This window comes from Nocardia macrotermitis (assembly GCF_009604405.1).
GTDB classification, from domain to species: domain Bacteria; phylum Actinomycetota; class Actinomycetes; order Mycobacteriales; family Mycobacteriaceae; genus Nocardia; species Nocardia macrotermitis.
In genome coordinates this window covers 230,004-345,346 of sequence record NZ_WEGK01000005.1, presented here as the reverse complement: position 1 = coordinate 345,346, position 115,343 = coordinate 230,004, and the positions used below count along the sequence as shown (strand labels likewise).

The window sequence follows — 115,343 nt, the reverse complement described above, 5'->3', positions numbered from 1 at the left end:
GTGAACCCAGGGTCGACATTGGAGGTTGTGCTCGCAGAACTACCCGCCGACCTTGCCGCGCGCACCGGAAAGTGCTGCGCGACAAGGCGTTCACGCTTCGTCACGACGAACGGGACGTCCGGTCAGGCGTTCGTCGCCGCCCGGTCGCGGGCCTTGCGGCGGGCGGCCTCGCGGCCACGCTCGGTGGCGCCGAGGGTGACCTTGCGCACCCGCACGATCTCCGGGGTGACCTCGACGCACTCGTCGGCGGCGCAGAACTCCATCGCGCCCTCGAGGTCGAGTTGCAACGGCTTGGCCAGGGTCTCGAACACATCGGCGGTGGCCGAGCGCATATTGGTCAGCTTCTTCTCGCGCGTGACGTTGATGTCCAGATCCTCCGCGCGCGGGTTGATCCCGACGACGTGACCCTCGTAGCTGTCCGCACCCGGCTCCACGAAGAACTGCCCGCGATCGGCCAGCTGGATCATCGCGAACGGCGTCACCGAACCGGCACGGTCGGACACCAGCGAACCGGTGTGCCGCGCGCGGATCTCACCGGCCCACGGGGCGTACCCGTCGAACACGGCGTTGGCGATGCCGGTGCCGCGCGTCTCGGTCAGGAAGTCGGTGCGGAAACCGATCAGACCGCGCGAGGGCACGATGAACTCCATCCGCACCCAACCGGCGGAGTGGTTGCTCATCTGCACCATCTTGCCCTTGCGCGCGGCCAGCAGCTGCGTGATCGCGCCCAGGTACTCGTCGGGGCAGTCGATGGTCAGCTCCTCGAACGGCTCGTGCACTTTGCCGTCGACCTGCTTGGTGACCACCTGCGGCTTACCGACGGTCAGCTCGAAACCCTCGCGCCGCATCTGCTCGACCAGGATGGCCAGCGCCAGCTCACCACGGCCCTGTACCTCCCACGCGTCCGGGCGGCCGATGTCCAGCACCCGCAGCGAGACGTTGCCGACCAGTTCCTGATCCAGCCGCGACTTCACCATGCGAGCGGTCAGCTTGTGGCCCTGCACCCGGCCGACCAGCGGCGAGGTGTTGGTGCCGATGGTCACCGAGATGGCGGGCTCGTCGACGGTGATGCGCGGCAGCGCGACCGGGTTCTCGACGTCGGCGAGCGTGTCGCCGATCATGATCTCCGGAATGCCCGCGATGGCGACGATATCGCCCGCGACGGCCTCCTCACCCGGGGTGCGCTCGACGCCGACGGTCTTGAGCAGTTCGGTGATCTTCACGGTCTTGACGCCGTCACCGTGCATCCACGCGACGTTCTGTCCCTTGGTCAGGGTGCCGTTGTGAATACGGACCAGCCCGATGCGGCCCAGGAACGGCGAGGCGTCCAGGTTGGTGACGTGCGCCTGCAGCGGCGCGGTCGCGTCGCCCTTGGGCGCGGGCACGTACTTCATCAGGACCTCGAACAGCTCGTCGAGGTTCTCCGCGTCCGGCGCGTTGCCGTTCTCGGGACGATTGGTCGACGCCTTGCCCTCGCGGCCCGAGGCGTACAGCACGGGCAGATCCAGCGCCAGCTCGGCGGCCTCGGAAGCCTCGTCGTCCAGGTCGGAGGCCAGGTCCAGGAGCAGGTCGTGACTCTCCTCGACGACCTCCTCGATGCGCGCGTCGGGCCGGTCGGTCTTGTTGACCACCAGGATCACCGGCAGCGACGCGGCCAGCGCCTTGCGCAGCACGAAACGGGTCTGCGGCAGCGGCCCCTCGGACGCGTCGACCAGCAGCACGACACCGTCGACCATGGACAGCCCGCGCTCGACCTCGCCACCGAAGTCGGCGTGGCCGGGGGTATCGATGACGTTGATCACCGTGATGCTGCCGTCGGCGTTGTGCCGGTGCACCGCGGTGTTCTTGGCGAGAATGGTGATGCCCTTCTCGCGCTCCAGGTCACCGGAGTCCATGACCCGGTCCACGAGCTCGGCACGTTCGGCGAAGGCGCCGGACTGCCTCAGCATCGCGTCGACCAGCGTCGTCTTGCCGTGGTCGACGTGCGCCACGATGGCGACGTTGCGGAAGTCGACAGACGACACGTTGATTCCTCCTGCTGAAATGAAGTGGTTGCCGGCCAACCCTCGCCGTAGAGGGTCCGTACAAGACAGGTGGAGACAACTCACCGGGCATGCGGCCGGATACAGCGTACCGAAATCCGGTGAAGGCTCCCCCTTCGACCTGTTCGGATCGCCCCACGGGACGCCCCGGCAGGGGTACAACCGGGGTTATGGGTACTCCACTGCTCACCGACGAAGAACTGCGTACCGCGCTCACCGGCCTGCCGGATTGGACCCGCACCGGCGACAGCATCGCCCGCACCGTCGAGGCGTCGTCGTTCCCGGCCGGCATCGATCTGGTCGGCCGGGTCGCCGCCGCGGCCGAGGAGGCGAATCACCATCCCGACATCGATATCCGCTGGCGCAAGGTCACCTTCACGCTGTCCACCCATTCCGCGGGCGGGCTCACCGCGCTGGACGTGAGGTTGGCGAAGCGGATAGACGAACTCGCACAACAGAATTGAGCTGAGAAATCAGGCGGTGACGTAGGACCCGGCGTGCATCCCGAACCGATCCCGCCGGGTCCAGATCAGCCACGAGTAGAACCCCAGCACGCCGATCACGTCCACCGCGCCGAGCCAGGCCAGTACGCCGGGCCGGGAGATCTTCCAGATCGTGGGTTGCGCGAACGACAGCACCCACGGCACCCCGATCAGCGCGTTGACCAGCCAATATCCCGCTACCACGCGAACGCCGACCGCGGTGCGCAACGGCCCGTACGTCAGCCACAGCAGCAGCGGCAGCAACCAGACCCAGTGATGCGACCAGGAGATCGGCGAAACCATCAGGCCCAGCAGCTGCACCACCAGCAGCGCGCCCATCCGATCGTCCGGTTCGAGCGCCCGCCAGGCCAGCACCGCGAGCACCGCGACCACCACCACCCACGCGATCCACCAGGGCCCGAACGGAATTCGATGTCCGGCCAGCTGCCAGGGCGCGCCCGCGTCGTGGCCGAGGATGCGGCTCAACGCCCCGCGCAGTGACTGATTCCACACCGAACCCACCGGCCCGATCCGGTTCGCATCGCCCACCAGCGGCCCGAAATACGTGCGCGTCTCGTCCGACGAGATCACGAAACTCAGCCCGATCGTCGCGGCGAACGCCACCGCCGAGGCCACCGCGGCGGCCCAGCGTCGCTGCGTCAGGAAGTACAGGCCCGTGATCGCCGGGGTCAGCTTGACGCCCGCGGCCGCACCGACCAGCAGTCCCGACCACCACCAGCGCGCGGACCGCACCGCCAGCATCACCGCGAGCATCAGGAACACGTTGACCTGGCCGTAGTCGATCGTGGTGCGCACCGGTTCGAGCCACAACCCCAGCGCTGTCCAACCCAGTGCCGCTGTGTACCAACGACTTTCATGCGCCGCGTCACCCAGGATCAACCCCATGCTGATCCGCACCACCGCATACAGCGCCGCGACGATCAGCAGCAACCACACCACGGCGACGAGCGTGAACGGCAGAAAATGCAACGGCCAGAACACCACCGCCGCGAAGGTCGGGTAGGTAAACGGCAGCGGAAAATCCGGTGTCTTGTCCGCGTACGTGAAGTCGTAGAGGTGACCACTGCCCAGCGAGGCCGCGCCGTAGACGTAGACGTGCAGATCGACCAGGTTCATCCCGTTGGGCGAGAGCAACATCCACAGCATCCGCGCCAACACCGACAGTCCCAGCAACGACGCGGCGATCGGGCGGGCGCGCGGGGCGGTCCACATTTCTCCGAGCCCCGCGCTGGCGCTGGGTGCCGTCCGGAGATCTGGGTTCACTGCGAACAACTTTCGGTCGGGTCGGCGGGCCGGGTCAAGACTAATCACACCGTTCCCCCGTCCCGCGAGCCCGTGACACGCCCGGCACCATTTGCACCATCAATCCCATGAGCACCACTGGTCACACGATATATTCCAGCCTGTACCCGGTTATCCCGGGCAAGTCTCGAATAACCTGCCATTAGCTGAACAGAACATCACGGCTGCGCTGTACAACACCCTGCTCACTCCCTAGAGTGGCACGGCGTACGCGATGCGCCCCCGCATCGCATTTTGACGTACCCGAGCTAAGGACGGCTACACCAGTGCTTCGCATCAGAGGAACGCGGTTCGCATTGTCGGTGCTGGCTATTGCGGCCGGTGCGGCCTTGACCGCCTCGACCACGGCAGTCGCCGCCCCCGCCACGCAGACCCAGGCGAACACCCCGCTGGTGCCCGAAGGCGTGCCGGTGGACGCGCTGGTCTCGCTGGCCCCCGCCATCATCGGCGCGGCCGCGGCCCAGCAGATCTCCGGGCCCGCACAGCAGTCCATCCTGGGCCAGGCGCAACAGGCGCTGAACTCCTCGGGCCTGCCGCCGTCGGTCAAGACGACCCTCGGCGCGCTCATCGCATTCCTCGACGGTAGCAACGGCGGCGGACCGGATATTCCCAAGAATGGTCCGACCATCGCCCAGTTCCTGTACCCGAGCATCGGCAAGAACTGCATCGGCGCGGGTTCCGATTCGGTCGGCACCGCGCTGGCCGTGCCCGGCCCCGCCGAACTGCCGCCCCCGGGCCCCAAGGCCGGGCAGACCGGCTTCGTGTTCACCGCGCTGGGCACCAAAGGTCTCACGCCGCACCAGGGCACCCCGATGACGGTGCAGTGGATCAACCTGGACACCGGCCGGGGCAGCACGCAGGCGCTGACCGACGCCGCGCACATCAACCCCGACGGTCCGGCCACGCTGAGCGCGATCGCCAACACCGGTTCGGGACGGGTCGTCGCGGTGGTCTCCGGTTCGCTGACCACGCGGCCCGCGGCCGACAAGGCGCCGATCACCTGCTCGTTCCTGCCGACCCTGGGCTTCTTCATCGTCCCCAACGCGGCACCGGCCGCGCAGACGACGACCAAGACCCCGGCCAAGCAGCCGCAGCAGGCGGCCGTGCCGTCGGCGCAGACGCCCGCCAAGCCGCAGCAGGCCGCGCAGCCGCAGGCCAAGGTGCCGGCGCACGCGTAATTCGATTCGGGCTCTACCAGGCTCGACAGCAACTCCGACCGGAGTGTCGCGATCCGCGACACTCCGGTTTTTTGGTCTTGATACGGCGTAGAACGCCCGCGAATTGTGATAGACCCCATATATGTCGACTGTCGATCAGCTCGTACGGTCCGCATCATCCGCCTCCGATTCCGCGCGTGCGAAACCGGATTCCGCCGGGCGCGGTCGCGCCGGACGGTCGGTCATGTCCCGCCGCTCCTACAAATCGGTGCTCTCCACCCGCTCGCACCGATCGATCCTGTCGATCCGCTCCGAACGGTCCATCCTGTCCATCGGATCGGCCTATTCGGTGCTGTCCGTCGGCAGCGTCGGATCGGTGCTGTCGGTCGGCTCGATCGGCTCGTTCCTGAGCATGGGTTCGGTGCTGTCCGGCATTTCCCGCTGGTCGCTGCTGTCCTGGATGGGCAACCGCGAGATTCCCGAGGCCAGGCCCACACTTCGCGTGGTTCCCGAGGAACCCGCTCTCTCCTCGGACGACCCCACCTACCCCTGCCAGACCTGAGTCTTCGCGTTCACCCGGCCCAGCGAGCCCGAACCGCTGGGCCGACTCTTCCGCTGATCGGTCCGAAATCGTGTCGAGCCACGGTCGGAGCTTTCAGCGTCGACGGAACCGGGCCGATCACCATTGGCCGTAATTGGCGGTCAGGATCGTGTTGAGGTCGACGCTGATGCCGTCGAGGGTGGATTTGTTGATCTGGAATTGGTGCAGGTTGGCGGCCGGGTGGACGAATCCGCGCGGGGTGCCCCAATCGTGTTGCCAGAAGTATGCTCCCAGCCCGGCGGTGCGGGCCAGGGAGATGGTGGGAGCGTTGGCGTAGACGCCTAGGCGATTGTTGCCGACCACCGATTGCCAGCCGGTCAGGTAGGGGGCGATGAGTTGGGCGAACTCGATCGGGGTCGGGTTGTCGTCGATGGAGGCATAGATCGGGGCCGAATCCGGGCCCCCGGCCACCTTGTGCAGTTGCAGACCCCGGTCGGCGCACTGCTTGCCCGCCTCGCGGCCGCCGCGCCAATCGGCCGTGGGTCCCTTGCCGTACTGGTAGTTCGATACGACCGTGAGTCCGGCCGCGTGCAGTGCCTCGACCTCCCGGGCCTGTAAAGGCTTGGCCGCCATCCATTCCGCGCCCGGCCGCCGCTGCGAGACGTACCGGATCGCACCGGTATGCCCGGCCGAGCGGATGGCCGCGGCCGAGGGCACCCCCACCGAATAGTCGACCAGCGTGCCGAGTTTCGGACGTTCGGCGGTGGCCGTCGGCGCGGCCAGTGTGGTTGCCCCGATCGCTGTCCCGGCGGCGAATCCGAAAAGAGTACGGCGCGAAATCGGCACGGAACGCATCGACGACACTCCCTCGGCTCAGTGGAACTGCATACCCGCGGATCTGCTGTATCTGCCCTGAACTGCCCGGTGGAACCGCCGACGCACCCGGCGCGCCTTCCCCAATGACATCGTGGCTGCCATCTGCGCGCCAGGCACCTCGAACGTGCACCAATTTCACCACACTCACATCAGAACCGCCATGCTCACGGGACACATCAACCACATGCGCACCACAAATCCCGCCCGCCTCGGCGAGGATCAGTCGGTGGCGGCGGTGATCCGATCGGCCACATCGATGACGCGGATGGACGGATCGGCGAGTTCGGCGACGACGACCCGCGCCACCTGCGCCGCGATCTGCGCGCGGATACCGCCGAGCGCACCCAGTACGCGTGCCCGCCTGGTCTCGGCCCGCAACTCGACCACGATGTCCTGCGCGGCCGGCGGTTCGGCATCGATGACGACGAACAGCGGATCGGCCGCCCGCGCGACGAGCACCAGCGGGATCTCCACCTCGGCGCGATACCGGTTGTTGCTCAGCACGATGACACTGATATCCAGCGTGACGGGGATGACCAGGTCGAATTGCACCGGGTCCCCGGGTCTTTCGGACAGTCGCGGCAGCCGCACGGTGCCCTTCACATCGACAGTGGCCGCCCGGCGCGGGCCGGTACGCAGCGGACCGACCTCGATGATCCGCCCGGCCAGACCCTCGACGACCTCGCGGACCCGGGCCGCGGTGACGATGCGCGGGAAGAATCTGCGCCCGAATTCCGTGTAGTCGATCCAGGTGAACTGTTCCAGGGTCCGATACCGCGAGCGAGTGCCGTTCATGATGGCCTCGACGTCGAAGACGCGGGCGCGGCGGGCGCCCGGATCGACGAGCATGGCGTTGACCCGATTGGCCACCTCGCGTTGCACGAGTGTCGCGATCGGATCCATCAGCAGGTCGATCGCGTTTCCGATGGCCTCGGCCCGCACCACCAGGCTCACATCGCGCCCCCGCACGCGCGGGATGTCGATGACGATCAGCAGCGGATCCGCGGTGCGGGCGTGCAGCGTCAGATCGATCTCCACGACCGCCTCGAGCCGGAACTGCTTGCCGCCGAGAGTGACCGTGAGGTGCAGCGATACCGGCAGCCCGACCTCGAAGGTCACATGCGGCCCGTTGCGCACGATCTGTGGTCTGCCGACGTTGCCCTCGGCCACGAATCCCGCCAGCCCGGCGGGGCCGATCGAGAACGGGCCGATGGATATCCCCCGCCCGGCCATTCCCGCGACCGCGGCCTCGATCCGCGCCGGAGTGACCGCGGCCGAGACGAAGCGTTCGCCGAACACCTCGTAATCGATCCAGGCAGGGGGGTTGTGCTGGCTGGACTGTCGCATGAGTTACCGAAACCTCGCTGTGCCGGATGGTGCGCCTGCCGATCCCAATCCCATGCACGAGCGTACCGATCCCCGGCTCCGCCACGCGAATACGACGCCATGACACAACACACACCATGATCAGCGAGAAGATGAGCGGCCCCCGGTGTGCAAGTCCCTGTCCTGCCGATGAGGGGGCAGCAGGACAGGGACCGCGTCGACGGTGCTGCCGGGCACCGCCGGGTCCATGGTAGGGCTCGGCGCGTGGTGCGCTTCCCCCGACGGTCGGAAATACTCGCACGCCACGGGCGGTATTTCCCGAATGACCGAGACCGACCTTACCCGCCCGATCGGCCCTGGCGTAACGGGAATTTTCTACCGCATCGCACTCATTCCTCCCACGGGTGGGAGCAGCGTTCGCCCCGGGGCCGGAACCGATGCGCTCTTGATACCCGAATGTGCTGGTAGAGGCATGGATCACAGTCTCGTCAGCGCATCGGTGAGGCCCCGGCCAACGGCCGCGCGCAGCATTTCGCCGTGAGCGATCCCATCGCAGCCGCCGCCACGCCATCGCGAGTTCACACATTCGAGCCCCCTACCGCCGACGAGTCGAACCACCGATAGTCGATAAGACGTTCGAACGAGCGCCGCGGTTCCCTCGGTTCCGAGAATTTTTTTCCTCGCCTCGCGCCCGCGCGTGTCCAAAGCCCTCGAACGCCACACCCGAATGCTCGAAAGTGGCTCAGTCACGCCAAGTTTCATCTCACGAAATGGGAAAAGCACCGTCGCACTGGATATTTGGCCGCGAACTACGCGAAAAGTCCGGCCGAAGTACCGAAATCGCACATCTCCGGCAAACCCTCGCTACACTGTGCCGCGGATGTCGGGCTGCCGGAAGGAACCATCCTGCACACTCTGTGGACGTACGTCGTCGATCACCGCACCCAACTGCTGACGGATTCGTATCTGCACGTTTCCGCGGTGGTGCAGTCGGTGTTGATCGCGACCGTGGCGGCGGTGCTGGTCGGCATCGTCGTGCATCGCAGTCCCTGGGGTTCGGCGCTGGCCACCGCGGCGGCCAGCATCATTCTGACGGTCCCCTCGTTCGCGCTGCTCGGCCTGCTCATTCCCGTACTCGGCCTGGGTGTGCGGCCCACGGTCACCGCGTTGGTGCTGTACGCGCTGCTGCCGATCCTGCGCAATACGATCGTCGGGCTCGCGGGGGTCGATCCGGCCGTGGCCGATGCCGCGCGCGGCGTCGGGATGAACCGGCTGCGGGTGCTGACCGGCATCGAACTGCCGCTGGCCTGGCCCGCGATCCTGGCGGGTATGCGGGTCAGCGCCATGATGTCGATGGGCATCCTGGCCATGGCCGCCTACGCCAAGGGCCCCGGCCTGGGCAACATCATCTTCTCCGGCCTCGCCCGCCTCGGCAGCCCGACCGCGGTACCGATGGCGTTGAGCGGCACGCTGCTGATCATCGTGCTGGCGCTGCTGCTGGACGCCGTATTCGCCCTCATCGGCCGCCTAACCACCCCCAGGGGAATTCGTGACTGACACCGCAACCGCCGGATCCGAGACCGCCGAACAGCGGCACGGCGCCGAGATCGTGCTCGACTCGGTGACCAAACACTATCCGGGACAACGGGATCCGGCCGTCGACAACTTCTCGATCACCATTCCGGCCGGGGAGATCGTGGTCTTCGTCGGGCCGTCGGGCTGCGGTAAGACCACCACGATGCGGATGATCAACCGCCTGATCGAGCCGACCTCGGGCACCATCACGATCGACGGTCAGGACGTCGCGGGTATCAACGCGGACCGGCTGCGGCGCAGTATCGGCTATTCGATCCAGCAGGCCGGGCTGTTTCCGCATCTGAGTGTGGCGCGCAATATCGCGACGGTGCCCGGACTGCTCGGCTGGGATCGCAAGCGAATCAACGCCCGCGTCGACGAGATGCTGGAACTGGTCGGCCTCGAACCCGGCACCTACCGCCGCCGCTACCCGCGGCAACTCTCCGGCGGGCAGCAGCAGCGCGTCGGCGTGGCGCGGGCGCTGGCCGCCGATCCGCCGGTGCTGCTGATGGACGAGCCGTTCGGCGCGGTCGACCCGATCACCCGCGGCCTGCTCCAGGACGAATTGCTGCGGCTACAGGCCGATCTGCACAAGACCATCGTGTTCGTCACCCACGACTTCAACGAGGCGGTCAAGCTGGGTGATCGAATCGCCGTGCTGGGCGATCGATCCCGCATCCTGCAATACGACACCCCGGCCGCGATCCTGGCCGAACCCGCCGATGACACCGTCGCCGGATTCGTCGGCGCGGACGCGGCCCTCAAACAGCTCACCCTCACCCGCGTCGCCGACGTCGATCTGAGCCAATGCCCCACCGCCATCGAATCCGACGCCCCCGACGCCCTGCGCGCCGCCCTGGCCGAACGCGAATGGAAATGGGGCCTGATCCTGGACGCCCAACGCCGCCCGCTGCGCTGGGTCTCCGCCGACCACCTCGCACACGCCGCCTCGCTGCGCGAGGCGGGCCAGCCCGTCGCGGGCACGGTCCGCCAACGCGCCTCACTCCAGGAAGCCCTGGAAACCCTGCTCGCCGACAGCACCGCCCACGCCGTGGTCACCGGCCCGCGCGGCGACTACGCGGGACTCATCACCATCGACACCCTGGTCACCCACCTGTCTGCCATTCGCGACGAACACTCCAGCGGCACAACGGATTCGACTGCCGTGGCGAATACCACCGATTGGCCGAATTCCGAGCAGCACGAAACCGACAGTGCCACTGGGGATATCGCCGAGTCGACCGGAACCGACATCGCAGATTCCGCTGAGACGAACCCACGGAACTCCGAAAGTTCCGATGCGAGTGACGAATCCGATGACAACATCGCACCTGCCGAGCAGCAAGGCACGGCTGAAAGCGTTGACGCATCGGCCGATACGACCACAGCAGACACCGTCGCAAGCGCTGACGACGCTGGGGGCAGTACCGGGACCACGAGTGCGGATTCCTCCGAAACACCTGATGCGAGTACCGAACTCACCGACAACACCGCACCCACCGAGGACCGAGGCGCGCCCGGAAACATCGCGACACCGGACGGCACCGGAACGGAAGAATCCACCGCGACCGAGCTGGCCGCCGACTCGAGTGCTGCGGCGACCGATGCGGAGCCTGGACCGGGCGAGCCTGGTGGTGAGGTGAAGCCGTGAGCGACAGGGTGATTCGGGGCCGGGCCGGTAGCCGCGGGGGGCGCGGATGAGTCCGGTGGATCAGCGTACCGAGCGGCGGGCCGAGCTGATCCGGTTGGCCGTGCAGCCGTTGCTGGCGATCGTGTTGGCGGTCGGGGTGTTGTTCTGGGCGTTCCACCGGACGCTGACCACGACGCAGCAGGCCAGTATCACGGGTGCGAACATCAGAACCGTGGTGTGGCAGCACGTGCTGATCACCGTCACCGTGGTGGTGATCGTCGTGGTGATCGCGGTGCCGCTGGGCACGCTGCTGAGCAGACCCGGATATCGCAGGCTCGCACCGATTTTCGTCGGTATCTCCAATGTCGGCGCGGCGGCTCCGGCGATCGGGTTGATCGTGCTGTACTACCTGCTCACCCAGAAGACGGGGTTCTGGGTCGGGGTCGCACCGATCGCGTTCTATTCGCTGCTGCCGGTGCTGCGCAATACGATTCTGGGTTATCAGCAGGTCGATCCGACACTGGTCGACGCCGGGCGCGGACAGGGGATGTCGGCGGCAACGGTGTTGCGGCGCATCGAATTTCCGCTCGCCGTGCCGTACATCCTGGCGGGCCTGCGGACCTCGCTGGTGCTGGCCGTGGGTACCGCGACGCTGTCCTTCCTGGTCAGCGCGGGCGGGCTGGGCATCCTCATCGATACCGGATACAAGTTGCGCGACAACGTGACGCTCTGGGTCGGCGCGCTGCTCGTGGTCGCGCTGGCCCTGCTCGTCGACTGGCTCGGCGCGCTCGCCGAACAATTCCTCGGACCTCGGGGGCTGCGGTGAAACGTGCACTGCTGGCGGCGTTCTCGGCCGCGCTCTGTCTGCTTCCGATATCCGGCTGCGGCCTGGAATCGGGTGGTTCGGTGCCGCTGGAGGTCGGGCCGGGCAGCATCACCCCGGTCCCCGCGCTGCGGGGCGTGCAGATCACGGTGGGCTCCAAGGACTTCACCGAACAACTCGTCCTGGGCTACATCCTCGAATTCGCCCTGACCGCGGCCGGGGCGCAGGTGCGCGACCTGACCGACATCACCGGATCCAACAGCCTGCGCGACGCCCAGTTGCACGGCCAGGTCGACATCGCCTACGACTACACCGGCACCGGCTGGATCAACTATCTGGGCAACGAGGGCCCGATTCCCGACTCCGCCAAGCAGTTTCAGGCCGTGCGCGATCAGGATCTGGCGAAGAACGGCATGGTGTGGGCGGATCTCGCGCCGATGAACAACACCTACGCGATGGTCGTCAACGAGGCGGGCGCGCAGCAAACCGGGGCGAAGACGTTGTCGGACTACGCGCGTCTGATCAACACCGGTGCGAGCATCGGCGCGACCTGTCTGGGCACCGAATTCAGCGTGCGCCCGGACGGTTACCCGGGAATGGCCGCGAAATACGGTATCGACGTCGGCAAGGTGCACAAGCAGCTCATGCAGGACGCGCTGGTCTACCCCGCGACGGCGAACAACACCTGCGAGTTCGGCTCGGTGGACACCACCGACGGCCGCATCAAGGCCCTGAACCTGCGTCTGCTCGACGACGATCTCGGTTTCTTCCCGAAATACAATGCGGCACTGGTGATGCGGAAATCCTTCGCCGACGCGCATCCACAGGTGGCGCAGGTGCTCGAGCCGATCTCCCGGCTGCTCACCAACGAGACCATCACCGAACTCAACGGTCAGGTCGACCTGCACGGCCGGGAACCGGCCGTGGTCGCCCGCGACTGGATGGTCTCGCAGGGATTCGTGACGGCCCGATGACGCGCACCGGGCCGCGACGATCAGGCGTTGAGCAGTTGCGGTCCGCCGTCGAGTTCACGGCCGATGGTGGCGCGCACGGCGGGCCATTCCTCGTCGAGAATCGAGTAGAACGCGGTACTGCGGACCTCGCCGTCGAAGCCCCGCGAATGCGCCCGCCGGACCCCGTCGCTGGTCGCGCCGAGGCGCTCGATCGCCATGCGGGAGCGCATATTTCGCATATCGGCCCGCATCGCGATGCGCCGCACCCGCCACACCTCGAACGCGTGCGTCAGCATCAGCAGCTTGGATTCCAGATTGATGCCCGCCCCACGCGCGTGCGGCGAGAGCCAGGTATTGCCGATCTCGGCGGCGTCGGGCGTGGCCAGCAGCGGATCGCCGGCCGGGATCCCGTGCACCATCGGCCAGACCATCGGCCCCTGCCAGTAGTCGAAGCGGGTGAATCTGGTCGAACCCAGCACCCGATCATCTCTGGCCGAGACGATGGCGAAGGCCAGACCGGTACCGGCGGCGTGGGCGGCGACGGCCTGCGCGACATAGTCGGCGGCCTCGTCGACCCCGTGCGGTACGGGCGTGTACGCATACGCGTCACGGTCCCCGGTGCCCGCCGCGGCGAGGCCCAGGACGTGATGTGGCGCAAGCGGTTCCAGTCGCACCAGGCGACCGGTGAGAGCAACGAGTGCAGGCACGTTTCCCTCATTCTTTCGGGACGGTCTCCGGCACGCGTCGGACAGGTGCCGCCGCACCGGCCAGCACGCTCCGGATCGACGAACCAGCCCTGGCGCGCCAGCAGCAGCATCGGATAGTGAAGTGAACGATAACGGAACATCGACCGACCGCACCGCAGGCTGAGGACAAATTCACCGCGGCGGTTCGCGTGTCGTGCGGCGGGTCGCAAATCCCCTGTGTGTAACGGCTTTACGGGCAAAACGGCCCGGCGAATTCGACCGGTCGTTCACTCCGAGTTCACCTTCTGCCGGGGCGGTTGGCGGTGGCCCTGCTGGCGGCATCTCAGCGTCCATGTATCGATCTTCGGGAAGCTGCCGGGGGTGATCTGCCGACACCGGATCCGGGCGGCGGCCGACCCTACGCCAAGCGAGGGGCATTCGCCGCCATCGTCCCGAACACTCCGGTCGACCGCCTCCGCCATCACCTCGACCGAAACCCCGAACAGGTCATCGCGGAAGCACCGCTCTCTCAGCGAATTCACCACTTCTGCTCTGCCGCAACATATCTCACGAGTCCACAGCGCCAGCGAAATCTGCTGGTCGACTACTGCGGGGACAATGAATCTCGGACCAGCATGCTCCCGGCTGCGGCTCTGCCGCGACATATCCGACGGGCCAGGGGTCGAGAACACCGACCGCTCGAATCGCCGTCCAGTCGAGAGCGAATACGCCGCATCTCAGTGACACTCTCCACTCGCTCACTGCCGCAACAGATCTCATAGATAGTTGAGAGTCGAAGGAATCCCGGTTGGCGTCCGATACGGCGGCACAATCATCGTCCGGACAACGCCGCGTGGCGCATCAGTGACTTCGAGAGCTTCGTCCGACCTGCCATTCCCGGAGAAATCAGTATGGTGGGCGGAAGTGGGCCGACGAAAGGCGGATGCGTGTCCGAGCCGAATTTGTTCAGTGTCTTCGGGCGAATGACCGCGTTGCCGGGGCGGCGGGCGGAGGTGATCGCGTTGATCAAGGAGTCGGCCAGTGCGGGCGGGGCAGACAGCGGGTTGCTCACGTACAGCATCAACACCGCGCTGGACGACCCGGACGCGATCTGGGTGACCGAGCTGTGGACCGATCGGGAGTCGCACGACGCGACCACCCGATCCGCGCCGGTCGCGGCGGTGACCAGGCGTTTTCTCGAACTGTTGGCCGAGCAACCCGCGGGGTACTACGGGCAGGCCGTCCACGTGCAGGGCCTGACTTCGGACGAGTCGCGCTGAACCCACGGCTCATTCGAGCCATTCCGGTGTCGGCGTTCGGGGCGGCGGACGAGGTGTGGCACGGTGGGCCGATGAACCGTCGTCGTTACGGTGCGACCGCAGTATCGGCCTGCGCGGTACTGCTGACCGCGTGCGGATCCGGTGCCGCCGGGGTGTCCCCGCCACGTACGTCGGCCGCGCCCACGCCGGTGACCAGCGCGTCACCGGTATCGGCTCCGGTCGGGGCGGGTCGGGTGATCGTGCTCGATCCGGGGCACAACGGCGGCAATGCCACACACCCGGCCGCGATCAACCGCCTGGTCCCCGACGGCCGGGGCGGGATGAAGGCGTGCAACACCACCGGCACCGCGGCCCTGGACGGGTATCCGGAACACGCGTTCAACTGGGATGTCGCGGTACGGGTTCGAAATACGTTGTCCGCCAAGGGATTCACCGTCGTCATGACCCGTCCCGACGACGCCGGCGTCGGACCGTGCGTCGACGAACGCGCGGCCATCGGCAATCGCGGCGATGCGGTGGCGGTGGTCTCGATCCACGCCGACGGCGCACCGGGCGCGAATTCGCACGGCTTCCACGTCGCCTATTCCGCCCCACCGCGCAACCCCGCCCAGGGCGAACCGTCGATCCGCCTGGCCACCACCCTGCGGGACGGCTTCCGCGCGGCGGGCTTCACGCCCTCCACCTACGTCGGCGCACAGGGCCTGAACCCCCGCGACGACCTGTCCGGCCTGAATCTGTCCGAACGCCCGACCGCCCTGGTCGAATGCGGGAATATGCATCACCCGGGCGACGCGGCCGCGCTGGAGTCCCCCGACGGGCGGGCGCGGATCGCCACCGTGATCGCGAACGCCATCGTCGGTTACGTGGGCTGAGGCGCGGCGCGTAGACTCTCCTTCTCGTGAGTCTCACCCTCGGAATCGTCGGCCTGCCCAACGTCGGAAAGTCGACGCTCTTCAATGCGCTGACCAAGAACGACGTGCTGGCCGCGAACTATCCGTTCGCCACCATCGAGCCGAACGTCGGCGTGGTGCCGCTGCCGGATCCGAGGCTGGGTCAGCTCGCCGAGATCTTCACCTCCGAGCGCACCGTCCCGGCGGTGGTGTCGTTCGTGGATATCGCGGGCATCGTGAAGGGCGCGTCCGAGGGCGCCGGGCTGGGCAACAAGTTCCTGGCCAATATCCGCGAGGCCGACGCCATCTGCCAGGTGGTGCGCGTGTTCGCCGACGACGATGTGGTGCACGTGGACGGCAAGGTCGACCCGACCGCCGATATCGAGGTGATCGAGACCGAACTGATCCTCGCCGACCTGCAGACCCTGGAGAAGGCCGTCCCGCGCCTGGAGAAGGAAGCGAAGGTCAAGAAGGACCGCAAGCCGGTCGCCGACGCCGCCAAGGCCGCCCAGGAGATCCTGAACGCGGGCACCACCCTGTTCGCGGCGGGTGCGAAGGTGGATTCCGAACTGCTGAAAGAACTTTCGCTGCTCACCACCAAGCCGTTCCTCTACGTCTTCAACGCCGACGAGTCCATCCTCACCGACGCCGACCGCGTAGCCGAACTGAAAGCCACTGTCGCCCCGGCGGATTCGGTCTTCCTCGACGCCAAGGTGGAAGCCGAACTCCTCGAACTCGACGACGAGTCCGCCCTGGAACTCCTGGAATCCATCGGCCAGACCGAACCCGGCCTGCACGCCCTGGCCCGCGCCGGCTTCCACACCCTCGGCCTCCAGACCTACCTCACCGCGGGCCCGAAAGAGGCCCGCGCCTGGACGATCCACCAGGGCGACACCGCCCCCAAGGCCGCCGGCGTCATCCACACCGACTTCGAACGCGGCTTCATCAAGGCCGAAATCGTCGCCTTCAACGACCTCGTCGACGCGGGATCCATGGCCGCCGCCAAGGCCGCGGGCAAGGTGCGCATGGAGGGCAAGGATTACGTCATGGCAGACGGCGACGTCGTCGAGTTCCGCTTCAACGTATAGCCCGGTAGCGCAACAGGTTTCGGATGCGGTTTCCGAAGCCGCACCCTTGATCGACCTCGGCCGGTTCGAGCGGGTCCGTCCCGATCACGATGTGGGACCAGGATGTTCGTGCTCGAACCGGCCGAGAATGTAGCGCACCGCGCCGACTGTCCGTCCTGACAACGACGTTCGATACTCGCGCGATACATCGAGCCACTACCAGCCGACCTTGTTCGCGCAAAGATGAACTCGCACAAGCAGTTCGGGCGCTGGGACGGCGTGGCCCGCTCAGGAGGCGAGCAGGGTGTCGATCTGGTCGATGGCGGCGCTGGAGCCTTCGATGACGCCCATTTCCAGGACTTTCTGGAGTCCTTCGGCGGTTTCGTAGGTGCTGACGTATTCGGCGCGGGTGCGGCCGTCTTGTTCGGTGAACGTGTAGACGTTGTGTGCGACGGGCATGTTCGGGTTCGGGGTGAGGTCCTGGTTGGCGAATCCGTCTTCGAAGGAGAAGGTGCGGGGTTCGTCGACGGCGGTGACCTTCCAGTATCCGGCGAATTTCTCGCCTTCGGGGCTGGTCATGAAGTAGGTGACCAGGCCGCCTGGGGTGAGGCTGTGGTCGACGACGGTGGCGGGGTAGGTCGGTGGGCCCCAGATCTTTTCCAGCTGGCGCGGGTCGGCGTAGAGCTGCCAGATCCGTTCCCGGCCCGCGGCGAATTCGGCGGTGATGGTCAGGGTGCGGGAGTCCAGGTCGTGCTGGACGTCGATGACAGGCATTGCTACTCCTTGGGTTCGGTGTGCGAGGTGGGGTCGGACGCGAGCAGTTCGTCGATGCGCGCGATGCGGCCACGCCAGACCTGCTCCAGCTCGGTGAGCATGGATGCCACCGACCGCACCGCCGTCACGTCGCCGCTGGCCAGCTGCTCGCGGCCGTCACGCCGCTTGGTGAGCAACCCGGCCTTCTGCAGGACGGCGACATGCTTCTGCACCGCCGCGAAACTCATGTCGTACTTCGCGGCGAGCGCGGAGACCGAATACTCCCCGGCCAGCACCCTGCGCATGATGTCGCGCCTGGTCCGGTCGGCGAGTGCGTGGAACAGAGCATCCGCCCTGTCCTCCTCGTCGAACTCGGTCACAGGACAAATATACAACCAGTTGGTTGTAGGTTGTCAAGAACCGTGCCCCATCCGTCCGACAACAACCCGCCCCGAATCCGGATGACCCGCGAAGACGCCACCCGGACAGGCAGTCGCGATCCGCGCGCTTACCAGGCCCCGGCCATCTGCTTGGTGGTGACGAGGATGCGGTTGAAGAAGTTGGTGGTGGCTATCGAGACGACGAGGGCGGCCAGGGCCTTTTCGTCGTAGTGGGCGGCCGCGGCGGACCAGACCTCGTCGGGGACCGGGTTGGGGCGGTCGGCAAGGCGGGTGGCGTGTTCGGCCAGGTCGAGGGCGGCTCGTTCGGCGGGGGTGAAGTAGGGGGTGTCACGCCAGGCGGCGACGGCGGCGAGGCGGTCGGCGGATTCGCCGTTCTTGCGGGCCGAGCGGGAGCCGTTGTCGACGCAGAAGCCGCAGCCGTTGATCTGACTCGCACGGATGTGGACGAGTTCGAGGGTGGATTCAGGTACGCCGCCGCTGCGGGTCGCGACGGTGAGGGATTGGATCGCCTGCTGGGTGTCGGGCAGGATGCGGGCGGGGTTCTTCATGCGGGACATCGCGAATCTCCTTGGGTAGCTTGGTCGTTCGACGTTCCCGAGTTGTGGGAACGACCCTGTACCGAGACTACGGGGATCTTGCCGTAAGCACATGCGATCTTGCGTATGAAGCAAGGCGGGATTGGCGGGACATCGCGGTTGATCGAGCAGGTGCGATCGACTCGCAGATACGAACCGCGCAGAGCGTCCGAAGGAGAAATGGGGCTCCGACAAGACCCGTTCGTGTCTTGTCGGAGCCCGAATCAGGTTCAGCGAGAAGGCAATATGCGGCCGGTGGTTTCGCCGAGGGTGAGCGCGGCGGTTCGGGCTCGGAGGGTCACCTCGTCGTTGTCGCGGAGGAAGCCTATTTCGGTGCCGTCGGCGAGCGACAGGGGTTCCTTTCCGCCCCAGGTCATTTCGAGGAAGGAGCCGCGCTGGTTGGGATCGGGGCCGGAGATGGTGCCGCTGGCGAAGAAGTCGCCGGGACGTAGGCCCGCGCCGTTGACGGTCATGTGGGCCAGCATTTGCGCCGCGGTCCAGTAGGTCGTGTTGTAGGGGGCGGTGGAGACGACTTCGCCGTTGAGGATCACGTCGATCTCTATATCGAAAGCCCAAGCGGGAGTTGCGGAGTCGTCGAGGTAGGGGGCAAGCGGGACGTCTCGCGCGGGTGGGGTGACGCGGGCGCGGTCGAGGGCCGCGAGCGGGGTCACCCAGACGGAGATCGAGGTGGCGAAGGATTTGGCCAGGAAGGGGCCGAGGGGGACGTACTCGAAGGCTTGGATGTCGCGGGCGGACCAGTCGTTGGTGAGGGCCAGTCCGAAGATGTGGTCGTCGGCGGCCGCGAGCGCGATTTCTCCTTGCGGGACAGGGGATCCCAGGACGAAGCCCATCTCGACCTCGATATCGAGGCGACGACTCGGGCCGAAGGTGGGCGGGCCTCCGGGTTCGGGGCGCAGGCCCTTGGGGCGCGGGATGTCGGTGCCGCTGGGGACGATCGTGCCCGCGCGGCCGTGGTAGCCGATGGGGAGATGCTTCCAGTTCGGGGTCAGCGGGGGCTGTCCGGGACGGAAGATCCGGCCGACGTTCGAGGCGTGGAATTCGTTGCCGTAGAAGTCGACGTAGTCGGCGACGGTGAACGGGAGGTGCAGTGTCACCTGATCGATCGGAACAGCCTGGGCAACAATGGCTTCGGTAACCGAAGAGTCCGTCAACGCACGAATGATCCCGGCGCGCACCCGATCCCAGGCAGCGCGATCACACGCGAGCAGACCGTCGAGATTCGCATTATCCGCAGCCGCGATGTCCTCGGGCGCGGCATCGGCGCGAGCCAGCAACGCCGCGACCCCGAGAACGTGATCCCCCAGTCGCACACCGAGTTTCGGACCATCCTCGGCCGTCGAGAACGATCCGTACGGCAGATGATCGATATCGAAGCCCGGAGCTGCCAGACGTTCGGCGGCGGTCATCGGGTTACCTCCACAAGCTTCCGCCCGGCCCAGGACCACGCATAGACACCATCATCAACAGCGGTCCCGCCCGCACCGAGTTCCAACGGCCGGAACGTATCGACCATCACCGCCAGCTCATCGACCTGCTGCACGCCGACCGAAGCCTCCATCGCCCCGGGCTGCGGACCGTGCGCGTGCCCGCCGGGATGCAGCGACACCGACCCGATGCCGATCCCGGAACCCTTGCGGGCCGCGTAATCGCCACCGACATAGAACATGACCTCGTCGGAATCCACATTCGAGTGGTAGTAGGGCACCGGAATCGACAGCGGGTGGTAGTCGACCTTGCGCGGCACGAACGCGCAGATCACGAAGTTGTCGCCCTCGAAGACCTGGTGAACCGGCGGCGGCTGGTGCACCTTACCGGTGATCGGCATGAAGTCCTCGACGTTGAACGTGTACGGATACAGGCAGCCGTCCCAGCCCACGACATCGAACGGATGGTCGGCGTAGACGAAACGAGTGCCGACGATCCCGGTCGACCCGCGATGTTTCACCAGCACCTCGACGTCGGCCCCCTCGACCAGCAGCGGCTGTCCGGGCCCGTACAGATCCCGCTCGCAGTAGGGCGCGTGCTCGAGCAGCTGACCGAAACGCGACAGGTAACGCTTCGGCGGCGCGATGTGACCGTTCCCCTCGATCGCGTACAATCGGCTCGGCCCCTCGGGCACCCAGCGATGCGTCGTCGCACGCGGAATGACAACGAAATCGCCTGTGCGGTAGGTCAATACGCCGAATACGGTTTCGACCACACCCTGCCCGGATTCGACATAAACGCACTCGTCGCCGATCGCGTTGCGGTAGTACGGCGACACCGCATCGGCCACCACGTACCCGATCCGCACATCCCCGTTCCCGAGCACGAGCCGCCGCCCGGTGACCGTGTCCACACCGCTCTCACCAGCGGCGAACAGCTCGTGCAGCCGCAGATGACGCGGCTTCATCGGATGGTTCGCGACGGTGGACTGCTCCCCCGGCTCCCAGATCTCGCTGCCCACGATCGCCGAGGGGACCGTCCGGTGATACAGCAGCGAGGAATCCGAGCTGAACCCTTCCTCACCCATCAGCTCCTCGTACCGGAGCGCACCCGCGCTGTCGCGAAACTGCGTGTGCCGCTTGCCCGGAACCTCCCCCACGCGTCGGTAGTACGCCATACCTCACCTCGATACTCGACGGATGAATGTTCTATAAACGGTCACTAGATAACCTATTATCGACCATAATGCGCTACAGTGTGACCCATGTCAATCCCGAACGTCTTTGCCGCCCTCGTCGACGACGCCGCGATCTTCCCGCCGGGATCCCTGCCGCTACCCGAGGCGATCATCGCCCATGCCGCACAACGGAATTCGCGATACGAAGCGCTGGCGGGCCCGTTCGTGCTCGGCACCGGCGACCTCGCGGCGGCCGCACAACTCGCGACGCCCGACCTGTTTCCCGAACCCCTACCGGTGAGCATCGTCGTCCCCACCCCGGACGCCCTCGCCGAAACGATCGAGACAGCCGACGACCTCCGCGTGACAGTGCGCGCACTCGAGGTCAAACTCGACCGATCCGAACCCCTGATTCCGCAGGTCACCACCATCGCGAACCACGACCGCCGCGGCATCACCACCCACATCGAAGTACCGCGCCCGACCCACCCGGAATGGCCCGAACTACTCGCCGCCATCGCCGCCCACGATCTCCGCCTGAAATTCCGCACCGGCGGCACCCAATCCGATGCCTTCCCCGATGAATCCGAACTCGCCACCTGGATCCACGACGCTGCCCGCCACACCACACCGTTCAAATGCACTGCGGGACTGCACAATGCGATCCGCCACACGGACCCTGAGACCGGCTTCGAACACCACGGCTTCCTCAACATCCTGTGCGCCACCGCATCCGCCCTCGACAATGCCGAAACAGACTCACTCGCAACAATTCTCGCCGAGCGAAACCCCACCGCCCTCACCAACGCACTGGGCGACACCAACCCCAGAACCCTCTTCGTCTCCTACGGCTCGTGCAGCCTCGCCGAATCCTACGAAGATCTTGCGGCGCTCGGCCTGCTCGACAACCGACCCGGCCCGTCAGCCTCACCCCGATGATCGAATCCCGCCGTGGGCAAACCGCACAGCCACCCGACACCCGCACCCCGACCGAAGATCACACGACCGAACCGGAAGTGAACAATGACCCCCGTGACACGCGCTGAACCCACCGATGGTGCGCAGACGCTGGAACGCGGTCTGGCGGTACTGGTCGAACTGAGCCGTCATCCCGACGGCCTGACCACCGCGCAGGTCGTCACCGCGTGCGGACTGCATCGTTCCATCACCACGCGATTGCTGATCTCGTTGCAGCGCACGGGTTTCGCCGTGCGGGACGACGCGGGCGCGTTCCGGATCGGACCGGCGGTCCCGGATCTGCTCGGCCTGGCGCGCCCCCGACTTCGCGAAGTGGCCGAACCCGTCCTGGAACGTCTCGCCCGCACCGTCGACGCGACCGCCTCCCTGGTCGAGATCGTCGACGATTACGCGATCACCACGCTGGTGGCCGAACCGCCGAGCGACGGCCCGCGCTTCTCCTACCGACTCGGCAACCGCGATCCACTGGACCGGGGCGCGGGCGGGGTCGCCGCGCTCGCCGCCGGTCCACCCCGCCCCGGTGAGCCCGATCGGGTCGCGACCGCGCGCACCGAGGGTTTCATCACCACACACGGCGAACTCAATGCCGGTGCGCACGCCATCGCCGCACCGCTGCCGGGCTGGGGTGGCCTCGCGGCGATCAATATCGTCACCAATCGCGAGGCCACCGTGCAGCACGCGCGCCAGCCGCTGTTGGACGCGGTACGCGAGATCGGCACCGGGTAGGCCCGGACGTCCCCTCATGAACGTCCGGAACCACCTCAGTCCACCGGCAATTCGATCCCTCTGGTCTCCCGCACGAACAACGCCGCGCCCAGCGTGAGCACCGCGCACACCACGAAGTAACCGGCCGGCGCGAGACTGTTCCCCGTGACGTCGATCAACCAGGTCGCGATGAACGGCGCGGTGCCGCCGAATAGCCCCCATACGACGCGTGCACTCACCACCGACACCGCGATGAACCGCACCGATTGCCCGAAACCGCCTGCCACACACTGCCGCCGGGCATCAGCATGAACATCGGCACCCCGAGCACGACCCCGGCCCCGCTGCTGCGTTAGGCGGATTCCCGGCGAAAACGGCTGGTCGGCATCGACTTCGACGGATAGCCTCGACCGGTTCGGGAACAGCTCCGACAGGAATCAGAGGATCAGCCGATGGACATCAACGACCTGGTCGTTCGGCGCACGCTCCGCGTGCCCGTGCCAGAGGGGCCGTCGGGTGACGCCGCCGCCGTGGTGCGTCAGTTCGACGCAGTGTTGATGTCGGCCGGATTCAAACTCTCGTCCGAGCTGTTTTCCATACTGTCCCAGCGTGATTCGGGATTCGTCATGGATATCGCGGTCGGGACGCTGGGTGCCGTTCGTCGCATGGTCGGGGATCACGTCGAGCACAATGTGTACTTCCGGGACTTTCCGCGCGGCGTCCCGGATACGGTCGAGTTCTGGACCGAATGCCTGCTCGAGGCGCTGGCCGATCCGGAAGCCGCCGCGCAGGTTGCCGCCGATGCTCGGATCGGCACGCTGAATCTGTTGAGTCTGCCGAAATATGGTCGCTACCAACATGATTACCTCGAAATGCTGGATCATCACGAGCGGTTCGTGGAGGACGCCGCCGACCGGGTGACCGTATTGCGGGCGGGTGGCGATCCCTCCTCGGAAGCGGGCGAGTTGTACGGCGCGCTGGCCGCCGCGACCATCCCGGGCAACGACGACGATCGTGCCGCGTTGACGGCGCTGGCCGAGTTCTGCGCGTTCGATCATGTTCAGCCACAAGATATTCCGATCCGGGAGAACCGCGCCCTGATCAACCGGGTGCGCGTGGATCTGGGTGCGCCGCTGCTGGTCGATACCGTCACCGACGTGCTGCGGTTGGCGTGCGCGATATCGGACGGCGATGTCACGCTGGCGAGCCCGACGCGGTTCGGCGGTTTTCCGCGCCGGGCCCGTCGCACGCTGCTGACCGCGCTGAACGGCGTCGTCGAGGCCAACCCGGCCGCGCTGGGCGATGTGAACCGGTACGCGGAACGCTGGAAACGACTGGGCGAGCGGCTGCATCCGCACGAATTCGCCTTGCCGCACGCGGCCGATGTATTCGCGGTGGCGCGTGGTCAGAAGTCCGCACCGTCGCTCGCCGCACGGGTCGAGGATCTCCTGACACGCGATGACGTACCGGGTGCGACGCGACTGCTGCGGAACGCGCCGGGCCAGCTGTTCCGCAGTGCGGACCGGCTGCTCCGATCGGCGAACGAGCGCGACCTGCCCACGGTCACGGCCGAGATCGGTGCCGTCGCGGGGCAGGTCTCCGGACGCGTATTGCTTTCTCTGCGTGAGCATCTGGAAAATCGCGAGGCCCCGGGCAAGCGGCGTGTGTTCATCAACCAGAGTGCCCGCGGCCACATCGCCCCGGACCAGCGCGAACCGATCCCCGGGGCGATCCTGACCGAACTCCGGGAAATCCTGGATGCCGAACTGCGCACCCGGCTCGGTGATCGACGCTGGGTGGTCGCGCCCGACGTGCTCGATATCGCCCTGCCGATCTCCGGAAAAGCGATTGCCGACGGGTTCGGCACACTGCCGCGCGGGTCCCGGCTGCCGATCGCCGGAAATCTGTTGCGGTTCTTCGTGTATTGGCGAGAAGCGCGGCAGACCACCGACTTCGATCTGTCGGCGCTCATGCTGGACGCGGACTTCGGCAATCCGGAGTGGCTGTCCTACACGAACCTCACCGCGGTCGGCGGCAGTCACTCCGGTGATGTCATCGAGGCGCCCGAGGGCGCGTCGGAGTTCATCGATCTCGATCTGTCGAAGGTCCCCTGCGACATCGTGATTCCGCAGGTGAACATCTTTTCGGGCGAGGGGTTCGGGCAGGTCGCGGAGTCGTTCTTCGGGTACATGCTGCGCACCGCCGAGCAGGAGGGTGCGCCGTTCGAGCCGCGCACGGTGCGGATGAAATCCGGGTTGCGCGGGCGGGGTCGTGTCGCGCTGCCCATGGTGTTCGTACGTACCGGCAACGAGTGGGTGGCTCTGTCGACACATCTACACCTCACCGGAGAGCAGGATGGCAACCAAGTCGAGGACAATCACATCAGCACATCCGACCTGGTCGGCTCGATCCTGCGGCGGAAGTATCTGACGATCCGCTACCTGGCGGAGCTGACCGGGGCGCGGATCGGTGCGCCCGATCCCGCGGGCGGCCCGGTGACGTACGTGGGAATGGAAGTGCCGCAGGAACTTCCGGACGGATCCACCGTGATCACACCGGGGTATCTGGGCGAGATCGTCCCGGCGTGATCTGATACGCTGGATTCTGCGAGGCCATGGAGGAGCTTCCTTCCAACCAAAGCCTGTTAAGCTCCAGCACCTCCGCTTTCCTCGCATTCCACCACATCGGCCGCAATGTCGGCCGTTGTCGTGCACCGAAATGTGTTCAACCGAGCAGCTTTTCGATGACGTCCACGGCGATCGCAGCGCCGTTTTCCTCGGTGATTCCGGCGGCCAGAGTCTGTGTGCCGGTGCGGTACACGGGATTTGCGAGTGCGTCGTCGATGGCTCGGGCCAGGCGTTCGGGAGTGAGTTTCGGACGCGGGAGCGGGGTGGGACTCGCGCCCAATGCGTGCAGGCGGCGCGCCCAGAAGGGCTGGTCTCCGCCCGGCAAGGGGATCGGGATCGTGGGGATTCCGGCTCGCAGGGCCGCAGCCGTGGTGCCCGCGCCGCAGGAGTGTGCCGCGGCCGCCATTCGGGGGAACAACCAATCATGCGGCAAGGTGCCGATGGTCAGAGTGGTGGCATCTGCGACGTTCAACCCCGCACCGCCCGATTGGACGATTCCGCGCACACCCGCGAGTTGCAGTGCGCGGCCGATCGTTTCGGACAGACGAGCCGCCGACGATTCGGACAGCATGAGGCTGCCGAGCCCGAGAAATACCGGCGCGAAACCGGATTCGAGGAATTCGACCACCTCGCTCGGCGGCTCCCAGCCCTCGGGACGGCGAGGCCACCAGTAACCGGTCACCTCCAGACCGGGACGCCAGTCGTCCGGTCTCGGCATGAACTCGATGACGGACCGGTAGCACTCCGCGACGAGATCGTCCTTGGTGCCGAAGTGGTACAGCACCACACTACTACTCATGCCCTTGAGCTGCCAATCGACCGCCACTACCACACACGATGCTGTCGACGTGAGAATCCCTGCCGTACAGTCTGTTTGGGGTCCTCGGAGAGTGGCCGCGGGAGCCCGGCACGATAAACTCGAACGACCGCCGCGCGCGGATGTCCACTCGAGTTCCGGCAAGGGGATGATCATGACCGACGACCGGATTGCGGTGACCGAGGCGATTCCATTGCCCGACGTGCTACGGGCGCTCAGCCGCGAGCTCACCGCCATGACAGGCGATCGGACCAGCGGATTCGAGACGCGCGCAGCCGAATTGACGGTGCGCCTGCTGATCGACACCGAGGCGGGCGAGCCCCGCTTCCACGTGGTCGGCCCGGAGATCCCCGACACCGCCGGAACCACCACGCACACACTGAAACTCACCTTGCGGCCGCTGGTCGGCGAGCCGACCGAGGGCGTGTTCGTGGCGGAGTCCGAGAGTGGTCCGGGCATTCTGGACGCCGAAGTGCCGGACGAGGTACCGGCGGATTCGGAGCCCAGTCTTGTTACGCGGGTGCTGCACAAGGCTTCTCAGCTCGTGTCGGGCGGCGAGGAGGCCGGGCAGGCCGAACCGAACGGTCTACTCGCTGAGCCTCATTCGGAGTCTGCTGATCAGGACAGCGATGTCATCGCTGATCAGGACACCCGGACCGCCCCAGCCGAATCCGATGACGTCGCGCTTGCCGAGTCATCCGACGCGACTCATCACGAGGCGGACGAACTCACCAGCACCGTCGAGTCATCGCAACCGCGCCGTCTCACGATTGTCGAACCCAGCGAAGAATCCGAACACACCGACTCGGTCACGGACGCCGAGGCGGTCGACCCCGGAACACCGCACTGCGACACGGATTCCGAGCCTCTCGACGTTCCCGAAGCAGAGTTGCCGCAACCGACCAGCAGCGCCGATGAACAGCTCTCGGACACCGCGGAGACCGGAACATCCAGCGAGACAACCCATTCCGAACCACTCGATCTCGTAGCCGCGCCGCCGCCCGACACTCAGCAGCTAATCGATGCGGCGGACGCACCCACCACGCGGACAGAACGAACCGCCAGCCCCGAAACATCGCCTGACAACACGGATTCCGATCCCATCGATGCCGTCACAACCGAACCGCACGGATCATCCGAACGCACCGGAGACGAACCGGACCCGTACAAGACAGCAGAACTGCGAGCCGTATCCGACGGCACCACCGCGCAACCGGTCGACACCGCTTCCGCGCCAGCGGATTCCGTGACAGATCCGGACGTCCCCCAGGACGCCGTCACCGCTGCCGACACCCCGACCTCCCCTATCCAGAGAGCCCCCGAAGACCCGACCCCGACCCCGGTCACCAAGGGCAACGCATTCCCGGACCTCGACGACGAGCACGCCGAAGTGATCGCGCGTTACGAGAAGATCCTGGTCGACCGCGAACGCGCGATGGGCCCGCTGCATCGGCACACCCTGATCTCCGCCGGGAATCTGGCCCGCGCGTACCGGGAGGCCGGTCGGTCCTCGCAGGCCATCGACGTCTACGAGCGGGTGCTCACCGACAGCGAAAGCACTTTCGGCCCACAGGATCTCGACACCTTGATCTTCCGTGGCAGTCTCGCGCGCTGCTATCGCGAGGCCGGGCGCATGGTGGAGGCCGTCGACCTGTACGAACGCACCCTCGCCGACAGTGAGAAGGGCTTCGGTCCCGATCACAAGAACACCCTCACCGCCCGGCACAATCTGGCGCTGGCCTACCGCGAGGACGGTCGGCTGGATGATGCGATCGATCTCTACCGCACCTGCCTGGCCGACAGCGAGCGCCTACTCGGCTCCAACCACCGCGACACCCTGATCACCTGCGATTCGCTGGCGTCGTGCCTGCGTGAGGCCGGAAGAACCGCCAAGGCGACCGCGCTGGACGAGCGCCTGCTGACCGCGCGACGACGCGTCCTGGGCCCGGAACATCCCGACACCCTGCACTCCACGGTCAACCTGGCGTCGGACCGCGCGACGGCCAATCGCGCGGGCGAGGCCGCCGACCTCTACGAACAGGCGCTGAGCACCAGCGAGCGGGTGCTGGGCCCGGATCATCCGATCTCCGAACGCGCCCGCATCGGCCTGGCCCACGCCTACGCGGAGGTCGGCCGCGCGAGCGAGGCCGCCGACCTGTTCGAACGCCTGCTCACCGACTGCGAACGTCAACTCGGCCCCGATCATCGCCACACCCTCATCGCCCGCAACAACCTCGCCGTCGCCTACCACGACGCGGGCCGCTTCGCCGAGGCCATCGAGGCACACACCCGCACCGCCGACGACCGCGAACGCCTCCTCGGCCCCGACCACCCCGACACCCTCAAATCCCGCGAACACCTCGCCTACAGCTACGAAGCCCAGTTGCTGGCCCGCACCACCGGACCGCAAATCCCTGTGCCGCAGGAGTAATCGCGCGGGTCGACCCGTGATGTGCTCGGCGAACCGATGCCGGAAGCACAGTGCCGCAACGTATCCGGATCATCGTGAGCGCAACGATCAGGACTCCGGCGCGTCCTCGACCGGAAACAGGATGGGGCTGAGCAGATATCGCGCCCGACCGGGAGCGGGCTCGTTCGCCATGGCGGGCGCGATCGCTCGGCGCAACTCCACGATGAGCTGTTCCAAATCCGCTCGATCCAGCCACAGCGCGTGCTGCCGGTAACCGACGAGATCCGCTGCCGGATCGGCGTTCTCGTGATCGAGGTAGGCCATGAACTCCGAGATCAGCACGGCCATCGCGGTGACGAAGACCTGACGATGGTCGGCGACCGTGGCGGACGCGGCCTCCTCCGCACCGATCACCGCCCGCTCCGCGCGCAGCCGGTAGTGCCGTTCGACCGCGCCGCGCACCCGCTGCTCCTGCGCGACCTCCAGGATTCCGGCCGCGGCCAGCGCCTCGACGTGCCGGTACACCATCGCCTTCGAGACTCCGGGCAGCCGCGCGCACAACTCGGCCGTGGTGAGGGTGCGTCCGCCGCGCAACGCGTGCACGATCCGCATCCGGGCGGGGTGGGCGACCAGTTCCAAAGCATCCACTTCTCAATGTTCTCATATCCTGCTACCTTTCTCATATAACGAGAAAGGTGGGGCACGATGACGACACAGACCGACCCGAAAGCCGTGGCAACCACCGTCGTGGCGCTGCTGCGCGACGGTCGCTTCGAGGAACTCGAGCAGTTGTTCGCGCCCGCGCTGGCCGGCGCGGTATCGGCCGACACGGTCCGGACGGGGTGGCTCGCGGAGACTGCGAAGACCGGTCCGGTCCACACTCTCGACGAGGTGACCATCACCCCGCTCGGCGATCGACTGACCCGGGCCGTGACGACGGCGCACTGCGAGAACGGCGGAATCGAGGTGCGGATTGCGGTCGACGCTTCCGGCCGCCTGCACGGTCTGCGACTCGCACCGCCGACCGAATCGAGCTGGGCCCCACCGGATTACGCCGCACCGCGCCGGATCACCGAACAGGAGATCACCCTGGACTGCGGGCCGCTCACGGTCCCCGGCACGCTGACGCTGCCCCGGGGTGGCCGGGGCCGTCCGGGACTGGTGCTGCTCGCGTCGGGAGCGAGCGACCGCGACGTGACCGTCGGGCCGAACAAGCCGTTCAAGGATCTCGCGTGGGGCCTGGCCAGTCGCGGTATCGCCGTGGTCCGGTTCGACAAGGTGACCCACGTGCACACCACGGTCGAGCACGAGCCCGGCTTCACCATGGTCCAGGAATATCTGCCGAACGCGCTCGCCGCCGTCGAGCTGCTGAAACGGCAGCCCGGCATCGATCCCACCCGAATCTTCGTGGCAGGCATCAGCGGTGGCGGCAAGGCGGCGGTCCGCGTGGCCGCCACCGAACCGTCGATCGCAGGCGTGGTGATGCTGGCCGCGGACACGGTCCCGCTGCCACGCGCCGCGGCCCGCATCTTCGACTACGTCGCCGCTGCCGAACCGGCCGCGGCCGCCGCGCTCCCGGGCACCGCCGAAGCGATCGCCCGAACCGAAGATCCGTCCCTGTCGCCCGAAACCCCCAGTGCGGAACTGTTGTTCGGCTGGCCCGCCTCGTACTGGCTGGATCTGCGCGAGTTCGATCAGATAGCCACCGCGGCGACCCTGGACCGGCCGATCCTGGTGCTACAGGGCGGTCGTGACTACCAGGTCACCGAGGCCGACGATCTGGCCGGATGGCGCGCCGGTCTGGCAGGCAAACCCGATGTGAGCATTCGAGTCCTCCCGGCCGACGACCACATGTTCTTCCCCGGGACAGGCCCTTCGATCCCGTCGGATTACCAAGCGCCACACCACGTCGACCCGGCCGTGGTGGCCGCCATCGCGGAATGGGTGGCTCCCGCATCGAACCGCAACGCCATGTCTCGACTGCTGTCCCGACTCGGCAGGTGACCTTCACATCGGCCCCTGAAGCGAATACCGACTGCTGCACGGCATCTCGTCCGAGACTCACCCGGCCGCACCGGCGACGCGGTCTCGGTCACCGTCGTAGATGGCCGCTACAGCACCTGCGAGCTGCACTGTTTGCCGATCGAGTCGCGTGGTCAGGTGTCGCGTAGTCCCTCGGCGAAGGTGCGTGCGGCGGCCAGATCGTCCGCGTTCGGTCGTCCTTTGCGGATGCCGCCGAGCGGTTTGAACGGCAGGTAGGTGTCGAAGGCGCGGCACGAGAACGTTCCGGCGATCCGGAATCCCTTGTGCTCGAGCGTCTCGACCAGTGGGCGGGTGAATGGCTGGAACCGCGCCTCGGGAAATCCGCTGGTGGCGAAGACGAATGCGTTGCCACGCGATCGCACCTCGAGCCCCTCGACGAAATCGCGCAGCCGAGGATGGAAGGCGCGCAGGAAGATTCCCGAACCGAAGCCCACCAGATCGGCCGCCGCCAACTCCGCCGGATCGACCTGCTCGGGCTCCACGACGCGGGCGCGCAGCACCTCCCCCATCACCTCGGCGACCTGCTTCGTATTGCCATGTGATACCGATGCGCACACGATCATGACCTTCACGGGATGCTCCCCTCTTCATACAATGTTCCAGAGATCCATGCAGACCCCCGCCCGAACCCGATTGTGACACCCGCGATCGGTGCGGCCGCTCATACCCCGCGCCGCGAGAAACGGAGTTGCAGCGCGGTCAGTAGCAGCAGCACCGCGAACATCACCCAGGCCAGGGCGGCGGCATAGCCGACCTGGTAGAAGCGGAATGCGTTCTGGAACAGCATGATTCCCAGTACATAGGTGCCGGTTTCGGGGCCGCCGTTACCGTCGGTCAGGGCATAGGCCTGATCGAACGCCTGCACCGTATTGATCACGGTGATCACGACGACGAACGACAGCGGCCCGCGCAACAGCGGGACGGTGATCGCTCGGAACCGCCGCCACGGCCCGGCCCCGTCGATCTTCGCGGCCTCGTACAACTCCTCGGGAATCGCCTGCATCGCGGCCAGCAGGATGACGGTCGCGAACGGCACACCCTTCCACACCGTGACGATGCTCAGCGACACCAGCGCCCAATCGGGATCGCTGAGCCAGGGCACCGGACGCACTCCGAACCAGCCGAGCGCGCTGTTCAACAGGCCGTCATCGGTGGTGAACAGGAACCGCCACACCACCGCCATGGCGACCGTCGAAGCGACCAGCGGTAAGAACACCGCAGCGCGAAACAGCCCTATCCCCTTCAGTTTCCGGTTCAGCGCGGCGGCCACACCGAGACTGATCACGACCGTCGGTATCAGCGTCGACACCGTGAACACCGCCGTATTGCGCACCGCGATATAGAACAGCGGATCACCGAAAAGCTGACGATAGTTGGCCAGTCCGGTGAATCGCATGGGCCGGAACAGATCCCACGAATGGAAACTCAGATACAGCGAAAAGCCCAGGGGGAACAGCATGAACAACGCGACGGCGGCCAAATTCGGTGTGACGAAGGACATTCCGGCCCGAGATCGCTGCCGATCCAAAGCGGATCGACGTTGCGGAGCCCTGCCGCTCATGTCGGCGCTCGCAGCAGAGCATCGATGTCCCCCGCCATCGCACCCAGCGAATCAGCTTGTGCCGCACCGCGTAACACCCGATTACACCCCCGCGACATCAACGATTCGACCTTCCCCCACGCCGGTGTCGTCACCATCGTGCGCGACGCAGCGGGCCCACCGGTGAACACCTCGAGATTCTCGATCCGAGCATGCGCCGCGGCGAATCCCGCTGAACCCATGGCCGAATGCAGCACCGGCACGAACAATCCCGATTCGGCGATGATCGCCTGCCCGATCGGCCCGGTCGCGAATTTCACGAATTCCCAAGCCTGTTCGCGTCGCGGACTGTGCGCGGCAATGGCCAGACCCGTACAACCGACATCGGTGATCGCCCCCGGCCCGCCCTGCGGACCCACCGGCAACACGGTGACATCGAAATCCAGACCGTCCTGCTCGACGAATTCCGAATAGAGCCAATGCCCGCCGAGCAGCATGGCCGCCCGGCCACCGGCGAACAGATCCGCGGCCGAATCCGACAACCGATCCGCGACGCTCGGCGCGACCCCGTGCCGCACCGCGAGATCGGCGTAGAACTGCAATCCCGCGGCGAAACGCGGATCGCCGATATCGGTGTGCGACGGCGCTTTCGGCGGACTGAACCACTGCGCGCCGTTGTTCATCCCGAAACAGGCCGCCGAGTAGTACGGCACCCAGGCGTCGGCGAAACCCCACTGCCGGACCCTGCCGCGACCGTCGCGTCGGGTGAGAAGCTGTGCCGCCCCGAGGAATTGCTCGAAACTCCACGCCTGCGACCACCGTACCGGCGGACGAATTCCGGCCTGCGCGAACATTTTCCGGTTGTAGTAGAGGAACACCCCGGACCACTGCTCGGGCAGCGCGTACTGTCCGCCGCCGTAGTCGAACGTCTCGTACAGCGTCGGATAGCTGTCCGCCCGCAGCCGCGCGGCGTATCCCGGATCGCGATCCAGCATGGTGCGCAGGTCCAGCAGCACTCCGCGCTCGGCCAGGCCCGCGAACAGCAGTTCCCAGGCCATCAGCACGTCCGGGCATTTACCCCCGGCGCAGTAGGTCAGCATCTGCTGCAACGGATCCGGGCCGGACATGACGGTGCGGATCCGGATCCCGGGATGACGTTCGGTGAAGGCGGCGATGATCCGCATCCGGGCCCGCGCCTCCTGCGGCCGGGCCTGGAAGAAGAAGGTGACAGCGTCGTCGTCGGCGTCGTCGCAACCGGCCAGGATCGGCGCGGCCAGCATCGATCCGAGCAGGGTTCGGCGGCGCACCGGGAGCACGGACCTCCTCGTCGGCCCGATCGCCGGGCGGCGCATCCGACAGCCGCACCCGATCAGGCAAAACCTCAGCAATCCAACGACCAGCACGCGCAGCTTACGGTCGGCAGCGCAGGATGCGGAGCAGCACACGCACGGACAACGTTTCCCGCACCCGATACCCGCGTTACCGCCACTTCCTGTCGGTCCGCCGTGGCAAACTGCCCATGTCCGATTCCGTCTGTCGGACACGCACATGACCACGGGAGAGCTGCTCGCATGGCGACGATCGAATACCTCCGGACCGACCCCGACCTACCTCCGGTCGGGGTCGTGGACCGCTCACCCATCAGCACGACCAAGAAGGCGATATTCCTCGCCATCGCCGTGCTGGGCGCCGTCGGCTGGGCCGTACTGGGCATCAGCCGAGGTGAGAACGTCAACGCGGTGTGGATCGTGGTGGCCGCGGTCTGCACCTACATCATCGCCTACCAGTTCTACTCCCGGCTGATCGCGAACCGGATCACCCACCCGCGTGACGATGTCGCCACGCCCGCCGAGGAAATGGAGAACGGCACCGACTACATGCCGATGGATCGGCGGGTGCTGTTCGGCCACCACTTCGCCGCCATCGCCGGTGCGGGCCCGCTGGTCGGGCCGGTGCTGGCCGCGCAGATGGGCTATCTGCCCGGCACGCTGTGGATCGTGGTCGGCGTCGTGCTCGCGGGCGCGGTGCAGGACTACCTGGTGCTGTGGGCCTCGGTCAAACGTCGCGGCCGCAGCCTCGGGCAGATGGCGCGCGACGAGCTCGGCGTGGTCGGCGGTATCGCGGCGCTGGTCGCGGTGCTGGCCATCATGGTGATCCTGCTGGCGGTGCTGGGCATCGTCGTGGTGAACGCGCTGGCCGCCACCAAGGGCGCCGACGGGCAGTTGCACGGCGGCAGCCCGTGGGGCGTGTTCTCGATCTCGATGACGATCCCGATCGCCGTGCTGATGGGCCTGTATCTGCGCTACGTCCGGCCGGGCAAGGTCGGCGAGATCTCCATCGTCGGTTTCGTGCTGCTGCTGTTCGCCATCGCGGCCGGTCGCTGGGTCGGCGATTCCGGTTGGGGCCGTTCGGCTTTCACCCTGGACGGCACCACGATCTCCTGGATGCTGATCATCTACGGCTTCATCGCCTCGGTGCTGCCGGTGTGGCTGCTGCTCGCCCCGCGCGACTATCTGTCCACGTTCATGAAGATCGGCACCATCGTGCTGCTGGCGGTCGGCGTGCTGATCACCATGCCGGTGCTCAAGGCTCCCGCGATCTCGCAGTTCGCCGGTAACAGCAAGGGTCCGGCCTTCGCGGGCAGCCTGTTCCCGTTCCTGTTCATCACCATCGCGTGCGGCGCGCTGTCCGGATTCCACGCGCTGGTGTCCTCGGGCACCACCCCGAAACTGCTGGAGAAGCAGTCCCAGGCGCGGATGATCGGTTACGGCGGCATGCTGATGGAGTCGTTCGTCGCGGTGATGGCGATCATCGCGGCCAGCATCATCGATCAGCACGTCTTCTTCGCGATCAACACCGGCGGTCTGACCGCCACCCCGCCCGGCCTGCCCGCCGGGGCCTCACCCGCGCAGATCGCGCAGGCCACCGCCGATGCCGCGGCGAAGAAGATCAACGGCATGAATCTGGGCGGCACGCCCGTCACCGGCACCGATCTGATCAACGAGGCCAAGAGCGTCGACGAGAGTTCACTGCTGTCCAAGACCGGTGGCGCGCCGACGCTCGCGGTGGGCATGTCCCATGTGCTGCAAGGGTTCCTGGGTGGCTCGGCGCTCAAGGCGTTCTGGTACCACTTCGCGATCATGTTCGAGGCGCTGTTCATCCTCACCACGATCGATGCCGGCACGCGTGTCGCGCGGTTCATGCTCTCGGACACCCTGGGCAACCTGGGCGGCCCGGCCCGCAAGTTCGCCGATCCGTCCTGGCGTCCGGGCGCGTGGCTGTGCTCGGCGCTGGTCGTCGCGGGCTGGGGTTCGGTGCTGCTGATGGGCGTCACCGATCCGCTCGGCGGCATCTACACGCTGTATCCGCTGTTCGGCATCGCCAACCAGCTGCTCGCCGCGATCGCGCTGACCGTCGTACTGGTCATCGTGGTGAAGAAGGGCCTGGTGAAGTGGGCGTGGATTCCCGCGCTACCGCTGATCTGGGATCTGATCGTCACGATGACGGCGTCCTGGCAGAAGATCTTCTCCGCCGACAAGAATCTGGGCTACTTCAAGCAGCACAGCATCTACAGCGCGGCCCGCGATGCCGGGAAGGTGCTGGCGCCGGCCAAGAACATGCACGATATGGACAAGGTGATCCGCAACAGCTTCATCCAGGGCACGCTGTCGATCGTGTTCGCGGTGCTGGTGCTGATCGTCGCGGTGATCGGTGCGCTGGTGTGTATCCGCGCGTTGCGGCGCGGCGGCAGCGAGACCACCGAGACGCCCGAGGTGCCCTCGAAGATCTTCGGGCCCAGCGGATTCCTGGCCACCAAGACCGAACGGGAAGTGCAGCGGGAGTGGGACGAGTTGGTGAAGGCCGGTAAGGTCACCGCGCCCGGGGCCGCGCATTCGGTGGCCGCGGAATGACCTCCGCGCCGCTCCCGGATGCGGGCTTCGGTGGCGGGCCGACGCTGCGGGCCGCGCGCGCTGTGCTGCGCGCGGCCCGCGCCCTGGCCGGGTACTTCAACGCGATTCTGGGCGGGCGGGATTACGCGCGCTATGTCGAGCATCTGCGGCGCAATCATCCCGAACATCCGGTCCCGAGCGAACGTGAATATTGGCGTGACAGGTATGCGGCCGCCGGACGCAATCCGGCAACCCGCTGCTGCTGAGCAGGCACGGACGGCTTCACGGACGTGCCTCGGCGACGCGGACCGACTCCGATCGCCGACTGTCCGGGATAGCTGTCTGTTTTCCGCTAGCGCGGTGCGACCGAGCCTGACAGGGTGGTTTGCGTGAGTGCACACGGTCTCGAGTTCGAGCGCTGCTATCGCGCGGTCACCACCCGCGACGCCCGGTTCGACGGGCAGTTCGTGACGGCCGTCCGAACGACCGGAATCTATTGCCGCCCATCGTGTCCGGCCATCACCCCCAAACGCGCGAACGTCACCTTCCTGCCGACGGCCGCAGCCGCACAACAGTCCGGCTTCCGGGCCTGCCGCCGCTGCCTGCCCGACGCCGCACCCGGTTCACCGCTGTGGAACACCCGTGCCGATCTGGCCGCGCGAGCCATGCGCCTGATCGCCGACGGGGTGATCGAACGCGGCGGCGTGCCCGCGCTGGCCGGATCGCTCGGCTACTCCCAGCGTCAACTGACCCGGGTGCTGACCACCGAACTCGGCGCCGGACCGCTGGCACTGGCCCGGGCGCACCGCGCGCACACCGCCAGGCTGCTGATCCAGACCACGCGAATGCCGATGTCCGACATCGCGTTCGCCGCCGGATTCGCCAGCATCCGGCAGTTCAACGACACCGTGCGCGAGGTGTTCGCGGTCAGTCCGACGATTCTGCGGGAGGAGTCGCGGCGGCTGCGCGGGGACACTCTGCCCGCCACCAACGGCATGCTCACGCTGCGGCTGCCCTATCGCGAACCGCTCGACGCGGGCTGGCTGACCTGGTTCCTGTCCTCGCACGCGGTGCCCGGGCTGGATCTGTGGGAGGACGGCCACTACACCCGCGGCCTGCGCACCCCGCACGGGCAGGCCACAGTGCGCCTGAGCGTGCAGCGCGGACATGTCCGGGCGGGCCTGGCCCTGCACGATATGCGGGATCTGGCGCCGACGGTGGCGCGGCTGCGGCATCTGCTGGATCTGGACGCCGATCCGGTCGGTATCGATGAGGCGCTCACCGCGGGGGCGGCGGCGTCCGGTCGCGGGCCGATATTCGGATCCGGCATTCGCGTGCCCGGCTGTATCGATGGCCCGGAACTGTTGTTGCGCACCATGATCGGTCAGCAGATCTCGGTCGCGGCGGCGGCCACGCACACCGCCCGCCTGGTCGAGGCGCTGGGCGAGGACATCGGCGGGCCGGTGCCGAAACTGTTCCCGACTCCCGAAGCGATCGCCGAGCACGGCGGCGAGGTACTGACCGGGCCCGCGCGGCGCACGGCATCTATCGTGGCCGCGGCACGTGCCCTGGCGTCCGGGGAGTTGCGGCTGCACGCCGGGCGCACCGCCCCCGAACTGCGCCGCGATCTACTCGCGCTGGACGGGGTCGGGCCGTGGACGGCCGATTACGTGACCATGCGGCTGCTCGCCGATCCGGATGTGCTGCTCAACACCGATCTGGTGGTCCGGCAGGGTGCGACGCTGCTGGGTATCGATCTCTCAGATACCGCGCGCTGGTCGCCGTGGCGGTCGTATCTGTCCATGCATCTGTGGAAACAGGCGCTGGCCGCCCGGACGCCACCGATCAGGACAGCGCCCGCCCGAGCGGCGCGCTCCGCGACTGTGGTTGCACGGTAACGGATTTCATCCGAAATAGCCCGGCCTCCGACGCCGCAGCCGTACCTTCGCGGTGGCACGTAGGAAGCCGCGACAGAGACCGCGATCCTCAATTGACAAATACGAAAGTAGGTGCAGGACAATGAGTTCCGCCGAATTCGCGACGGTCTCGACATCACTCGGACCGTTCACCACGGTGGTCGACGCGGACGGCGCGGTATTGGCCGCGGGCTGGACCGCCGATTCCGCCGGACTCTGGCAGCTCGTCCACCCGCGTCTCCGCAATGGCGAACCGCGACAACGCGATTCGCTCGGCGAAGTGACCGACGCGGTCGAAAAGTACCACGCCGGTACACTTTCCGCGATCGACGACATCCCGGTCAACCAGATCTCCGGCCCGTTCCTGCAACACGCCTGGGACGTCCTGCGCACCGTCGCACCCGGAAACCCCATCACCTACACCGCATTCGCCGCCCGCTCCGGCCGCCCCGAAGCCATCCGCGCCGCCGCCAACGCCTGCGCCCGCAACGCCGCCGCCCTCTTCGTCCCCTGCCACCGCATCCTGCGCACCGACGGCACCCTCGGCGGCTTCCGCTGGGGCCTGGACATCAAGGCCCGGCTGATCCGCCACGAGCAGTCCGCCGCCCCGGCACACTGACCCTGGCGATATCAACACATCGCTTACGCCACAATGGTTTTCAGGTGGGAGCCGGTGGGTTGGCGGATGACGTGCAGGCGGCTGGGGATGCGTTGGCGCATTTCGTCGACGTGGCTGACGATGCCGACCACCCTTCCGCCGGAACGTAATTCGTCCAGGACGCCCATGACGGCGTCCAGGGTGTCGGCGTCGAGGCTGCCGAAACCCTCGTCGATGAACAGGGTGTCCAGGACCAGGCCGCCGGATTCGGCGGCGACCACATCGGCCAGGCCCAGGGCCAGAGCCAGTGAGGCCATGAAGGTTTCGCCGCCGGAGAGGGTTTTGGCGGGGCGGACCGCGCCGGTGTAGTCGTCGCGGATGTCCAGGCCCAGGCCGCCGCGTCGGCCGTTGCGGCCCGCGACGTCGGTGTGCACGAATTCGTAACGGCCACCGGACATTCGGCGCAGCCGGACTGAACCAGCGACAGCCACCTCCTCGAGCCGCGCGGCCAGGACGTAGGAACGCAGTGACATGCGGCGGTTGTTCTCGCCGCGACCGGCGACCACATCGGCCAGACCGGCCAGTTCGTCGTGGGCGCACTGCATCGGGGTGATGCGGTCCACCGCGGCCCACAGTTGCGTGCCCAGTTCCTCGAGTTGCCGCACGCGATGCTCGGCCCGGCCGTTGGCTTCGATGGCGGCGTCCAGCGCGGAACGTGCCTGTGCCACACGGGTTTCGAGCTCGCGCAGATCGCCGGGTTCGGTATCGGCGGCGTCCCGGATCTCCGGTTCGGCCAGGGTGGCCTCGGCGTGCGCACGCTTGCTGTCCGCCTCGGTCAGCTCGCGTTCGATCGTGCTCTGCTGCTGCGGGGTGCGGGTCGCGGCGGCCACCACCTTGGCGTAGGCCGCCAGTACCGCATAGTCGGGCTCCGAACTCTGCTCGGGCACAACGACATCCGCGAGCGTCACCAGATCGGCCGCGCGGGCGGACTGCTCCACCCGCCGGGCCAGCATGGTGACCTGTTCGCGAGCCGCGTCGGCTTCGGTTCGGGCCGCGCGGAGTTCGGTGGCGTCGCGGACCAGGGCGTCGAGGCGGGCGCGGCGGCGATCCACGGTCTGGTCCGCACCGGCCGCGGTGCGCAGCCGTTCGGTCAGCTCGGCCATCCGGCGATCGGCCGCGATGAGCCCCTCACCCACCGCACTGCTGCGAATCTCGAGGTCGCGCAACTCGTTCTGTAGACGCGTCTCCTCGGCACGCAACCGGTTCAGCTCGTCGGTGAGCTCGGCGACGCGGGATCCGATGCGGTCGGCGGACTTGTAGCGTTCGGTGGCGACATTGAGCTCCGCGGCCAGTGCGGCCCGATCACCCTCGCCGCCGCGCGCGACGAGCACCGCGATCTCGTTCTCCAGCTCGGACACCCGGGATTTCGCACGGTCCCGGGCGGATTCGGCGGTCCGTTCGGCCGCGACCGCGCGTTCCTCATCGGCCTTGGACGCGGCGGCCGCGGTCGGCTGCGCGGGTGCCGGATGCTCGGCCGAACCACAGACGTTGCACGGTTGCCCATCGACCAGCGCACCCGCCAATTCGGCCGCCATTCCGGCCAGCCGACGTTCCCGGATCGCCAACGTATGCTCCCGGGCATCGACATGCGCAACCCGAGCCGACTCGAATACGTTTGCCGCACGGTCGAATTCATCCCGCCGCGCCGCCAGCGCCGTAGCCGCCTCCGACGCGGTCCGCAACCGCTCACATTCGGCCCGCAACCCGTCCAACCCCGCCGCCGCCTGCTCCGCCTCCCGCACCCGACCATCCAGCGCCGCAACCTTCTCCGGCAGCACAGCCCGAGCCGCCGACACCCGCTCCATCCCACCCCGCAACCCCGACTGCTCCTTACGCAACGCCGCCAACTCCACCCCCACCCGCTGCGCCGACTCCGCATCCACCCGCACCTCGTCCAACGCCCCGATCTGCGCCACCCACCGCTGCACAGCCGCATCAATCCCGGTCAACTCGACCTCGGCATCCCCCTCCCACCCCTCCGAACCATCCCCCGCATCATCACCGAAACGATCCTCTTGCGATGCCGACCCTGAGTCATCAACCACCGCAACCGATTCAGCTCCCCGAACCGCAGCACCCGCTACACCCGCAGCATGCTCAGCACCCAATTCACCTGTGGCACAAATACTTTCATCCTCAACCCCCGCCACAATGCCAACACCGGCAGCCTCATTCCCCGACGACACCTCCACCGAAAACAGCCCCGGCTCACTGTCATCCGCAACCAACCCGGGCACCGCGTCCCTCGACGCACTGCCCACGCCAGCCGACTCATCGATCGGCACAGAAGGCAACTCCACCGAGAACAACCCTGGCTCACCGTCATCCGAGCCCCACTCGGCCACCGAATCCACCGCACGCAACGGACTGTCCCCCGCAACGTTCTTCACTGTCTTACGCGCTGAACTCCCCCGCCGAGCAGCGCCTTCACCCGATCCCTGCCGCTTCCCCTCCCCATCCACAGGCAACGCCGCATCCGCGGCGTCCACCGAACCCCCCGGCACCGGCTCAACCGAGAACAACTCCAGCTCGATATACCCGACCGATCCCCGACTCCCAACCGCCTCCGCACGTTCCCCTGACTCCCGCCCCGCAACCACTCCGGCCCCACCGACGACAGCCCTCCCATACGTGGCCCCATCATCGGCTGGATCGGTTGCCGCACTGGCGATCCGATCCGGATCGGGGTCGGCAGAGCGGAAGCTGTTGCCGAAATCGGTTGTTGTGCTGGGGTTTCGGTCGGGGATTGCAGTGAGTTCGGCGGCCAGATCGGTGTCGGCCAGTTCGTTGGTGGCCAGATCAGTTGCGGCCCAGGTAGTTCCGGGGAGTTCGGCACTCGGGGGTTCGAGTAGGCGGGTGGCCAGGCGTTCGGCGAGGTCGCGGGAGTCGGCGGTGCGGCGGCGGAGGATTTTCGCCGCGGTGCGGGCCTCTTCGAGGGCGGTGGCCACCGGTTCGGCGCGACGGGATTGATCGAGTTCGATGCGGCGGCGGGCGCGGAGTTCCGCGGTGGAGGCGTAATCGGCCAATGTCGCGCGGGCACCGGACAGGCGGCGGTGCAGGTCGTGCAGGCGGCGCTGGTGTTCGGCATCGGCGGTGACGCGGGACGAATCCGCTTGGCGCTGTGCGCGTTCGGCCTTCGTCGTCTCGGCGTCGACACGAGCGGTGGCGAGGAGTTGCTGCGACCACTCGGTCGCCTCCAGCACGCCGACGGTCTCGGCCGCACCGATCCCGGCGGAGGTGACCACCTGGCCGATCAGCCGGTCGATGCTCTGCCGTTGCGCGGCGAGTTCGGCGCCGCTGTCCTTGCGACGCTGCGTCAGCCACTCCTCGGCGGAACCGAATCGCTTGGTATCGAAAAGCTTTTCGAGGAGGATCTCGCGATGTTCGTTGTCCGAGCAGAGGAATCGCGCGAAATCGCCCTGCGGCAGCAACACCACCTGGAAGAACTGATCGGCGCTCATCCCGAGCAGCCGGATCACCTCGTCGCCGATATCGTTGAGCCGCGACAGGTTCTGGCCGCGCCCGTCCAACCACTCCAGGGTGGCCTTGGCCTTCTCGTCCGCCCAGCCCTCACCGCGTTTCTTGGGCCGCCGGAACTCCGGCGACCGGGTCAGCCGCAACCGCCGCCCACCCAACGTCGCCTCCAGCACCACCCGCGGCGGCGTCTGCGGGTCCGCGTGATCGGAGTGCAGCCGCTTGCCCTCCGCCCGCGCCCCCGGCACCCGCCCGTACAGCGCGAACGCGATCGCGTCCAGCACCGTCGTCTTCCCGGCCCCGGTCTGCCCGTGCAGCAGGAACAGGCCGTCACCGCCGAGCACATCGAAATCCACCACCGCGGTGTCGGCGAACGGCCCGAACGCCGTCAACTCCAACCGATGCAGCCTCATCCGACCCGCCTCCCGCTATCGCAGCCGCTCATATCCGCCACATCCGGAGTCGCCCACTCACGCCGTGCGCTCCTGCGCCTCGACCGGTTGCGCCTCGGCGACCTCGCGTTCGGCGGCACCGGCGGCCAATGCGCGTGCCAGCCAATCCATTTCGGCGTCGGTGGGTTCACCCCGGACATCGGTGAGGAAGCTGTGCGCCACCTCGGTGTCGCCGCGGCCGTGCACCCGTTCACGGTAGCGCAGGTCCGGATTGCCTTCGGGGCGAGCCCATTCCACGTGCACCGCGTGCGGAAAACGCCGCCGCAGCCGCCGCAGCGCGTCCACCGGACGGGCGTGATCGGTGAGATTCGCCGACACGTAGTCATCCTCGGCCGCGGCATGCGCCGGATCCTCGAGCAACTCCTCGAGCGCGCCGGTCAACCGGGTGAGTCCACGCACCCGCGGCAGCTCGACCCGCTCGACCCCGGTGAGCCCGTCGGACCCCAGATCCGCAATCCACACCGCCTTGCGATGTGACCGCTCGGCGAACGAATACGGCAGCGGCGAACCGGAATACCGCACGGATTCCGACAGCGTCTGCGGCGAATGCAGATGCCCGAGCGCCACGTAATCGATCCCGTCGAACGCCCCCATCGGCACCGTCTCCACCCCGCCCACGGAGATCGACCGCTCCGATCCGGTCGCCTCCCCACCCACGACGAAGGCGTGCGCGAGCACCACCGCGCGCATCCCCCCGCGCGCCGCGAGATCCGCACGCACGCGCGCCATCGCCGCGTCCAGGATCTCCGCGTGCGAACGCGCCTGCGGCACACCCAGTTCCGCGCGCGTGATCTCCGGCTCCAGGTACGGGATGCCGTAGCAGGCGATCTCGCCGTACTCGTCGCGCAACACCACCGGCCGTTCCAGATCCGCCACGGAGGTGCGCAGATGCAGTCCACCGGCCGCGGCGAAACTGCCCAGCGCACCCAGCCGGGTCGGCGAATCGTGATTGCCCGAGGTGGCCACGATCACCGCACCCGCGGCCCGGATCGCCTCGAATCCCCGGTTGCACACCGCGATCGCGTCGGCGCTGGGAATCGAGCGGTCGTACACGTCACCGGGTAGCAGCACCACGTCCACCCGCTGCTCGGCGACGATCTCGGCCAGCGATTCGAGCGAGCTCGCCTGATCCGCCAGCAGATCCACACCGTGGAAGGTCCGCCCGATGTGCCAGTCGGAAGTGTGCAGCATCCGCATGCCGCGAAACCGTAGGCGATGGCACCGACAGATTCGAATTCGCCACCCCGGCGCGGCCACGGAAATCCGCGTCCCGATCGGCCGCGACCGACCGGTCGGCCGCCGTCACGAGCCGCCGAGCAAGTGCTAGGTATTTGCCACCCCGCCGAACTTGTCGGTGGCATACGGCACTATCTGCGTCATGACCGCACCGACACTGTTAGCGATGCTCGTGGTGTTCTGTACCGGGCTGAGCCTGGGCTGGCTCGGTCATCTCGCGCGGGCCGGGCGGGCCGAGGCGCAACTGGCCGCCCTGCGCGACAACGAGCAGCTGCTGCGGCATTCCCTCGGCGCGGCGAACGAGGATGCCGCACAGCGCAATTCACAGGCCATCGGCACCCTGGTCGGTCCGCTGCGCGAGGCGGTCGGCGCCTTGAATCAGCGGTTGGCCGAGGTGGAACACCGCCGCATCGACGCCTACGCGGGCCTGCGCGAACAGGTCGCCGGCATGCAGCGCCAATCGCACCAGCTCGCCGCGCAGACCGGTCAGCTGGTCTCGGCGCTGCGCGCACCGCAGGTCCGCGGCCGCTGGGGCGAGATCCAACTCGAACGCGTGGTGGAGCTGGCCGGCATGTCGCGGCACTGCGATTTCGACACCCAGGTCACCCGCGCGGGCCACGACGGCGCGGTCCGCCCCGACCTGGTCGTGCGCCTGGCCGGTAACCGCCACATCGTGGTGGACGCCAAGGCCCCGCTCGCGGCCTACCTCGACGCCGCCGCCCAGGACGACCCCCGCCTCCGGACCGAACACCTGACCCGCCACGCCCGGCATCTACGCACCCATATCGATCAGCTGTCCGGTAAGGCGTATTGGGCGGCCTTCGATCCCGCGCCCGAATTCGTGGTCCTGTTCGTGCCGGGCGAGAGCTTCCTCGATGCTGCGCTCAATGCCGACGCCGGTCTGCTGGAGTACGCATTCGGCCGGAACGTGATCCTCGCAACGCCGACGACCCTCGTCGCGCTGCTGCGCACCGTCGCATACGGCTGGCGACAGGACGCTATCTCGAAAGAGATGGCAACCGTGCAGCAATTGGGCCGGGAGCTCTACGCGCGACTCGGTGTGGTGGGCACACACCTGGACCGGATGGGAGGCCAACTGGCAAAGGCGGTAGAGGCTTTCAACCAGACAGTAGGCTCGGTGGAGTCGCGGGTGCTGGTCACCGCGCGGCGGCTGCACGAGTTGGACATCGGCGATCGGGAGATTCCGGCTATCCGCTACATCGAGTCTCGACCGCGCGTGGCAGGCTTCTCAGACATCAACGAGTAACCGGTTCATCCGCCCAGCCTCGATACACGTTCCCGTTGCGGCAGATAGTGTGCTTTACGTGGCAGCTACCCAACGCGACCGATCCGAGGTGCCCGCACCGCACCGCTCGATCATCCCGTCGGTGCCCGGCATCCCGGCCGGTGCGGCGGTGTTGATCGCGGTGGCGTGCACTCTGGTCGGATTTTTCATCGACGCAAGCGGCGGCAGCAAGGATCTGACCCGGGTGTTCGCCGGGGCGTACATCATCGGTTGCGCGCTGGCCGCGCTGGTCGTGCGTTACCGCGGTCTGTTCACCACCATGGTGACCCCGCCGCTGCTGCTGTTCATCGCCGTACCCGTCGCCTACGGGCAGCTGCTGGACCATACCTCGTCCTCGCTGAAGGACATCCTGCTGAACCAGGGCATTCCCCTGGTGAACCGCTTCCCGGTGATGGCCATCGCCACGGTGCTCGTGCTGGCGATCGGCCTGGGCCGCCTGGTGTTGCAACGCCGCCTCGCCGACGCCGAGCCGCGAGCGCGCGGCGCCCGGCCGCGCAAGGGCGATTCCTGGGGCACCCGGGCCGACAGCCGTTCGCGGCGCGGCCGGGGCGCGGGTTCGTCCGAGACGCTCCGCAGCCGCGCCCGCGCGCAGTCGGCCACCGATGAGAAGGCGGCCACGAAACCGACGCGTGGGGGCCGTAAGACCGCCGGACGGGTCGCCGAGCGTCCGCCGCGGGTCTCGGCCGCCCAGGGCTCGCGCACCGCCGAGCGTTCGAAGGTGGCGGCCACCGCCCGCCAGCGCGGCGAGACCGATACGCCGTCCCGGCACCGCGCCGACGCCGATACCCCCTCGCGGCACCGCGCGGACGCCGAAACGCCCTCACGGCATCGCGCCGACAGCGACCCCCCGTCCCGGCAGCGTCCCGATTCCGAGGGGCCGTCCCGGCGTTCCGGGGAGTCGAGCCGTCAGCGTTCGTCGGCCGACCCGCAGCCGCGCCGCCGGGCCGCCGAACCGCCCGCACAGCCGCGTCAGCGCGGCGCGACGCCATCCGCAGGTGCCACCGGCCAGCAGCCGCGCCGACGCGCGCAGGAGCCACGTCAGCGTGCCGCGGAACCCCAGCCGCAACGCCGCACCCGCGGCACCGACCCGAGCGACGTCCCGCCACACCCGCGCCCGAACGTCCGCTACCGCGAACGCGACTCGGGCCGCATCGAGCACTGACCACTCGCCACTTCCCGGGTCGCCTCGATCACGGTCCGTCGGTACGCAGCCCACAGCCGGCACACCAACTCAGAGCCCACGAGCCAACTTCGAGCGCCCTCGCATCTGTGAGACTCGGATTCCGCTGCGGCATATCCCCACCCGGCAGATAGACGCACCACGCGGACTCCGATACGGCATACGCCCACCCCCGACGGATAGACGCCCCACGCGGACTCCGGTACCGGCAGCGCCTACGCCGCGCGGCGCGCAACTCACACGGATAGACGCGCTACGCGGATTCCGCTGCGGCATAACCTCACCCGGCGGATAGACGCACTACGCGAACTCCGATACGGCGTACCCCACCCGACGGACAAACGCACCACGCGAATTCCGGCACAGCAGCGCCTACTGACGCGCGGCACGCAACTCACACGGATAGACGAACCACGCGGACTCCGATACCGGCAGCGCTACTGACGCGCGGCGCGCAACTCACGCGGCAGCGAGAACACCAACGTCTCGTTCGCCGTGGTGACCGGCTGGACGTCGGCGTAACCGTGCTCGGCGAGCAGGTCCAGCACACCGCGCACCAGGATCTCCGGAACCGACGCGCCGGAGGTGACGCCGACCGTCCGCACACCCTCGAACCAGGCCGGATCGACCTCGCGCGCGAAATCGACCAGATGGGACGCGCCCGCGCCCGCGTTCAGGGCGACCTCGACCAGGCGCTTGGAGTTGGAGGAGTTGCGCGAGCCGACCACGATCACCAGATCGCATTCCGGCGCCATCGCCTTCACCGCGATCTGCCGGTTCTGCGTGGCATAGCAGATGTCGTCGCTGGGCGGATCCTGCAACTTCGGGAAACGCTGCCGCAGCCGCTGCACGGTCTCCATGGTCTCGTCGACCGACAGCGTGGTCTGGGACAGCCAGATCACCTTGTCCTCGTCGCGCACGGTGACGCCGTCCACCGCGTCGGGCCCGTCCACGAGCTGCACGTGATCGGGCGCCTCACCGGCGGTGCCCTCGACCTCCTCGTGCCCCTCGTGACCGATCAGCAGGATGTCGAAATCGTCGCGGGCGAACCGCTTGGCCTCCTGATGCACCTTGGTGACCAGCGGGCAGGTGGCGTCGATGGTGTGCAGGCCGCGGGCGGCGGCGGCCTCGTGCACCATCGGCGAGACGCCGTGCGCGGAGAACACCACGACCGCGCCCTCGGGCACCTCTTCGGTCTCGTCGACGAAGACGACGCCGCGATCGCGCAGCGTCTCCACGACGTGCCGGTTGTGCACGATCTCCTTGCGCACGTAGATCGGCGCGCCGTGCTTGTCGAGGGCGCGCTCGACGGTCTCCACCGCCCGATCCACACCGGCGCAGTAGCCGCGCGGCTCGGCCAGCAGGACACGCTTGGCGGCGCCGGCCGCGTTGGCACCCGCGGACCGGGCGATTCCGACGTTCAAGGGGATTGCCGAGGACATGCTCCTCAGCTTACGTGCGCGCAGGTGGCGACACGCGCGCGGTCGCGGCCGGTATCGTCGGTGCACGGGCGTGGCGAATTGTGAGTCCTCTCACCTGCTTCGCGCCGCGGCCCGACGACATGACGGCGAACGATCCGACGAGAGGGGCGCGCGTGGATTCCCTCCTTTGCTTCACACGACGAATCGGGCAGGCTAGGGCTATGTTTCGACCGCCGTTCTTCGCCCGTGTCGTCGCCGGGGCCGCCGTGTACGCCCTGGAGGAAGCCCGCCGACTGCCGACGACCGCGATGCATCTGCCGATCACCGCGATCAGCCAGCTGTTGCAGACCACCATGCACGCCCAGCAGTTCGTGACCAGCCTCGCGCTCAAGGGCGACGAGGTGTTCGATCAGCTGACGAATCGTCCGCAGGAGCAGCCCGCGTGGGCGACCTTCGACGAGGACGAGGACGATCCGGACCTGGTCTTCGCCGGTGCGCGCGAATCCTTCGCCAACGGTCGCGAGGCCGCGCTGAGCCGCTTCGATCTGTACGTCGCGCCGGAGCCGATCGACGCGCCCGCCGAGCCCGAGGAAGTCGAATCTCCTACTGCGGCAACGTCTTCCGGTAACGGTCAGGGCGAGGTCGTGGAGCCGGAGGTCGCGACCCGCTACGACTACCTGAACATGACGCTGGCCCAGCTGCGCGCCCGCCTGCGGATGCTGACGGTCGAGGATCTGACCGCACTGCTCGAGTACGAGCGACACACCCGGGACCGCGCGGCCTTCGTGACGATGCTGACCAACCGGATCGCCACCGTGCAGGCCAAGTGACCGATCCCGAGAAGACCACCAGCCCGACCGCGAATCCCGATACCCGGCAAGCCAATTCAGCGGAGAACCCGTGGCCGGTGCGCAGTATCGCGTTGAAGGTCGTCCAGTGGATCGACCGCCTCGGCAGCGTGTGGGTCGAGGGCCAGATCACCCAGATGAACGTCCGCCCCGGCACCCGCACGGCCTTCCTCGTGCTGCGCGATCCGGCCGCCGACATGTCGCTGTCGGTGACGTGTGACCCTGCGCTGCTGCGCAATTCGCCGGTTCCCCTGCAGGAGGGCAGCCGCGTCGTCGTCTACGGCAAGTTCTCCTATTTCACCGGGCGCGGCACATTGTCGTTGCGTATCACCGAGATTCGGCCCGTCGGCATCGGCGAACTGCTGGCCCGCATCGAGCGGCTCAAGGCCCTGCTGTCCGCCGAGGGCCTGTTCGATCCGCGTCTCAAACGGCCGATTCCGTTCCTGCCCGGCACGATCGGCCTGATCACCGGACGCGCCAGCGCCGCCGAACGCGACGTGCTGAGCGTGGCCCGAAGCCGTTGGCCCGCAGTGCGTTTCGAGATCCGCAACACCGCCGTGCAGGGACCGACGGCGGTCCCGCAGATCCTGACGGCCCTGGCGGAGCTGGATCGCGATCCGGAGATCGCGGTGATCGTGCTGGCCCGCGGCGGCGGCAGCGTCGAGGATCTGCTGCCCTTCTCCGACGAAACCCTGTGCCGCGCCATCGTTTCCGCGACGACGCCGATCGTCAGCGCGATCGGGCACGAGCCGGACAATCCGCTCTCGGACTACGTCGCGGATCTGCGCGCGGCCACCCCCACCGACGCCGCCAAACGCATCGTCCCCGACGCGGCCGCGGAACTGGCGATGATCCACGACTGGCGCGAACGTTCCGCCGCGGCGCTGCGCGGCTGGGTGCAGCGCGAACTGCGCGCCCTGGACCAACTGCGTTCGCGTCCGGTCCTGGCCGCGCCGCTGCGCCAGCTGGACCAGCGCTACGAGGAGGCCGAGCGGCTGCGCACCGCGGCCCGGCGCGCGGTCGAACACGGCCTCACCGCCGAATCCACCGCGACCCGGCACCTGCGCGAGAAACTCACCGCCGTCGGTCCGGCCGCCACCCTCGCCCGGGGATATGCTGTGGTGCAACGCGTTTCGGGTAAGGAACGGCACGTCGTCCACGAGGTGGCCGATTCGCCGCCGGGCGCCCAGTTGCGCATCCGGGTCGCGGACGGCGCGATCAGCGCGGCGGCGCTGTCCGGCCAGATCATCACGAAGGAGCCCCGCCCATGACCGAGAGTGACCTCGCCGAGATCGCGGGTTTCGGCTACGAGCGCGCCCGCGACGAACTGGTCAACGTGGTGAAGATGCTCGAGCAGGGCGGTATGGATCTGGACGATTCGCTGGCGCTGTGGGAGCGCGGCGAGGCCCTGGCCACCCGCTGCGAGGAGCATCTGGCTGGCGCCCGCAAACGGGTCGAGGACGCGCTGTCCCGTCGCGAGACCGCCGAGGAGTAGGGCCGACCGCCGGGAATGCCACCCGCGCGGCAACGAGCCAGTGCAGAATGTCACTCTCAATTTTGAAAATGACACTTGCACAACTGCCTCGAAGTGGGGTTCTCTGAAAGGATGCCGAGCGGCGCAGCCCCGGCCGAGCAGGAGGAGATGCCGTGACCACCGTCGAGGAACACCTGAACAGGCGTCGGCACATCCTGCTCGAACTCGGCTTCGCCACCCGCCGCGTCGGCGACGAACTGCACGGTTCGGCGACGATCAGCCCGGAGATGCACGTCCCGGGCACCGACCATCTGCGCACCTCGGTGCTGGCGATCTGGCTGGACACCATGGGCGGGCTGCTGGCCTCGCTGGTGCTGCATCCCCGGGTGCCGATGACGCTGGAGCTGGACGTCAACCTGTTCGGTCCCGCACCCGGTTCGGGTGAGGTGCACGCGGTCGGGCGCACGGTCAAGGCGGGTCGCTCGGTGTTCGTCGCGGAGATCGAGTTCAGCGTCGACGACGTGCCGATCGGCTTCGGCGCGACCTCCTTCATGGCCGCCCCGAATCCGGATGTCCAGCTGCCGCGCAAGCTCAGTATCGATATGCCCCCGCGCGGTCCGCGCCTGTCCCTCCCGCTGGCCGAACGCGCCCGCTGCGAACGTCGCGAACCCGGCGTCGCGGTGCTGCCGCGCACCGAGGACGGGCTCAACGCCGCGGGCACCGTCAACGGCGGTCTGCTCGCGCTGGCCGCGGAGGAGGCGGTGCTCTCGCTCGGTCCCTCGAACGGGCTGAGCTTCCTGGGGCTGCGCTATCTGCAAGCCGCCCGCGTGGGCCCGGTGGTGGCCACCGCGGCCGTGCGACACGGCGTGGGCCGGGTGGAACTGCGCGACTCCGGCCAGGACGACCGGATCACCACGCTCGCCACCACCAGGACGTTCGAGCGGTAGCCGCGCGACTCAGCCCAGCAGGCCGACCAGCCGATCGTGCACCAGCCGCCACAGCCCCGGCGCGAGATCCGCGTCGGCGAGCATCTGCATCGTGCAGATCACCTGCAACGACCGAATCCGTTCCGGCAGAGCGGGTTCGGTGGGATCGATGCCCGCGCCCCGCAGGAATTCGGGCCAGGACCGGGCCAGCGCGGTGCGCCCCGCGAAGCCGACCGACCAGGCCCAGCGCGCCGGATCGTAGAGCCGATCCGCGACGCAGACCGATTCGAAATCCAGCAGTCCGGTGATCTCGCCGTCCTCGACCAGAATGTTCACCGGCGCGTAGTCGCCGTGCGCGAGAACCGCTGGGCGGCCGTCGAACAGCGCGGGCAGATCCACGAGCACCCGCTCGAGCGCGGCGCTCTGCGCGGCCGACAACGCCGGCGCCAGACATTCGGCCCAGGCGTCCGCGCGCGCGGCCAGATATCGCGGCCGGGCCCACATGTCGTCGAGTTCCACATCGGTACAGGGCAATTCGGAGAAATCGGCGAGCATCTCCCCCATCGCCCGCGCCAACGCCGGGAAATGCGGTCCGTCCATGGCGGTTTCGGCGCTCGGCGTGCCGGGCAGCATATCGAACGCGATCCACGGCGGCTGCGCCCCGAGATCGGCCGCGCGAATGCCCGGAATGGTAATTCCCCTGGCGGCGGCGGGATCTCGCAACGCGTTCATGATCCGCATCCGGCGGTCGGCCTCACCGCCCCGGCGATATCGCTGCACGACGACGCCGGTGCCGTCGGCGACGGTCACCAGACTGGTGTTGTCACCGACTCCCCATTCGGCAGCTGTCGCCTCGATGATCGGCCGATCCAATACCCGCTCGAGCCAAGCCAAGTCCGCGCGATCCACGCGCGCAACGTTAGCCGAAAGGCAGCGAGAGTCGTTGGCGGTTACCCGGATCCGATTCGGCCGAACCGGACCAAGATCACGAATCCGCAGGTCGAATCAGGCGGGAAGCGGGTGTGCGGCATCCACCGCACCGGCCAGAGTCGTATACGCCGACTGATTGCCAGCGCCCTTGATCAACACTCGAACCGCACCGAAATCGGTGATCCACGCCGGTTCGTTGCCCTGCACGTGGAACACGGTCCAGGTCTGATCGCCCACCTGCTGCGTTCCCGACGGACTGCGTGTTTGCAGAATGTGGTCGGCCAGTGCGGATTCGGACGCGTTGGACTGGGTCAGCTGCATGTACGTGCCCTCGGGGGTGATGTACCCGACGGTGCTGAGCGTCCCACCGGCGTCCCCGCTGATGGTGTCGCGGCTGCCGGAATTGGCGGTCCAGTGCTCGGGCAGGCTCGGCTGCCGGATCGGGAACGGCAGGGTGTGCGCGTCGGACTGCAACGCCCCCTTGACGTCGAAGGCCGGAATATTTCCGGTAGCCGGTTTACCGGGCGAGAAACTGCACTGCTGGGCGAGTGCGGCGAAAACCACGCAGATCAGCAGCAACGGAATCAACGACCACAGCAGGTCGCGATAGTCGTTGAGGATCCGGGGTTTCTGATTCGCCACAACCCCAGTATGCCGCGCCGCGTTTTCCGCATTGCGCGCCGGAGGGTGCGCCGACCTGGGCGACTCACTCGCGCACCCGAGTCCCGGGCGGAAAACGAGGCCGATATCACAACGCCCGGACCAGCATCGGACTCGTCCATACGGAAGCCGAACGGCGGTACCCGACGGGATGTTCTGACCGTTCTGCGACAATTCCCGGTAGTACCCAACGAGGAGGCACCGCAGATGACGGCACCCACACCCGCAACCCATCGCCGTGAGGCCCCGGACCGCAACCTCGCGCTCGAGTTGGTCCGGGTGACCGAGGCCGGTGCGATGGCCGCGGGCCGCTGGGTCGGCCGCGGCGACAAGGAGGGCGGCGACGGCGCGGCCGTGGACGCCATGCGCCAGCTCGTGGCCACGGTGTCGATGAGCGGCATCGTCGTGATCGGCGAGGGCGAGAAGGACGAAGCGCCCATGCTGTACAACGGCGAGGCGGTCGGTGACGGCACCGGACCGGAGGTCGACTTCGCGGTCGACCCGATCGACGGCACCACCCTGATGTCGAAGGGCTCGCCCGGCGCGATCTCGGTGCTCGCGGTCGCCGAGCGGGGTGCGATGTTCGATCCCTCGGCCGTGTTCTACATGGAGAAGATCGCCGTCGGCCCGGACGCGGCCGATGTGATCGATCTGTCCGCGCCGATCTCGGAGAACCTGCGCCGAGTCGCGAAGACCAAGAACTCCTCGGTCTCGGACCTGACCGTCTGCGTGCTGGATCGCCCGCGCCACGCGCAGCACATCCAGGAGGTCCGGGACGCGGGCGCGCGCATCCGGCTGATCTCCGACGGTGACGTCGCCGGTGCGATCGCGACCGCCCGTCCCGACTCCGGCACCGACATGCTGATCGGCATCGGCGGCACCCCCGAGGGCATCATCGCCGCGGCCGCCCTGCGCTGCATGGGCGGCGCCCTGCAGGGCAAGCTCGCCCCCAAGGACGACGCCGAGCGCCAGAAGGCCATCGACGCCGGCCACGACCTGGACCGCATCCTGTCCACCGAGGACCTGGTCTCCGGCGAGAACGTCTTCTTCTGCGCCACCGGCGTCACCGACGGCGACCTGCTGCGCGGCGTGCGCTACTTCTCCGGCGGCGCGTCGACCCAGTCGATCGTGATGCGCTCGAAGTCCGGCACCGTGCGCATGATCGACGCGTACCACCGGTTGACGAAGTTGCGCGAGTACTCGTCGGTCAACTTCGAGGGCGACGAACACGCCGTACCCCCGCTGCCCTGACCCCCCGGCCCGGTTCCCACGAACCAGCCGATTCGACTGCCCGCCTTCGGTTTCCGAAGGCGGGCAGGGTCGTTCTCGGGTCGCGCACATCACAGGCTCGCAATCGCCCCTGCCTCGGGGTGGTCACTGGCCGGAGCGGCGGCGGCGCTACCGAGTACGAAAACCACACTGAGCCCTACGACGCCGCTGGGCGCGCTACCGAGGCGGCCGGGTAATGCGCGTACATCTCACGGTTCGCTCGGGGCCTCGCCTGCGGCATCGGGGTTCCGGTAGACGGGTATTCCCCGCTGACGTGTGCGAAAAGCCTCAGGCGTGGCTGGCCGGTATGGGTTTGTGCGGGCCTAGGCTCGGGTTATGACTGAGCAGACTGAGTATCGGGTCGAGCACGACACGATGGGTGAGGTTCGGGTTCCGGTGGATGCGCTGTGGCGGGCGCAGACGCAGCGGGCGGTGGAGAACTTTCCGATCAGTGGGCGGGGGCTCGAGCGGGCGCAGATTCGGGCGTTGGGACTGCTCAAGGCGGCCTGTGCGGTGGTGAATCGGGATCTGGGACTGCTGGATTCGGAGAAGGCCGCGGCGATCATCGCGGCCGCCGAGGAGATCGCGTCGGGGGCGCACGACGACCAGTTCCCGATCGACGTGTTCCAGACCGGTTCGGGCACCAGCTCCAATATGAACGCCAACGAGGTGATCGCGAGTCTGGCCGCGCGGGCGGGGGTCACCGTGCACCCCAACGACGACGTCAACATGTCGCAGTCCTCGAACGACACCTTCCCGACCGCGACGCATCTGGCCGCGACCGAGGCGGTACTGCGCGATCTCGTCCCGGCCCTGGATCATCTGCGAATTCGGCTGCTGGACAAGGCGACCGAGTGGCGCACCGTGGTGAAGTCCGGGCGCACGCATCTGATGGACGCGGTGCCGGTCACCCTCGGGCAGGAGTTCAGCGGCTACACCCGGCAGGTCGAGGCCGGTATCGATCGGCTGACCGCGACGCTGGTGCGCCTGGGTGAGCTGCCCATCGGCGGCACCGCGGTCGGCACCGGGCTCAACGCACCCGACGGATTCGGGACGAAAGTCGTTGCCGAACTTCGGCGTTCGACCGGACTGGACCAATTGTCCGAGGCCGCAAACCATTTCGAGGCCCAAGCCGCGCGCGACGGACTGGTCGAGGTCTCCGGCGCGCTGCGCACCGTCGCGATCTCGTTGACCAAGATCGCCAACGACATTCGCTGGATGGGTTCGGGTCCGCTGACCGGTCTGGCCGAGATCCGGCTGCCGGATCTGCAACCGGGCTCCTCGATCATGCCGGGCAAGGTGAATCCCGTACTGCCGGAGGCTGTTACGCAGGTCGCCGCGCAGGTGATCGGTAACGACGCCGCGATCGCCTGGGGTGGCGGCAACGGCGCGTTCGAGCTGAACGTCTACATCCCGGTGATGGCGCGCAACGTGCTGGAGTCGATTCGCCTGCTGGCCAACGTATCCCGGCTGTTCGCGGACAAGTGCGTCGCCGGGCTCGTCGCCGACACCGAACATCTGCGTCAGCTGGCCGAATCCTCCCCGTCGATCGTGACGCCGCTGAACTCGGCGATCGGTTACGAGGAGGCCGCCGCGGTGGCGAAACAGGCACTGAAGGAGGGCAAGACGATCCGCCAGACGGTCATCGACCGCGGCCTGATCGGCGACAAGCTCTCGCTCGAGGAACTGGACCGCCGCCTGGACGTGCTGTCCATGGCCAAGGTCCAGGACGCCGAATAACCGGCGCCCCAGGGTGGATCCGGTCGACCGGCCGATGTCACCGGATCCACCTACGCCCCCGATCCCACCCCGCCGGCCGGAGCCTCGCCACCGCTCCACCTTCGAGCCTCGGTGTCCCGAATCTCGGTACGCCGCAACGATACCCACCACACCGGCGGCTCGACCGAACTCACTCGCCCGCACCGACCACGGCCGGATAATCCACCAGATCGATATCCTTGGCGGCGTTGTCGCCGAACCGCGTCATCAGCGAGAACGTCCGCGACCCGACGAACCAGTTGCGCATCGCGATGCCCCGCGCGGTCCGCGGCGCGAGGAAGCGCCCGGCGTTGGTGTTGCCCGCGATCTTGGCGTAGCGCCGCATGATCTCGTCGTACCGTGCGAACGCACCCGCGTATTCCCCTCCGGCCCTGGCCAATTCGCCGGCCAGCACGTAGGCCCCGACGACCGCGAGCCCGGTTCCGAAGCCGCCCAACGTATTTCCGTACGCCGCATCACCGATCAACGCGATCCGCCCGGTGGTGTACCGCCCCTTCATCTCGACCTGGCTGATCGAGTCCAGGTAGAACGCGTCGAGTCCGGGCAGTTCGGTCAGCATCGCGGGGACCGGCCCGCCGAGTCCGGCGAACCGCTCGGCGATCAATCGCTGCTGCGCGGCCACGTCGTCGCGGGCGAAATCGAGCACCGGCGCGGCGAAGACGTACTGGTGCGCCGCCTTCGCCCCACCGCGCACGGCCAGCCGTCCCGGCGCGTTGTAGGCCGCCGCGCGCCCCCGCACCCGCGGCCCGTTGGCATCGTGACCCCAGCCGGGCGCACCGGCGATGCAGTAGTAATAGCCCAGGTGGCGGACATAATCGGCCTCGGGCCCGAAGGCCAGCCGACGCACCCGGGAGTGGATTCCGTCGGCGCCGAAGACCAGATCGAAGGTGCGCGCGGGCCCACGCTCGAATTCGACGTGCACCCCCTCGGCGGTCTCGGTGAGCGCGCTGATCGAATCGCCGAACAGGTACTCGCACTCGCCCGCGGTCCGCGAGTAGAGGATCCGGGCCAGGTCGCCGCGCAGGATCTCCACGTCGCCGCCGGTGAAATCGCCTGATATGACGGCCAATTCGCGGCCGTCGTCATCGCCGAAGACCAGATCGGTCTTACCGGTCCGCTGCCGCACGATCTCCTCCCACACGCCCATCCGCTCGAGCACGGTGCGATGGGTGGGCCCCTTGAAGTCGATGGCCTGCCCGCCCGGCCGCAGTTCCGGCGCGCGCTCGACCACGGTGACCTCGAAGCCGTAGCGGTGCAGCCAGTAGGCCAGGGCGGGTCCGGCGATGCTCGCGCCGGAGATGAGAACGGTCTGATTACGCATGGTGAGCTCCGGTTTCCTTAACTGTGTCTGTCGGACGCAAATTAGCGTACGATGGACACAGTTTCGAAGTCAAGACCCGATCGGCAAGGATGGTGAGATGACCGGACCGACCGCTATCGAACTGCTGTGGGGCACCCAGCAGCGGCCCAAGCGCGGGCCCAAACCCTCGCTCTCACTGGACCGGATCGTCACCGAGGCGATCGCGCTCGCGGATTCCGAAGGGCTGGACAACCTTTCGATGCAGCGCCTGGCCGAACGACTCGGCTGCGCGAAGATGGCGCTGTACCGCTACGTCCCCGGCAAGGCCGAACTGACCGCGCTGATGCTGGACGCCGCGATGAGCAATCCGCCGGATCTCGTTGCGGCAACGCGGGATTCGGCCGAACCGCCCTGGCGGGCCCAACTGCGCGCCTGGTGCGTGACGAGTTACGAGATGTTCTGCGCCCACACCTGGACGCTCGGCCTGCTGATCAGCACCCGCCCCTACGGCCCCAACGAACTCGACTGGTTCGAGGCCGGTCTGGCTCCCCTCGCCGACAGCGGTATGACCGCCCCCGAACGCCTGGACACCCTCGCCCTGCTCTCGGGCCTGGCCCAGACCTTCGCCCGCGCCACCCTGAGCGAGAGCGGCGTAGAGGACCACATGGCCGCCGAACTGACCCGCGTCCTGGCCGACCGGGCCGATCGCTACCCGCACACCGTCGCGGCCTTCGGCGAACCCGCGCCGCCCGCCGCCCGCAACAACGCCCTGAACTTCGGCATCGACCGCATCCTCGACGGCCTGACCACCCTCATCGCCACCCGCGCGGCGAACGCCCCCGACTCACCACCCACCACCTGAACCGACCGACCAGCCCCGTCACCGGCGCGAACCGGCCACACCGAAACCGTCACTCACTTGTGCCCACGAACAAAAGCGGCGGAACCGACGAACACGGCAGGCCGAACGGGCCCCGATTCCATGGATTCGGACCCCGTCGCGGCATACAGTCGGAGGCATGTCCGATAAACCCGAGCTACGGCAGGACGCGATCACCACGGTGCGCGAATTCTTCGCGGCGTTGGAGATGAGCGCGGTGGACGAGGCGCTCGAGCTGCTCGACCCCGATATCGTCTGGAAGAACACCTCACTGCCCGATGTGCGCGGCATCGGCCGCGTCGGCGGTCTGCTGCGCGGCCTGTCGCGTGATTCCTTCGGCTTCCGCGTCGATCTGAACCACATCGCGATCGAGGCCGACGGCCGTCCCGTCTCCGAGGGCGACACCGTGCTGACCGAACGCACCGACTACCTGCGGGCGGGCCCGGTCGAGATCGGCTTCTGGGTGTGCGGCACGTTCGAACTCGTCGACGGCCGCATCACCCTCTGGCACGACCACTTCAGCTGGGAGAACTTCCTGCGCGGCACGGTCAGCGGCATCTGGAAGGCCGTCCGCCGCTGAGGCTGCCCGCCGACACGCCCGCCCGGCCGCAGCGCTCGACCGCCGCTGACACACGTGCCGATAACGCCGTCTGCCATGACGCTCGTCAGTCGCTGACTACCCGACGGCCAGGTGCGCCAGTTCGGCGCGGGCCTGCTCCCCTTCCGCGCCGAGATCGGTGCGGGTGAACACCTCCCAGCGGGCCAGCAGCGGCGTGAAGACGAGCTCGGCCTCGCGGGCCGGATCGTAGATTCCGGCCGCGGCCAGCACCTCGGTACCGGAACGACCGTCGGCGAGGGTGACCTCGGGAACGGCGAAGGTCGCGACCTGATCCGCGATCGCGCGCAGGGTCTGATCGGGCGTGAGAGTCAACGTCGCGGCGACGAGATCGGCGAAGAATTCCGATTGCAGTTCGTCGTCGGCGGCGATCCGATCGGACATCGCGGTGACGATCGCGTTCTCCCGCAACGCCGCGGTGTTGCGATGCCGGATCGCGGACGCCCGCTCCTCGAACGCGCCGACCGCCAGCACATCCGGCAGATGCAGTGCGGGACGGCGGAATCCGGTCGTCATGTGCGCCATCCGCATCCGCTCCAACTCGACCGGATCGACCGCGCGGGTGAGCGTCAGATAGTTCCGGAGCATGATCGAATGCCGATTCTCCTCGGCGGTCCACCGCCCCACCCAACGCCACCACGGACCGATCCGCAGATACCTGCCGATCTCGCGATGGTACGACGGCAGGTTGTCGGCGATCAGCACCCCGACGCTCAACGCCAGCTTCGCGACCTCGCCGAGCTCGGATTGCGCGGGCTCCCAATCCTTTCCACCGAGGAAGGCGAAATTGCGGCCGTCGTCCCAGGGCACATAGTCCTGCGGCTGCCAGCCGTCGGCGGCGGCGATGTGTCGCCGGAGATTGTCTTCCACCACCGGCGCAAGCGATTCCAGCAGCTCACGGTCGGTCAAGAGAGTTTGCACGCGGTCAACCTACCTAGTCGAGGACCGAAACGGGGATCTACCGTACAACAGCCCGGGAACAGGGTTCCCGGGCTGTTGCGCGGCACGAATGCCGCACGGTGCGAAGCGGACTTACTTCTCGGTCACCGACGTCTGGTTGTTCACCCAGGTGATGGTGCCGCCGGTGAAGTCGCTCTGCTTGCCGTTGGCGATGTCCTTCTCGTCGGTAGTCGGGTAGCCGAGCTTGCCGTTGATGCCACCGTGGCCGTCCCACGCCTTGCGGATCTCGCCCCAGACCACGTGCGCGTCGGTCTTCTCGCTCCAGCAGATCGCGCCGCCGGTGAACTCCTGGCAGGAGCCGCCGTCCGGGCCGCTCACCGATTTGCCGGTGGGTGCGCCGAGAGCACCGGCGGGACCGCCCATCTCGTTGTACTTGGCCAGCAGATGCCCGGAGACGCTGATCTCGCCGTTCGGGGTCTGGATCTTGGTCTCGCCACCGGCCGCGTTCGCGCCGGATTCGTTGGCCCCGGACTGATTCGCGCCGGATTCGTTCGCGGCGCCGGTCGCCGAGGTGGCGGCGGCGTTGGTGGTGGACGAGCTGCTGGAACTGCTGTCGTTGCTGCTGCACGCGGCGGTGAACAGCAGCGCCGCCGCGGCCAGCGTCATGGTCGTCGCGGCCGAACGTCGAGCGAAGTGGTGCATATCCATCCTCTCGAGGGAGGTTGCCGATGGCCCGCACAGCGCGGACCATCGGCAACTCGAAGCCGGTGTCCTGCTACAAATCAGCGAATCACTGGTGTTTCACCGAAACGCAGCCGAACAGGTATCTCGGCGCAATATACCCGCCGATTCCCCGAGATTTTCGGATGCTGCGAATTCGCCCGAAATCAGGCGTTCGGGCCGTACTCCTCCAACATCTCCGTCACCAGCGCGGCGATCGGCGACCGCTCGCTGCGGGTCAGGGTGACATGCGCGAACAGCGGATGCCCCTTGAGCTTCTCGATCACCGCGGCGACGCCGTCGTGTCGCCCGACACGCAGGTTGTCGCGCTGGGCCACATCGTGCGTGAGCACCACCCGCGACCCGCTGCCCAACCGGCTCAGCACCGTGAGCAGCACATTGCGCTCGAGCGACTGCGCCTCGTCGACGATCACGAACGAATCGTGCAGCGACCGACCGCGAATGTGCGTGAGCGGCAACACCTCCAGCATGCCGCGCGCGAGCACCTCCTCCATCACCTCGGGACTGGCCAGTCCGTCGAGGGTGTCGAACACCGCCTGCGCCCAGGGGCCCATCTTCTCGCTCTCGGATCCGGGCAGATAGCCCAGTTCCTGCCCACCGACGGCGTAGAGCGGACGGAAGACCACCACCTTGCGCTGAGTTCGCCGCTCCAGCACCGCTTCCAGGCCCGCGGTCAGCGCCAGCGCGGATTTACCCGTGCCCGCCTTGCCGCCGAGGGAGATGATGCCGACGCTCTCGTCCAGCAGCAGGTCCAGCGCGACGCGCTGTTCGGCCGAACGCCCGTGCAGCCCGAACGCCTCCCGGTCACCGCGCACCAACTGCACCCGTTTGTCCGCGGTCACCCGCGCCAGCGCGCTGCCGTTCGTGCCCAGCAGGCGAATTCCGGTGTGGCAGGGCAGATCCCGGGCCTCGTCCAGATCGATCGAGGAGTCGGCGTAGAGCCGGTCCACGACGTCGGCGGCGACCTCGAGTTCGGTCATCCCCGTCCAGCCGGAGGTGACGACGTCCTGCGCGTGGTATTCGTCGGCCTGCAGACCCACCGCACCGGCCTTGACCCGCAACGGAATATCCTTCGACACCAGCACGACCGTGCGTCCCTCGGCGGCGAGATTGAGCGCGCAGGCCAGGATGCGGGAATCGTTGGTGTCGGTGCGGAATCCGACCGGCAACACCTCCGGATCGGTGTGGTTGAGCTCGACGTGGAGCGTACCGCCCTCGGATCCGATCGGAATCGGCTCGTCCAACCGGCCGTATTCGATACGCAGATCGTCCAGCAGCCGAAGCGATTCGCGCGCGAACCAACCGAGTTCGTGATGGTGGCGTTTGGCCTCGAGTTCGCTGATCACCACCAGCGGCAGGACGACCTGGTTCGCGCCGAAGCGCGTGATGGCCCAGGGGTCCGACAGCAGTACGGAGGTATCGATCACGAAGGTCTTCGACCCGGATTTATCGCCGGAACCGGCGGTGTGGGCTCCCTTTCCGGAGCCTCCGCTCACATCGGAGCGGGCATTCGAGGAAGCGATGACGGAGCGTGCATCAGTCACGGTGGGCTCCTTTGTTGCCCGGGCTACACCCGCCCGGACCTATCTCGCTGGACCGGTCCGCCCTGTGGTCATTCGACCCGAGGGCCGGGTGCCGGCCCCCTCGCACTGAGTTGCTCAGCCACGATCAGGACCTCCCGTACGAACCACACCTACGCGGCCCGCACATCCGACGTTACTGCGATTTCACCGATCCGGCTCGCCGGTTCAGCGAGCGTGTTGGTGAAGTTCCCGTTAACGTGCGGCTCGACCGGGTGTGCAGGGCCGATGCCCCGGTGTGATATGTATCTCAGCGAATCATCCATCGAATCGGCTGCCGAATCGCGAAATATCCGCTGCTCGAACGGTTTCAGCGGCGATGAGCCTCGCGTTTCAGCGGCGGCAGACCCGATGCGGCGACCCCGCGGGCGTCGCGAACGCTCAGGGAAGTTCTTCGCCGAACTGCGCGAGCAGCACCGGGATATGGCTGTGCGCAAGGTCTTTCACCGCGGTCACCAGAGTCACCGGACCGGACGCGCGCAACTCCCGCAGCTGCTCGAGCCCTTGCCGGTGTGCGTCGTCCTCGAGTTCGCTCCGATACCTGCTGGCGAACTCCGCGCCGCGATGTTGCGGATCGGCATGGAACCAGCGGCGCAGATCGGTCGACGGCGTGACGTCCTTGAGCCACTCATCGATGTGCGCCCGCTGTTTGCTGATCCCGCGCGGCCAGAGCCGGTCGACGAGCACCCGCCGACCGTCGTCCGGATCGGGCGTGTCGTAGACACGTTTCACGGCGAAGTGCATCGACGGTTGCTGTGTCATACCTCCATGGCAGCACGAATTCCCGCAACGCGCGAGACCCGCGCGGTCCGAGCCGATAGAGTTTCCCTCATGGCCGATGTCGCGGATCTGGAGAAGCTCTCGTCGAAGGAACTGCACGACCGTGCCGTCAAGTACGCGGTGCGCCACGGTGACGTGCGCTTCCTGTGGCGGTTGCTGGAGCAGATCCCCGCCGCCGAGGCCGCCACCGGCAACGTCGACGAGAGCGCGGCCGACATCAAATACGTGCTGCCGATGCTGGACGATTACGTGCACGCCGGGGACGGCGAGATCGCCGAGGTGCTGCGCCCGATGTACGTGGAGTACCTCAGCAAGCACGACTGATCGCTGACAGCGAAACCGCGGCCGTTCCCGTTGACTTGGAGTGCACTCCAGGTCATAGCGTTTCCCCCATGACGAACGCACAGACGCAGGGTTCCGGGCCGGGCGGTAAGCGGCGGATCCGGTTGGGCTATCAGATGCCGCACTTCAGTCATGCGGCCTCGCCGCGGGAGCTGTTCCCGTCGGTGATCGAGCAGGCGCGGGCGGCGGAGGCGGCGGGGTTCGACGCCGCGTTCGTGATGGACCACTTCTATCAGCTGCCGAATCTCGGTGCGCCCGAGGAGCCGATGCTCGAGGCGTACACCGCGTTGGGCGCGCTGGCCACCGCGACCGAGCGAATCCAGTTGTCCACCTTGGTAACCGGGAACACCTACCGGAATCCGGCGATGCTGGCCAAGACCGTCACCACCCTCGACGTGGTCAGCGGCGGGCGCGCGGTGCTGGGCATCGGCGCGGGCTGGTTCGAGTTCGAGCACATCGGGTACGGGTACGAATTCGGCACCTTCACCGAGCGTTTCGAGCGGCTGGAGGAGGCGCTGGCGATCATCGCGCCGATGCTGCACGGCCAGCACCCCACCTTCGACGGCAAGTGGTACCACACCCGGGAAGCGTTGAACGAGCCGCGAATTCGCGACGACCTGCCGATCATGCTCGGCGGCGGCGGGGAGAAGAAGACCTTCGGCATGGCCGCGCGCTACGCCGATCACCTCAACATCATCTGCAATGCGAGCGAACTGCCGCGCAAGATGGACGCGGTGCGCGCCCGCTGCGAGGAGAACGACCGCGATCCGGCGACCCTGGAGACCAGCTTCCTGGCCTTCGCGATCATCAATGCCGACGGCGATCGCGCCCGTAAGTTGCAGGCCGACCTGTCCGCCCAGCAGGGCGGTGCGGATCTGAGCGACCGCCAGTTCGTCGGCACCCCCGACGATGTCGCCGAGCAGATTCAGCGGCGCGTGCTGGACCACGGCGTGGACGGAATCATCGTCAACATGGTCACCAACGGGCACGAGCCGGGAGTGCTGGAGCTCGCCGGTAAGGCGCTGAGCCCGCTGGTGCACCAGGATCAGTAGAGTGCCGCGTCCCGCCGCCGGGCAGTCTCGGCGGCGGGACACTCGTTCCGTCGAGAACGCCCGGCAGCGGACGAAATCGCTGGCAGCTCAACGGAATCCGGCGTCATGTGAATCGGCGTACCCGGATCGGACACCGCCGGGCGCACGCCGACCGAATCGGCCTCGCCGGACCGCGAATCAGCCGAGCGCACGCCCACCACGTCAACCTCACCAGATCGAGCATCAGCCGAGCGCACGCCCACCACGTCAACCTCACCAGATCGAGCATCAGCCGAGCGCACGCCCACCACGTCAACCTCACCAGATCGAGCATCAGCCGAGCGCACGCCCACCACGTCAACCTCACCAGATCGAGCATCAGCCGAGCGCACGCCCACCACGTCAACCTCACCAGATCGAGCATCAGCCGAGCGCACGCCCACCACGTCAACCTCACCAGATCGAGCATCAGCCGAGCGCACGCCCACCACGTCAACCTCACCAGATCGAGCATCAGCCGAGCGCACGCCCACCACGTCAACCTCACCGGATCGAGCATCAGCCGAGTGCACGCCAACCGCGTCAGCTCACCGGATCGAGCATCGGCGGCGGGACGCGCCGACCACGTCAGCCTGACCCGATCGAAGGTCGCCGGAAACGACGTCGCCGGAGTGCGTGTCAGCCGAGTTCGATGGGGCCGCGGAACTGTCGTGCGGCCGCAGTGGTCCAGCTCAGGTCGTAGTCCGCGCCTTCGTCGACGAACTGACCTCGCAGTTCGTACCAGCGCAGGCCCGGGTGCCGGTGGTGGACACCGTGCAGGTTGAAGCTCAGCGCGCCCTGTTCCAGCAGGCGCGGCAGGCGCAGATTCAATGCTTCCAGTGGCGCGCTCAGGTCGGTGCCGTAGTGGTAGGCGTTGTCCGATACGGAGATCACGAACGCTCGCCCGCCCAATGCCGCGAGCAGCATCCAGCCGTAGCCGCCGTACGCGAGAAATGCTGCGGTGTAAAGCAACACGATCACGGCCGTATCGATCCTGAACTGCTGCAATGCTTTCGGCTGCGCAACCCGTTCGAACAGTGGTCCCGCAACCGAATCCGGCGCGTCCACTCGACGGCTCAGTCCGCGGATCGCCGCGGCGGGCAGCGCGGCCAGCGGCAGCGCCACGACCTCGAGCAGGTAGAGCCCGCCGCACAGCCGCAGGTAGTAGCCGGGCGCGGTCCTGGCCCAGCTCGACATCGCCGGATCGTAGATCTCGGTGCGCTCGCGGGTGCGGCTGTACCGGTGATGCAGCAGATGACCGATCTTGAGCATCGCGAACGGCGACCCGTACAGCACCGCCAAGCCGCGCCCGCACAGATCGTTGCGATCGCGGCGGCGGATCAGCGTGCCGTGGATGGCCTCGTGGATCAGCGACCAGAACGGCGTGGTCAGCACCACCGGCACCGCCAGCACCCAGCCCCACGCCGCGCCGTACGGCAGCAGTATCAGCGGTAACAAGAACATCTGGAACGCCCCGACAACGACCGCCGCCCCGATCAGCCACGAGTTGATCGCCCGCACCGGCCGCTCGCGAGATGCGCGATCCCTCCGACCGGTCCCCACATCGGTCATACCCGCTGTCCCTGTTCTCGTCGAGCCTGTCGTACCACCCTCATCGTGCCATCGCGCACCATGATCGGCCCAGGTCGAACAGCATTTTCTACCAAGAACTCCCGATAACGTCATCCCCCGGACGAGCGGGATTCATCTGGGTGACCGAACGATCTCCCGGAACGTCACGGCGACACCGCATAGACTCGGCTGGCATGTCCGACGACACCACCCCCGAACTGGTCGTCTACCGCCGCCCCGGCTGCCCCTTCTGCGCCCGGCTGCGGCGAGTGCTCAACCGCCACGGAATCATCCACCGCGAAATCGACATCTGGTCCGACCCGGAGGCCGCCGCATTCGTCCGCTCGGTCGCCGACGGCAACGAGACAGTACCCACCGTCGTCCTGAAACACGGTGCGTCACAACGCCACTGGGTGAACCCCACACCCAGGAAACTCGTCGCGACCGTGACCGCCGACGCACCGGAACTCACCGGCGGCCCCCGCCGCTTCATACCCTGGTAAACCCACCGACCTCCACGCGCAAGCTCACACGCGCGGAGGCCGAATTACAGCGGAGGCCCGAATTACAGCAGACCCCAGTTTTCGAGGCCGTCGTAGAGCGGCCGGTCCGCGGCGAGCTTGCTGACCCGGGCGCGCAGCGCGTCCAGATCCGCGCCGCCGGCGAGGGCCGTGGCGATGATGTCGGAGACCTCGGTGAACTCGGCGTCGCCGAAGCCGCGGGTGGCCAGGGCGGCGGTGCCGATGCGCAGGCCGGAGGTGACCATCGGCGGGCGCGGGTCGAACGGAACGGCATTGCGGTTCACCGTGATTCCGGTCTCGTGCAGCAGATCCTCGGCCTGCTGACCGTCCAGCACCGAGTTGCGCAGGTCGACCAGGACCAGGTGCACGTCGGTGCCGCCGGTGAGCACCGTGACGCCCTTGTCCTTCACATCGGCCGCGGTCAGCCGCTCGGCGAGGATCTTCGCGCCCGAGAGCGTGCGCTCCTGCCGCTGCTTGAACTCCTCGGTCCCGGCGATCTTGAACGCGGCGGCCTTGGCGGCGATCACGTGCATCAGCGGGCCACCCTGCTGACCGGGGAACACCGCGCTGTTCAGCTTCTTCGCGAATTCCTGCTTGGCCAGGATCAGGCCCGAACGCGGACCGCCCAGGGTCTTGTGCACGGTGGAGGACACCACGTCGGCGTGCGGGACGGGCGAGGGGTGCAGCCCGGCGGCGACCAGACCGGCGAAGTGCGCCATATCGACCCACAGGTACGCGCCGACCTCGTCGGCGATCTCCCGGAACGCCGCGAAATCCAGATGCCGCGGATACGCGGACCACCCGGCGACGATCACCTTCGGCTTCACCGACAGCGCCTGCTCGCGCAGCGCCTCCATGTCGACGCGGTGATCCTCCTTGCTCACCCCGTAGGCGTGCACCTCGTAGAGCTTGCCGGAGAAGTTCAACCGCATACCGTGCGTGAGGTGACCGCCGTGCGCGAGGTCCAGGCCGAGCAGCTTCTCACCCGGATTCATCAGCGCCATCAGCACCGCGGCGTTGGCCTGCGCGCCCGAATGTGGTTGCACGTTGGCGAATTCCGCGCCGAACAGCGCCTTGACCCGCTCGCGCGCCAGGTTCTCCACCACGTCGACGTGCTCGCAGCCGCCGTAGTACCGGCGACCCGGATAACCCTCGGCGTACTTGTTGGTCAGCACACTGCCCTGGGCCTGGAGTACCGCGCGCGGTACGAAGTTCTCCGAAGCGATCATCTCGAGCGTGTCGCGTTCCCGGGCGAGTTCGCCCGCCATCGCGGCAGCGAGTTCGGGATCGAGTTCGGCGAGTGATTGGGAATTCACAGAGGCGGCGGTCGTCTGGGTCACGACCCACAGTCTAAGTGGACCGACATAGCACAGTGTCGTTGGCCTCCGCTCCGCTTCGGCGGGTTTGCCGCGCTCCGAGGCTCACCGCCCGGCCCACTCACACCTTGGTCCGGGCGGCGATCCGCGCCACGAACTCCACGGTCGGCGTCGCACGGAGTTGCTGGAACGAGTTCGACGTCGTCAGCGCCGGTCGCCCTCTCGAAGCCCTCGATTTCGGGGGCACTCGAATCTGGGTATTACGGACAGGGAACCGGCAGCCGAGACTGGGACGCGAAGAACTCGATCACCGGAAAGGCACGTCGACGATGCAACCGATCTTCGCACCCCTGAGCCCCCTCGAAGCCCTGCTGCAGCAGATCTCGCTGCTGCTCTGCTCTATTTCCGGCGGACATTGCACCCCGCCGATGTACTGAGCACAGGCGAATTCGATGACCATGGGATCCCGCGCCCGGCGCGGGTGACCGGGGTTCACAGGCGACGGACCGCTCCGGGGGTCAGCGGTTCGTCGAGCAGCCTGCGGAAACGATCGGCGCGGTCGTCCTCGTCGGCGGCGCGGTCGAGCCAGCCGCCGAGCAGGCGATACCCCTCCACGTAGGTGCTGATGTAGGCCCGCCACAGCGGCGAGGACAGGAAGCGCAGCGACTGCCGGGCGCGGTCGGGGGTGGCCAGACTCCAGCGTTGCAGGAATTCGACGACCTCGTCGGCGTCGCGGCCGCGGTCGTGCAGCAGCAGCGCGGCATCCTGCCGGACGCCCAGCAGTTTCGCCGACGCGTCCGAAAGTCGTTCCGCGCGTTCACCATCGAAGCGCAACCCGAGATCCGCGTAGATCTCCTGCGCCCAGCGACCCCAGCCCGGCCCGACGATGGCACGCAACGCCAGATCCGCCAGGCCCTCGGCCATCAGGCACTGCGGGGTGTTCACCACGAACAGCGTCTGCTCGGCCTGCCCCGCGCCGACCAGTCCGGCCTCCTTGCGGCAGTGCTCGGTGTGATGTCCCGGATACGCCTCGTGCGCGATGAGTGCGGGCAGATGCGCCAGATGCTGTTTCAGGTCGGAGTTGATCGCGACCTTGGAGCGGTAGTTGCCCAGGTAGTAATTGAATCCGGACCACGGCTTGTCGCCGACGACCTCGTATTCCACCTGCTCGTGATCGGGCAGCGGATAACGTCCCCGTACCAGTTCGCGCAGCGCGCCGGAGAACGCCTCGACGCATTCGGGCAACCGTTCCGGCGGAATCTCCTCGCCCCTGCGGTGCGCGCGCATCCGCTCGAACAGCGATCCCTCACCGGGCAGCACCTCGTCCATCTGCCGATGCGCGTCGCGGTAGTCGTCCTCGTCGCCGGGCGCGATATCCACGTCGAAATAGGCGCGCACCTCGTCGATGAAGGAGATCCGCTCACCGGCGAACTTGCGCGCGGAACATTCCAGGGCGCGCAGATGCGCGTCGAGGAATTCGGTGCGTTCGGCGGACAGCCCGGCCTCGGGCAGTTCCTTGCGCAATGTGGCCGCGCGCGTGGCCAACTCGGCGGGCAGCGGCGCGGGTCCCTCCTGCACCTCGCGACGTAGCGCGGGATCACCGGTGTAGGCGTCGACGAACCCGGATTCGAGGCGGTCGAAGGCCAGCCCCAGCCGCAGATAGTCGGTCACGAGCGGATGCGCATCCATGACAGCCGACCCTACCGCGACCGGGCGTTCACGCGGTCCGAGCAGCTCGACCCGGCGCCGAAACCCCGAGGCCGGGAGAGAAATGTCACCCATAGTTACCGGCGAGTAATAACACCCCGTGTACGAGGTGGCCTTGCCCCCGAGGAGAATTCGGCTATGCCAGGACTGCCCACCGGATCCCGTCCCGCCGGGTGCGCGGACGACGCGAGATCCACCGGCGTGGCGTCCGGACCGAATGCGTCATGTGCACCGAACCGAGAGCGTGGGTAAATGGCACGGATGAGTGAGCCGAGTCCCTATGTGGAATTCGACCGGAAACAATGGCGCACACTGCGAAAGTCCACTCCCCTGGTGCTGACCGAGGAGGAACTGTTCGGCCTGCGCGGACTCGGCGAGCAGATCGATCTGGAAGAGGTCGCCGAGGTTTATCTGCCGCTGGCCCGTTTGATCCACCTCCAGGTCGCCGCGCGACAGCGATTGTTCGCCGCCACCGCGACCTTTCTCGGCGAGACGCATCCGGATCACCAGGTGCCGTTCGTGATCGGCATCGCCGGTAGCGTCGCGGTCGGCAAATCCACCACCGCGCGCGTGCTGCAGGCGCTGCTGGCGCGCTGGGATCACCACCCTCGCGTCGATCTGGTCACTACCGACGGATTCCTTTATCCGACAGCCGAACTCACGCGTCGGGGCATCATGCATCGCAAGGGATTCCCGGAGAGTTACGACCGGCGCAAGCTGCTGCGTTTCGTCACCGAGGTGAAATCCGGTGCGCCCGAGGTGTGCGCGCCGATCTATTCGCATATCGCGTACGACATCCTGCCCGATCAGTTCCACTGCGTGCGGCAGCCCGACATCCTGATCATGGAGGGGCTCAACGTATTACAGACCGGGCCGCGTCTGATGGTCTCGGATCTGTTCGATTTCTCGGTCTACGTCGACGCACGCATCGAGGATATCGAGAAGTGGTACGTGAATCGCTTTCTCTCCCTGCGTAAAACGGCGTTCGCGGACCCGAATTCACACTTCCACCACTACGCCGGATTCAACGATCAGGAAGCCACGACCGCGGCCCAGGAGATCTGGAACGCCACCAACCGCCCCAATCTGGTCGAGAACATCCTGCCCACCCGCCCCCGCGCCACCCTCGTCCTGCGCAAGGACGCCGACCACACCATCAACCGAATCCGCTTGCGCAAGCTGTAATTTCGGCCCTTTGCCGATGCGGATGCAATGTGCCCACGCACTGGAAAGTGCCTTTTACACGCACTCGAAAGTGCCTTTTGTAAGCCCTCGACCACTGACTCATGATGGTGTTACGCACCAACAGTGAGGTATGGAAGATGGTCGAGCAGCAAGCGCGCTACCGCCGCCCGGTTCGGCTACGCGACGACCGGGGCCTTGCCGCGGCCGACGCCGGTGAGTTCGCTGGCAGCCCGGTTGGCGGCAACCTCGCGGTGATGAGCGGCGGCCCAACCCGCCATCGCCATGACCGCGTCCAGCAGCGAGCGCCCCAGGTCGGTGAGCTCGTACACCACCCGCGGCGGGACCTCGGGGTACGCGGTCCGGGTGAGCAGCCCATCGCGCTCGAGGTGTTTGAGCGTCTGGGTCAGCATCCGCTGGGAGATGCCCGGGACGCTCGCCTGCAAATCGGAGTAGCGCAGCGGACCGGTGCTCAGGGTGCTGATGATCAGCACGGTCCACTTGTCGCCGATGCGGTCGAGCACCTCGCGGATGAAGACGCTGTCCTCGGGCCACTCCTGGCACGGGCCTGCGATCCGTCGCACTGACGCCATCACTCATACCTCTCGTCCGGTGTGTAACCGCACTACCAGTATGTAACGCCCTCGACCACTTCGAAAGGGAAACAATCATGTCGTATCTGCTGCACATCGACTCCTCCGCGCTCGGTGCGGCGTCGATCTCGCGTCAGGTCGCGCAATCCTTCCTCGACGGCTGGGACGGCCGCGTCGTGCACCGCGACCTGGCCGCTTCGCCGGTGCCGCATCTGACCGCGGCCGGTATCACCGCCCGCGGCGCCGACCCCGCCCGGTACACGACCGAGGAGGCCGCGGCGGCCGCGACGCAGGACGGGTTGATCGCGGAGTTCCTCGGCGCGAGCGCGTATCTGCTCACGGTTCCGATGTACAACCTGACGATGCCGTCGGTGTTCAAGGCGTGGCTGGACCAGATCATGGTCTTCGGCCGCACCATGAGCCAGGAGGGTCCCGCGCCGTCCGCGGGTCGTCCCGCGGTGGTGATCTCGGCGCGCGGCGGCGGTTACGGTCCCGGCGCACCCAAGCACGGTCTGGACTACGTCGTGTCCACGCTCGAAGCCGTGCTCGGCCGCCAGGACATGCTCGGCCTCGACGTCACCACCGTCGTGCCCGAACTGACCATGGCGCCGCACGTCCCGGCCATGGCCGCACTGCTTCCGGTGCACGAGGCGTCCATGACCAGCGCCCACCGCCGGGCTCGCGAGCTCGCGGCCACGATCGTCGAGGGCACGAGGGCCGCCTGAAATCGCGAGGGCTCAGACTCCGTAGCGGCGGTGGCGGGCGGCGTAGTCGCGCAGGGCGCGCAGGAAGTCGACGCGGCGGAATTCGGGCCAGTACGCCTCGGTGAACCAGATCTCCGAATAGGCGCTCTGCCACAGCAGGAATCCGGACATGCGTTGTTCGCCCGAGGTGCGGATGACCAGGTCCGGATCCGGTTGGCCGGAGGTGTAGAGGTGCTGGCCGATGGCGTTGACGGTGATCGACTGGACCAGATCTTCGCCGGTCTCGCCCGCCGCCATCTCCTGGCGGACCAGCGAACGCACCGCGTCGGCGATCTCCTGGCGGCCGCCGTAGCCGATCGCGACGTTGACGTGCACACCCGTGCGGCCGTGACTCTCGTCGGCGGCCTTGCGCATCCGGCGCGCGACCTCCTCGGGCAGCCCGTCCAGCGTGCCGACGATCTTCACGCTCCAGTTCTGCTCCGGCGCGGAGAGTTCCTCCACCACGTCGGTGATCACCTCGAACAGGATCTCCAGCTCGTCCGGATCGCGGTTGAGGTTCTCGGTGGACAGCAGGTAGACCGTCACCATCTCGATGCCCTCGGCCTCGCACCAGCCGACGAGTTCGGCGATCTTCAGCGCACCGGCGCGATGCCCGTGACTGACGTCGGTGAAGCCGTTCTCCCGCGCCCAGCGGCGATTTCCGTCACAGACCACCGCCACGTGACGCGGATGCTGTTTGCCCGCGAGCTGTTTGGACAGCCGCGCCTGGTAGATGCGATACGGCAGCTCACGCGCCCGACTTGCAAGCCTCACGGAGTGCCACCCTACGCCCCGGAGTTGTCGGCACGACGCGTAGATCGATGGGAATCGAGCCGCTGACGTGTCATCGGCGAAACAGTGGCGCGCTCGCTAACTTACGGTACCGTAGGTTACTCAGGAGGTAAGTCTTGTCCGAATCGGTGACGCCCGTGCCCGCCGCCCCGGGGAGCTTCGGGCTCGCGGTGAACATCCCGGTCAAACCGCGCATGCGGGGCTGGATCCACACCTGGGCGGTCGGTATCTCCGCCATCGCGGTGATCGTGCTGGTCGCGGTGGCCGCGAACGTCTCGGCGACCGCGGGCGTCTCGACGCTGATCTACGGGCTCACCGTGTGCGGCGTCTTCGGGGTCAGCGCGACCTATCACCGGGTGACCTGGTCGAGCGTGCGCGCCCGCACCCATATGAAACGCGCCGACCATTCGATGATCTTCCTGTTCATCGCGGGCAGTTACACCCCGTTCGCGCTGCTGGGCCTGCCCGGACGCACCGGCACCACCCTGCTGATCGTGGTGTGGGCGGGCGCGCTGGCCGGGGTCGCGCTCAAACTGCTGTGGCCGAGTGCGCCGCGCTGGGTCGGCGTGCCGCTGTATCTGTTGCTGGGTTGGGCGATCGTGCCGGTCGCGGCGCGCATGACCCACAACGTCGGCGTGGCCCCGATGATCCTGCTGCTGGTGGGCGGGCTGGCCTACAGCATCGGCGCGATCCTCTACGCCGCGAAATGGCCCAACCCCTGGCCGCGAACCTTCGGACATCACGAATTCTTCCATGCCGCAACGGTTCTCGCGGCGCTGTGCCACTACGTCGCGGTGTGGCTGGTGGTGCTGCGCTGACCTCGACGGGACATCCGGAACCCGCGGCGCACCTGTGACGTACCGGACACGATCCGGTCGAAACCGACGACGCCGCACGCGCGGGTTCTATGCTGCTCGTTCGTGCTCTACGAATCGAAATCGCGGTCGGATCGCTCCGGCGCCGCACCCCGCGCGCGATGATGAATCGCCTGATCCTGTGGGCGCTGCGGATGCGCTGGGGGCTGTCGAGTGTGGTGCTGCTGTGCCATGTCAGCGGGCTCGCGGTCATCCTCATCGAACTGTGGTTGAGCGGTTTCCTGGGCCGCCTCGGACCCGACTGGATGAGTGCGGTGGCGCAGACCGCGATCTATCCGATCCTCGGCGCGCTGGTCGGCATCGCGCTGGCCGGGCGCGACCGCAGCCACTACTTCAGCTGGCTGGACACCGGTCGCAAACCCACCGAGGCCGAGGCGCGGCGGCTGTTGAATCTGCCGATGGCGACCACGTTGCGGGCGCTGGCCATCTGGCTGCCCGGCGTCGTCATCGTGACGTTGCTGTTCGCGCAGGTGGTGCCGTCCCGGGCGATCGCGGTGGTGGGCGCGATGTTCGCCCTCGGCGCGTTCGAATCGGCCGGATTCACCCTGCTGATCGTGGACCGGCTGATCCGGCCCGCGATTCCGCTGGTCGCGCAGGTACTCGGCGGGACGATGCACTGGAGTTCCACGGTGCTCAACCGGGTCGTGCTGTCCTGGACGGTGTCCGGGGCGATGCCGCTGCTGATGTTGATCACCGTGCTCGCCGATCCGGTCGCCGAACCGGGCGACCGCATCCACACCGCGCTGTACATGTCGAGCGTGGGGCTGCTGGTCGGCGCGATCGCCACCGCCGCACTGGCCCGCGCGGTCGCCGAACCGCTGCGCATCCTGCGGCGCGCCCTGGATCGCATCGCGCACGGCGATCTCGAGGTGCGGGTGCCGGTGGGCAGCGCCAGCGAGATCGGGCGGCTCGAGCATTCGGTGAACGAGCTGGCCGAGAACCTGTCCGAACGCGAGCGGCTGCGCGACATGTTCGGGCGGCACGTGGGCGCCGAGGTCGCCGAACGCGCGCTGGCCGGCGGCATGGACCTCACCGGTGACGTGCGGGTGGTGACCGCGCTGTTCGTCGACGTCGTCGGCTCGGTCGAACTGTCCACCGGCCTGGCCCCGCGCGAATTCGTGGCCAAACTGAACCGGCTGCTGTCGATCGTCGTCTCGGCCACCGAGGACAACGGCGGACTGGTGAACAAATTCGAGGGCGACGCCGCGCTGTGCATCTTCGGCGCGCCGATCGCGTTGCGCGACAACGCGACTCCCGCCCTGCGCGCCGCCCGCCGGATCCGCGACGAGGTGGCCGCCGGGGGTGAACTCGACATCGGGATCGGTGTCGCGCGCGGCTCGGTGTTCGCCGGGGACGTCGGCACCGACACCCGCCTGGAGTTCACCGTCATCGGCGACGCGGTGAACGAGGCGGCGCGGCTGACCACCGAGGCCAAGCACGTCGCGCGGCGAATTCTGGTGAGCCAGAACGTTATCGAGGCGGCGTCGGGGAACGAGAGCGCATCGTGGGAGCTGCACGAGACGATTCACCTGCGCGGCCGCAAGCAGCCCACCGACTGTTGGACCGATATCGCCCCGGCCGGAGTTCCCGGCCGGGACGCGGTCACCGGCAGCAATGGGGCTTCGAGCGAATCCGACTCGCCTGCAACCGATTCGGCGCAGGCCGCGCGCTCGGAGTAGCCCTGCCGATCCGATCACCATCCGCTCTGATTCCGCTGCACCGCAATATGATCCGCGATCAGGGGTGCCAGGTGATGCGGCCGCCCTGGAAGTCCTGGGCCTTGCCGTCGTTGTAGTCGTATTCGTCGCTGGTCGGGTAGCCGTAGCGGCCCTTCTCCGCGCCGTTGCCCTGCCAGACACCGGCGATGGAACCCCAGACGGCGTGGGCGCCGGTGTCCTCGGACCAGTAGATGACGCCGCCGGGGAACATGTTGTAGCGGCCCGCGCCGTCGTTACCGGCCTTGGACTCGTTGGAGAGCGGGAAGCCCAGCGGGCTGCGTTCCCAGCCCAGTTCGGCGTACTTGTCGCGGATGAGGCCGCAGACGTCGTGCGCGTCGGTGCCGACGGACCAGTAGATCGAGCAGCCGCGTTCGAAGACCTGGAACCGGCCGCCCTGCGCGGCCGATTCGGGGCCGGTCGGGTTGCCGAAGAAGCTCGCGCCGCCCGCTTTGTCGTACGCCTTCTCGATCGCGCCGCCGACGTCGAAGGCCCCGATATGCCGCGCCGACGCCGGGCCCGCGCCCGTTACAGTGGCAAACACCACCGTGGCGACCCCCGCGGTCAATGCCAGCACACCGCGTCCGAACGGACGGCGCGAACGGCTCCTACCAGGCTGCATGGTCACGTGAACTCCCTGTCCGAGCGGCCGATCCGAACCCCGACGACCGCTTCCTGTCCGCCATCCTGCAAGGACTCGGCGCGCGCGGCAAGCCTGCCCCGCCGAGCTGGTGAGACTTCATAGCGAGGGGCTATGCATGTCCTGTAATCAGGCTTTTCTCGAGCCGGACTAATACCCGGGCAGGTGTCGGCGGGCGCGGTGCTTCGCATGCGGTTGCGCAGACCGAGTTCAGCCACCGGGGCTATCGCCGACCGCTCGACGGCGGCAGTGGCATCCACGGCCTGGCATCACCCCGCCACCATGAACGAACGAGTAGACCACCTGTCGAAGTCCAGACTGTCGATGTTCGATGGGAATGCCGGTAGCCAGCGGCCGACGACGGGCAGCGGGCAGCGGGCAGCGGGCAGCGGGCAGCGGGCAGCGGGCAGCGGGCAGGTTTACTCGCGGCCGAGGGATGCGCGCAAGCTCGGGGGTTCGGTGACAGGGAGGTCGCAGACCGAGCCGCGGCAGACGTAGGCGGCGGGGCGGCCGGTGACGGCCGGGCGGCTGTCGAGCAACGGAGCGGAATTCTGTTGTCCGGCAAGCACTACCGATCCGCCGGGGGCCGACCAGCGTGCGGCGGTGAGCAATTCGGAGGTGGCGGGGTCGACACCTTCGGGCAGGGCGATCGCGATCTGCAACGGGCCCTGGATCGCGGCCTCGGCAACGGTGAGCCAGTGGCCGCCGGATCGGGGCGCGCGGGCGAGTATGACGGCGTTGCGGGTCAGCGTGGCTTCGGCCAGGTCGCGGTAGCGGACGGCGTTGTCCGGATCGCTCAGCGCGGAGGCGGTCAACAGGGCCTCGGCGAATGATGAAGCGCCCGAAGGGGTTGCGCCGTCGATCGGGTCGCGTGGGCGGGAGATGAGCGCTTCGGCGTCGTCGGCGGTGTCGAACCAGGCGCCCGGGGAATCCGGGTCGGCGAAATGCGTTATCGCGGTGTCGAGCAGGGCCTGCGCGCGGGCGAGCCAGTCCGATTCGCCGGTGGCCTGATACAGGGCGAGCAGACCGCTGCCGAGCCAGGCGTAATCCTCCAGGATTCCCGGGGCGGCACCGGTCACGCCGCCGAGCGAGGCGCGTCGAAGTCGGCCGTCGATCATGTGTTCCGACAACAGCATTCGCGCACAGCGGGCCGCCGCCGCGATCCAATCGGGCCGGGCATGGGCGGCCCCGGCCTCGGCGAGCCCGGTGATCGCCATCCCGTTCCACGCGGTGACCACCTTGTCGTCACGCGCGGGTTGCGGACGCTGATCTCTGGCCTGCCGCAACAGGTTTCGGACTCGTTCGAAACGTTCGAAATCCTCCGGGCCTGCCGTGCCGTCATGCCCCGGGGGCACCGGCAAGGTGAGCACCGAAGTGCCGTGCTCGAAAGTCCCATCCGCTGTCACACCGAAAACCGTTGCTGCCCAAGCGCCATCGTCCGGACCCAGCACCTCGACCAGCTGTGCGGGCGTCCACACGTAGGTCGCACCTTCGACACCGGGACCATCCGAGTCGACATGGGTATCGGCATCGAGCCCGGAGGCGAAGCCGCCCTCCTCGGTACCCAGATCATCGAGCAGGAACGCCGCGGTCTCCACCATCACCCGCGACGGCAGCTCCCCACGCGAAAGCCGTTCCGCGGCAAGCTCTTGCGCGCCGAGCCGAGCCAGATGCGCATAGCCACGCAGCAATAGGGCGTTGTCGTACAGCATCTTCTCGAAATGCGGTACCACCCAGGCGGCATCGACCGCATACCGCGCGAACCCACCCCGCAACTGATCGTAGATCCCACCGCGAGCCATCGCGACGCCCGTATCGACCACCGCCCGCAGCGCCTCCCCGTCACCGGTCCGCTCGACGTGCCGCAGCAGCCCCTCCAACAACGCCGACGGCGGAAACTTCGGCGCCCCACCGAATCCCGCATACCGCGGATCCACATCCCGCAGCACCGCCCCCACCGCATGATCCAGCAACTCCGCCCCCACCGCGAGCTCACTCTCCGGCAACCCACCGGCCTGCGCCCGCAACGCCTCCGCCACCTGCCCCGCCGCCTCGTCCACCTCGGCCCGCCGCGTCCGCCAGGTATCCGCCACCGCGGTCAACACCTGCGTGAACGACGGCATCCCCCCACGCGGCGTCTTCGGATAGTACGTCCCGCAATAGAACGGTTCCCCTTGCGGCGTAAGGAAACACGTCATCGGCCACCCACCCTGCCCCGTCATGGCCACGGTAGCCGCCATATAGATCGCATCAATATCGGGCCGCTCCTCCCGATCCACCTTCACACACACGAACCCCGCATTCATCACCCCCGCCGTCCCCTCATCCTCGAACGACTCATGCGCCATCACATGACACCAGTGACAACTCGCATACCCCACCGACAACAGAATCGGCACATCCCGCGCCACCGCCTCCGCCAAGGCAGTGGCATCCCACTCCCGCCAGTGAACTGGATTGTCGGCATGCTGACGTAGGTAGGGAGATGTCGCGGCGGCCAATTGGTTCACGCTTCCAGCCTGCCATACCAGGGTGCACGCAAACCCGATCCATGCTCGCCTCCCGCGTCCAAGGCCAACTCGGATTGATCGTTGCGTTAGTCCGAGTTATAAGGTTAAGTCGGACTAAGGTAGTGGTTTTTCCGGGTTTGGAGGCGTCTGTGTCGACAAAGTGGCCCGCGCACGCCCGGGAGCGGCGAGCGTGGCAGCAGACGCATCGCGGCGGCACTCGGGACGATCGAATGCTGCGTGAGATCGAAGTGTCCCTGCCACCAAGGATCGCCGGACGGGCAGTCGACATCGATGCTGCGCTGTCGACCGAATTGGAGGCGGCGGTTCGGGAGATCGCGGTGTTGGACGCCGCGCATGGGGACCAACTCGAGGCGTTGGGGTTACTGCTGCTGCGCACCGAGTCGGTGGCGTCGTCGAAGATCGAAGCCATCGACGCCGATCTCGACGACTACGCTCGCGCGCTGCACGGCATTCGGAGCAACCCTTCGGCGGTGGCGATGGCCGCCGCAACAGACGCGCTGGACGCGCTGATCGGCTCCGCCTCCCGAGAGCGTCGGGTCACCATACCGAATTTCCTTGCCGCGCACCGCATTCTCATGGCCGACGACAAGTACGAACACATGCATGCAGGGCGCTTCCGGGACATGCAGAACTGGATCGGCGGCAGCGACCATTCGCCGCGTGGTTCGCTCTACATTCCGCCACCACCGGATACCGTGGCCGACTACATGGCCGATCTGGAGACGTTCGTCAACCGGAGCGATCTGTCGGCGCTCGCACAAGCGGCGATCGCGCACGCGCAATTCGAGTCCATCCATCCGTTCACCGACGGCAACGGCCGGATCGGGCGGGCGCTCATCAACAGTGTGCTGCGGTTGCGTGGCGTAACCACACTGGTGGTGGTTCCGCTCGCGTCGGCACTGGTAGCCCGGCGCGACCGCTACTTCGAGCTGCTCACGCTCTACCGGACAGGTGACGTGCGGCCGCTCATCTCGGATTTCGCGCGATGTGCGGCGATCGCGGCGGCGCAGTCGCGAACGACAGCCGAGCGGCTGCGCGAGGAGATCCCTCACGAGTGGCGCGACCTGCTCGGCGGCGTGCGCGCCGGCAGCGCCGCCGCCGCGTTACTCGGACACCTACCTGCCCACCCGATCCTGTCCGCCGAGGAGGCGCAAACCCTGACAAACGCCTCTCGCAGCAGTGTTTTCGCGGCAATCGACCGCCTGGCCGAAGCTGGCGTACTACGACCGCTCACCGACCGGAAACACAACCAGATCTGGGGCGCCGGCGCAGTCCTCGACGAACTCGACGACCTCGGCGTCCGGATCGCCGACGCGGCTCGCCCGATGTGATCATGTCGGACCACTGCCTCACGGCGGCAGCGCGATATGCCGGGACAACCCTGCCCATGCACTCGCCCACACCGCCACAATGCGAATCCGCTTGCCGCACAGCTTGCTCATGTCGTCGACGTCCGACGTCAAGATCACCGTGGGCTTCACCGCGCGCAGAGCCGTCGCCGCCACCACAGCGTCGCCGGCGTAACACTGCACGCGCGATGACGCTGGTCAGAGGCGATCGATATCACCAAGCGCGGCCGGATCGTGCCGGTGGATCCCGCGCAGGATGCGCGGGCGCGCTCGGCGGGCGGGAGGTGAATTCGCCTGGCGTCGAGAAGTCGCACGGGCCTGATCGTGGAGCTTCGCCGACGACATGGGATGCGCTTCGACGAGACGGGCCGGGGCAGCGCGGCCTTGGGACAACTGCGGGAGGGCGAGCGGAATTGTTATCCGTTCGCGGCGGCGCAGCGAAATGATCGCTGCCGCATAGCGATTCCCGAGCAGTGCGGCGGCACTCACCCGGGAATCGGCTACGACAGACTGTCAGTGTGACTCGCGCGCGGTCACGGGTTGGGCCAGGTTGTCCTCGTCGCAACGGCGTTGCCAGAGGTCGATGGTCTCCTCCAGGCCGATTCCCACACGCGAGCCGGGGGTGAAGGTGGCGGGTAGGTGGCGCATGCCCTGGATGGTGCCGATGGTGTCGTAGTGGACGGTGCCGGTCGGGTCGCAGACGAAGTCGGGGAGGCGGTCCAGGACGGCGAGGAGCATGCGCTTGAAGACCATGCGGGCCATGTTGGAGCCGATGCAGCGGTGGATGCCCAGGCCGAAGCTGAAGTGGCGGTTGCCTTTTCGGTCCAGGTCGACGGTGTCGGGGTCGGGGAAGACGGCGGGGTCGCGGTTGGCCATCGCCCACGAAAGCCACAGGCGCTCACCCTCTTTGAACTGCTGGCCCGCGATCTCGCAGTCCTCGGCGAAGGTGCGGCCGTCGCCGGGGGCGGGGGTGAAGTAGCGCAGGAACTCCTCGGTGGCCGCGTTCAGCATCAGATCACGGTCGCGGCTGAGGGTTTCGCGGTCGCCGGGATTCTCCGAAAGCCATTCCAGCGCATGGGCTGTCAGTGCGGTGGTGGTGTCGAAGCCGCCGCCGATCAGCAGGGCCAGCTGGCCGAGCAGATCCATGTCGTCGGCCGGTTCGCCGTCGATCCGCATCCGGACCAGCGCGTCGATCAGGCCGGGGCGCGGGGTTTCGCGGATCTCGTTCAGATTGGCGAACAGGTCCATCCCCATCGCCAGATGCAGTTCCTTGATCCGGGCCATCTCCGGCGAGTCCGGATGGGTGTAGACCGAGGCGTGCGCGGGCTCGCAGTAGATCGACCACTTGTGCAGCGGAATACCCAACATCGCCAAAGTCAGTACGGCGGGAACGACATTCGCCAGATCGTCGACGAAATCGATGCGCCCGGACTCGATCTTCTCGTCCAGACAGGCCCGCACCATGTCGTCGACGAACGGGATCCACCGCTGCACCGCGCTCGGCGACAGATACGGGTTCAGCACCGAACGGAACCGGCCGTGCTCGGGATCGTCCATCTCCAGGATCCCGTTGCGGATCGGCATCGCCTGCTCGTCCGAGGGAATGGTGATCCCCTTGTACCCGCGCCGCTCCCCCTTCACATCCCGATCGCTCGAAATGTGCGGGCAGCGAGCGAGTTCGAACACCTCGCGGTTACCGGCGGCGACCCAGTGCCCGCCGTGCGTATCGGTCCACGCGATCGGGCACTGCGCGTGCATCTCCCGGGTGATCTCACCGAAACGATGCCGGTACTCCGGGGTGTGGCGGTCGAAGTGATAGGTGGTGTGCACGCGGTCCGCATCCGGCCGGACATTCTCCACAGTCATGTCGAAAGTCCTTTCAGCGCAACGAGATCGCGCGTTCGGGGCACGAGCCGACGGCCTCGCGGGCCGCCTCCTGCGCCGGAACCGGAACATCACCGTCGACGGCCGTGGCATGACCGTCCAGATCGCTGAGCCGAACCAGGTCCGGGGCGACCATCGCACAAATGGTGTGGCCCTGGCAGCGTGCGGCGTCCACGGATATCCTCATACGTCCTCTATTCGAGAAAATTCGGTTGTCATGTTGTCGCGCAGGCGTTATCGAGCCGGACGGGCACTCGGCGCGACGCCCACCCGCTGGATGAGATGTTCGACGAGAGTGATGAGCACGTGCTTGCACGAGTCCCGGTTCCGGGCATCGCACAGCAGCACCGGAGTCTGCTCGCTCAGATCCAGCGCCTCGTGCACCTCCGCGATCGTGTACTGCGGCGCGTGCTCGAAAGTGTTGACCGCCACCGCGAATGCGGTCCCGCGACGTTCGAAGTAGTCGATCGCCGCGAACGCCGCTTCCAGCCGTCGGGTGTCCGCCACCACCACCGCGCCCAGCGCACCGCGCGACAGTTCGTCCCACAGGAACCAGAACCGGTCCTGTCCGGGCGTCCCGAACAGGTACAGGACCAGGGTGTCGTCGATCGTCACCCGGCCGAAATCCAGCGCCACCGTGGTGGTGACCTTCGACTCGACACCGCGCAGATCGTCTACGCCCGTGGACAATTCGGTGATGAACTCCTCGGTGCTCAGCGCGGGAGTCTCGCTGAGCGCGGCGACCATCGTGGTCTTGCCGACCCCGAACCCACCGGCGATGAGGATCTTCACCGAGGTCGCCATGGGCTTGTCCGAATCAAAGTTTTCTGATGCCATCCAGTACCGCTCGCAAGAGATTGAGGTCCTCGGCCGGGGCGTGATGCGCGGCGACCGGAGCACGGGAAACGAGTATGCCGTCGGCGATCAGATCGCCGACCAGGATTTTGGTCACCGCCAGCGGCACCCGCAGCGCCGCGGACACCTCCGCCACCGCCAGCGGCTGGTGACACAGCTGCACGATCTGGCCGTATTCCATTTCGATGCGACGTAACGTCGGCGCTCCGGGAGGAACCACGACGATGGTCAGCATGTCGAGAGCGTGGGCTCCACCGGCGGTCCGTCCACCGGTCCGGGCATACGGACGGACCAGCGGCCCGGCCGCCTCGTCGAACCACCTCCTGGAGTCCGGGTTCATGTCAGTCGCGGGTTGAGGACCTGTCCGGTCAGCTGGTGGCGAGGCGTGGTGGACAGCAGACTGCCGACCCGTTGCACCGTCAGGTTCATCTCGTAGGCGACCATGCCGAGCTTCGCGTCCGCGGTCGCCTGCAACGCCAGGCAGGCGTGGCTACCGGCGGCGGTGACGAACAGGATGGCGCGATCCAGTTCGATGATGGCCTGCCGGACGCCGCCACCGTCGAACCGCGCGCCCGCACTGCGGCCCAGGCCGTACAGCGTCGAGGACATCGCACCGAAATGCTCGGCGTCATCCCGGTTCAGGGACGACGACCGGCCCAGCAGCAGCCCGTCGGTGGAATGCACCACCGCGTAGCGGGAGCCGGGCAGTCGCTCGATCAGATCGTCGAGCAACCAGTTCAGATCATTGGTTTGCGGGTTGGTCATCGGTGCTTCCTGTCAGAACGTCGGGGTGCCGGAACCAGGTGCGCCGGGGTCGGCCCGGCGGCCCTGCAATGTCCCGATCTCGATGGCGGACAACATGTCCCGGGCCTGTTCGGCGGTGCGAGCCGGCGGCGCGGAGGTGTCCGGGGGGTACTGGGCCCCGTCGTTCGCCAACTCCGGCGCGAGGCTCGCCTGCCGACGGCGACGCGGAAGTGACGGGCGCGCACGGGATCCCGGCTCGGCGCGGCCGTTGTCGGCGGGACCGGAGTAGGGCGGAAGCTGTGCGGGAGCGTCGAATCCGTTGCCGGTGTCACCGGACCACGAACCCGTCGGCACCGGCTGGGCGAGCTGGCCGGACAACTCCGGCACGGCCGCGGTCCCCCGGCCCTCGCCGACCCGCCACGAACCCGTGGACGGGAAGCCGCCGGACGTCGAGAAGGCGTCCGCGACAATGAGTTTCGAGGGAATGAGGATGATCGCGCGCACCCCGCCGTAATCGGATTCGGCGAGCCGCACCACGACCTCGTTGCGCCGCGCCAGCTGCGCGACCACGAACATGCCCAGTCGCGAATCCTCCGACAGGGTGCCCACGCCGAAGTCCGGCGGATCGACCAGCAGCGCGTTGAGCCGGGCGAACTGCTCCTGCCCCATGCCGACGCCCTGATCCACGATCTCCACGGCCACACCCTTGCCGACCACGTTCGCGCGGATCTCCACCTGCGATTGCGGCGGGGAGAAGTTGGCGGCGTTGTCGATGAGCTCGGCGAGCAGGTGCACCAGGTCGGCCACCGAACTGCCGGCGATCATCAGATCGGGCGCCCGGACGATCTTGACGCGGCTGAAGTCGACCGCCTCGCTGACGCTGCTTCGCACGATCTCCAACAGCTGCACCGGATTACGCCAGCCGCGTCCGGGCTCGCCACCGGCCAGGATGATCAGGTTCTCGGCGTTGCGCCGCTCGCGGGTGGCAAGGTGATCCAGGCGGAAGAAGATGTCCAACAGGGTCGGATCCTCCTGCGTGGATTCGGCCTCGTCGAGGAGTTCGAGCTGGCGATGCACAACAGTCTGGCTGCGGTGCGCGATGTTCAGGAAGACCTTGCGCACCCCCTCCCGGGTGCCGGCCTCGGTCACCGCCGCGCCCACGGCCTCGGTCTGGGCGTGGTTGAACGCGTCGGCGACCTGGCCGATCTCGTCGGAACCGAAGGCCAGCGGCGTCGATTCGGCGCTCACATCGACCGTCTCCCCGGCCCGCAGGCGCTGCATGATCCGCGGCAACCGCTCGTTGGCCAGCGCCAGCGTCTCGTTGCGCAACCGGCGCAGCCGCGCGATGAGGCGGTTGGCCAGCAGCAGCGACACCACGAACGCGGCCACCGCGGCGATCAGCAGCGCACCGCCGACGATCAGGGCCTCGCGGGAGCTGTTGTCCGCGGCCTGCGTGGCCAGGTCCTGGGCGCGGATCATATCGCTGTTCCACAGCGTGAGCAGCGCGTTGTTCGCCTCGGCGGTGGTGTCGGACCAGTCCTGCGCGGTGAACGTGATCGGCGCCTGCGTGGGCGTCGTGCCGGACTTGGCGGGGGCCGAGGTGATCGGATCCAGCGCGCGGGCCAGCAGCGTGTTCTCCATCATGATCAGCCGCGTCCAGCCCGGACTCGTCGTGATCGCCTTGACCGCTGGGGACTGCCCCGCCTGCGCCTCGATGGTGGTGCGGTATCCGCCGACCAGCCGCGAGAATTCGATGGCCAGCGCCGGGGTCAGCGTTTCGTTGTGGACCAGCGCCAAACCCAGTGCCGTGCTGCGGGAGAGCTGCTCCGAGGCGGAAACGATCGACAGCGCGGTGGCGACCGCGCTGGCCACCTGCGGCGTCGGCGCGTCGCTCTCGACGATCTCGCTGCCGACCGAGATCGCATCGAGATAGTGGCCGAAGTAGTCGAATGCCTCGGCGATCGGCACCGTTCCGGCGTCGACCCGGGCGCGCATCGACAGCAGCTGCGATTTCGCCGTCTGGATTCCGCCGATGTCGCCGGTCACCTCGGAATGCCCGATCTTGTCGAATCCCGGCGACGCCTGATCCAACGTGCTCGAGATGGCATTGAATCGCGCCCGCGCCTGGGCGAGCGCGGTCGGATCACCCCCGCCGACCAGCCGAGCGACCGAATTCTGTCGTTCGAGTTGTACTGCGGTCACCAATTCCTTGGTCTGCGGCGTGGCCGCTGCCAGGGCTTTCGACCACTCGCGGGCGTGCTTACCGTGTGCCACGGCATATCCTGCGCCGCCGACACCGATGACGAGCAATACGACGCTCGGAATGAGTGCAATGGCGAGAATACGAGCCCGGACACCCAGTCTCGGTTTAAACATTGCCACAGCATATCGGTTGGATCACGATATTGCACCAACTCGAATCGGACATGTAGTTATTGCCACACAGCATGAGAACCTGTTTCAATTCAATTCGACTTCGCGATTATAAAAAAGGCATGCGAAATTGATCGCCAGGAAAATGAAGACCTGGGCGACCTACATTCATCACCATTTACGCAAGAAACTCACAGGCTCGGAACCGCCATGGGCGGCAGAAGCTTCGAAGCGACTATCTATCGAAGAACATGCAGATGGACGAGTATTTGCATGAACACGGTCACAGTGGCCGGGACACCGGCCCGCCGACGCTCGCCTATACGCCCCCGCACCCCTCGATCGCCCGAATCCGCACGGTCCATCCTCCTTCGGCCGACTAGCAGCTACCCCGGCCTCGACCGGGGAACCGACCACTCGCGACGGTCGCTTCGGCCCTACCTGTCATGCAACCGGACCCCCGGTGGCGTCAAAAAGGGGGTACCAGCATCCGTTACGAAATCGTGACCATTCAACAGGTTTACCGCAGGTGTGCGGGACCCTTACGCCGCACCTGGGCACGGTAGCCGTCGAGTACATCTTCCCGCAGCAGGTGCCCGAATCCGGAGGATTTCAGCCGGAGGCCCAATTGCGCCTCGGTGATACCGAGCTCGGTCGCGGTGGCCGAAATGCGCCAATCGTGGGCCGCCAGGCGAGTCAGCAGATGGCCGCGACGAATCTGGTTCTCCGAGAGCCGGAAGGTTTTCAGGTACGCGATCCGGCCCTGCGCGTCGGTGATCGTCTCGCCGATGTGATTCTCCCGCTTCAACCGGAACGGCGGCCGGAAGCGGGACAGCGTGAACGAACGCATCCGGTACACCCGGTCCCAGGTGTACTCCTCGTCGGTGAGCCCGATCGCCATGGTCTCGTCGTGGAACCGCGCCCACTCGTCCTGCTGCCGCGCGGCGGCGGTCCGCAGCTCGGCGAGCGACCCGATCTCCGCATCCGGCAGGCGCACCGGGAATTCGGGCACCGGCGGCATCAGATACGCGTAGTGGTGGATCAATTCGCCGTAGAGATCCTGGACCAGGCTGGCGTGCAGGGAGCGATAGTCCGCGGGATGCGGCGCCACGAACGCCGCGGCCAGCGCATCCGCGACGTAGACCATCACACCGCACTGCCGCGGATGAATCTCGAAGACCCGCAACGCATCCGCGAGTCCCCGCACCTGCGTCCCCAGATACGACTCTTCGATCCGGGGCGACAGCCCGTGCCGCAGCGCCCGTTGCGACCATTCCGACCAGGCCACCGTCGGACCGCCGAAATGCAGTGCCAGATAACCCTCCAACGCCAGATGCTGTGGCAGGAAACGCAATCGGGTCCGATCCTGCCGCCGGGCCATCCGGCGATGCGAACGCACCGCCATCCGCTCGGGCCGGTCGACGCCCAGCTGCGTTCCGTAGGCCGCGGACGCGCCGCCGTCGCCGCCCCAATCGGCCACGAAACCGTGCGGAATGTACGAAATGTATTGGGTGCGACCGAGATCCACCACACCGTAGTCCTCGTCGTAAAGTTCGGCGTGCAGGCGCAGCCCGGCCACCGGCCGCTCCCGCAGCAGCGGCACCAGCCGGACCCCGCCCCACACCTGCGCGGGACCGGCGTCCAGGCCGGTGAGGTCCAAGGTGTTCATCACGTCTCCACGAATGTGCGGGTGCGATCGGCCAGATGTGCTGTCAGCCCGGACAATTCGGCGCGACCGGTCGCGAAATGGGCCAGTTCCACCAGCGCGGGCAGATCCTCGGCATTGCGGACCCCGGCGGTCGGCACCACCCCGGAGATCCGGCGCACCTCGAAATTCTCCGCGTCGTAGACCGGATTGAGATGCACCACGTCGACGCGCTCGTCCGGATCCAGCACCCCGCGCCACACCCGCAACACCTCCGCGGCCAGTCCGGGCGGCGCGTTGTCCCAGCCGTCGGACACGATGACCAGGCGGTCGGGTGCGGTGTCGAGCGCGTCGATGATCCGATGTCCCAGGGGTGTCGCGCCGTACGGGTAGCCCAGCAGCGCGTCGGTGCGCCCGGACGTCCACAGCGGCACGTATTCCGCCGCCAGCTCCCGCAGCAGACAGTGGCAGGCCAGCGCCACCGCGAGCGGGCGACGCCGCTTCGCCGACGAACCGAAACTGGAGAAGCTGTCGTCCAGGACCGCGGCCACCCGGCCCCAGCTCCCGCGCTGCTCGCCCGCCGTGCGCCGGGCCGCGACGGCCAGGGCGGCGGTCAGTTCCTCGCGACGTCCCGCACGAGCGTCCAGCGACAACGCGAGCACGTAGGATGCCAAGCGCGTCAACGACATTCGCCCCAGATCCGCCCGCACGGCCGAGGCGTCGAGCCGGTGCGCGGACTCCTGGAGACGCAGCTGTTCGAGCCGGGTCAATCGAGGTGCGATGCGTTCCAGGAAGACCGCGCGATCGATACGGTGCTTGACCGCGAAACCCTCCGCGACCGTGTAGGGCAGTTCGTAGAGCGCGGCCTGCTCATGGTGTGCCCGACGCCACGCCTCCAGCAGCGGTGTGTCGAACCGCTTGCGGCGGTGCGGCGCGAACAGGAAATCGCCCAGCTCCGGGGTCGGCGGCCGGAGATGCGCGTGCCGCAGCGTCGTCTTGACCGCACCGCGATATTTCACCGCGTCGAACGCCGGATCGGGCCGGGTGGTGAGCCAGTCGCGGATGATCGCCCGCGTGCGCCGGTTGTTGACGCCCGACGCGCGCAGGTCTCGAAACAGTCGGTAAACCCGTTGCGGCGGAAGAAGTTCCAGCCGTCGAGCGATCAATCTGCCCTCGGTTCGACGCTGTTCACCGTTCGCCTCCCGCGCGGATTCCAGCAGCCGCCGGATGATCAGCGCGGCATTGTGATCGTTGATCTCGAGCGCCAGCATCGCGGCATACAACTCGCGATAGTTGCCGAGCATGTAGTCGTGCAGGAAATCCAGCGACAGCCGCTGCTGCCCCTGCTCACTGTGGAATTCGCGCTGACCGGTGGCCGTGATCGCGGCGTTGGCGAACAACAGCACGTCCTCGGCGGCAAGCCGATCGCTGCGCGAACTCATCACAGATCTCCCGGGTGGTATGGCGCTGGCCGGGGAATGGGGGCACGAGCAGCGAACAAGTGCGTTACAGGCATTTTCCGGAAGTCGCACCGAAGTCCCGCAGCCAGCCGTGGGACCTTATCAGCGCCGATCCGAGCCTGTCGCACGATTATCCGGCCGCACACACGCTCCGATCATGGCCGCCCGCTCGACCATGCCTGCGCGCACAAGCCCGGATGGACGGGGATCACGCTCGCTCGATAACTGCACTGGCGAGCGAGCGGCGACGCGCAATCGGAAGTCCCGATGCGCACCGGGACCGGCGGGCAGCCCGGCCTGCGAGGTGATCTGGAAGAGTGCTGACGATGGGCGAGCAGCGATCATGCATCCGACGGGCGACGGGCGGAATGCTCGGCGCGGGAGCGATTCTGGCGCTGATCGTCGGCGGCGCGAACGCGTGGTTGCGGATGTTGTCGGCCGGACGTCGTTTCACCGTGTCGACGGTGCCGCGGGTATCGGTGGTGATCGTGCCGGGCGCGAAGATCGGGCCGGACGGGCTACCGATGACGTATCTGCGCGGACGGCTCGACATCGCCGTCGAACTGCTCGCGGCGGGCAAGGCCGACGAGGTGTTGATCTCCGGCGACGCGCGAGGACGTTCCGGTGACGAAATCGCCTCCATGCGAAGCTATCTCATCGCTCACGGCATTGCCCCCGACCTGATCCGCCCGGACCCCGAGGGCCTGACCACCCGCGCAACCTGCGAACGGGCACACGATCTGTTCCGTATCGACCGCGCGATCATCGTCACCCAGCATCAACACCTCCCACGGGCAATCGCCCTGGCACGCGGCGCGGGCATCGATGCGCTCGGCGTGGACGCCTACCGTGATTGCACCCGGAAAACCCTGGTACGCAACACTATCCGAGAATGGTTGGCCGCACCGAAAGCCGTCGCCGCCCTCACCCCATCAACGACACCGGCCGCCCGCGAAGGACACCCGCCCGGCGTGCCGAAACCGTGACCCACGACAGCCTCCGGGCTGGGTATTCCCTCCATATGAGGAACACCGCAGCACCCGATTCGGCGGCACGTCGGCCCTGGTACGCCGATCTCGAGGACGCCGAACGCCGCGGCGCGCACGGCAGTGCCGGGGTCGGCTATTTCGACTGTGATTGCGATATCTGCCATCACCGTCACCACGAGCGGACTTTCTGAGCCCGGATACCCCGCGACCTGCGGCGAAAAATACGTGGCGGCACCGGAATCCGCTCCGTATATTTCTTCTCGTGCCCGGTGCGCAGGCAACGGATACTTCGACTCTCGATCGGCGGGTTGTGGGTTCGAGTCCCACCCGGTCCACCACTCGGGCCGGTAGCTCAACAGGCAGAGCAGCTCACGTGCCGTCGTCGACTCGATCTCGGGCACCTCATCGACGACCGCGTCCGATTCGGATGCGGCCAATCGGGTGCGGCCGGTCGATATCAATGTTTCGCACCTCCCGGTGCGACACCCACGGCTACTTCCCCACCAGCACCGGAGAATCCGCGGGTACCGATGAGCTCGGGAGACCTGTCCCTCGACCCGCGTCGATCACCGACGGGGCTCCCGCGCGAGCAACACCGGAGAAATACCGTGAGCAAGTTCAACACCGCACGCATGCGCACCGGCGCGACGTCGGCGGTGCGCACCGCACGGACGCCGACCGGACGCACCCACGAGGGCGCACCGGGATACGAGCGCACCCCGAAGGGTGAGCTGTTCCTGCTCGCGGTCTCGAATATGGTGGGCGAGAACACCTTCTACGAATCCGGCCAGGCCCGCGACAGCCGCTACGCCACCCTGATCCGGGCGAACACTCTTGCCGATCCGGAGTGGACCGCGCGTTTCCTGCGCTGGCTGCGTACGTCGGCGAACCTGCGCAGCGCCGCACTCGTGGGCGCGGCGGAGTTCACCCGTGCGCGACTGGACGCCGGTGCGCACGGAATGTCCCGGCAGACAATCGATTCCGTCCTCCAGCGAGCGGACGAACCGGGCGAGCTGCTGGCCTACTGGCTCTCCTCGTACGGCCGCGCACTGCCCAAGCCGGTTAAGCGCGGTGTCGCCGACGCGGTACGCCGCCTCTACGACGAACGCGCGCTGATCAAGTGGGATTCCCCCGCGAGCGCCGTGCGTTTCGGTGACGTCCTGGACCTGGTACATCCGGCACCGGCGGCCGACAAGTCTTGGCAGGGTGAGCTTTTCGCCCACGCCCTGGACCGCCGCCACAACCGCGACACCCCGATCCCGGACGGCCTGCCGACCCTGCGCGCCCGCGCCGAGCTGCTCGCGCTGCCGCCCGGACCACGACGTCGCGCGCTGTTCGACGACGCCGAAACCGCCCGCGCGACCCTGCGGGCGGCGGGGATGACCTGGGAATCGGTCGCCGGTTGGCTCCAGGGCCCCCTCGATGCGCGGACCTGGGAGGCGATGATCCCGTCGATGGGTTATATGGCGCGGCTCCGCAACCTGCGGAATTTCGACCGGACCGGAATCGACGACGCGGTCGCCCGCGACGTCGCCGCACGGCTGGCCGATCCCGCGCAGGTGGCCCGCTCCCGGCAGTTGCCGATCCGGTTCCTGTCCGCGTACCGGGCCACCTCCCGGTCGCGGCGCTGGCGTCCGGCGCTGGAACTGGCACTCGGGCATTCGCTGGCGTCGGTTCCGGCGCTGCGCGGTCGCACCCTGGTGCTGGTCGACACCTCGGCCTCGATGAATGCCGGGTTCTCCCAGGACGGTTCGCTACGTCGCTGGGATGCCGCGGTGGTCTTCGGGATCGCGCTGGCGAGCCGCTGCGAGCACGCCGACGTGGTGTCCTTCTCGACGATCACCCGGGTCTTCGACCTGCGGCCGGACGAGGCGCTGCTCCGGGCGGTCGAGCGGTGGCGGACCGGCGGTTACTTCCTCTGTGGCGGCACCGAGACCGCCGCCGCGGTGCGCCGTCACTTCGCCGGACACGACCGCGTGGTCGTCCTCACCGACGAACAGGCCGGCGGCCGGGACGTCGGCCGGGCGCTGCCCGCCACGGTTCCGCTCTACACCTGGAACCTCGCGGGGTACCGAATGGGCCACGCGCCCAGCGGTTCCCACCACCGCCATACCTTCGGCGGCCTGAGCGACGCGGCCTTCGCGGCGATCGGTCTGCTGGAGCGGGGCGCGCACGCGGACTGGCCGTTCTGACCGGTCCCGCAGACGCATTCGCCCCCGTCCGGAATTCCAGACGGGGGCGAATGTACAAGCGTCACAAACTAATTCAGGATTTTCGCGGTGGTTTGGAATTCGAGGCCGCCGACTCCGCGGCATCGGACTCCGGCTCCGCGGATTCCGATTCCGATTCGGTCCCGATCTCCGCCACCCCCGGATCGGTCCCCTCGTCCGCCGCCTGATCCGGTTCGGGATGCTCCGGGGAGAAATCCGCGGGCAGGCCCTTGATGTGCTTGTTCATCGAACGGATCAGCAGCACGGTCCCGGCCAGCAGGATCAGCACGATGACCAGCCCCAGCGGGGATGCCTTGCCGAACTCCGGTCCGGTCGGATTGGTGGTGGTGTTCTGTGCCAGCACGGTGATGATCATCGGTCCGCTACCTCGATCTGCGGATCCTCGATACCCGCGAACAAATCGGTTTCCGGGAGTTCGGTGCGCACCCGGGTCTTGGCGAGTTCGAATTCCTCGGTGGGCCACAGCCGCTGCTGCATCTCCATCGGAATCGCGAAGAACGCGCCGTTGGGGTCGATCTGGGTGGCGTGCGCGCGCAACGCCTCGTCCCGCTGTGGGAAATACTTCGCGCAGTCGACCTGGGTGGTGACCCGGCCCATGATGTCGCCGTGCTCCGCGGCCCGCTTGCGGCTGCGATCCAGCCACTCCTGCATCGGGAACGGTTCGCCGATGCGCTCGTACTCCTGCGCGAAGATCTCCACCCGCGACAGGCTGAAACCGTGGTCGTAGTAGAGCTTGAGCGGCGTCCACGGCGCGCCCGCGTCGGGGAATCGATCCGGATCGCCCGCAGCCTCGTAGGCGGCCATCGACACCGTGTGGCACATGATGTGATCCGGGTGCGGGTAGCCGCCGTTCTCGTCGTACGTGGTGATCACGTGCGGTTTGAACTCGCGCACCACGCGCACCAGCGCCTCGGTCGACTCCTCTAGCGGAACCAGCGCGAACGAGCCCTCGGGCAGCGGCGGCAGCGGATCACCCTCGGGCAGACCGGAATCGACGAAGCCGAGCCACTGCTGACGGACACCGAGCGCCCTGGCGGCCTCGGCCATCTCCTCGCGCCGCACCTCCTCGATGCGGTCGAGCACGCCCGCGGTGTCCATCGCCGGATTGAGGATCGACCCGCGCTCGCCACCGGTGAGCGTGACCACGAGAACGTCGTTGCCCTCCGCGGCGTACTTGGCGGTCGTCGCGGCGCCCTTGCTGGACTCGTCGTCGGGATGGGCGTGCACCGCCATGAGACGCAGACCGGTCACGACTCCACCATCTCGTTCACGCCTTGATTCACCTCGTCACTCACCGTCTCACCTGATTACTCCGCCGCCATCCGGGCAGGGGGGTGTCGGACTGTCTCCCTATAGTTCCATTCGACCCTCTTTTGTTCCGAGCTGCCCCCTGCAAAGGTGGGGCACGCCGATTACCTGCGGGAGCGAGCAGATCATGAGCGAGCGCAGTGAGCGCACGACCAGCGCGGACGAGCCTTCGCCCGCGTCGGGCGGCGACGATGCCGAGGTCGAGCAGTCCGCGCTTTCCGGATCCGGTACCGGCGACGAACAGCTCGGCGATGCCACACCGCTGGAAACGGCCCACACACCGGACCGGCCCCGCTCGGGCTCGGTCGGCGATCGCTACGGCCGTAAAACCACCCGCCGCTGGATGCTCCCCGTACTCAGCGTCGGCGTCGTCGTGCTCGGCCTGATCATCGCGTACATCGGCTACAAGCAGTTCGGCCCGAAGGACATCGATCCCGAGCAGCTCGGTTACACGGTCATCGACGATTCGACCATCGAGGCGCATTTCAAGGTGACCCGCACCCATCCCGACCAGGCGGCGTTCTGCTTCGTGCGGGCGATGGACAAGGACGGCAACGAGGTGGGCCGCCGCGAGGTGCTGATCACGCCCTCCACCAGCGGAACCGTCGAATTGAAGACGATCGTGCGCAGCGTGGCACGACCGGCCGCCACCGATATCTACGGCTGCGGTGGGAAAGTTCCCGCCTACCTGCGCGCCGGATAAGGTCTCCGACCGGGCGATCCAGGCGAAACGCCTTGCAATCACCGCTCCGACCTGCATTTTTGTAAATCGTGCTAAAATGATGCGATACACGGTTCCGAACGCTCGGAGCCGTGTTTGCTGCATTGGCGGCCAGCGCTATCGGTTCCCGGCACACAATGCCATACGGGAATGGGGCCTGTCGGGGTTCGAAGATATCCCCCAGGGATCGCTCTAGCCGTCGTCTGTTGCTGCGCGCATCCGCGTGGGATGTGCGCGGCTGCGGGTATCTGGGAATCCCGGTTCGCCGGGAACAACTACTAGGGAGTGATCGAGATGACTGAGACGCAAGTGACCTGGCTCACACCGGAGTCGCATGAGAGGCTCAAGGGCGAACTCGACGCGCTCATTGCCAATCGTCCGGTCATCGCGGCCGAAATCAACGAGCGACGTGAAGAGGGCGACCTCAAGGAGAACGGCGGCTACCACGCGGCGCGCGAGGAGCAGGGCCAGCAGGAAGCCCGCATCCGCCAGCTCCAGGAGCTGCTGAACAACGCCAAGGTCGGCGTCGCCCCCACCAAGTCGGGCGTGGCGCTGCCGGGTTCGGTCGTCAAGGTCTACTACGACGGCGACGAGACCGACACCGAGACCTTCCTGATCGCCACCCGCGAGGAGGGCCTGGGCGGCTCGAACCTCGAGACCTACTCGCCGAACTCCCCGCTCGGCGGCGCGCTCATCAACGCCAAGGTCGGCGAGACCCGCGAGTACACCCTGCCCAACGGCAACATCATGAAGGTGACCCTGGTCAGCGCGGAGCCCTACCACAGCTGAGCCCCGGTCGGGTCGGCTCGCAGCAGGCCGCCCCACTGATCAGATCGACGAACACCACAGCGGCCGCACCTATTTTCGGTGCGGCCGCTGCGCTTTCGCGCCCAGTTCCGCCAACCCCGTTGAACGCCAACAACAATGTTCGCGGCCCGGCTCGCCGATGAGACGCGTGGCGGGTGCGAGGAACGAGTGCCCGACACGGGGCTCATCGGTGAGCCTTAGGGGGCCGCGAACCGCCGTAGCGGAGCGGAGGCCAAAGATACAGCACCGCCGGAGCGGAGCGGAGGCCAAAATTACAGCAGCGCTTGTTCCACGTCGGCGAGCAGGTCGCTGACGTCCTCGATGCCGACGGACAGGCGCACCAGGTCCGCGGGGACCTCCAGGGCCGAGCCCGCGGTCGACGCGTGCGTCATCGCGCCGGGATGTTCGATCAGCGACTCCACCCCGCCCAGCGATTCGGCGAGGGTGAACAGCTTGGTGCTGGAGCAGAACTTCAGCGCCGCGTCGCGACCGCCCGCCAGCCGCACCGAGATCATCCCGCCGAAACGACGCATCTGCTTCTGCGCCACCGCGTTTCCGGGATGCTGCGGCAGCCCCGGGTAGATCACCTGCGCGACGGCCGGATGGCCGGACAGGAATTCCGCGATCGTCTCGGCGTTGTCGCAGTGCCGATCCATCCGCACCGCAAGGGTTTTGATGCCGCGCAGGGTCAGGAAGGCGTCGGTCGGGCCGGGCACCGCGCCCGCGCCGTTCTGCAGGAACGCGAAGGCCGCGTCGAGTTCGGGATCGTCGGTGATCAGCGCGCCGCCGACCACATCGGAGTGTCCGCCAAGGTATTTCGTGGTCGAGTGGATCACGATGTCGGCACCCAGCAGCAACGGCTGTTGCAGGTACGGGGAGGCGAAGGTGTTGTCCACCACCAGTTTCGCGCCGCCGCCGTGCGCGACGCCGGCCAGCGCCGCGATGTCGCCGACGTTCAGCAGCGGATTGGTCGGCGTCTCCACCCAGACCAGTTTGGTGTTGGGGCGCAACGCGTTACGCACCGCGTCGGGATCGGAGACCGGCGCCACCGAGTACTCGATGCCCCACTGCGTGAACACCTTGTCGATCAACCGGAAGGTGCCGCCGTACGCGTCGTCGGGGATCACCAGGTGGTCGCCGGGCCGCAGCGTCGCCCGCAACGCACAGTCCGTCGCGGCCATCCCGGAGGCGAAGGCCCGGCCGTGCCGCCCCGACTCGAGCGCGGCCAGATTCGCCTCCAGCGCGGTTCGAGTGGGATTGCCGGTGCGTGCGTACTCGAAGCCGCCACGCAATCCGCCGACGCCGTCCTGGGCGAAGGTGGAACTGGCGTAGATCGGCACATTCACCGCGCCGGTCTGCGGATCGGGATCGAATCCGGCGTGCACGGCGCGTGTGGAGAACCCCAGCTGATCGGTCATGCCGACCAGCCTAAATCCGTGCCCGAACCGTCCTCACGACGGGCCGGGTGCCATTGTTACCGAGATCTCTCCGACCTAGGGTGAGCGCATGGTCACCGTCGACGAACTGTTCGCCATCGATTCCCTGCTCACCGATACCGAACGCCAGATCCGCGCGACCGTGCGCGCCTTCGGTGAGCAGCGGCTGCGCCCGCATGTGGCCGAGTGGTTCGAGCAGGGCACCTTCCCGGCCCGCGAACTCGCCCCCGAACTGGGCAAGCTCGGTCTGCTGGGTATGCATCTGGACGGATACGGCTGTGCGGGCACCTCGGCGACCGAATACGGCGTGGCCTGTATGGAACTCGAGGCGGTGGATTCGGGTGTGCGCAGCATGGTGTCGGTGCAGGGTTCGCTGGCCATGACCGCCATCCACAAGTACGGCTCCGAGGAGCAGAAGCAGCGGTGGCTCCCGGAGATGGCGGCCGGGCGGGCCCTGGGCTGCTTCGGCCTGACCGAACCCGATTTCGGTTCGAATCCCGGCGGTATGCGCACCCGCGCGGTCCGCGACGGTGCGGACTGGGTGCTCGACGGTTCGAAGATGTGGATCACCAACGGCTCGGTGGCCGACGTCGCGGTGGTGTGGGCACGCACCGAGGAGGGTGTGCGCGGCTTCCTGGTCCCCGCCGGAACCCCGGGCTTCGCCGCGCGGGAGATGCACCGCAAACTCTCGCTGCGCGCCTCGATCACCGCCGAACTCGATCTGGACGGTGTGCGGCTGCCGGGCGATGCCCTGCTGCCCGAGGGCAAAGGGCTGTCCGCACCGCTGGGCTGTCTGTCCGAGGCGCGATTCGGGATCGTCTTCGGCGCTCTCGGCGCGGCCGCGGACTGCCTGGCCGCCGCCATCGATTACGCCCGCACCCGCGAGGTGTTCGACAAACCACTGGCCGCCTACCAGCTGACCCAGGCCAAACTGGCGGATATGGCCGTCGAACTGGGTAAGAGCCAGTTGCTGGCCCTGCATCTGGGCCGGTTGAAGGATCGCGGCGAGCTGCGCCCGGAACAGGTCAGCGCGGGCAAGCTGAACAGCACCCGCGAGGCCATCGCGATCGCGCGGCAGTGCCGGACGATTCTCGGCGCGAACGGCATCACCCTGGACTATCCGGTGCTGCGGCATGCGAACAATCTGGAATCGGTACTCACTTACGAGGGCACCGCCGAGGTGCATCAGCTGGTCCTGGGCGAGGCGCTCACCGGGTCCAAAGCATTTCGCTGACAACGTATTTCAGCGGGGCGCTGTCATCGTTCACAATAATCGGAGGAAACTGCCGGAAAATACCCGGAAGTTGCTAGTGTCTCCCGGGTGTTTCCGTTAGGCCCCGCATTGCTCGAAGCATCAGCACGCAAGACTTTCCACCGCCTGCACAGAACGCACGGAATTCCCGCGATCATCGCGGCCCGGGAATCACCGGCGGTATGCGCGGCTCTCGATCAGCACACCGCCGCCGTCCGCGACATCGCCGACCGCGCAATGGCGAATTCCGGTGCGATTCCGGTGAGCGTGGTGCTCGCCGGTTACGCCCGCGGACTGGTCGAGAACGCCACCCGAGCCGAGATCATCGCCCCGCGCGACCTCGCCGACTGGATACGCGCCGACTGGCTCCCGCTGCGTCTGGCCGCGATCTGCGTATATGCCGCGGAGCACTGCTGAGCGCTACCGGGACGGCGATGAGCAGGAGCAACGCCCCGCCGACGAACATCACGACCGTGCCGAGAATCGGCAGCGTGATCGAGGCGGGCACGCCGACCAGCCCCAGCGCGACGGCGGCACCGACGCCCCAGACCAGCACGGCCGCGAATCGGCCGAGTATGCGGCCCCGGGCCGGATCACCGAATCGTTTCGCGACCGGGTGCATCACGACGCGGCCCAGCACGGCCGCGACACCGGCGATGACGAGCGCCCCGGCGACATTCGGCAGCCAGTACCCGGCCTGTGTTCGCATCGAGTCCACCGCGTGCACGAAACCCCCTCGCACCGCGTATTCCGGCCGGGTGCCGAAACACTCCACTTCCGGTTATACCCCGGGAAACATCCCGACCCGTAGTTTGCACCGGTATTGCTGATTCGATACAACGCGCGGATACGACCGGTTCGGCAGTTGCACAGGAATCGGACCGGTCAGTAGGCCGAATTCACGTTGTCCATCGAGCCGTATCGGTGGGCGGCATAGTTGCACGCTGCGGCGATGTTGGCGACCGGATCGTAGATGTCCCACGAGGTGCCCTCGACGTGATACGCCTGGAAGGTGGGATCGATGACCTGCAGCAGGCCCTTGGACGGGATGCCCGCGGCGGCGTTGGAGTCGTAGAGGTTGATCGCCTGGGGGTTGCCGCTGGACTCGCGCAGCACGTTGCGGTAGATGCCGTCGTAGCTGCCCGGGATGCCGCGCGCGGCCATGACGTCCATCGCCTGATGGATCCAGCCGTCCAGGGTGTTCGGGTAGCTCGGCGCCGGAGCGGGTGCGGGCACCGGGACGACCGGCGCGGGCGGCAGCACCTGCGGGGCGGGCATCGGCGCGGGAGCGGGTGCGGCCGCGGCGATGGCCGCCGCATGAGCCGGGGTGGTGGGCGCGGCGGCCGGATGGGTCGCCTGCTCGATGGTGGAGGCCAGCGCGACGGGCTCCACGTGCGGGGTGCGCTGCCCGGCCGCCGAGGTGATGGCGGCGAGGGCGGCCACGGCCAGGGTGGCGGATCCGGCGGTCCGTGCGACCGCCTTGGCTCTACTGCTCTTGCTGGACATGCGAAGTGGGTTCCTACTCTGGGTTTCGGCCGTTGCCGACCTGCAGCAGGCAGCACCGAATAGAGGCGAACACCGTTTTCTCTCGGCACTCGCCCTGGCACTGGATGCTGTTGGGCTCAGAAAGGGGAGATCTGACTCCCCGCTGTCACGTCGCGACTCGGCGGTTGCCGGGTGGTGCGGCGACGCGGGAGAGCTTCGCGGCCGCGACGGCAAACGCTGCGACTGCTGCGCCGGGTGGCGCGACAAGCGCGGTCGAATTCCGCATGGCGTTGACAACTCCTCGTGTAATCCGGACACGTGGTCCGATAACCAACGAGGTCACAGGATGATTGCGGTAGGTTAACGTAAACTTAACCGAAGATGAACAGAAGATGTTTCTTGACCGGCTCACGCATGATCAACAGTTGCTATCACGCCCTGAGCGGGAGGTTTGATTGTTAGCAGTAAGTGCGCCAGATCACAGAAAAAGTTAGCGTGTTGAGCTTGATTGGTCCGTTTTGTCTGATTTTCAGCCTCATTAGGACACGGACAGGTAACGATGCACTGGCCCGAGACAGCAAACAGCGCATCGGCGGCAAATCACCGATGCGCTGTCAGCAGAGCGAAAGCCCGAGGCGCCCGCGCGACACGCTGAGGTCACGAGAGAGCGGCCGGGGCGAGGCGAAGGCCCCTAGTGCACCGCGGGGATCCCCGAAGCGCTCAGGAAGCCGAGCAGATCGTGCCGGGTGATCACGCCGATCGGCTTACCGTCCTCGACGACCATCAGCGCGTCGGTGGACTCGAGTTCCTTGGTCACCGCGGACACCGGCTCGCCGGAGCCGATCAGCGGGAACGACGGGCTCATATGCTTCGACACCGGATCGGTCAGGTGCGCGCGCCCTTCGAACACCGCCGAGAGCAGATCACGCTCGCTCACACTTCCGGCCACCTCGCCGGCCATCACCGGCGGCTCCGCGCCGACCACGGGCATCTGTGACACGCCGTACTCGCGCAGGATCTCGATGGCGTCGCGCAACGTCTCCTGGGGATGGGTGTGCACCAGATCGGGAATTGCTCCCGATTTGCCACGCAGCACATCACCGACCGTCGGCTCCGAGATGCTGCCGTCCAGACGAGACTGCAGGAAGCCGTAGGAGCTCATCCACTGATCGTTGAAGATCTTCGACAGATAGCCGCGACCGCCGTCGGGCAGCAGCACCACCACGACCGCGTTCGGATCGCGCTCGGCCACCCGCAACGCCGCCACCACGGCCATACCGCAGGACCCGCCGACCAGCAGGCCCTCCTCGCGCGCCAGACGCCTGGTCATCTCGAAGGAGTCCGCGTCCGAGACCGCGATGATCTCGTCCGGAATCGCCGGGTCGTAGGCGCTGGGCCAGAAATCCTCGCCGACGCCCTCGACCAGGTACGGACGCCCGGTGCCGCCGGAATACACCGAACCCTCGGGATCCGCGCCGACGATCGTGACCTTGCCGCCGGAGACCTCCTTGAGGTACCGACCGGTGCCGGTGATGGTGCCGCCGGTGCCCACACCCGCGACGAAATGCGTCACCGTGCCGTCGGTATCGCGCCAGATCTCCGGGCCGGTGGTCTCGTAGTGGCTGGCCGGACCGCCGGGATTGGAGTACTGATCCGGCTTCCACGCACCCGGGATCTCGCGCACCAGACGATCGGAGACCTGGTAGTAGCTGTCCGGATGCTCGGGCGGTACGGCGGTCGGGCACACCACGACCTCCGCGCCGTAGGCCCGCAGCACGTTCCGCTTGTCCTCGCTGACCTTGTCCGGGCAGACGAACACGCACTTGTAGCCGCGCTGCTGGGCGACCAGCGCCAGGCCGACGCCGGTGTTGCCGGAAGTCGGCTCGACGATGGTGCCGCCCGGCTTCAGCAGCCCCTGCTCCTCGGCGGCGTCGATCATCTTGACCGCGATGCGGTCCTTGGAGCTGCCGCCCGGATTCAGATACTCGATCTTGGCCGCCACCAGGCCGGACTCGGGCCCCACCACCGAGTTCAGCCGAACGAGCGGAGTGTTGCCGATCAGTTCGACGACATGGTTCGCGATGCGCATGCCGCCCATCGTTCCAGAAGTAACCGACAGTGCTGCTGCGACCCCGCGCACGAGCTGCCGCGACCCCGCGCACTATCCGGATCGCGGCCCCTTCGGAATCGGCACAGTGATTCTCTATGAAAGCGCGCGTCGACCGCACCGTGCGGAGAACTCCCCTATCATCTCCGGCGTGAGGATGCCTCAGATCGCCCGCAGTGCCGCAATCCTGCTCGGCTCCTTCGGGGCCGCAGCCGCGATCGCGTCGCCCGCCGTCGCAGGCGCGCAGACCGTCGAATTCCCGCAGACGCCCAGCCTGTTCTACGGCGGGCTCTGTGGTGCCAACATCCGGACCTGGGCCGATACCAGCCCCGACTATGCCGGTCGGGCCGTGTTCAACATCCAGGCCCAGCCCATCCAGGGCGTCGGTCCCGGCGCGTACCCGCTGGCCCCGCTGTGCCATGTGAACACCACCGTGGCGTGGCGGAATCTGAATACCGGCGCCGCCGGGCAGTGGCGGGTGAACGTGGTGTCGGGGATCTACGGCAGCATTCTCTACGCCGTCTACCAGAACACCGGTCCGGGCCGCATCGACGTCACCGTCACCACCGACAATCTGAGTGCGCCCGGCCACGCGAGTTTCGACGTTCCGGCGCGCTGACCACACCACCCGTTCCGTACCGACGCACCCCGTCCGCAATTCGGACGGGGTGCTTTCGTTTTCGAGGAGCCCGCCGTTCGTGTTGGGTTACGGTGCGCACACCGTCTCGGAATCCGCACCCCTTACGTAGCGCTGATGGATATGCGAAGCCGGGTAAAGGGTGCGGCTGTCATTCGGGGGGTGCTCGCGGGCCGGTCATGGTGCACGATGGATGCCAACGGCCGAGCGGGCCGATGAACAGGGACGAAACCGATAACGAGGACGGAGAGGTACTGCCGTGGTAAGAGGCTGGCGCACATTCGCGGTGACGAGTGCCGCGACAGTCGTGGCGGGTTCCGGGGCCGGGACCGCCTCGTGGGCGACCTACCGCCTGCTGATGTCGCAGGCCCAGGCCGCGCGCACGGTGATCGGGCGGGACACCACCAAACCGCCCGAGGCCGACGGCGTCTACACCGCGGGCTGCGCCGCGCCCGAATCATGGCGCACCGGAACACCTTTCGACATCCACCTGATGATCTTCGGCGATTCCACCGCCGCCGGTGTCGGCTGCCGCAGCGCCGAGGAGGTGCTCGGGGTGCGCATCGCCCGCGGGGTGGCCGAGGCGACCGAGCGGCGAATTCGCTTGAGCACCAAGGCCATTTCGGGCGCGACCTCGAAAGGTCTGGCCGGACAGGTGGATGCGATGTTCGTGGCCGGGCCGCCACCGGATGTCGCGGTTATCCTGGTCGGCGCGAACGATGTCACGAAGAAGCATTCGGTGCTGCAATCCGCACACCGGTTGGGCAGCGCGGTCGAGCGGCTGCACAAGGCCGGAAGCGTGGTCGTGGTCGGCACCTGCCCGGATCTCGGGACGGTGGCGGCGATTCCGCAGCCGCTGCGCACGCTGGTGCACAGCTGGAGCGTCCGGCTCGCCCGCGCGCAGGGGGCGGCGACGCGGTCCGCGGGCGGCCGCGCGGTACGGATGGGCGATCTGCTGGGCCGCGATTTCCGCAGCGCGCCCGAGGCGCTGTTCTCCGCCGACGGTTTCCACCCCTCGGCGGCCGGTTACGAACTCGCGGCCGGGTACCTGCTACCCGCGGTGTTGCGCGAGATCACCGATCGCGAGACGCACATGGTGGCCGCGGTCACGGAGGGATGATTCGCGTGGCCCGGCGCGTCGTCGTCGGCCGGGCTCGCGACACGCCCGACCAGGCGCGGCCGGATTACCGCATACCGGGTGTCGGACCTCTCATCCCGGCGACGTAAATTCGGAAGCGAATTCCGCACTCGAGTACCGAATGACCGGCCGGTCGTTCACTCGCCCGACAAAGGAGTCCTCAATGCCAGAGGCCGTCATCGTTTCCTATGCCCGCTCCCCCATCGGCCGCGCGGGCAAGGGGTCCCTCGTGAGCATGCGCCCGGACGACCTCGCGGCGCAGATGGTGCGCGCCGCCCTGGACAAGGTTCCGGCGCTGGATCCGACCCAGATCGACGATCTGATGCTCGGCTGCGGCCAGCCCGGCGGCGAGGCCGGTTTCAACATGGCGAAGGTCGTCGCCACCCAGCTGGGTTACGACTTCCTGCCCGGTGTCACCCTGAACCGGTACTGCTCCTCCTCGTTGCAGACCACCCGCATGGCGCTGCACGCGATCAAGGCCGGTGAGGGCGATGTGTTCATCTCCGCCGGCGTCGAGACCGTCTCGCACTTCCCGAAGGGCACCTCGGACGGCTGGCCCGACACCCACAACGGCCAGTTCGCCGAGGCCGAGGCCCGCACCGTCAAGCGGGCCGAGGGCGGCGCCGCCACCTGGACCGATCCGCGCGAGGGCGGCGAGCTGCCCGACATCTACATCGCGATGGGTCAGACCGCCGAGAACGTCGCCCAGTTCACCGGGATCTCCCGCGAGGAACAGGACCACTGGGGCGTGCGGTCGCAGAACCGCGCCGAGGAGGCCATCAAGGCCGGGTTCTTCGAGCGGGAGATCACCCCGGTGACCCTGCCCGACGGCAGCGTCGTATCCACCGACGACGGCCCCCGCGCCGGTACCACCTACGAGAAGATCTCGCAGCTCAAGCCGGTTTTCCGTCCCGACGGCACGATCACCGCCGGTAACGCCTGCCCGCTCAACGACGGCGCCGCCGCGCTGGTCATCATGAGCGACACCAAGGCCAAGGAGCTGGGCCTGACCCCGCTGGCGCGCATCGTGTCCACCGGTGTGTCGGGTCTGTCGCCGGAGATCATGGGCCTGGGCCCGATCGAGGCCGTGCGCAAGGCGCTGAAGCTGGCCGGTAAGACCATCGACGATATCGACCTGTACGAGATCAACGAGGCCTTCGCCGTGCAGGTGCTCGGTTCGGCGCGTGAGCTGAAGATGGATCTGGACAAGCTGAACGTCTCCGGCGGCGCGATCGCCCTCGGCCACCCGTTCGGAATGACCGGCGCCCGCATCAGCGCCACCCTGATCAACAACCTGCAGACCCACGACAAGCAGTTCGGTCTGGAGACCATGTGCGTCGGCGGCGGCCAGGGTATGGCGATGGTGCTCGAGCGCCTGAGCTAGACCGCGTCTCCCCGGTTCGGAAGATCAACCGGGACAGCGCATTTCGATGAAGGGCGGCTGCCGTGCGCGGCCGCCCTTCGCCGTGTCCGGAGTGTTCGGCTCACGCGATGGCCGAGGCCAGGAAGTCGCGGACCAGAGGGCTTGCGGTGGAACGGAATTCCTCGAAGTACGCGTGCCGGGCCGCGGGGATCAGCTCGAGTTCTGCGCCCGGGATGCGGTCGGCGATCAGCGGGGCGTTCGCAGTGGGGTTGAACCGGTCGTCGGCGCCGTGCACGACGAGGGTCGGCGCGGCGATGGTGGGCAACGCATCCCACGCGTCGTGCCGGTGACTCGCGATCAGATGACGACGTTGCGCGAACGAGGGCATCTCCGGATCACCGACCGTCTGATACGGCCCGGTGGTGCGGGCCAGCCAGTCCGGCGTGTACATCAGATCCAGCAGCGTCTGCTGCGCGGTGGCCGGATCGGCGAGCAGGCGCCGAATCTCGTTCCCCCGATCCACCCCGTGCTTCCCGCCCGGTGACGTGCAACCGAGCACGAGCGCACGCACCCGCCCCGGATATTCCGCCGCGATCCACTGCGCCACCCGCCCGCCCATCGACGTGCCGTACACATCGGCCCGATCGATCCCCGCCGCATCCAGCACCGCGATCGCATCCTCGGCGAATCCCCTTGTGCTGTAAGCAATATCGGGCTTGTCACTATCCCCGGTCCCGCGATAGTCGAACGTCACGGTCCGATGCGAACCATGGAAATCCTCCCGAATCCCATCCCACCAGTGATGGTTGTTCGACTGCCCCGACAACAGCAACAACGGAAACCCGTCCCCCACACTCTGATAAGCGAGCCGCACCCCATCCCCGGCCACCGCGAACACCATCACCGATCCCCTTCCACACCCGAAAACCACCCGCCCGCCAACAATACTGCGCCCGACCAGCCGATTCCCCAGCGCATTCCCGGAGCCCACCACCCCACCGCGTCGGCTCCACATCTGCCGTCCGGCCGCAGCCAGATCATGACCGGCAGCCGCTCCGAAGCCCGATACGGCCGCGACGACATTCCCGGCGACCATCCGAACCATCCCGAGCCCGCCAAGATCCGTCCAGCACCTCGCATGCACACCGATGAGGCTTGCGCATCCCGCAAACGAAACGGCCGCACCCGAACACGGCCGCGATGACATTCTGCGTGGCCACCCACCCACCGATGAATTCACGCACTCCCGTGGATCCATATCAGTGACCGGTACCAATCCGAAGGAGTGCGACATGGACAGGACAGTGGTGGTTCGATACCGGACCCGGGACGACGCCAGGGACGAGAATCGGCGGTTGATCGAGGAGGTTTTCGCGCAACTGCATCGCGAGCAGCCCGCGGGAGTGACCTACTCCGCGTTCGAGTTGGGCGATTCGGGGCAGTTCGTGCATACCGCGACCACCACCGATGGCGCGTTGTCGGAGTTGGAGACGTTCCGACGCTTCCAGAGCGATGCCGGATCGCGGGTCGTGGCCGCGCCCGAGGCACAGACGGCCACGGTGATCGGCGCTTATCGGCCTGTTCCGGCGAGTGTGCCCGTCGCGGTCGCGTTCGTCGAGGCGTTCGGGCGGCGCGATCTGGTGACGATGACCGCGATGCTGCACGAGGACGTCGTATTCGACAGTCCCCGAACACATCTCACCGGCGCCGCCGATGTGTCCGCGGCCATCGGGGAGTTCGCCGAGGCGGTGACCGGGGTGGACATCCTCGACGCGTTCGGGGACGACGAGCGCGCACTGGTCGTGTACGACATGCACACCGGCCCGTTCGGCACCCTGCGCACCGTCGACCACATCACCGTGCGGGGCGACCGAATCGCTTCCGACACAGTGGTTTTCGACACCGCCCGGCTGTCGCGGTGAGCACCGAGCCGTTCGACACCGCCGCACAGCGCTATCGCGGCGAACTGTTCGCCTACTGCTACCGCATGCTCGGCTCGCCGCACGACGCCGACGACGCGGTGCAGGAAACCTATCTGAAAGCCTGGCGCGGCTACGACGGGTTCCAGGGCCGTTCCTCGCTGCGGACCTGGCTGTATCGGATCGCCACCCACACCTGCCTGCGGGCGATCGAACGCCGGGCGCGCCGCGCGTACCCGTCCGGCCTGGGCGGACCGGTGACCGACCCGACCGGGCCGCTGCGATCCCGTCGAGCCGAAATCGCTTGGGTGGAACCGGTTTCCGACACCGAACTGGATCCGGCGGAGGTGGCCGCGGCCCGGCACACGCTGCGACTGGCCTTCATCGCCGCACTGCAACATCTGCCCGGCCGCCAACGCGCGGTGCTGATCCTGCGCGAGGTGCTGATGTTCCACGCCGACGAGGTCGCCGATCTGCTCGGCACCACCACCGCGGCGGTCAACAGCGCACTGCAACGAGCGCGGGCGCAACTGGCCAAGTCGGCGCCACACGGCTACGACCTGGCCGAGCCGCAGGACGCCCGGCAACGCACCCTGCTCGATCGCTACGCCACCGCCTTCACCCGCGCCGACATCGACGGTCTGGTGCAGGTCCTCACCGAGGACGCGGTGTTCGAGATGCCGCCGATCCCATCCTGGTTCCGGGGGCGCGACCACATCGTCCGCTTCCTGGCGACCCGGCTCACCGAACCCGACGGCCGCTACCTCATGCCCACCACCGCGAACGGCCAACCAGCCTTCGGCCTCTACACCCGCGGCCACGGCGGCGTGCTGCGCGCCCACGCACTGCAACTGCTCACCGTCGGCGCGGCCGGGATCGCGCGCATCGACATGATCCACGACCCGACCCTGTTCCCGCGCGTCGGCCTGCCACATCTGGCACCGGCCGACGTCACACCGAATCCCGTTCCAGCACAAGGAAAGAGCACATCATGCAGCTCCTGACCGGTGTCACCGGCCTGTCCGGATCCATCGTCGTCCGGGAATTCGCCCGGCAGGCGGTTCCGATGCGCGTCCTGGTCCGCGATCCCGAGGCCGCGCCCTGGCTGCGCGAACTCCCGAACATCGAGGTCGTGCGCGGCGATATGGCGGTGGCCGAATCGCTGACCGCCGCCCTGGACGGCGTCGACCGCGCGCTGATGATCTCCTCACCACGCGACAACATGGTCGAAACCCAATGCCGTTTCATCGACGCCGCCGCGGCGGCCGGGGTGCGCCACATCATCAAATTCAGTGGGAAGGAATCGGGTACCACCTTCGATCCACAGACCTTTCGCGGCACCCGCTGGCATCTCGAGATCGAGAACTACCTGGAGAACTCCGGATTGGCGTGGACGCATCTGCGGCCCAGCCAGTTCATGCAGGTCTATCTGCCCGGCACGCTCACCGGCGTGGATCCCGAACGCCGGGCGCTGGTCATGCCGATCGGGCGGAGTCGGCTCGCGCCGGTCGACATCGCCGATATCGCGAAGGTCGCGGTGGCCATGATGCGCGCCGAGGGCATCGAGGGCCGGGCGTTCGACATGACCGGTCCCGAGGCGCTGACGATGTCCGAGGTCACCGACCGGATCAGCACGGCCACCGGCCAGCGGTTCGACTACGAGGAGGTGTCGTTCGAGCGTAAACGCGCGCTGCACACCGCCGAGGGACTGCCGCCGGACGTGGTGGATCTGCTCGAGGAGATCTACCGCGGCCGGGCCGCCTCGCCGGAGACCCGCGTGGATCTGTCCACCCATCGTGAATTCGGTGTGGAGCCGACCACTTTCGCGGATTTCGCCGATCGGCACGCGAGGGAGTTCCGCGCGGAGGCCGCGGCCTGATCGCGCACCGGGACGCGAACGGATAGTCCGCGAACGCCAACGGGTGGTCGCCGGATCGGCGACCACCCGTTGTGTGGATCAGTGCGGTACCGCGTTAATTGCGTTGCAGGTAGCTCAGCAGGCGCAGGATCTCGATGTACAGCCAGACCAGGGTGACGGTCAGGCCCAGGGCCACGCTCCAGGCCGCCCGCTCCGGCGCACCGGCGCGGATGAGCTGGTCGGCGGCGTCGAAGTCCAGCAGGAAGCTGAACGCCGCGATACCGATCACGATGAGGCTGAACACGATCGACAGCGGGCCGCCGGTGCGCAGACCGAAACCACCGGGGGTGAAGAAACCGGCGATCAGGTTGCCGACCACCAGGACCAGCACGCCGATCATGGCGGCGACCATCATGCGGGTGAAGCGCGGCGTGACGCGGATGGCGCCGGTCTTGTAGACCACGAGCATGCCGAAGAACACGCCGAAGGTGCCCAGGACGGCCTCACCGATGAGGCTCGCACCGCCGACGCCGCCGAACTTCACATTGGTGAAGACGAACGACAGCGCGCCCAGGAACAGCCCCTCGAAGGCGGCGTAGCCGAGCACGATGGCCGGATTGTCCTGCTTGCGGCCGAAGGTGGCGACCATCACCAGGATGAAGCCGACCAGCGCGCCGACGCCGACGAAGATGCCCGCGAGCCCGTTGTTCATCGAGGTCAGGGCGTAGGAGATGATCGCCATGACAGTCACCACGCCGAGCGTGATGCCGGTCTTGGTCACGACGTCATCGATGGTCATCGGCCGGGTGGCCGGGGCCTGCTGATACGGCTGCTGCTGGTACGGCTGCTGATAGGGCTGGCCGTACTGATCGAAGGGCGGGGCGGTCGGCGAACCGAAACTCGCGTAGCCGCCGCCGCGCTGGTTTTGCGGCAGGTTTTTGAAGATCGGGTTGCTCGAAGTGCGCACCGTTCTCGTGCCTTTCCGGAAGTCGCGGTCCACGGCGATCGTGGCCGTTCTGAGTATCCAACGTGTCGCGTGGAAGACAAGTTCCCAACCGGACAGGAATCGGACAAATCAGACTGTACCGGCTGGAAATTCCACCCGCACGGTCCCGTGCCCGAGCTACTGGTCCGGGCGACCGTCCCGCATACCCCGCACCGACCGGGTCACCGTGAACTTCCGATTGCGCCCCACGACATCGGTCATCCCGACGAAACGCTCCACCACACCGCGATAGTTCAGGTGCGAGTTGTAGACCGTCCACAACTCCCCGCCCGGCCGCAGCACCCGCCCGGCCTCGGTGAACATCTTGATCGCCGAACCGGTGTGCACCGCGGCCCCGATGTGGAACGGCGGATTGCACAGCACCAGATCCGCGCTGTTGTCCGGCACCGCCGACATCGCGTCGTCACGCACCACCCGCACCCGATCCGCGACGCCGTTCACCGTCGCGGTCGCGCGCGCCGAGGCCACCGCCGCCGCGGACTGATCGGTGCCGATCACCGTGACGTGCGGTCGCGCCTTGGCGAGCGCGACCGCGAGAATGCCGGTGCCGCAGCCCAGATCGATCGCGTCGCGGGCGTCGGGTTTCATCCGCCGCAGATGTTCGATCAGGAAACGCGTGCCGATATCCAGGCGCGGGCCGGAGAACGCCGCACCGTGCGCGACCACCTCGAGATCCAGTTCGCCGAGTTGCTTGCGAATCGGATACGGCGGTTCGCCCACGGTTCTGGGCTGCCGCGCCAACAGGATCCGCGACTTCTGCCGCCCGCGGCTGGCCTGGACCGACGAAAACGATTCGGCCAGTACCTCGTTCATCGCGGGGGTCAGATACTTGTCGCGGGCCCCGGCGAACACCTGCACCTCCGGATCGGCGTAACGCGCTACGGCGTCGGCGATCTCGGCCAATCCGGACAAGGCGCGCGGCAGTCGCAGCAGCACCACCCGCACACCGTCCAGCAGTTCACGACCGAGCGGATGCGTGACGTAGCGGTCGGCCAGCGCGACGGTACGGGCGTTGTGCGACAACGCGAGTTCACCGGTGAGCAGATCCTGATGCACCCGCACGCCACGCAGATCGTGTGCGGCGATCGCGCCGAGAGTGAGCGCGCCGTACCCGTCGTCCACCACCGCGACGCGGCCGTCACCCGCCGCGGCCAACGCATCGGCCGCGACATCGAGGATCAGCCGGTCGGCGGCATCGACCGCATAGAGGTTCACCGCCTCCACATCGGGGTATCGCCGCAACCGGCCCAGTACGTCGTCGACCTCCTGCACCCCTACAGTGTGCTAGATCGTTGCCATGCCGTCGCGCCGACCCCGGTGGTTGACCTGTCCACCATCCGTCTCACGGGTAACAGCGGGCCGTCGATCGCGGTTCCGCGGGTCGCGTCGGGGCAGGGTTGCTGACGCGAAGCTGTAATACCTCACAATGTCCGCCGCGCGTCGTTCGGAGGATCGCACCGGCCGCGCGCTCCAAGGTGTGCGACCCCGGCGAGCCACTGCACAGACCTCTCGGAAGGTCTTGCCGCACAACGCTGTTGGCCATGAAAGTCGCTGTTGCCGGAACGCTGGGGGCTCGGTAGGCTGGTGACCAAGCTGTCCGAGTACACCGGTATCGATGTCGCGACGCTGACCTCGTGGAAATTGGCCGTCGGCTACCCGTTCCTGACGACGCTGCTGCAGGATCGCAAACTCGCCCTCGGCGCCTACGACGGCCGGGTGACAGCCATCGATTCGGGTATCGCCGGCGAGGTGGATCCCGCCGCGGGCGGCAACGATCCGACTATGGCGGCGGTCTCCGGCGTCTACACCGCCATGTGGAATTCCTATCTGAACGAGCAGTTGAAATTCACCTCGAATTCGGAATACACCGATCTGAACACGAAGGTGTTCGAGGGCTGGGATTTCACCCACACCGACCCCACCGGTGCCAAACAGACCGGCCCGCTGAACACCTCGGCCGATCTCGCCGCGCTGATGGCGATCAATGTCGATCTGCGGGTGTTGTCCGCCAACGGATTCTACGATTTCGTGACGCCCTGCTACCGGACCGTCCTGGATCTCCAGCAGATGCCGCTGGAGAATGCGGATGTGCGCAAGAATCTGACGATTCGTTTCTACCCGTCGGGTCACATGGTGTATCTCGACGGTGATTCTCGCACGGCGCTCAAAAAGGATATGGCCGAGTTGTACGACGCCGCGACCCACGATACCGAGGCGGTGAGCCGCATCCTGACGCTGCAACAGAGCAAGGGTTGAGCCGCGCTCAGTCCATGATCGGGGCCGGTTCGGGGGTGGTCACCGGGCGTCCCTTCGGCATACCGGCGGCCGCGATCAGCATGACCACGGCCATCGCGGTCACGCCGAGGAACACCCAGTGCACCGCGGCGGTCAGCGCCGCGGGCGTCGGGTGATTGCCGTGCCCGACGCGCGCGTTGACCAGTGCGCCGAATATCGCGACGCCGACCGCGCTGCCGATCGAACGCGCGAACATATTGGTGGAGGTGACCACGCCGCGTTCGGTCCAGTCGACGCTGCTCTGTGCCGCGATCAGGGTCGGGCTCGCGGTCAGTCCCATGCCGACGCCGATCGCGAAGCAGCTCGCCGCCACTTCGATCAGTGCCGAATGCGCGGTGAGCAGCAGGAGTGAGGCGCTGCCGAAAGTGGCCAGGACACAACCGATCAGCGCGGTACTGCGGAATCCGAGCCGCAGGTAGATCCGGCCGGATTGGGAGGCGGCCAGCGGCCAGCCGAGCGTGAGCGCGCCCACGGTGAGTCCGGCGATCAGCGCGTCCGCGCCCAGTACGCCCTGGGCGTAGGTCGGCACATAGGAGGTGAGGCCCAGCATGATCGCACCGACCAGCATCGAGACCAGGCTGCCCGCCACCACCACCCGGCGGATCAGCGCCCACAGCGGCAGGATCGGATGCTCCGCACGCCATTCCACCAGCCCGAACAGCACCAGCGCGACGCCGCCGCCGACGAACAGCGCGATACCGGTCGGCGAATCCCAGGCCCATGCCTGTCCGCCCTCGAGCAGGGCGAGGATGATCGCGCCGACCCCCAGCGCGAGCAGCGCGGCACCCGGGTAGTCGATGCGATTGCGTTGGCGCGGTGCGGTTTCCCGGAAACTGCGCCACAGCATCCACGCGGCCACCGCCGCCAGCGGCAGATTCACGAAGAAGATCCAGCGCCAGCTCAGATACTGCGAGAAGATCCCGCCGAGCAGCGGCCCCAGCACCGACGACAACGCCCACATACTGGCCAGATACCCCTGCGCCTTGGCCCGCTCCGCCAGCGTGTAGATATCCCCGGCGATGGTCATCGACATCGGCTGCACCGCCCCCGCGCCGATCCCCTGCACGGCCCGAAAGATGATGAGCCCCACCATATTCGTCGCCAGCCCGCACAGCAGTGACCCGAGCGCGAACACCCCGATCCCGAACAGCATCACCGGCTTACGCCCGAAGGTATCGGCCAGCTTCCCGTAGATCGGCACCGTAACCGCCTGCGCCAGCAGATAAATCGAGAACAACCAGGGAAACTGCGCGAACCCGCCCAGACTGTCGGTGATCGTGAGCACCGCGGTCGCGATGATCGTCGAATCCAACGCCACCAGCGAAGTGGCCAACATCAAAGCCCCGAGCACCGGCCCCCGCTCGGACCGCAATCCGATGGACGCCCGCGTCACAGTTGCCACACTGTCCCCTCACTCATCCGATCCGACAGTCCGATGCAACGCCCCACCGCCCCCGATATTCCATCCACCCGAAACATCTGAGCGATGAACCATCCCCACCCCGAAGCCCCCCGGCCGCCATCACCCCTGGAACAGACCTCGACGAAGCACCATTGCTGATCCAATAACTTTGCACACCAACAGACTTTGACACCGCCAGCAGCATTCGGGATCGCGCCGGTAGGGCTGCAACGGAACAAGGACTCGCTACTGGGTTCGGTGGATCATCTCTCGTGGGTGGTCGATCGGGTAGCGCGGATCGTCGATACCGATCAGCCCGCGCTCGAGGCGTTCCTGAACCGGAATCCCGGCTTGCATCACATCGCGGACGCCGTATCTGCGGTACCGAATCCTTTGCCACACAATGTCGAACGCCCAGAGCGGGAGGGTCGGAATTGGCGCTGTCGCGCTTTCGGCTCTGGAGCACATTCGGTAGTCTCGGCACGACCTCCGATTCCGCAGGCTCGGATGCGGCGTGAACGATCTTGTCGTAAGGGGTATTTCGCACAGCGATCGTGATGCGCCGCCGACGCGGACCATCGGATCGGCGTGACCACTGAATATGGACAAGAGCCAGATATCAGACAGTCCCCCAGAACTCGTTGCAGGGCGGCGGATGGGACTCGACCTGGGCAGTGGGGTGGCATCTCCCGCGCGGTGGCGGTGGGCGTGTGCTCGAAATCAGTAGGTGTTGGGGAGGTCGGAGAGCAGCCAGTGGCCGGAGAGCTTCTGCATCTGGACGGTGACGGAGCTGTACTGGGTGGTGGACGGGTTCGTGGCGGTGACCTCCACGCCGCAGAGCAGCTCGGCCCGGTCGGCGGTCAGGCGGGTCAGGCCGACCGGGTCGATCTTGGCGGTGGTGTCCTGGTGGGACGTGCGGACGGCGGTGACCACGGTGTCGATCGTGGTGGTGAGTTTCCGGTACGCGTCGGCGGTGGTGACGGCACGGACTCCGGCGGCGAAGTTGTCGATATCGGCGGCGCGATGCTGCAAGAGGGCGGTCAGGGCCGCGACGCCCGCGGATTTGACCGCGGCGGTGGCGGCGGTGTCGAGGAAGGCCGCGTTGGATGTGCCGGTCGGCGGCGTGGGGGCGGCGGTCCGGTGGTTCGTGGTCGTGTTCGAGGTGGTCGACGGAGCTGTGATGCTGTTCGCTTTCCAGCCGTCCGGAGTATGCGTCAGTTCCATCCGCATAGCGATCGAATCGATGGTCGCCGCACCGGTGCGCGGCGTATGGGTGGATTCCAGCACGACGACGGCCGTTGCATGTTGGAGTCCATCGTCGAGACTCGCCAGTGCGGCGCACAGCACCGTCGAGGAGCTGTGCACTCCGGCGGTGGCCGCGATCTGCTTCAACTCTTCGGCCGACGTGTTGAATTGCTCGAGCATCGAACCGGTGAGGACCGACTTCATGGCCGCGATGGTGCCGTCCATATCGTCGGCATTCGTGGTGCCCATGACCGTCGCCGCCTTGCGCGCTCCGGCCAGTGCCGCATCGCGCGCGTCGGCACGCAACCGCGTGGACTCCGCGTCGGAGTCGGCGGCCGAATCCGATTGCCGCGCAAATGGTTTCAGAGCGACGATCCCGGCGGCCGCAGCGGCGACCACCGGCACCGCGATACCTCCCGCGATGAGCAGTCGCCGACCCACTTTCCCGCGCCCGGCCGGATTCGGCGGCGGCGCCATGAACGGACCCGGCGGCAACGGACCCGGCGGCGGCGCGGACATCATCGCCGGGGCGGCGGACCACTGCGCCGTAATCACCGCCTGATATGCGGCGACGGCGAGATCACCGCAGGTCCGGTAACGCTCGTTCGGATTCTTGGCCAGCGCGGTCGCGATCACCGCGTTCAGCCCCGGCGGCAGATCGCGCCGTATCTCGGAGATGACCGGCGGCGGCGCGGTCATATGCGCCGCGATCACGGCGGCCTGGTCGGTGAACGGGAAAGGCGTTCTGCCGGTGAGCAATTCGAACAGGGTGCAGCCCAGGGAATAGACGTCGACGCGCTGATCGCTCGGCAGATTCGCGAAACGTTCCGGCGCGACGTAGGCGAGCGTCGCCGCGACCGCCGATATCGTGCGGGTGTCGTCGAGGGTGCGCGCGATGCCGAAATCGGTGAGCAGCAACCGTTCCCCGCGTTCGATGAGCAGGTTCGCCGGTTTCACGTCACGATGCAGCAGCCCTTGCGCGTGCGCGTAATCCAGGGCCCGCGCGGCATCGGTGATCAGGCCGATCGCCTGCGCGAGGGGCAACCCGCCCGGCGCGGAGGCCAGCAGCGCATTCACATCACCGCCCTCGATGTACTGCATGGACAGCCACAGCGCCGGATCGTCCGGCCCACTGCGGTCGTAGACGGCGACGATATTCGGATGATCCAACCCGGCCGCGAGCGCCACCTCCCGATCGAATGCCGTGCGCGCCTTGGGATCTGCCGCGATCCCGTCGTTGACGACCTTCAACGCGACCCGCCGCTCCATCCGCGGATGCCGCGCCAGATAGACCGCCCCCATCCCACCCACACCGATGAGACGTTCGACGGTGAATTCAGCGAACACCGTCCCCGCTTGCAGAACCACCCCGACTCCCGTCACCACCCAGCGAATCCGACACCCTGCGTGCCGCCTGCGCATCGCCGCAATACGCACAGAATCTAACCCACCGCCTCCCTGACCGCCGCCCATATTCCCAGCCCCCACCCCACCTCGACCCGCACGAGCGGAATTCATCGACATGCGGCCGCGACCTCCTCGCCCGCCAGCCCCACCCACACGAACGCTATCCGGCACACCGCCCCGGCATCCCCCACCCGCGACCGGCCACCGGACCCCAATCCAGGGGCATACCACCAGGGGGTATCAAACAATCGCTACACTGTCCCCGTGAGCCCCCGGCCCCAACACCTCGCCACCGGATACGTCCGGTCGGCGGGCCTGCTCACGCTACTGCTCGGCATCATGCTCATGCACACCTTCGTCGCCGCCCACACCCCCGAACCCATTGCCGCACAACCATTCCCCCACTCGTCGACCACACCCCACCACCCCGGGATGTCGATGACCACTCCCGGCGCATCGACGATGACACCCCCTCGGCCAACGGCATAC

The 115,343-nt window shown here is 67.5% G+C and carries 102 protein-coding genes and 4 pseudogenes (1 of these 106 only partly in view); 53 read left to right on the top strand and 53 right to left on the bottom strand.

From position 1 onward, the window contains the following. Positions 1–122: 122 nt before the first annotated feature. Positions 123–2,024, bottom strand: coding sequence for a translational GTPase TypA (typA, locus tag NRB20_RS14440; RefSeq protein WP_319944902.1), 1,902 nt, complete (start codon positions 2,022–2,024; stop codon positions 123–125). Positions 2,025–2,212: 188 nt separating this feature from the next. On the opposite strand from typA, the gene NRB20_RS14435 reads away from it, so the two are divergent. Continuing rightward, positions 2,213–2,506, top strand: coding sequence for a 4a-hydroxytetrahydrobiopterin dehydratase (locus NRB20_RS14435; protein WP_153410596.1), 294 nt, complete (start codon positions 2,213–2,215; stop codon positions 2,504–2,506). A 9-nt stretch (positions 2,507–2,515) separates the two neighbouring features. Here the strand turns inward: NRB20_RS14435 and NRB20_RS14430 are convergent, their stop codons facing one another. Continuing rightward, complete coding sequence (locus tag NRB20_RS14430; RefSeq protein WP_153410807.1) at positions 2,516–3,757, bottom strand: mannosyltransferase; 1,242 nt, start codon at positions 3,755–3,757, stop codon at positions 2,516–2,518. Between the two features lie 356 nt (positions 3,758–4,113). Between NRB20_RS14430 and NRB20_RS14425 the strand changes: the two are divergent. Next, positions 4,114–4,884 (top strand): annotated as a pseudogene (locus tag NRB20_RS14425) (Rv1157c family protein); the annotation flags it as partial. Positions 4,885–5,248: 364 nt separating this feature from the next. Beyond that, complete coding sequence (locus NRB20_RS14420; RefSeq protein WP_153410806.1) at positions 5,249–5,566, top strand: hypothetical protein; 318 nt, start codon at positions 5,249–5,251, stop codon at positions 5,564–5,566. A 117-nt stretch (positions 5,567–5,683) separates the two neighbouring features. On the opposite strand, the gene NRB20_RS14415 is transcribed toward NRB20_RS14420, so the two are convergent. Together NRB20_RS14415 and NRB20_RS14410 are read right to left on the bottom strand one after the other, a co-directional pair. Beyond that, positions 5,684–6,400: a DUF1906 domain-containing protein gene (locus NRB20_RS14415; RefSeq protein WP_153410595.1), complete on the bottom strand. Its 717-nt coding sequence runs from the start codon at positions 6,398–6,400 to the stop codon at positions 5,684–5,686. Positions 6,401–6,640: 240 nt separating this feature from the next. Continuing rightward, the gene (locus NRB20_RS14410) at positions 6,641–7,768 is read right to left on the bottom strand and encodes a hypothetical protein (RefSeq protein WP_153410594.1); all 1,128 of its coding nucleotides are present in this window, start codon (positions 7,766–7,768) and stop codon (positions 6,641–6,643) included. Between the two features lie 885 nt (positions 7,769–8,653). On the opposite strand from NRB20_RS14410, the gene NRB20_RS14405 reads away from it, so the two are divergent. The 4 genes and pseudogenes from NRB20_RS14405 to NRB20_RS14390 all read left to right on the top strand — a co-directional run bounded on the left by NRB20_RS14405 (position 8,654) and on the right by NRB20_RS14390 (position 12,749). After that, positions 8,654–9,304, top strand: coding sequence for an ABC transporter permease (locus tag NRB20_RS14405; protein ID WP_153410805.1), 651 nt, complete (start codon positions 8,654–8,656; stop codon positions 9,302–9,304). After that, positions 9,297–10,478: pseudogene (locus tag NRB20_RS14400) on the top strand (ABC transporter ATP-binding protein); the annotation flags it as partial. The gene NRB20_RS14405 and the pseudogene NRB20_RS14400, both read left to right, overlap by 8 nt. A 550-nt stretch (positions 10,479–11,028) precedes the next feature. After that, positions 11,029–11,778: an ABC transporter permease gene (locus NRB20_RS14395; RefSeq protein ID WP_319944901.1), complete on the top strand. Its 750-nt coding sequence runs from the start codon at positions 11,029–11,031 to the stop codon at positions 11,776–11,778. Continuing rightward, positions 11,775–12,749 carry a glycine betaine ABC transporter substrate-binding protein gene (locus NRB20_RS14390; RefSeq protein ID WP_319944900.1) on the top strand — a complete coding sequence of 325 codons (975 nt, stop codon included), beginning with the start codon at positions 11,775–11,777 and terminating at the stop codon, positions 12,747–12,749. The genes NRB20_RS14395 and NRB20_RS14390 overlap by 4 nt, the downstream gene beginning before the upstream one ends. A 20-nt stretch (positions 12,750–12,769) precedes the next feature. Here NRB20_RS14390 and NRB20_RS14385 read toward each other — a convergent pair whose 3' ends face one another. Further along, positions 12,770–13,435 carry a GNAT family N-acetyltransferase gene (locus NRB20_RS14385; protein ID WP_319944899.1) on the bottom strand — a complete coding sequence of 222 codons (666 nt, stop codon included), beginning with the start codon at positions 13,433–13,435 and terminating at the stop codon, positions 12,770–12,772. Between the two features lie 926 nt (positions 13,436–14,361). Between NRB20_RS14385 and NRB20_RS14380 the strand changes: the two genes are divergently transcribed. The 3 genes from NRB20_RS14380 (at position 14,362) to ychF (ending at position 16,672) form a co-directional block, all read left to right on the top strand. After that, positions 14,362–14,694, top strand: a complete 333-nt coding sequence (locus tag NRB20_RS14380; RefSeq protein ID WP_319944898.1) for a putative quinol monooxygenase — start codon at positions 14,362–14,364, stop codon at positions 14,692–14,694. 71 nt (positions 14,695–14,765) lie between these two features. Beyond that, positions 14,766–15,566, top strand: a complete 801-nt coding sequence (locus tag NRB20_RS14375) for an N-acetylmuramoyl-L-alanine amidase (RefSeq protein WP_153410591.1) — start codon at positions 14,766–14,768, stop codon at positions 15,564–15,566. Positions 15,567–15,592: 26 nt separating this feature from the next. Then, complete coding sequence (gene ychF, locus NRB20_RS14370; RefSeq protein ID WP_319944897.1) at positions 15,593–16,672, top strand: redox-regulated ATPase YchF; 1,080 nt, start codon at positions 15,593–15,595, stop codon at positions 16,670–16,672. 267 nt (positions 16,673–16,939) lie between these two features. Here ychF and NRB20_RS14365 read toward each other — a convergent pair whose 3' ends face one another. The 5 genes from NRB20_RS14365 to NRB20_RS14345 form a co-directional block, all read right to left on the bottom strand. Continuing rightward, positions 16,940–17,425 (bottom strand): SRPBCC family protein, encoded by a 486-nt coding sequence (locus tag NRB20_RS14365; RefSeq protein ID WP_153410590.1) that lies wholly within the window; start codon positions 17,423–17,425, stop codon positions 16,940–16,942. A gap of 2 nt (positions 17,426–17,427) precedes the next feature. Beyond that, a complete protein-coding gene (locus tag NRB20_RS14360) occupies positions 17,428–17,784 on the bottom strand; it encodes an ArsR/SmtB family transcription factor (protein WP_319944896.1) in 357 nt (118 codons plus the stop codon). A gap of 128 nt (positions 17,785–17,912) precedes the next feature. Continuing rightward, on the bottom strand, positions 17,913–18,353 hold the full coding sequence (locus tag NRB20_RS14355; RefSeq protein WP_153410801.1) for a carboxymuconolactone decarboxylase family protein: 441 nt from the start codon (positions 18,351–18,353) through the stop codon (positions 17,913–17,915). A gap of 257 nt (positions 18,354–18,610) precedes the next feature. Beyond that, complete coding sequence (locus NRB20_RS14350; RefSeq protein WP_153410588.1) at positions 18,611–19,807, bottom strand: fumarylacetoacetate hydrolase family protein; 1,197 nt, start codon at positions 19,805–19,807, stop codon at positions 18,611–18,613. Continuing rightward, positions 19,804–21,003: a homogentisate 1,2-dioxygenase gene (locus tag NRB20_RS14345; RefSeq protein WP_153410587.1), complete on the bottom strand. Its 1,200-nt coding sequence runs from the start codon at positions 21,001–21,003 to the stop codon at positions 19,804–19,806. The genes NRB20_RS14350 and NRB20_RS14345 overlap by 4 nt, the downstream gene beginning before the upstream one ends. Before the next feature lie 87 nt (positions 21,004–21,090). Between NRB20_RS14345 and NRB20_RS14340 the strand changes: the two genes are divergently transcribed. Together NRB20_RS14340 and NRB20_RS14335 are read left to right on the top strand one after the other, a co-directional pair. Beyond that, positions 21,091–21,942 carry a hypothetical protein gene (locus tag NRB20_RS14340; protein WP_153410586.1) on the top strand — a complete coding sequence of 284 codons (852 nt, stop codon included), beginning with the start codon at positions 21,091–21,093 and terminating at the stop codon, positions 21,940–21,942. A gap of 93 nt (positions 21,943–22,035) precedes the next feature. Continuing rightward, a complete protein-coding gene (locus NRB20_RS14335; RefSeq protein ID WP_319944895.1) occupies positions 22,036–22,707 on the top strand; it encodes an IclR family transcriptional regulator in 672 nt (223 codons plus the stop codon). Positions 22,708–22,742: 35 nt separating this feature from the next. Here NRB20_RS14335 and NRB20_RS14330 read toward each other — a convergent pair. After that, a pseudogene (locus NRB20_RS14330) lies at positions 22,743–23,032 on the bottom strand (MFS transporter); the annotation flags it as partial. Between the two features lie 106 nt (positions 23,033–23,138). Between NRB20_RS14330 and NRB20_RS14325 the strand changes: the two are divergent. Further along, positions 23,139–25,274 carry a TerD family protein gene (locus tag NRB20_RS14325; RefSeq protein ID WP_153410584.1) on the top strand — a complete coding sequence of 712 codons (2,136 nt, stop codon included), beginning with the start codon at positions 23,139–23,141 and terminating at the stop codon, positions 25,272–25,274. A 136-nt stretch (positions 25,275–25,410) separates the two neighbouring features. Here the strand turns inward: NRB20_RS14325 and NRB20_RS14320 are convergent, their stop codons facing one another. Further along, positions 25,411–26,139 (bottom strand): glycosyltransferase, encoded by a 729-nt coding sequence (locus NRB20_RS14320; RefSeq protein WP_319944894.1) that lies wholly within the window; start codon positions 26,137–26,139, stop codon positions 25,411–25,413. 145 nt (positions 26,140–26,284) lie between these two features. Here NRB20_RS14320 and NRB20_RS14315 point away from each other — a divergent pair, with 145 nt between their 5' ends. Beyond that, positions 26,285–28,561 (top strand): tetratricopeptide repeat protein, encoded by a 2,277-nt coding sequence (locus tag NRB20_RS14315; protein ID WP_194289848.1) that lies wholly within the window; start codon positions 26,285–26,287, stop codon positions 28,559–28,561. Between the two features lie 87 nt (positions 28,562–28,648). On the opposite strand, the gene NRB20_RS14310 is transcribed toward NRB20_RS14315, so the two are convergent. Then, positions 28,649–29,188 (bottom strand): helix-turn-helix domain-containing protein, encoded by a 540-nt coding sequence (locus NRB20_RS14310; RefSeq protein WP_319944893.1) that lies wholly within the window; start codon positions 29,186–29,188, stop codon positions 28,649–28,651. A 57-nt stretch (positions 29,189–29,245) separates the two neighbouring features. On the opposite strand from NRB20_RS14310, the gene NRB20_RS14305 reads away from it, so the two are divergent. Continuing rightward, positions 29,246–30,544: an alpha/beta hydrolase gene (locus NRB20_RS14305; RefSeq protein WP_153410582.1), complete on the top strand. Its 1,299-nt coding sequence runs from the start codon at positions 29,246–29,248 to the stop codon at positions 30,542–30,544. 152 nt (positions 30,545–30,696) lie between these two features. Here NRB20_RS14305 and NRB20_RS14300 read toward each other — a convergent pair whose 3' ends face one another. The 3 genes from NRB20_RS14300 to NRB20_RS14290 all read right to left on the bottom strand — a co-directional run bounded on the left by NRB20_RS14300 (position 30,697) and on the right by NRB20_RS14290 (position 33,475). Continuing rightward, positions 30,697–31,146: a flavodoxin family protein gene (locus NRB20_RS14300; RefSeq protein ID WP_153410798.1), complete on the bottom strand. Its 450-nt coding sequence runs from the start codon at positions 31,144–31,146 to the stop codon at positions 30,697–30,699. 98 nt (positions 31,147–31,244) lie between these two features. Next, positions 31,245–32,144 carry a carbohydrate ABC transporter permease gene (locus NRB20_RS14295; protein ID WP_153410581.1) on the bottom strand — a complete coding sequence of 300 codons (900 nt, stop codon included), beginning with the start codon at positions 32,142–32,144 and terminating at the stop codon, positions 31,245–31,247. Beyond that, positions 32,141–33,475 (bottom strand): ABC transporter substrate-binding protein, encoded by a 1,335-nt coding sequence (locus NRB20_RS14290; protein WP_153410580.1) that lies wholly within the window; start codon positions 33,473–33,475, stop codon positions 32,141–32,143. The genes NRB20_RS14295 and NRB20_RS14290 overlap by 4 nt, the downstream gene beginning before the upstream one ends. A gap of 219 nt (positions 33,476–33,694) precedes the next feature. Between NRB20_RS14290 and NRB20_RS14285 the strand changes: the two genes are divergently transcribed. The 4 genes from NRB20_RS14285 to NRB20_RS14270 all read left to right on the top strand — a co-directional run bounded on the left by NRB20_RS14285 (position 33,695) and on the right by NRB20_RS14270 (position 38,548). Further along, positions 33,695–36,034: a carbon starvation CstA family protein gene (locus NRB20_RS14285; protein WP_153410579.1), complete on the top strand. Its 2,340-nt coding sequence runs from the start codon at positions 33,695–33,697 to the stop codon at positions 36,032–36,034. Beyond that, positions 36,031–36,279 (top strand): YbdD/YjiX family protein, encoded by a 249-nt coding sequence (locus NRB20_RS14280; protein ID WP_153410578.1) that lies wholly within the window; start codon positions 36,031–36,033, stop codon positions 36,277–36,279. Before NRB20_RS14285 ends, NRB20_RS14280 begins: the two co-directional genes overlap by 4 nt. Positions 36,280–36,402: 123 nt before the next feature. Then, the gene (locus tag NRB20_RS14275) at positions 36,403–37,911 is read left to right on the top strand and encodes an Ada metal-binding domain-containing protein (protein ID WP_319944891.1); all 1,509 of its coding nucleotides are present in this window, start codon (positions 36,403–36,405) and stop codon (positions 37,909–37,911) included. A gap of 121 nt (positions 37,912–38,032) precedes the next feature. Then, entirely contained in the window at positions 38,033–38,548 is a 516-nt protein-coding gene (locus tag NRB20_RS14270) for a methylated-DNA--[protein]-cysteine S-methyltransferase (protein WP_153410577.1), read from the top strand. 23 nt (positions 38,549–38,571) lie between these two features. On the opposite strand, the gene NRB20_RS14265 is transcribed toward NRB20_RS14270, so the two are convergent. Together NRB20_RS14265 and NRB20_RS14260 are read right to left on the bottom strand one after the other, a co-directional pair. Next, positions 38,572–42,474 (bottom strand): AAA family ATPase, encoded by a 3,903-nt coding sequence (locus NRB20_RS14265; protein ID WP_153410576.1) that lies wholly within the window; start codon positions 42,472–42,474, stop codon positions 38,572–38,574. A 57-nt stretch (positions 42,475–42,531) separates the two neighbouring features. Next, positions 42,532–43,710, bottom strand: a complete 1,179-nt coding sequence (locus tag NRB20_RS14260; RefSeq protein ID WP_153410575.1) for an exonuclease SbcCD subunit D — start codon at positions 43,708–43,710, stop codon at positions 42,532–42,534. A gap of 181 nt (positions 43,711–43,891) precedes the next feature. Between NRB20_RS14260 and NRB20_RS14255 the strand changes: the two genes are divergently transcribed. After that, on the top strand, positions 43,892–45,016 hold the full coding sequence (locus NRB20_RS14255; RefSeq protein ID WP_153410574.1) for a DNA recombination protein RmuC: 1,125 nt from the start codon (positions 43,892–43,894) through the stop codon (positions 45,014–45,016). Positions 45,017–45,074: 58 nt separating this feature from the next. Beyond that, entirely contained in the window at positions 45,075–46,217 is a 1,143-nt protein-coding gene (locus NRB20_RS14250; protein WP_153410573.1) for a DUF6542 domain-containing protein, read from the top strand. Between the two features lie 455 nt (positions 46,218–46,672). Here NRB20_RS14250 and NRB20_RS14245 read toward each other — a convergent pair whose 3' ends face one another. Then, positions 46,673–47,677 (bottom strand): 4-hydroxy-3-methylbut-2-enyl diphosphate reductase, encoded by a 1,005-nt coding sequence (locus NRB20_RS14245; RefSeq protein WP_153410572.1) that lies wholly within the window; start codon positions 47,675–47,677, stop codon positions 46,673–46,675. Positions 47,678–47,877: 200 nt separating this feature from the next. On the opposite strand from NRB20_RS14245, the gene NRB20_RS14240 reads away from it, so the two are divergent. From NRB20_RS14240 to NRB20_RS14225, 4 genes are all read left to right on the top strand, one after another. After that, the gene (locus NRB20_RS14240; protein WP_153410571.1) at positions 47,878–48,486 is read left to right on the top strand and encodes a lipid droplet-associated protein; all 609 of its coding nucleotides are present in this window, start codon (positions 47,878–47,880) and stop codon (positions 48,484–48,486) included. Continuing rightward, positions 48,483–49,775, top strand: a complete 1,293-nt coding sequence (gene xseA / locus NRB20_RS14235) for an exodeoxyribonuclease VII large subunit (protein ID WP_319944890.1) — start codon at positions 48,483–48,485, stop codon at positions 49,773–49,775. Before NRB20_RS14240 ends, xseA begins: the two co-directional genes overlap by 4 nt. After that, complete coding sequence (locus NRB20_RS14230) at positions 49,772–49,999, top strand: exodeoxyribonuclease VII small subunit (protein WP_153410570.1); 228 nt, start codon at positions 49,772–49,774, stop codon at positions 49,997–49,999. The genes xseA and NRB20_RS14230 overlap by 4 nt, the downstream gene beginning before the upstream one ends. A 152-nt stretch (positions 50,000–50,151) precedes the next feature. Beyond that, the gene (locus tag NRB20_RS14225; RefSeq protein ID WP_319944889.1) at positions 50,152–50,925 is read left to right on the top strand and encodes a PaaI family thioesterase; all 774 of its coding nucleotides are present in this window, start codon (positions 50,152–50,154) and stop codon (positions 50,923–50,925) included. A 9-nt stretch (positions 50,926–50,934) separates the two neighbouring features. On the opposite strand, the gene NRB20_RS14220 is transcribed toward NRB20_RS14225, so the two are convergent. Both NRB20_RS14220 and NRB20_RS38100 read right to left on the bottom strand, forming a co-directional pair. Further along, the gene (locus NRB20_RS14220; RefSeq protein WP_194289847.1) at positions 50,935–51,813 is read right to left on the bottom strand and encodes an aminoglycoside phosphotransferase family protein; all 879 of its coding nucleotides are present in this window, start codon (positions 51,811–51,813) and stop codon (positions 50,935–50,937) included. Positions 51,814–51,909: 96 nt separating this feature from the next. Continuing rightward, positions 51,910–52,476, bottom strand: a complete 567-nt coding sequence (locus NRB20_RS38100) for a DUF4245 domain-containing protein (protein WP_319944888.1) — start codon at positions 52,474–52,476, stop codon at positions 51,910–51,912. A gap of 225 nt (positions 52,477–52,701) precedes the next feature. On the opposite strand from NRB20_RS38100, the gene glpX reads away from it, so the two are divergent. Both glpX and NRB20_RS14205 read left to right on the top strand, forming a co-directional pair. After that, positions 52,702–53,745 carry a class II fructose-bisphosphatase gene (gene glpX, locus NRB20_RS14210; protein ID WP_153410567.1) on the top strand — a complete coding sequence of 348 codons (1,044 nt, stop codon included), beginning with the start codon at positions 52,702–52,704 and terminating at the stop codon, positions 53,743–53,745. Between the two features lie 354 nt (positions 53,746–54,099). After that, positions 54,100–55,503 (top strand): class II fumarate hydratase, encoded by a 1,404-nt coding sequence (locus NRB20_RS14205; protein WP_153410566.1) that lies wholly within the window; start codon positions 54,100–54,102, stop codon positions 55,501–55,503. Between the two features lie 169 nt (positions 55,504–55,672). Here NRB20_RS14205 and NRB20_RS14200 read toward each other — a convergent pair whose 3' ends face one another. Continuing rightward, positions 55,673–56,863, bottom strand: coding sequence for an FAD-dependent monooxygenase (locus NRB20_RS14200; protein WP_153410565.1), 1,191 nt, complete (start codon positions 56,861–56,863; stop codon positions 55,673–55,675). Between the two features lie 97 nt (positions 56,864–56,960). Here NRB20_RS14200 and NRB20_RS14195 point away from each other — a divergent pair, with 97 nt between their 5' ends. Further along, positions 56,961–57,704 (top strand): TetR/AcrR family transcriptional regulator, encoded by a 744-nt coding sequence (locus NRB20_RS14195; protein ID WP_153410564.1) that lies wholly within the window; start codon positions 56,961–56,963, stop codon positions 57,702–57,704. A gap of 157 nt (positions 57,705–57,861) precedes the next feature. Then, positions 57,862–58,302 (top strand): limonene-1,2-epoxide hydrolase family protein, encoded by a 441-nt coding sequence (locus NRB20_RS14190; protein ID WP_153410563.1) that lies wholly within the window; start codon positions 57,862–57,864, stop codon positions 58,300–58,302. Positions 58,303–58,398: 96 nt separating this feature from the next. On the opposite strand, the gene NRB20_RS14185 is transcribed toward NRB20_RS14190, so the two are convergent. From NRB20_RS14185 to NRB20_RS14170, 4 genes are all read right to left on the bottom strand, one after another. Continuing rightward, positions 58,399–59,259: an acyl-ACP desaturase gene (locus tag NRB20_RS14185; protein WP_319944887.1), complete on the bottom strand. Its 861-nt coding sequence runs from the start codon at positions 59,257–59,259 to the stop codon at positions 58,399–58,401. Between the two features lie 111 nt (positions 59,260–59,370). Beyond that, positions 59,371–59,940, bottom strand: coding sequence for an LGFP repeat-containing protein (locus NRB20_RS14180; RefSeq protein WP_153410562.1), 570 nt, complete (start codon positions 59,938–59,940; stop codon positions 59,371–59,373). A gap of 185 nt (positions 59,941–60,125) precedes the next feature. Beyond that, positions 60,126–61,406: a PhoH family protein gene (locus tag NRB20_RS14175; protein WP_406603829.1), complete on the bottom strand. Its 1,281-nt coding sequence runs from the start codon at positions 61,404–61,406 to the stop codon at positions 60,126–60,128. 534 nt (positions 61,407–61,940) lie between these two features. After that, positions 61,941–62,321 carry a DUF488 domain-containing protein gene (locus NRB20_RS14170; RefSeq protein WP_227833492.1) on the bottom strand — a complete coding sequence of 127 codons (381 nt, stop codon included), beginning with the start codon at positions 62,319–62,321 and terminating at the stop codon, positions 61,941–61,943. A 69-nt stretch (positions 62,322–62,390) separates the two neighbouring features. On the opposite strand from NRB20_RS14170, the gene NRB20_RS14165 reads away from it, so the two are divergent. From NRB20_RS14165 to NRB20_RS39570, 3 genes and pseudogenes are all read left to right on the top strand, one after another. After that, on the top strand, positions 62,391–62,663 hold the full coding sequence (locus tag NRB20_RS14165) for a hypothetical protein (protein WP_153410561.1): 273 nt from the start codon (positions 62,391–62,393) through the stop codon (positions 62,661–62,663). Positions 62,664–62,731: 68 nt separating this feature from the next. Continuing rightward, the gene (locus NRB20_RS14160; protein WP_153410560.1) at positions 62,732–63,733 is read left to right on the top strand and encodes an LLM class F420-dependent oxidoreductase; all 1,002 of its coding nucleotides are present in this window, start codon (positions 62,732–62,734) and stop codon (positions 63,731–63,733) included. A gap of 107 nt (positions 63,734–63,840) precedes the next feature. Continuing rightward, positions 63,841–64,221 (top strand): annotated as a pseudogene (locus NRB20_RS39570) (pentapeptide repeat-containing protein); the annotation flags it as partial. A 169-nt stretch (positions 64,222–64,390) separates the two neighbouring features. On the opposite strand, the gene NRB20_RS38090 reads toward NRB20_RS39570, so the two are convergent. Then, entirely contained in the window at positions 64,391–65,323 is a 933-nt protein-coding gene (locus NRB20_RS38090; RefSeq protein ID WP_153410558.1) for a fatty acid desaturase family protein, read from the bottom strand. A gap of 194 nt (positions 65,324–65,517) precedes the next feature. Between NRB20_RS38090 and NRB20_RS14145 the strand changes: the two genes are divergently transcribed. After that, positions 65,518–65,826, top strand: a complete 309-nt coding sequence (locus tag NRB20_RS14145; RefSeq protein WP_153410557.1) for a glutaredoxin family protein — start codon at positions 65,518–65,520, stop codon at positions 65,824–65,826. Between the two features lie 62 nt (positions 65,827–65,888). Here NRB20_RS14145 and glyA read toward each other — a convergent pair whose 3' ends face one another. Continuing rightward, positions 65,889–67,184 carry a serine hydroxymethyltransferase gene (gene glyA / locus NRB20_RS14140; protein WP_319944886.1) on the bottom strand — a complete coding sequence of 432 codons (1,296 nt, stop codon included), beginning with the start codon at positions 67,182–67,184 and terminating at the stop codon, positions 65,889–65,891. Between the two features lie 468 nt (positions 67,185–67,652). Next, on the bottom strand, positions 67,653–68,849 hold the full coding sequence (locus NRB20_RS14135; RefSeq protein WP_153410555.1) for a DUF885 domain-containing protein: 1,197 nt from the start codon (positions 68,847–68,849) through the stop codon (positions 67,653–67,655). A 270-nt stretch (positions 68,850–69,119) separates the two neighbouring features. Between NRB20_RS14135 and coaA the strand changes: the two genes are divergently transcribed. Then, positions 69,120–70,052, top strand: coding sequence for a type I pantothenate kinase (gene coaA, locus NRB20_RS14130; RefSeq protein WP_153410554.1), 933 nt, complete (start codon positions 69,120–69,122; stop codon positions 70,050–70,052). Positions 70,053–70,228: 176 nt separating this feature from the next. Here the strand turns inward: coaA and NRB20_RS14125 are convergent, their stop codons facing one another. Next, complete coding sequence (locus tag NRB20_RS14125; protein ID WP_153410553.1) at positions 70,229–70,642, bottom strand: winged helix-turn-helix transcriptional regulator; 414 nt, start codon at positions 70,640–70,642, stop codon at positions 70,229–70,231. Positions 70,643–70,719: 77 nt separating this feature from the next. Here NRB20_RS14125 and NRB20_RS14120 point away from each other — a divergent pair, with 77 nt between their 5' ends. Beyond that, positions 70,720–71,367, top strand: a complete 648-nt coding sequence (locus tag NRB20_RS14120; RefSeq protein ID WP_153410552.1) for an FMN-dependent NADH-azoreductase — start codon at positions 70,720–70,722, stop codon at positions 71,365–71,367. Positions 71,368–71,379: 12 nt separating this feature from the next. Here NRB20_RS14120 and NRB20_RS14115 read toward each other — a convergent pair whose 3' ends face one another. Beyond that, a complete protein-coding gene (locus NRB20_RS14115) occupies positions 71,380–72,159 on the bottom strand; it encodes an isoprenyl transferase (RefSeq protein WP_319944885.1) in 780 nt (259 codons plus the stop codon). A 212-nt stretch (positions 72,160–72,371) separates the two neighbouring features. Here NRB20_RS14115 and trhA point away from each other — a divergent pair, with 212 nt between their 5' ends. Both trhA and NRB20_RS14105 read left to right on the top strand, forming a co-directional pair. Further along, the gene (gene trhA / locus NRB20_RS14110; RefSeq protein WP_153410792.1) at positions 72,372–72,995 is read left to right on the top strand and encodes a PAQR family membrane homeostasis protein TrhA; all 624 of its coding nucleotides are present in this window, start codon (positions 72,372–72,374) and stop codon (positions 72,993–72,995) included. 158 nt (positions 72,996–73,153) lie between these two features. Further along, positions 73,154–74,731 (top strand): adenylate/guanylate cyclase domain-containing protein, encoded by a 1,578-nt coding sequence (locus NRB20_RS14105; protein WP_227833491.1) that lies wholly within the window; start codon positions 73,154–73,156, stop codon positions 74,729–74,731. A gap of 58 nt (positions 74,732–74,789) precedes the next feature. Here the strand turns inward: NRB20_RS14105 and NRB20_RS14100 are convergent, their stop codons facing one another. Both NRB20_RS14100 and NRB20_RS14095 read right to left on the bottom strand, forming a co-directional pair. Continuing rightward, complete coding sequence (locus NRB20_RS14100) at positions 74,790–75,389, bottom strand: LGFP repeat-containing protein (protein ID WP_153410790.1); 600 nt, start codon at positions 75,387–75,389, stop codon at positions 74,790–74,792. A gap of 437 nt (positions 75,390–75,826) precedes the next feature. Continuing rightward, positions 75,827–77,917 (bottom strand): thioredoxin domain-containing protein, encoded by a 2,091-nt coding sequence (locus NRB20_RS14095; protein ID WP_319944884.1) that lies wholly within the window; start codon positions 77,915–77,917, stop codon positions 75,827–75,829. A gap of 41 nt (positions 77,918–77,958) precedes the next feature. Between NRB20_RS14095 and NRB20_RS14090 the strand changes: the two genes are divergently transcribed. Continuing rightward, the gene (locus NRB20_RS14090) at positions 77,959–79,269 is read left to right on the top strand and encodes a Fic family protein (protein WP_227833490.1); all 1,311 of its coding nucleotides are present in this window, start codon (positions 77,959–77,961) and stop codon (positions 79,267–79,269) included. 18 nt (positions 79,270–79,287) lie between these two features. Here NRB20_RS14090 and NRB20_RS14085 read toward each other — a convergent pair whose 3' ends face one another. The 9 genes from NRB20_RS14085 to NRB20_RS14045 form a co-directional block, all read right to left on the bottom strand. Next, entirely contained in the window at positions 79,288–79,470 is a 183-nt protein-coding gene (locus NRB20_RS14085) for a hypothetical protein (protein ID WP_153410551.1), read from the bottom strand. Positions 79,471–79,800: 330 nt separating this feature from the next. Beyond that, the gene (locus NRB20_RS14080; protein WP_153410550.1) at positions 79,801–81,153 is read right to left on the bottom strand and encodes a cytochrome P450; all 1,353 of its coding nucleotides are present in this window, start codon (positions 81,151–81,153) and stop codon (positions 79,801–79,803) included. A gap of 13 nt (positions 81,154–81,166) precedes the next feature. After that, positions 81,167–81,358: a ferredoxin gene (locus NRB20_RS14075; RefSeq protein WP_153410549.1), complete on the bottom strand. Its 192-nt coding sequence runs from the start codon at positions 81,356–81,358 to the stop codon at positions 81,167–81,169. 47 nt (positions 81,359–81,405) lie between these two features. Further along, a complete protein-coding gene (locus NRB20_RS14070; RefSeq protein ID WP_227833489.1) occupies positions 81,406–81,975 on the bottom strand; it encodes a GTP-binding protein in 570 nt (189 codons plus the stop codon). 13 nt (positions 81,976–81,988) lie between these two features. Then, on the bottom strand, positions 81,989–82,366 hold the full coding sequence (locus NRB20_RS14065) for a DUF742 domain-containing protein (protein ID WP_153410547.1): 378 nt from the start codon (positions 82,364–82,366) through the stop codon (positions 81,989–81,991). Continuing rightward, the gene (locus NRB20_RS14060; protein WP_153410546.1) at positions 82,363–82,791 is read right to left on the bottom strand and encodes a roadblock/LC7 domain-containing protein; all 429 of its coding nucleotides are present in this window, start codon (positions 82,789–82,791) and stop codon (positions 82,363–82,365) included. Before NRB20_RS14060 ends, NRB20_RS14065 begins: the two co-directional genes overlap by 4 nt. A 12-nt stretch (positions 82,792–82,803) precedes the next feature. Continuing rightward, on the bottom strand, positions 82,804–85,146 hold the full coding sequence (locus tag NRB20_RS14055) for a sensor histidine kinase (RefSeq protein WP_153410545.1): 2,343 nt from the start codon (positions 85,144–85,146) through the stop codon (positions 82,804–82,806). Positions 85,147–85,663: 517 nt separating this feature from the next. After that, positions 85,664–86,812 (bottom strand): ARPP-2 domain-containing protein, encoded by a 1,149-nt coding sequence (locus tag NRB20_RS14050; RefSeq protein ID WP_153410544.1) that lies wholly within the window; start codon positions 86,810–86,812, stop codon positions 85,664–85,666. Further along, positions 86,812–88,230 (bottom strand): hypothetical protein, encoded by a 1,419-nt coding sequence (locus tag NRB20_RS14045; protein ID WP_153410543.1) that lies wholly within the window; start codon positions 88,228–88,230, stop codon positions 86,812–86,814. The genes NRB20_RS14050 and NRB20_RS14045 overlap by 1 nt, the downstream gene beginning before the upstream one ends. Positions 88,231–88,574: 344 nt before the next feature. Between NRB20_RS14045 and NRB20_RS14040 the strand changes: the two genes are divergently transcribed. The 3 genes from NRB20_RS14040 to NRB20_RS14030 all read left to right on the top strand — a co-directional run bounded on the left by NRB20_RS14040 (position 88,575) and on the right by NRB20_RS14030 (position 91,429). After that, positions 88,575–89,234: a SanA/YdcF family protein gene (locus NRB20_RS14040; protein ID WP_227833488.1), complete on the top strand. Its 660-nt coding sequence runs from the start codon at positions 88,575–88,577 to the stop codon at positions 89,232–89,234. A 35-nt stretch (positions 89,235–89,269) separates the two neighbouring features. After that, on the top strand, positions 89,270–89,428 hold the full coding sequence (locus tag NRB20_RS14035; RefSeq protein WP_153410542.1) for a hypothetical protein: 159 nt from the start codon (positions 89,270–89,272) through the stop codon (positions 89,426–89,428). A gap of 417 nt (positions 89,429–89,845) precedes the next feature. Beyond that, a complete protein-coding gene (locus NRB20_RS14030) occupies positions 89,846–91,429 on the top strand; it encodes a TROVE domain-containing protein (protein WP_319944883.1) in 1,584 nt (527 codons plus the stop codon). Between the two features lie 73 nt (positions 91,430–91,502). On the opposite strand, the gene NRB20_RS14025 is transcribed toward NRB20_RS14030, so the two are convergent. Both NRB20_RS14025 and mca read right to left on the bottom strand, forming a co-directional pair. Further along, positions 91,503–91,823 (bottom strand): hypothetical protein, encoded by a 321-nt coding sequence (locus NRB20_RS14025; protein ID WP_153410540.1) that lies wholly within the window; start codon positions 91,821–91,823, stop codon positions 91,503–91,505. Beyond that, positions 91,820–92,701: a mycothiol conjugate amidase Mca gene (gene mca / locus NRB20_RS14020; RefSeq protein ID WP_153410786.1), complete on the bottom strand. Its 882-nt coding sequence runs from the start codon at positions 92,699–92,701 to the stop codon at positions 91,820–91,822. The genes NRB20_RS14025 and mca overlap by 4 nt, the downstream gene beginning before the upstream one ends. Before the next feature lie 202 nt (positions 92,702–92,903). Between mca and NRB20_RS38085 the strand changes: the two genes are divergently transcribed. Beyond that, positions 92,904–93,479 (top strand): DUF4307 domain-containing protein, encoded by a 576-nt coding sequence (locus NRB20_RS38085; protein ID WP_227833487.1) that lies wholly within the window; start codon positions 92,904–92,906, stop codon positions 93,477–93,479. A 312-nt stretch (positions 93,480–93,791) separates the two neighbouring features. Then, positions 93,792–94,286, top strand: a complete 495-nt coding sequence (gene greA / locus NRB20_RS14010; RefSeq protein ID WP_040827691.1) for a transcription elongation factor GreA — start codon at positions 93,792–93,794, stop codon at positions 94,284–94,286. 290 nt (positions 94,287–94,576) lie between these two features. Here the strand turns inward: greA and NRB20_RS14005 are convergent, their stop codons facing one another. Further along, complete coding sequence (locus tag NRB20_RS14005; protein WP_153410539.1) at positions 94,577–95,722, bottom strand: cystathionine gamma-synthase; 1,146 nt, start codon at positions 95,720–95,722, stop codon at positions 94,577–94,579. Positions 95,723–95,810: 88 nt separating this feature from the next. Here NRB20_RS14005 and NRB20_RS14000 point away from each other — a divergent pair, with 88 nt between their 5' ends. From NRB20_RS14000 to NRB20_RS37545, 3 genes are all read left to right on the top strand, one after another. Next, positions 95,811–96,974 (top strand): acyl-CoA dehydrogenase family protein, encoded by a 1,164-nt coding sequence (locus NRB20_RS14000; RefSeq protein ID WP_153410538.1) that lies wholly within the window; start codon positions 95,811–95,813, stop codon positions 96,972–96,974. Between the two features lie 87 nt (positions 96,975–97,061). Next, positions 97,062–97,409 (top strand): DUF6401 family natural product biosynthesis protein, encoded by a 348-nt coding sequence (locus NRB20_RS13995; protein ID WP_319944882.1) that lies wholly within the window; start codon positions 97,062–97,064, stop codon positions 97,407–97,409. Next, entirely contained in the window at positions 97,390–97,803 is a 414-nt protein-coding gene (locus NRB20_RS37545; protein WP_194289845.1) for a hypothetical protein, read from the top strand. The genes NRB20_RS13995 and NRB20_RS37545 overlap by 20 nt, the downstream gene beginning before the upstream one ends. A gap of 74 nt (positions 97,804–97,877) precedes the next feature. On the opposite strand, the gene NRB20_RS13990 is transcribed toward NRB20_RS37545, so the two are convergent. Continuing rightward, positions 97,878–98,498: a transglycosylase SLT domain-containing protein gene (locus NRB20_RS13990; protein WP_153410537.1), complete on the bottom strand. Its 621-nt coding sequence runs from the start codon at positions 98,496–98,498 to the stop codon at positions 97,878–97,880. Between the two features lie 670 nt (positions 98,499–99,168). Further along, positions 99,169–100,566 carry a cystathionine beta-synthase gene (locus NRB20_RS13985; protein WP_153410536.1) on the bottom strand — a complete coding sequence of 466 codons (1,398 nt, stop codon included), beginning with the start codon at positions 100,564–100,566 and terminating at the stop codon, positions 99,169–99,171. A 175-nt stretch (positions 100,567–100,741) separates the two neighbouring features. On the opposite strand from NRB20_RS13985, the gene NRB20_RS13980 reads away from it, so the two are divergent. The 3 genes from NRB20_RS13980 (at position 100,742) to NRB20_RS13970 (ending at position 103,743) form a co-directional block, all read left to right on the top strand. Next, positions 100,742–101,203, top strand: coding sequence for a hypothetical protein (locus NRB20_RS13980; RefSeq protein WP_153410783.1), 462 nt, complete (start codon positions 100,742–100,744; stop codon positions 101,201–101,203). 277 nt (positions 101,204–101,480) lie between these two features. Continuing rightward, positions 101,481–102,341 carry an SGNH/GDSL hydrolase family protein gene (locus tag NRB20_RS13975; RefSeq protein WP_319944881.1) on the top strand — a complete coding sequence of 287 codons (861 nt, stop codon included), beginning with the start codon at positions 101,481–101,483 and terminating at the stop codon, positions 102,339–102,341. A 181-nt stretch (positions 102,342–102,522) separates the two neighbouring features. Then, complete coding sequence (locus NRB20_RS13970; protein ID WP_153410535.1) at positions 102,523–103,743, top strand: acetyl-CoA C-acetyltransferase; 1,221 nt, start codon at positions 102,523–102,525, stop codon at positions 103,741–103,743. 100 nt (positions 103,744–103,843) lie between these two features. On the opposite strand, the gene NRB20_RS13965 is transcribed toward NRB20_RS13970, so the two are convergent. After that, positions 103,844–104,818, bottom strand: a complete 975-nt coding sequence (locus NRB20_RS13965) for an alpha/beta fold hydrolase (RefSeq protein WP_319944880.1) — start codon at positions 104,816–104,818, stop codon at positions 103,844–103,846. Between the two features lie 196 nt (positions 104,819–105,014). On the opposite strand from NRB20_RS13965, the gene NRB20_RS13960 reads away from it, so the two are divergent. Genes NRB20_RS13960 through NRB20_RS13950 form a run of 3 tightly spaced genes read left to right on the top strand, consistent with a single transcriptional unit; the run spans position 105,015 to position 107,520 of the window. Then, positions 105,015–105,644 carry a nuclear transport factor 2 family protein gene (locus NRB20_RS13960; protein ID WP_194289844.1) on the top strand — a complete coding sequence of 210 codons (630 nt, stop codon included), beginning with the start codon at positions 105,015–105,017 and terminating at the stop codon, positions 105,642–105,644. Continuing rightward, a complete protein-coding gene (locus NRB20_RS13955) occupies positions 105,641–106,645 on the top strand; it encodes a sigma-70 family RNA polymerase sigma factor (RefSeq protein WP_319944879.1) in 1,005 nt (334 codons plus the stop codon). The genes NRB20_RS13960 and NRB20_RS13955 overlap by 4 nt, the downstream gene beginning before the upstream one ends. Continuing rightward, positions 106,633–107,520: an NmrA family NAD(P)-binding protein gene (locus NRB20_RS13950; protein ID WP_153410532.1), complete on the top strand. Its 888-nt coding sequence runs from the start codon at positions 106,633–106,635 to the stop codon at positions 107,518–107,520. Before NRB20_RS13955 ends, NRB20_RS13950 begins: the two co-directional genes overlap by 13 nt. Before the next feature lie 94 nt (positions 107,521–107,614). Here the strand turns inward: NRB20_RS13950 and NRB20_RS13945 are convergent, their stop codons facing one another. After that, complete coding sequence (locus NRB20_RS13945; RefSeq protein ID WP_319944878.1) at positions 107,615–108,466, bottom strand: Bax inhibitor-1/YccA family protein; 852 nt, start codon at positions 108,464–108,466, stop codon at positions 107,615–107,617. Positions 108,467–108,622: 156 nt separating this feature from the next. Continuing rightward, the gene (locus tag NRB20_RS13940; RefSeq protein ID WP_319944877.1) at positions 108,623–109,777 is read right to left on the bottom strand and encodes a class I SAM-dependent methyltransferase; all 1,155 of its coding nucleotides are present in this window, start codon (positions 109,775–109,777) and stop codon (positions 108,623–108,625) included. A 312-nt stretch (positions 109,778–110,089) separates the two neighbouring features. On the opposite strand from NRB20_RS13940, the gene NRB20_RS13935 reads away from it, so the two are divergent. After that, the gene (locus tag NRB20_RS13935) at positions 110,090–110,761 is read left to right on the top strand and encodes a hypothetical protein (protein WP_227833486.1); all 672 of its coding nucleotides are present in this window, start codon (positions 110,090–110,092) and stop codon (positions 110,759–110,761) included. 7 nt (positions 110,762–110,768) lie between these two features. On the opposite strand, the gene NRB20_RS13930 is transcribed toward NRB20_RS13935, so the two are convergent. From NRB20_RS13930 to NRB20_RS13920, 3 genes are all read right to left on the bottom strand, one after another. Beyond that, positions 110,769–112,202 (bottom strand): MDR family MFS transporter, encoded by a 1,434-nt coding sequence (locus tag NRB20_RS13930; protein ID WP_319944876.1) that lies wholly within the window; start codon positions 112,200–112,202, stop codon positions 110,769–110,771. Positions 112,203–112,922: 720 nt separating this feature from the next. Then, positions 112,923–114,815: a serine/threonine-protein kinase gene (locus NRB20_RS13925; protein WP_194289843.1), complete on the bottom strand. Its 1,893-nt coding sequence runs from the start codon at positions 114,813–114,815 to the stop codon at positions 112,923–112,925. Between the two features lie 290 nt (positions 114,816–115,105). Beyond that, a protein-coding gene (locus tag NRB20_RS13920; RefSeq protein WP_194289842.1) for a hypothetical protein crosses the window boundary here: on the bottom strand, positions 115,106–115,343 show its 3' portion. The gene runs 491 nt beyond the window's last position; only the last 238 of its 729 coding nucleotides appear in the window; the start codon falls outside the window, past its right edge; its stop codon occupies positions 115,106–115,108.

Coding starts and splice junctions, on each gene's coding strand:
- NRB20_RS14435 (WP_153410596.1), top strand. CDS start 2,213: ATGGGTACTCCACTGCTCACCGACGAAGAACTGCGTACCGCGCTCACC.
- NRB20_RS14430 (WP_153410807.1), bottom strand. CDS start 3,757: ATGTGGACCGCCCCGCGCGCCCGCCCGATCGCCGCGTCGTTGCTGGGA.
- NRB20_RS14420 (WP_153410806.1), top strand. CDS start 5,249: ATGTCCCGCCGCTCCTACAAATCGGTGCTCTCCACCCGCTCGCACCGA.
- NRB20_RS14415 (WP_153410595.1), bottom strand. CDS start 6,400: ATGCGTTCCGTGCCGATTTCGCGCCGTACTCTTTTCGGATTCGCCGCC.
- NRB20_RS14410 (WP_153410594.1), bottom strand. CDS start 7,768: ATGCGACAGTCCAGCCAGCACAACCCCCCTGCCTGGATCGATTACGAG.
- NRB20_RS14375 (WP_153410591.1), top strand. CDS start 14,766: ATGAACCGTCGTCGTTACGGTGCGACCGCAGTATCGGCCTGCGCGGTA.
- NRB20_RS14365 (WP_153410590.1), bottom strand. CDS start 17,425: ATGCCTGTCATCGACGTCCAGCACGACCTGGACTCCCGCACCCTGACC.
- NRB20_RS14355 (WP_153410801.1), bottom strand. CDS start 18,353: ATGAAGAACCCCGCCCGCATCCTGCCCGACACCCAGCAGGCGATCCAA.
- NRB20_RS14350 (WP_153410588.1), bottom strand. CDS start 19,807: ATGACCGCCGCCGAACGTCTGGCAGCTCCGGGCTTCGATATCGATCAT.
- NRB20_RS14345 (WP_153410587.1), bottom strand. CDS start 21,003: ATGGCGTACTACCGACGCGTGGGGGAGGTTCCGGGCAAGCGGCACACG.
- NRB20_RS14340 (WP_153410586.1), top strand. CDS start 21,091: ATGTCAATCCCGAACGTCTTTGCCGCCCTCGTCGACGACGCCGCGATC.
- NRB20_RS14325 (WP_153410584.1), top strand. CDS start 23,139: ATGGACATCAACGACCTGGTCGTTCGGCGCACGCTCCGCGTGCCCGTG.
- NRB20_RS14315 (WP_194289848.1), top strand. CDS start 26,285: ATGACCGACGACCGGATTGCGGTGACCGAGGCGATTCCATTGCCCGAC.
- NRB20_RS14305 (WP_153410582.1), top strand. CDS start 29,246: ATGACGACACAGACCGACCCGAAAGCCGTGGCAACCACCGTCGTGGCG.
- NRB20_RS14300 (WP_153410798.1), bottom strand. CDS start 31,146: ATGATCGTGTGCGCATCGGTATCACATGGCAATACGAAGCAGGTCGCC.
- NRB20_RS14295 (WP_153410581.1), bottom strand. CDS start 32,144: ATGAGCGGCAGGGCTCCGCAACGTCGATCCGCTTTGGATCGGCAGCGA.
- NRB20_RS14290 (WP_153410580.1), bottom strand. CDS start 33,475: ATGCGCCGCCCGGCGATCGGGCCGACGAGGAGGTCCGTGCTCCCGGTG.
- NRB20_RS14285 (WP_153410579.1), top strand. CDS start 33,695: ATGGCGACGATCGAATACCTCCGGACCGACCCCGACCTACCTCCGGTC.
- NRB20_RS14280 (WP_153410578.1), top strand. CDS start 36,031: ATGACCTCCGCGCCGCTCCCGGATGCGGGCTTCGGTGGCGGGCCGACG.
- NRB20_RS14270 (WP_153410577.1), top strand. CDS start 38,033: ATGAGTTCCGCCGAATTCGCGACGGTCTCGACATCACTCGGACCGTTC.
- NRB20_RS14265 (WP_153410576.1), bottom strand. CDS start 42,474: ATGAGGCTGCATCGGTTGGAGTTGACGGCGTTCGGGCCGTTCGCCGAC.
- NRB20_RS14260 (WP_153410575.1), bottom strand. CDS start 43,710: ATGCGGATGCTGCACACTTCCGACTGGCACATCGGGCGGACCTTCCAC.
- NRB20_RS14255 (WP_153410574.1), top strand. CDS start 43,892: ATGACCGCACCGACACTGTTAGCGATGCTCGTGGTGTTCTGTACCGGG.
- NRB20_RS14245 (WP_153410572.1), bottom strand. CDS start 47,677: ATGTCCTCGGCAATCCCCTTGAACGTCGGAATCGCCCGGTCCGCGGGT.
- NRB20_RS14240 (WP_153410571.1), top strand. CDS start 47,878: ATGTTTCGACCGCCGTTCTTCGCCCGTGTCGTCGCCGGGGCCGCCGTG.
- NRB20_RS14230 (WP_153410570.1), top strand. CDS start 49,772: ATGACCGAGAGTGACCTCGCCGAGATCGCGGGTTTCGGCTACGAGCGC.
- glpX (WP_153410567.1), top strand. CDS start 52,702: ATGACGGCACCCACACCCGCAACCCATCGCCGTGAGGCCCCGGACCGC.
- NRB20_RS14205 (WP_153410566.1), top strand. CDS start 54,100: ATGACTGAGCAGACTGAGTATCGGGTCGAGCACGACACGATGGGTGAG.
- NRB20_RS14200 (WP_153410565.1), bottom strand. CDS start 56,863: ATGCGTAATCAGACCGTTCTCATCTCCGGCGCGAGCATCGCCGGACCC.
- NRB20_RS14195 (WP_153410564.1), top strand. CDS start 56,961: ATGACCGGACCGACCGCTATCGAACTGCTGTGGGGCACCCAGCAGCGG.
- NRB20_RS14190 (WP_153410563.1), top strand. CDS start 57,862: ATGTCCGATAAACCCGAGCTACGGCAGGACGCGATCACCACGGTGCGC.
- NRB20_RS14180 (WP_153410562.1), bottom strand. CDS start 59,940: ATGCACCACTTCGCTCGACGTTCGGCCGCGACGACCATGACGCTGGCC.
- NRB20_RS14170 (WP_227833492.1), bottom strand. CDS start 62,321: ATGACACAGCAACCGTCGATGCACTTCGCCGTGAAACGTGTCTACGAC.
- NRB20_RS14165 (WP_153410561.1), top strand. CDS start 62,391: ATGGCCGATGTCGCGGATCTGGAGAAGCTCTCGTCGAAGGAACTGCAC.
- NRB20_RS14160 (WP_153410560.1), top strand. CDS start 62,732: ATGACGAACGCACAGACGCAGGGTTCCGGGCCGGGCGGTAAGCGGCGG.
- NRB20_RS38090 (WP_153410558.1), bottom strand. CDS start 65,323: ATGACCGATGTGGGGACCGGTCGGAGGGATCGCGCATCTCGCGAGCGG.
- NRB20_RS14145 (WP_153410557.1), top strand. CDS start 65,518: ATGTCCGACGACACCACCCCCGAACTGGTCGTCTACCGCCGCCCCGGC.
- NRB20_RS14135 (WP_153410555.1), bottom strand. CDS start 68,849: ATGGATGCGCATCCGCTCGTGACCGACTATCTGCGGCTGGGGCTGGCC.
- coaA (WP_153410554.1), top strand. CDS start 69,120: ATGGCACGGATGAGTGAGCCGAGTCCCTATGTGGAATTCGACCGGAAA.
- NRB20_RS14125 (WP_153410553.1), bottom strand. CDS start 70,642: ATGGCGTCAGTGCGACGGATCGCAGGCCCGTGCCAGGAGTGGCCCGAG.
- NRB20_RS14120 (WP_153410552.1), top strand. CDS start 70,720: ATGTCGTATCTGCTGCACATCGACTCCTCCGCGCTCGGTGCGGCGTCG.
- trhA (WP_153410792.1), top strand. CDS start 72,372: ATGCGGGGCTGGATCCACACCTGGGCGGTCGGTATCTCCGCCATCGCG.
- NRB20_RS14105 (WP_227833491.1), top strand. CDS start 73,154: ATGATGAATCGCCTGATCCTGTGGGCGCTGCGGATGCGCTGGGGGCTG.
- NRB20_RS14100 (WP_153410790.1), bottom strand. CDS start 75,389: ATGCAGCCTGGTAGGAGCCGTTCGCGCCGTCCGTTCGGACGCGGTGTG.
- NRB20_RS14090 (WP_227833490.1), top strand. CDS start 77,959: ATGCTCGCCTCCCGCGTCCAAGGCCAACTCGGATTGATCGTTGCGTTA.
- NRB20_RS14080 (WP_153410550.1), bottom strand. CDS start 81,153: ATGACTGTGGAGAATGTCCGGCCGGATGCGGACCGCGTGCACACCACC.
- NRB20_RS14075 (WP_153410549.1), bottom strand. CDS start 81,358: ATGAGGATATCCGTGGACGCCGCACGCTGCCAGGGCCACACCATTTGT.
- NRB20_RS14070 (WP_227833489.1), bottom strand. CDS start 81,975: ATGGCGACCTCGGTGAAGATCCTCATCGCCGGTGGGTTCGGGGTCGGC.
- NRB20_RS14065 (WP_153410547.1), bottom strand. CDS start 82,366: ATGAACCCGGACTCCAGGAGGTGGTTCGACGAGGCGGCCGGGCCGCTG.
- NRB20_RS14060 (WP_153410546.1), bottom strand. CDS start 82,791: ATGACCAACCCGCAAACCAATGATCTGAACTGGTTGCTCGACGATCTG.
- NRB20_RS14055 (WP_153410545.1), bottom strand. CDS start 85,146: ATGTTTAAACCGAGACTGGGTGTCCGGGCTCGTATTCTCGCCATTGCA.
- NRB20_RS14050 (WP_153410544.1), bottom strand. CDS start 86,812: ATGAACACCTTGGACCTCACCGGCCTGGACGCCGGTCCCGCGCAGGTG.
- NRB20_RS14045 (WP_153410543.1), bottom strand. CDS start 88,230: ATGAGTTCGCGCAGCGATCGGCTTGCCGCCGAGGACGTGCTGTTGTTC.
- NRB20_RS14040 (WP_227833488.1), top strand. CDS start 88,575: ATGGGCGAGCAGCGATCATGCATCCGACGGGCGACGGGCGGAATGCTC.
- NRB20_RS14035 (WP_153410542.1), top strand. CDS start 89,270: ATGAGGAACACCGCAGCACCCGATTCGGCGGCACGTCGGCCCTGGTAC.
- NRB20_RS14025 (WP_153410540.1), bottom strand. CDS start 91,823: ATGATCATCACCGTGCTGGCACAGAACACCACCACCAATCCGACCGGA.
- mca (WP_153410786.1), bottom strand. CDS start 92,701: ATGGCGGTGCACGCCCATCCCGACGACGAGTCCAGCAAGGGCGCCGCG.
- NRB20_RS38085 (WP_227833487.1), top strand. CDS start 92,904: ATGAGCGAGCGCAGTGAGCGCACGACCAGCGCGGACGAGCCTTCGCCC.
- greA (WP_040827691.1), top strand. CDS start 93,792: ATGACTGAGACGCAAGTGACCTGGCTCACACCGGAGTCGCATGAGAGG.
- NRB20_RS14005 (WP_153410539.1), bottom strand. CDS start 95,722: ATGACCGATCAGCTGGGGTTCTCCACACGCGCCGTGCACGCCGGATTC.
- NRB20_RS14000 (WP_153410538.1), top strand. CDS start 95,811: ATGGTCACCGTCGACGAACTGTTCGCCATCGATTCCCTGCTCACCGAT.
- NRB20_RS37545 (WP_194289845.1), top strand. CDS start 97,390: ATGCCGCGGAGCACTGCTGAGCGCTACCGGGACGGCGATGAGCAGGAG.
- NRB20_RS13990 (WP_153410537.1), bottom strand. CDS start 98,498: ATGTCCAGCAAGAGCAGTAGAGCCAAGGCGGTCGCACGGACCGCCGGA.
- NRB20_RS13985 (WP_153410536.1), bottom strand. CDS start 100,566: ATGCGCATCGCGAACCATGTCGTCGAACTGATCGGCAACACTCCGCTC.
- NRB20_RS13980 (WP_153410783.1), top strand. CDS start 100,742: ATGCCTCAGATCGCCCGCAGTGCCGCAATCCTGCTCGGCTCCTTCGGG.
- NRB20_RS13970 (WP_153410535.1), top strand. CDS start 102,523: ATGCCAGAGGCCGTCATCGTTTCCTATGCCCGCTCCCCCATCGGCCGC.
- NRB20_RS13965 (WP_319944880.1), bottom strand. CDS start 104,818: ATGGTCGCCGGGAATGTCGTCGCGGCCGTATCGGGCTTCGGAGCGGCT.
- NRB20_RS13960 (WP_194289844.1), top strand. CDS start 105,015: ATGGACAGGACAGTGGTGGTTCGATACCGGACCCGGGACGACGCCAGG.
- NRB20_RS13950 (WP_153410532.1), top strand. CDS start 106,633: ATGCAGCTCCTGACCGGTGTCACCGGCCTGTCCGGATCCATCGTCGTC.